129 protein-coding genes and 1 pseudogene (1 of these 130 cut by a window edge) are annotated in these 108696 nt (G+C 69.0%); 77 read left to right on the top strand and 53 right to left on the bottom strand.

Annotated features, from left to right (window positions below):
- From ACZ45T_RS02480 to ACZ45T_RS02460, 5 genes are all read left to right on the top strand, one after another.
- A protein-coding gene (locus ACZ45T_RS02480) for a TPM domain-containing protein (RefSeq protein ID WP_468437010.1) crosses the window boundary here: on the top strand, positions 1–1402 show its 3' portion. It extends 662 nt beyond the left edge of the window; the window shows 1402 of its 2064 coding nt (coding positions 663–2064); its start codon lies beyond the left edge, outside the window; its stop codon occupies positions 1400–1402.
- A 38-nt stretch (positions 1403–1440) separates the two neighbouring features.
- The gene (locus tag ACZ45T_RS02475; protein ID WP_468436619.1) at positions 1441–2160 is read left to right on the top strand and encodes a PspA/IM30 family protein; all 720 of its coding nucleotides are present in this window, start codon (positions 1441–1443) and stop codon (positions 2158–2160) included.
- Positions 2161–2319: 159 nt separating this feature from the next.
- On the top strand, positions 2320–2772 hold the full coding sequence (locus tag ACZ45T_RS02470; RefSeq protein WP_468436617.1) for a hypothetical protein: 453 nt from the start codon (positions 2320–2322) through the stop codon (positions 2770–2772).
- Positions 2773–2780: 8 nt separating this feature from the next.
- Complete coding sequence (locus ACZ45T_RS02465) at positions 2781–4661, top strand: alpha/beta hydrolase (RefSeq protein ID WP_468436615.1); 1881 nt, start codon at positions 2781–2783, stop codon at positions 4659–4661.
- Between the two features lie 77 nt (positions 4662–4738).
- Positions 4739–5203, top strand: coding sequence for a hypothetical protein (locus ACZ45T_RS02460; RefSeq protein WP_468436613.1), 465 nt, complete (start codon positions 4739–4741; stop codon positions 5201–5203).
- Positions 5204–5254: 51 nt separating this feature from the next.
- Here the strand turns inward: ACZ45T_RS02460 and ACZ45T_RS02455 are convergent, their stop codons facing one another.
- The 8 genes from ACZ45T_RS02455 to ACZ45T_RS02420 form a co-directional block, all read right to left on the bottom strand.
- Positions 5255–7864, bottom strand: a complete 2610-nt coding sequence (locus ACZ45T_RS02455) for a SpoIIE family protein phosphatase (RefSeq protein ID WP_468437008.1) — start codon at positions 7862–7864, stop codon at positions 5255–5257.
- A 182-nt stretch (positions 7865–8046) separates the two neighbouring features.
- A complete protein-coding gene (locus ACZ45T_RS02450; RefSeq protein WP_468436611.1) occupies positions 8047–8475 on the bottom strand; it encodes an ATP-binding protein in 429 nt (142 codons plus the stop codon).
- 140 nt (positions 8476–8615) lie between these two features.
- A complete protein-coding gene (locus tag ACZ45T_RS02445; protein ID WP_468436609.1) occupies positions 8616–9080 on the bottom strand; it encodes a (deoxy)nucleoside triphosphate pyrophosphohydrolase in 465 nt (154 codons plus the stop codon).
- A 39-nt stretch (positions 9081–9119) separates the two neighbouring features.
- Positions 9120–9305 carry an SPOR domain-containing protein gene (locus ACZ45T_RS02440; RefSeq protein ID WP_361590483.1) on the bottom strand — a complete coding sequence of 62 codons (186 nt, stop codon included), beginning with the start codon at positions 9303–9305 and terminating at the stop codon, positions 9120–9122.
- 265 nt (positions 9306–9570) lie between these two features.
- Positions 9571–10323, bottom strand: a complete 753-nt coding sequence (locus ACZ45T_RS02435) for a GntR family transcriptional regulator (RefSeq protein WP_468436607.1) — start codon at positions 10321–10323, stop codon at positions 9571–9573.
- A gap of 162 nt (positions 10324–10485) precedes the next feature.
- The gene (locus ACZ45T_RS02430; protein ID WP_468436605.1) at positions 10486–11667 is read right to left on the bottom strand and encodes a DUF4190 domain-containing protein; all 1182 of its coding nucleotides are present in this window, start codon (positions 11665–11667) and stop codon (positions 10486–10488) included.
- A 145-nt stretch (positions 11668–11812) separates the two neighbouring features.
- A complete protein-coding gene (locus ACZ45T_RS02425; protein WP_468436603.1) occupies positions 11813–13387 on the bottom strand; it encodes a S8 family peptidase in 1575 nt (524 codons plus the stop codon).
- Positions 13388–13853: 466 nt separating this feature from the next.
- The gene (locus tag ACZ45T_RS02420) at positions 13854–15425 is read right to left on the bottom strand and encodes a S8 family peptidase (RefSeq protein ID WP_468436601.1); all 1572 of its coding nucleotides are present in this window, start codon (positions 15423–15425) and stop codon (positions 13854–13856) included.
- 200 nt (positions 15426–15625) lie between these two features.
- On the opposite strand from ACZ45T_RS02420, the gene ACZ45T_RS02415 reads away from it, so the two are divergent.
- From ACZ45T_RS02415 to ACZ45T_RS02405, 3 genes are all read left to right on the top strand, one after another.
- A complete protein-coding gene (locus ACZ45T_RS02415) occupies positions 15626–16738 on the top strand; it encodes a threonine synthase (protein ID WP_468436599.1) in 1113 nt (370 codons plus the stop codon).
- 221 nt (positions 16739–16959) lie between these two features.
- Positions 16960–17778 carry an isocitrate lyase/PEP mutase family protein gene (locus tag ACZ45T_RS02410; protein ID WP_468436597.1) on the top strand — a complete coding sequence of 273 codons (819 nt, stop codon included), beginning with the start codon at positions 16960–16962 and terminating at the stop codon, positions 17776–17778.
- Positions 17779–17822: 44 nt separating this feature from the next.
- Entirely contained in the window at positions 17823–18761 is a 939-nt protein-coding gene (locus ACZ45T_RS02405) for an EamA family transporter (protein WP_468436595.1), read from the top strand.
- Positions 18762–18803: 42 nt separating this feature from the next.
- Here ACZ45T_RS02405 and ACZ45T_RS02400 read toward each other — a convergent pair whose 3' ends face one another.
- The 4 genes from ACZ45T_RS02400 to ACZ45T_RS02385 form a co-directional block, all read right to left on the bottom strand.
- Positions 18804–19595: a trypsin-like serine peptidase gene (locus ACZ45T_RS02400; protein ID WP_468436593.1), complete on the bottom strand. Its 792-nt coding sequence runs from the start codon at positions 19593–19595 to the stop codon at positions 18804–18806.
- The gene (locus tag ACZ45T_RS02395; RefSeq protein ID WP_468436591.1) at positions 19592–20674 is read right to left on the bottom strand and encodes an alpha/beta hydrolase; all 1083 of its coding nucleotides are present in this window, start codon (positions 20672–20674) and stop codon (positions 19592–19594) included. The genes ACZ45T_RS02400 and ACZ45T_RS02395 overlap by 4 nt, the downstream gene beginning before the upstream one ends.
- Positions 20675–20856: 182 nt before the next feature.
- A complete protein-coding gene (locus ACZ45T_RS02390) occupies positions 20857–21951 on the bottom strand; it encodes an alpha/beta hydrolase (protein ID WP_468436589.1) in 1095 nt (364 codons plus the stop codon).
- A 281-nt stretch (positions 21952–22232) separates the two neighbouring features.
- Positions 22233–22670, bottom strand: a complete 438-nt coding sequence (locus tag ACZ45T_RS02385; RefSeq protein WP_468436587.1) for a MarR family winged helix-turn-helix transcriptional regulator — start codon at positions 22668–22670, stop codon at positions 22233–22235.
- A gap of 82 nt (positions 22671–22752) precedes the next feature.
- On the opposite strand from ACZ45T_RS02385, the gene ACZ45T_RS02380 reads away from it, so the two are divergent.
- Positions 22753–23745 carry an SMP-30/gluconolactonase/LRE family protein gene (locus tag ACZ45T_RS02380; protein ID WP_468436585.1) on the top strand — a complete coding sequence of 331 codons (993 nt, stop codon included), beginning with the start codon at positions 22753–22755 and terminating at the stop codon, positions 23743–23745.
- Between the two features lie 45 nt (positions 23746–23790).
- Here ACZ45T_RS02380 and ACZ45T_RS02375 read toward each other — a convergent pair whose 3' ends face one another.
- From ACZ45T_RS02375 to ACZ45T_RS02355, 5 genes are all read right to left on the bottom strand, one after another.
- Complete coding sequence (locus ACZ45T_RS02375) at positions 23791–24375, bottom strand: hypothetical protein (protein ID WP_468436583.1); 585 nt, start codon at positions 24373–24375, stop codon at positions 23791–23793.
- Positions 24372–24749 (bottom strand): PadR family transcriptional regulator, encoded by a 378-nt coding sequence (locus ACZ45T_RS02370; protein WP_468436581.1) that lies wholly within the window; start codon positions 24747–24749, stop codon positions 24372–24374. The genes ACZ45T_RS02375 and ACZ45T_RS02370 overlap by 4 nt, the downstream gene beginning before the upstream one ends.
- A 65-nt stretch (positions 24750–24814) precedes the next feature.
- Positions 24815–26206: an FAD-binding oxidoreductase gene (locus tag ACZ45T_RS02365; protein ID WP_468436579.1), complete on the bottom strand. Its 1392-nt coding sequence runs from the start codon at positions 26204–26206 to the stop codon at positions 24815–24817.
- Between the two features lie 201 nt (positions 26207–26407).
- Entirely contained in the window at positions 26408–28042 is a 1635-nt protein-coding gene (locus ACZ45T_RS02360) for a LuxR C-terminal-related transcriptional regulator (RefSeq protein WP_468436577.1), read from the bottom strand.
- A gap of 140 nt (positions 28043–28182) precedes the next feature.
- Positions 28183–28725, bottom strand: coding sequence for a hypothetical protein (locus tag ACZ45T_RS02355; protein ID WP_468436575.1), 543 nt, complete (start codon positions 28723–28725; stop codon positions 28183–28185).
- A gap of 172 nt (positions 28726–28897) precedes the next feature.
- Here ACZ45T_RS02355 and ACZ45T_RS02350 point away from each other — a divergent pair, with 172 nt between their 5' ends.
- The 3 genes from ACZ45T_RS02350 (at position 28898) to ACZ45T_RS02340 (ending at position 30212) form a co-directional block, all read left to right on the top strand.
- Positions 28898–29512 carry an antibiotic biosynthesis monooxygenase gene (locus ACZ45T_RS02350; protein ID WP_468436573.1) on the top strand — a complete coding sequence of 205 codons (615 nt, stop codon included), beginning with the start codon at positions 28898–28900 and terminating at the stop codon, positions 29510–29512.
- 159 nt (positions 29513–29671) lie between these two features.
- A complete protein-coding gene (locus ACZ45T_RS02345) occupies positions 29672–29941 on the top strand; it encodes a type II toxin-antitoxin system Phd/YefM family antitoxin (protein ID WP_402581939.1) in 270 nt (89 codons plus the stop codon).
- Positions 29942–29948: 7 nt separating this feature from the next.
- On the top strand, positions 29949–30212 hold the full coding sequence (locus tag ACZ45T_RS02340) for a type II toxin-antitoxin system RelE family toxin (protein ID WP_468436571.1): 264 nt from the start codon (positions 29949–29951) through the stop codon (positions 30210–30212).
- A 225-nt stretch (positions 30213–30437) separates the two neighbouring features.
- Here ACZ45T_RS02340 and ACZ45T_RS02335 read toward each other — a convergent pair whose 3' ends face one another.
- Complete coding sequence (locus ACZ45T_RS02335; RefSeq protein WP_468436569.1) at positions 30438–30929, bottom strand: hypothetical protein; 492 nt, start codon at positions 30927–30929, stop codon at positions 30438–30440.
- Complete coding sequence (locus ACZ45T_RS02330) at positions 30926–31198, bottom strand: hypothetical protein (protein WP_468436567.1); 273 nt, start codon at positions 31196–31198, stop codon at positions 30926–30928. Before ACZ45T_RS02330 ends, ACZ45T_RS02335 begins: the two co-directional genes overlap by 4 nt.
- 108 nt (positions 31199–31306) lie before the next feature.
- On the opposite strand from ACZ45T_RS02330, the gene ACZ45T_RS02325 reads away from it, so the two are divergent.
- Positions 31307–31888, top strand: coding sequence for a Uma2 family endonuclease (locus ACZ45T_RS02325; protein ID WP_468436565.1), 582 nt, complete (start codon positions 31307–31309; stop codon positions 31886–31888).
- A 218-nt stretch (positions 31889–32106) separates the two neighbouring features.
- On the opposite strand, the gene ACZ45T_RS02320 is transcribed toward ACZ45T_RS02325, so the two are convergent.
- The 22 genes from ACZ45T_RS02320 to ACZ45T_RS02215 all read right to left on the bottom strand — a co-directional run bounded on the left by ACZ45T_RS02320 (position 32107) and on the right by ACZ45T_RS02215 (position 44093).
- Complete coding sequence (locus ACZ45T_RS02320; RefSeq protein ID WP_468436563.1) at positions 32107–33387, bottom strand: tyrosine-type recombinase/integrase; 1281 nt, start codon at positions 33385–33387, stop codon at positions 32107–32109.
- A gap of 36 nt (positions 33388–33423) precedes the next feature.
- Positions 33424–33606 (bottom strand): helix-turn-helix domain-containing protein, encoded by a 183-nt coding sequence (locus ACZ45T_RS02315; RefSeq protein WP_402695383.1) that lies wholly within the window; start codon positions 33604–33606, stop codon positions 33424–33426.
- 28 nt (positions 33607–33634) lie between these two features.
- Positions 33635–33877 (bottom strand): hypothetical protein, encoded by a 243-nt coding sequence (locus ACZ45T_RS02310; RefSeq protein ID WP_468436561.1) that lies wholly within the window; start codon positions 33875–33877, stop codon positions 33635–33637.
- Positions 33874–34167: a hypothetical protein gene (locus tag ACZ45T_RS02305; RefSeq protein WP_468436559.1), complete on the bottom strand. Its 294-nt coding sequence runs from the start codon at positions 34165–34167 to the stop codon at positions 33874–33876. The genes ACZ45T_RS02310 and ACZ45T_RS02305 overlap by 4 nt, the downstream gene beginning before the upstream one ends.
- 20 nt (positions 34168–34187) lie before the next feature.
- Complete coding sequence (locus ACZ45T_RS02300; RefSeq protein ID WP_468436557.1) at positions 34188–34619, bottom strand: hypothetical protein; 432 nt, start codon at positions 34617–34619, stop codon at positions 34188–34190.
- A 9-nt stretch (positions 34620–34628) separates the two neighbouring features.
- Positions 34629–35498, bottom strand: coding sequence for a deoxynucleotide monophosphate kinase family protein (locus ACZ45T_RS02295; protein WP_468436555.1), 870 nt, complete (start codon positions 35496–35498; stop codon positions 34629–34631).
- A gap of 5 nt (positions 35499–35503) precedes the next feature.
- Entirely contained in the window at positions 35504–35839 is a 336-nt protein-coding gene (locus tag ACZ45T_RS02290; RefSeq protein ID WP_468436553.1) for a hypothetical protein, read from the bottom strand.
- A 14-nt stretch (positions 35840–35853) separates the two neighbouring features.
- A complete protein-coding gene (locus ACZ45T_RS02285; protein ID WP_468436551.1) occupies positions 35854–36537 on the bottom strand; it encodes a hypothetical protein in 684 nt (227 codons plus the stop codon).
- Positions 36538–36565: 28 nt separating this feature from the next.
- Entirely contained in the window at positions 36566–37129 is a 564-nt protein-coding gene (locus ACZ45T_RS02280; protein WP_468436549.1) for a hypothetical protein, read from the bottom strand.
- A 73-nt stretch (positions 37130–37202) separates the two neighbouring features.
- Positions 37203–37469 (bottom strand): hypothetical protein, encoded by a 267-nt coding sequence (locus ACZ45T_RS02275; RefSeq protein ID WP_468436547.1) that lies wholly within the window; start codon positions 37467–37469, stop codon positions 37203–37205.
- Between the two features lie 18 nt (positions 37470–37487).
- Positions 37488–37898 (bottom strand): hypothetical protein, encoded by a 411-nt coding sequence (locus ACZ45T_RS02270; RefSeq protein ID WP_468436545.1) that lies wholly within the window; start codon positions 37896–37898, stop codon positions 37488–37490.
- Between the two features lie 11 nt (positions 37899–37909).
- Entirely contained in the window at positions 37910–38242 is a 333-nt protein-coding gene (locus ACZ45T_RS02265; RefSeq protein ID WP_468436543.1) for a hypothetical protein, read from the bottom strand.
- A 59-nt stretch (positions 38243–38301) separates the two neighbouring features.
- Entirely contained in the window at positions 38302–38589 is a 288-nt protein-coding gene (locus ACZ45T_RS02260; RefSeq protein ID WP_399452099.1) for a hypothetical protein, read from the bottom strand.
- A 75-nt stretch (positions 38590–38664) separates the two neighbouring features.
- Complete coding sequence (locus tag ACZ45T_RS02255; protein WP_468436541.1) at positions 38665–39378, bottom strand: DUF2786 domain-containing protein; 714 nt, start codon at positions 39376–39378, stop codon at positions 38665–38667.
- A gap of 102 nt (positions 39379–39480) precedes the next feature.
- Positions 39481–39726 carry a hypothetical protein gene (locus ACZ45T_RS02250; protein ID WP_468436539.1) on the bottom strand — a complete coding sequence of 82 codons (246 nt, stop codon included), beginning with the start codon at positions 39724–39726 and terminating at the stop codon, positions 39481–39483.
- A gap of 69 nt (positions 39727–39795) precedes the next feature.
- Positions 39796–40254 (bottom strand): hypothetical protein, encoded by a 459-nt coding sequence (locus ACZ45T_RS02245; protein ID WP_468436537.1) that lies wholly within the window; start codon positions 40252–40254, stop codon positions 39796–39798.
- A gap of 98 nt (positions 40255–40352) precedes the next feature.
- Positions 40353–40703, bottom strand: a complete 351-nt coding sequence (locus ACZ45T_RS02240; protein ID WP_468436535.1) for an N-acetyltransferase — start codon at positions 40701–40703, stop codon at positions 40353–40355.
- Positions 40704–40719: 16 nt separating this feature from the next.
- Complete coding sequence (locus tag ACZ45T_RS02235; RefSeq protein ID WP_468436533.1) at positions 40720–41541, bottom strand: hypothetical protein; 822 nt, start codon at positions 41539–41541, stop codon at positions 40720–40722.
- A gap of 139 nt (positions 41542–41680) precedes the next feature.
- Positions 41681–42118 (bottom strand): hypothetical protein, encoded by a 438-nt coding sequence (locus ACZ45T_RS02230; RefSeq protein ID WP_468436531.1) that lies wholly within the window; start codon positions 42116–42118, stop codon positions 41681–41683.
- Positions 42119–42857: 739 nt separating this feature from the next.
- Entirely contained in the window at positions 42858–43307 is a 450-nt protein-coding gene (locus ACZ45T_RS02225; protein WP_468436529.1) for a Pycsar system effector family protein, read from the bottom strand.
- Between the two features lie 3 nt (positions 43308–43310).
- Positions 43311–43616 (bottom strand): hypothetical protein, encoded by a 306-nt coding sequence (locus ACZ45T_RS02220; RefSeq protein WP_468436527.1) that lies wholly within the window; start codon positions 43614–43616, stop codon positions 43311–43313.
- Between the two features lie 24 nt (positions 43617–43640).
- Complete coding sequence (locus ACZ45T_RS02215; RefSeq protein ID WP_468436525.1) at positions 43641–44093, bottom strand: hypothetical protein; 453 nt, start codon at positions 44091–44093, stop codon at positions 43641–43643.
- A gap of 347 nt (positions 44094–44440) precedes the next feature.
- Here ACZ45T_RS02215 and ACZ45T_RS02210 point away from each other — a divergent pair, with 347 nt between their 5' ends.
- The 24 genes from ACZ45T_RS02210 to ACZ45T_RS02095 all read left to right on the top strand — a co-directional run bounded on the left by ACZ45T_RS02210 (position 44441) and on the right by ACZ45T_RS02095 (position 65839).
- Positions 44441–44995, top strand: coding sequence for a DNA cytosine methyltransferase (locus ACZ45T_RS02210; protein ID WP_468436523.1), 555 nt, complete (start codon positions 44441–44443; stop codon positions 44993–44995).
- Positions 44996–45188: 193 nt separating this feature from the next.
- Positions 45189–45407 carry a hypothetical protein gene (locus ACZ45T_RS02205; protein WP_468436521.1) on the top strand — a complete coding sequence of 73 codons (219 nt, stop codon included), beginning with the start codon at positions 45189–45191 and terminating at the stop codon, positions 45405–45407.
- The gene (locus ACZ45T_RS02200; protein WP_468436519.1) at positions 45408–45722 is read left to right on the top strand and encodes an HNH endonuclease; all 315 of its coding nucleotides are present in this window, start codon (positions 45408–45410) and stop codon (positions 45720–45722) included.
- Between the two features lie 9 nt (positions 45723–45731).
- The gene (locus ACZ45T_RS02195) at positions 45732–45956 is read left to right on the top strand and encodes a hypothetical protein (RefSeq protein WP_468436517.1); all 225 of its coding nucleotides are present in this window, start codon (positions 45732–45734) and stop codon (positions 45954–45956) included.
- Positions 45956–46384 (top strand): phage terminase small subunit, encoded by a 429-nt coding sequence (locus tag ACZ45T_RS02190; RefSeq protein WP_468436516.1) that lies wholly within the window; start codon positions 45956–45958, stop codon positions 46382–46384. The genes ACZ45T_RS02195 and ACZ45T_RS02190 overlap by 1 nt, the downstream gene beginning before the upstream one ends.
- 16 nt (positions 46385–46400) lie before the next feature.
- Complete coding sequence (locus ACZ45T_RS02185) at positions 46401–48062, top strand: terminase (protein WP_468436514.1); 1662 nt, start codon at positions 46401–46403, stop codon at positions 48060–48062.
- A 31-nt stretch (positions 48063–48093) separates the two neighbouring features.
- Positions 48094–49515 carry a phage portal protein gene (locus ACZ45T_RS02180; RefSeq protein WP_468436512.1) on the top strand — a complete coding sequence of 474 codons (1422 nt, stop codon included), beginning with the start codon at positions 48094–48096 and terminating at the stop codon, positions 49513–49515.
- The gene (locus tag ACZ45T_RS02175) at positions 49512–50612 is read left to right on the top strand and encodes a VG15 protein (protein WP_468436510.1); all 1101 of its coding nucleotides are present in this window, start codon (positions 49512–49514) and stop codon (positions 50610–50612) included. The genes ACZ45T_RS02180 and ACZ45T_RS02175 overlap by 4 nt, the downstream gene beginning before the upstream one ends.
- Before the next feature lies 1 nt (position 50613).
- Positions 50614–51129, top strand: a complete 516-nt coding sequence (locus ACZ45T_RS02170) for a hypothetical protein (protein ID WP_468436508.1) — start codon at positions 50614–50616, stop codon at positions 51127–51129.
- Positions 51130–51204: 75 nt separating this feature from the next.
- Positions 51205–52266, top strand: coding sequence for a hypothetical protein (locus ACZ45T_RS02165; RefSeq protein WP_399452085.1), 1062 nt, complete (start codon positions 51205–51207; stop codon positions 52264–52266).
- A 38-nt stretch (positions 52267–52304) separates the two neighbouring features.
- A complete protein-coding gene (locus ACZ45T_RS02160) occupies positions 52305–52799 on the top strand; it encodes a hypothetical protein (protein WP_468436506.1) in 495 nt (164 codons plus the stop codon).
- Between the two features lie 32 nt (positions 52800–52831).
- Entirely contained in the window at positions 52832–53131 is a 300-nt protein-coding gene (locus ACZ45T_RS02155; RefSeq protein ID WP_468436504.1) for a phage head completion protein, read from the top strand.
- On the top strand, positions 53131–53514 hold the full coding sequence (locus ACZ45T_RS02150) for a DUF5403 family protein (protein WP_468436502.1): 384 nt from the start codon (positions 53131–53133) through the stop codon (positions 53512–53514). Before ACZ45T_RS02155 ends, ACZ45T_RS02150 begins: the two co-directional genes overlap by 1 nt.
- On the top strand, positions 53514–54008 hold the full coding sequence (locus ACZ45T_RS02145) for a hypothetical protein (protein ID WP_399452081.1): 495 nt from the start codon (positions 53514–53516) through the stop codon (positions 54006–54008). Before ACZ45T_RS02150 ends, ACZ45T_RS02145 begins: the two co-directional genes overlap by 1 nt.
- Before the next feature lie 77 nt (positions 54009–54085).
- The gene (locus tag ACZ45T_RS02140; protein WP_468436499.1) at positions 54086–54826 is read left to right on the top strand and encodes a phage tail tube protein; all 741 of its coding nucleotides are present in this window, start codon (positions 54086–54088) and stop codon (positions 54824–54826) included.
- 107 nt (positions 54827–54933) lie between these two features.
- A complete protein-coding gene (locus ACZ45T_RS02135; protein ID WP_468436497.1) occupies positions 54934–55272 on the top strand; it encodes a phage tail assembly protein in 339 nt (112 codons plus the stop codon).
- 218 nt (positions 55273–55490) lie between these two features.
- Positions 55491–55643: a hypothetical protein gene (locus ACZ45T_RS02130; RefSeq protein WP_468436495.1), complete on the top strand. Its 153-nt coding sequence runs from the start codon at positions 55491–55493 to the stop codon at positions 55641–55643.
- 4 nt (positions 55644–55647) lie between these two features.
- Entirely contained in the window at positions 55648–60075 is a 4428-nt protein-coding gene (locus tag ACZ45T_RS02125) for a phage tail protein (protein WP_468436493.1), read from the top strand.
- On the top strand, positions 60072–60917 hold the full coding sequence (locus ACZ45T_RS02120; protein ID WP_468436491.1) for a phage tail family protein: 846 nt from the start codon (positions 60072–60074) through the stop codon (positions 60915–60917). Before ACZ45T_RS02125 ends, ACZ45T_RS02120 begins: the two co-directional genes overlap by 4 nt.
- 26 nt (positions 60918–60943) lie before the next feature.
- Positions 60944–63115: a siphovirus ReqiPepy6 Gp37-like family protein gene (locus ACZ45T_RS02115; protein ID WP_468436489.1), complete on the top strand. Its 2172-nt coding sequence runs from the start codon at positions 60944–60946 to the stop codon at positions 63113–63115.
- A gap of 73 nt (positions 63116–63188) precedes the next feature.
- On the top strand, positions 63189–64445 hold the full coding sequence (locus tag ACZ45T_RS02110; RefSeq protein WP_468436487.1) for a tail fiber domain-containing protein: 1257 nt from the start codon (positions 63189–63191) through the stop codon (positions 64443–64445).
- Complete coding sequence (locus ACZ45T_RS02105; RefSeq protein ID WP_399452074.1) at positions 64442–64792, top strand: DUF2746 domain-containing protein; 351 nt, start codon at positions 64442–64444, stop codon at positions 64790–64792. Before ACZ45T_RS02110 ends, ACZ45T_RS02105 begins: the two co-directional genes overlap by 4 nt.
- Complete coding sequence (locus tag ACZ45T_RS02100; RefSeq protein WP_468436485.1) at positions 64767–65621, top strand: peptidoglycan-binding protein; 855 nt, start codon at positions 64767–64769, stop codon at positions 65619–65621. Before ACZ45T_RS02105 ends, ACZ45T_RS02100 begins: the two co-directional genes overlap by 26 nt.
- Positions 65621–65839: a DUF7439 family protein gene (locus ACZ45T_RS02095; protein ID WP_468436483.1), complete on the top strand. Its 219-nt coding sequence runs from the start codon at positions 65621–65623 to the stop codon at positions 65837–65839. Before ACZ45T_RS02100 ends, ACZ45T_RS02095 begins: the two co-directional genes overlap by 1 nt.
- Positions 65840–65891: 52 nt before the next feature.
- Here the strand turns inward: ACZ45T_RS02095 and ACZ45T_RS02090 are convergent, their stop codons facing one another.
- From ACZ45T_RS02090 to ACZ45T_RS02080, 3 genes are all read right to left on the bottom strand, one after another.
- Entirely contained in the window at positions 65892–66281 is a 390-nt protein-coding gene (locus tag ACZ45T_RS02090) for a hypothetical protein (RefSeq protein ID WP_468436481.1), read from the bottom strand.
- 74 nt (positions 66282–66355) lie between these two features.
- Positions 66356–67045: a hypothetical protein gene (locus tag ACZ45T_RS02085; RefSeq protein WP_468436479.1), complete on the bottom strand. Its 690-nt coding sequence runs from the start codon at positions 67043–67045 to the stop codon at positions 66356–66358.
- A 50-nt stretch (positions 67046–67095) separates the two neighbouring features.
- Positions 67096–68067 (bottom strand): hypothetical protein, encoded by a 972-nt coding sequence (locus tag ACZ45T_RS02080; protein WP_468436477.1) that lies wholly within the window; start codon positions 68065–68067, stop codon positions 67096–67098.
- A 239-nt stretch (positions 68068–68306) separates the two neighbouring features.
- Between ACZ45T_RS02080 and ACZ45T_RS02075 the strand changes: the two genes are divergently transcribed.
- The 26 genes from ACZ45T_RS02075 (at position 68307) to ACZ45T_RS01950 (ending at position 83131) form a co-directional block, all read left to right on the top strand.
- A complete protein-coding gene (locus ACZ45T_RS02075) occupies positions 68307–68771 on the top strand; it encodes a hypothetical protein (RefSeq protein WP_468436475.1) in 465 nt (154 codons plus the stop codon).
- Between the two features lie 391 nt (positions 68772–69162).
- A complete protein-coding gene (locus ACZ45T_RS02070) occupies positions 69163–69435 on the top strand; it encodes a hypothetical protein (protein ID WP_412076914.1) in 273 nt (90 codons plus the stop codon).
- Positions 69432–70352: a hypothetical protein gene (locus ACZ45T_RS02065; RefSeq protein WP_468436472.1), complete on the top strand. Its 921-nt coding sequence runs from the start codon at positions 69432–69434 to the stop codon at positions 70350–70352. The genes ACZ45T_RS02070 and ACZ45T_RS02065 overlap by 4 nt, the downstream gene beginning before the upstream one ends.
- 56 nt (positions 70353–70408) lie before the next feature.
- Positions 70409–70900: a hypothetical protein gene (locus ACZ45T_RS02060; protein ID WP_468436470.1), complete on the top strand. Its 492-nt coding sequence runs from the start codon at positions 70409–70411 to the stop codon at positions 70898–70900.
- A gap of 115 nt (positions 70901–71015) precedes the next feature.
- Positions 71016–71453, top strand: a complete 438-nt coding sequence (locus ACZ45T_RS02055) for a hypothetical protein (protein ID WP_468436468.1) — start codon at positions 71016–71018, stop codon at positions 71451–71453.
- Between the two features lie 99 nt (positions 71454–71552).
- Positions 71553–72425, top strand: a complete 873-nt coding sequence (locus ACZ45T_RS02050) for an AAA family ATPase (protein WP_468436466.1) — start codon at positions 71553–71555, stop codon at positions 72423–72425.
- Positions 72426–72428: 3 nt separating this feature from the next.
- Positions 72429–72803, top strand: a complete 375-nt coding sequence (locus ACZ45T_RS02045) for a hypothetical protein (RefSeq protein WP_468436464.1) — start codon at positions 72429–72431, stop codon at positions 72801–72803.
- Positions 72800–72952 (top strand): hypothetical protein, encoded by a 153-nt coding sequence (locus ACZ45T_RS02040; protein ID WP_468436463.1) that lies wholly within the window; start codon positions 72800–72802, stop codon positions 72950–72952. Before ACZ45T_RS02045 ends, ACZ45T_RS02040 begins: the two co-directional genes overlap by 4 nt.
- Positions 72949–73362 (top strand): CHC2 zinc finger domain-containing protein, encoded by a 414-nt coding sequence (locus ACZ45T_RS02035; protein ID WP_468436461.1) that lies wholly within the window; start codon positions 72949–72951, stop codon positions 73360–73362. The genes ACZ45T_RS02040 and ACZ45T_RS02035 overlap by 4 nt, the downstream gene beginning before the upstream one ends.
- Complete coding sequence (locus ACZ45T_RS02030) at positions 73244–73861, top strand: toprim domain-containing protein (protein ID WP_468437005.1); 618 nt, start codon at positions 73244–73246, stop codon at positions 73859–73861. The genes ACZ45T_RS02035 and ACZ45T_RS02030 overlap by 119 nt, the downstream gene beginning before the upstream one ends.
- The gene (locus ACZ45T_RS02025; RefSeq protein ID WP_468436459.1) at positions 73858–74208 is read left to right on the top strand and encodes a hypothetical protein; all 351 of its coding nucleotides are present in this window, start codon (positions 73858–73860) and stop codon (positions 74206–74208) included. The genes ACZ45T_RS02030 and ACZ45T_RS02025 overlap by 4 nt, the downstream gene beginning before the upstream one ends.
- Entirely contained in the window at positions 74205–74411 is a 207-nt protein-coding gene (locus ACZ45T_RS02020; RefSeq protein ID WP_383651841.1) for a hypothetical protein, read from the top strand. The genes ACZ45T_RS02025 and ACZ45T_RS02020 overlap by 4 nt, the downstream gene beginning before the upstream one ends.
- Before the next feature lie 3 nt (positions 74412–74414).
- Positions 74415–75608 carry a hypothetical protein gene (locus ACZ45T_RS02015; protein ID WP_468436457.1) on the top strand — a complete coding sequence of 398 codons (1194 nt, stop codon included), beginning with the start codon at positions 74415–74417 and terminating at the stop codon, positions 75606–75608.
- Positions 75605–75928, top strand: a complete 324-nt coding sequence (locus tag ACZ45T_RS02010; protein ID WP_468436455.1) for a hypothetical protein — start codon at positions 75605–75607, stop codon at positions 75926–75928. Before ACZ45T_RS02015 ends, ACZ45T_RS02010 begins: the two co-directional genes overlap by 4 nt.
- Positions 75925–76308, top strand: coding sequence for a hypothetical protein (locus tag ACZ45T_RS02005; protein ID WP_468436453.1), 384 nt, complete (start codon positions 75925–75927; stop codon positions 76306–76308). Before ACZ45T_RS02010 ends, ACZ45T_RS02005 begins: the two co-directional genes overlap by 4 nt.
- Positions 76305–76715: a hypothetical protein gene (locus ACZ45T_RS02000; protein ID WP_468436451.1), complete on the top strand. Its 411-nt coding sequence runs from the start codon at positions 76305–76307 to the stop codon at positions 76713–76715. The genes ACZ45T_RS02005 and ACZ45T_RS02000 overlap by 4 nt, the downstream gene beginning before the upstream one ends.
- 93 nt (positions 76716–76808) lie before the next feature.
- Positions 76809–77084: a hypothetical protein gene (locus ACZ45T_RS01995; protein ID WP_468436449.1), complete on the top strand. Its 276-nt coding sequence runs from the start codon at positions 76809–76811 to the stop codon at positions 77082–77084.
- A gap of 223 nt (positions 77085–77307) precedes the next feature.
- The gene (locus ACZ45T_RS01990; protein ID WP_468436447.1) at positions 77308–77577 is read left to right on the top strand and encodes a hypothetical protein; all 270 of its coding nucleotides are present in this window, start codon (positions 77308–77310) and stop codon (positions 77575–77577) included.
- On the top strand, positions 77555–78067 hold the full coding sequence (locus tag ACZ45T_RS01985; protein ID WP_468436445.1) for a DUF6879 family protein: 513 nt from the start codon (positions 77555–77557) through the stop codon (positions 78065–78067). Before ACZ45T_RS01990 ends, ACZ45T_RS01985 begins: the two co-directional genes overlap by 23 nt.
- Before the next feature lie 28 nt (positions 78068–78095).
- Positions 78096–78941, top strand: coding sequence for a helix-turn-helix domain-containing protein (locus ACZ45T_RS01980; RefSeq protein ID WP_468436443.1), 846 nt, complete (start codon positions 78096–78098; stop codon positions 78939–78941).
- 91 nt (positions 78942–79032) lie between these two features.
- Positions 79033–79416 (top strand): hypothetical protein, encoded by a 384-nt coding sequence (locus tag ACZ45T_RS01975; protein ID WP_468436441.1) that lies wholly within the window; start codon positions 79033–79035, stop codon positions 79414–79416.
- Entirely contained in the window at positions 79413–79955 is a 543-nt protein-coding gene (locus ACZ45T_RS01970; protein WP_468436439.1) for an NUDIX domain-containing protein, read from the top strand. Before ACZ45T_RS01975 ends, ACZ45T_RS01970 begins: the two co-directional genes overlap by 4 nt.
- A gap of 384 nt (positions 79956–80339) precedes the next feature.
- The gene (gene dapF, locus ACZ45T_RS01965; RefSeq protein ID WP_468436437.1) at positions 80340–81140 is read left to right on the top strand and encodes a diaminopimelate epimerase; all 801 of its coding nucleotides are present in this window, start codon (positions 80340–80342) and stop codon (positions 81138–81140) included.
- Positions 81137–82228 (top strand): D-alanine--D-alanine ligase family protein, encoded by a 1092-nt coding sequence (locus ACZ45T_RS01960; protein ID WP_468436435.1) that lies wholly within the window; start codon positions 81137–81139, stop codon positions 82226–82228. The genes dapF and ACZ45T_RS01960 overlap by 4 nt, the downstream gene beginning before the upstream one ends.
- Before the next feature lie 37 nt (positions 82229–82265).
- Positions 82266–82790 (top strand): C39 family peptidase, encoded by a 525-nt coding sequence (locus ACZ45T_RS01955; protein WP_468436433.1) that lies wholly within the window; start codon positions 82266–82268, stop codon positions 82788–82790.
- Positions 82790–83131: a glutamate ligase domain-containing protein gene (locus ACZ45T_RS01950; protein WP_468436431.1), complete on the top strand. Its 342-nt coding sequence runs from the start codon at positions 82790–82792 to the stop codon at positions 83129–83131. Before ACZ45T_RS01955 ends, ACZ45T_RS01950 begins: the two co-directional genes overlap by 1 nt.
- Positions 83132–83386: 255 nt before the next feature.
- On the opposite strand, the gene ychF is transcribed toward ACZ45T_RS01950, so the two are convergent.
- On the bottom strand, positions 83387–84475 hold the full coding sequence (gene ychF / locus ACZ45T_RS01945) for a redox-regulated ATPase YchF (RefSeq protein ID WP_468436429.1): 1089 nt from the start codon (positions 84473–84475) through the stop codon (positions 83387–83389).
- Positions 84476–84733: 258 nt separating this feature from the next.
- Here ychF and ACZ45T_RS01940 point away from each other — a divergent pair, with 258 nt between their 5' ends.
- Positions 84734–85123, top strand: a complete 390-nt coding sequence (locus tag ACZ45T_RS01940) for a DUF6542 domain-containing protein (RefSeq protein WP_468436427.1) — start codon at positions 84734–84736, stop codon at positions 85121–85123.
- A gap of 20 nt (positions 85124–85143) precedes the next feature.
- On the opposite strand, the gene ppgK is transcribed toward ACZ45T_RS01940, so the two are convergent.
- A complete protein-coding gene (gene ppgK, locus ACZ45T_RS01935) occupies positions 85144–85968 on the bottom strand; it encodes a polyphosphate--glucose phosphotransferase (protein WP_468436425.1) in 825 nt (274 codons plus the stop codon).
- A 21-nt stretch (positions 85969–85989) separates the two neighbouring features.
- Positions 85990–86982, bottom strand: a complete 993-nt coding sequence (locus tag ACZ45T_RS01930) for a 4-hydroxy-3-methylbut-2-enyl diphosphate reductase (RefSeq protein WP_468436423.1) — start codon at positions 86980–86982, stop codon at positions 85990–85992.
- An 86-nt stretch (positions 86983–87068) separates the two neighbouring features.
- On the opposite strand from ACZ45T_RS01930, the pseudogene ACZ45T_RS01925 reads away from it, so the two are divergent.
- The 4 genes and pseudogenes from ACZ45T_RS01925 (at position 87069) to ACZ45T_RS01910 (ending at position 91086) form a co-directional block, all read left to right on the top strand.
- Positions 87069–88446: pseudogene (locus tag ACZ45T_RS01925) on the top strand (APC family permease).
- 408 nt (positions 88447–88854) lie between these two features.
- On the top strand, positions 88855–90120 hold the full coding sequence (gene xseA, locus ACZ45T_RS01920; RefSeq protein ID WP_468436421.1) for an exodeoxyribonuclease VII large subunit: 1266 nt from the start codon (positions 88855–88857) through the stop codon (positions 90118–90120).
- Between the two features lie 54 nt (positions 90121–90174).
- Positions 90175–90393 carry an exodeoxyribonuclease VII small subunit gene (locus tag ACZ45T_RS01915; RefSeq protein ID WP_319723379.1) on the top strand — a complete coding sequence of 73 codons (219 nt, stop codon included), beginning with the start codon at positions 90175–90177 and terminating at the stop codon, positions 90391–90393.
- Between the two features lie 102 nt (positions 90394–90495).
- A complete protein-coding gene (locus tag ACZ45T_RS01910; protein WP_468436418.1) occupies positions 90496–91086 on the top strand; it encodes a malonic semialdehyde reductase in 591 nt (196 codons plus the stop codon).
- Between the two features lie 97 nt (positions 91087–91183).
- Here ACZ45T_RS01910 and ACZ45T_RS01905 read toward each other — a convergent pair whose 3' ends face one another.
- Positions 91184–91708, bottom strand: coding sequence for a DUF4245 domain-containing protein (locus tag ACZ45T_RS01905; protein ID WP_468437003.1), 525 nt, complete (start codon positions 91706–91708; stop codon positions 91184–91186).
- A gap of 237 nt (positions 91709–91945) precedes the next feature.
- Here ACZ45T_RS01905 and glpX point away from each other — a divergent pair, with 237 nt between their 5' ends.
- Positions 91946–92977: a class II fructose-bisphosphatase gene (gene glpX / locus ACZ45T_RS01900; protein WP_360898745.1), complete on the top strand. Its 1032-nt coding sequence runs from the start codon at positions 91946–91948 to the stop codon at positions 92975–92977.
- Positions 92978–93246: 269 nt separating this feature from the next.
- Here glpX and ACZ45T_RS01895 read toward each other — a convergent pair whose 3' ends face one another.
- The gene (locus ACZ45T_RS01895) at positions 93247–93645 is read right to left on the bottom strand and encodes a WhiB family transcriptional regulator (protein ID WP_468436416.1); all 399 of its coding nucleotides are present in this window, start codon (positions 93643–93645) and stop codon (positions 93247–93249) included.
- A 126-nt stretch (positions 93646–93771) separates the two neighbouring features.
- On the bottom strand, positions 93772–94446 hold the full coding sequence (locus ACZ45T_RS01890; protein WP_468436414.1) for a DUF1707 SHOCT-like domain-containing protein: 675 nt from the start codon (positions 94444–94446) through the stop codon (positions 93772–93774).
- 171 nt (positions 94447–94617) lie between these two features.
- Between ACZ45T_RS01890 and ACZ45T_RS01885 the strand changes: the two genes are divergently transcribed.
- Together ACZ45T_RS01885 and ACZ45T_RS01880 are read left to right on the top strand one after the other, a co-directional pair.
- On the top strand, positions 94618–96282 hold the full coding sequence (locus tag ACZ45T_RS01885; RefSeq protein WP_468436412.1) for a fumarate hydratase: 1665 nt from the start codon (positions 94618–94620) through the stop codon (positions 96280–96282).
- A 131-nt stretch (positions 96283–96413) separates the two neighbouring features.
- Complete coding sequence (locus ACZ45T_RS01880; protein WP_468436410.1) at positions 96414–97034, top strand: hypothetical protein; 621 nt, start codon at positions 96414–96416, stop codon at positions 97032–97034.
- Positions 97035–97037: 3 nt separating this feature from the next.
- Here ACZ45T_RS01880 and ACZ45T_RS01875 read toward each other — a convergent pair whose 3' ends face one another.
- Complete coding sequence (locus ACZ45T_RS01875; protein ID WP_468436408.1) at positions 97038–97163, bottom strand: hypothetical protein; 126 nt, start codon at positions 97161–97163, stop codon at positions 97038–97040.
- Positions 97164–97263: 100 nt separating this feature from the next.
- Here ACZ45T_RS01875 and ACZ45T_RS01870 point away from each other — a divergent pair, with 100 nt between their 5' ends.
- A complete protein-coding gene (locus ACZ45T_RS01870) occupies positions 97264–98037 on the top strand; it encodes a glycerophosphodiester phosphodiesterase (protein ID WP_468436406.1) in 774 nt (257 codons plus the stop codon).
- A gap of 157 nt (positions 98038–98194) precedes the next feature.
- Here ACZ45T_RS01870 and ACZ45T_RS01865 read toward each other — a convergent pair whose 3' ends face one another.
- Complete coding sequence (locus ACZ45T_RS01865; protein ID WP_468436404.1) at positions 98195–99709, bottom strand: ricin-type beta-trefoil lectin domain protein; 1515 nt, start codon at positions 99707–99709, stop codon at positions 98195–98197.
- Between the two features lie 132 nt (positions 99710–99841).
- Here ACZ45T_RS01865 and ACZ45T_RS01860 point away from each other — a divergent pair, with 132 nt between their 5' ends.
- The 3 genes from ACZ45T_RS01860 (at position 99842) to ACZ45T_RS01850 (ending at position 104802) form a co-directional block, all read left to right on the top strand.
- Positions 99842–101245 carry a class II fumarate hydratase gene (locus ACZ45T_RS01860; protein ID WP_468436402.1) on the top strand — a complete coding sequence of 468 codons (1404 nt, stop codon included), beginning with the start codon at positions 99842–99844 and terminating at the stop codon, positions 101243–101245.
- Between the two features lie 102 nt (positions 101246–101347).
- The gene (gene fomD, locus ACZ45T_RS01855) at positions 101348–102067 is read left to right on the top strand and encodes a cytidylyl-2-hydroxypropylphosphonate hydrolase (protein WP_468436400.1); all 720 of its coding nucleotides are present in this window, start codon (positions 101348–101350) and stop codon (positions 102065–102067) included.
- Between the two features lie 281 nt (positions 102068–102348).
- Complete coding sequence (locus ACZ45T_RS01850; RefSeq protein ID WP_468436398.1) at positions 102349–104802, top strand: SpoIIE family protein phosphatase; 2454 nt, start codon at positions 102349–102351, stop codon at positions 104800–104802.
- 73 nt (positions 104803–104875) lie between these two features.
- Here the strand turns inward: ACZ45T_RS01850 and ACZ45T_RS01845 are convergent, their stop codons facing one another.
- Complete coding sequence (locus ACZ45T_RS01845; protein WP_468436396.1) at positions 104876–107143, bottom strand: transglycosylase domain-containing protein; 2268 nt, start codon at positions 107141–107143, stop codon at positions 104876–104878.
- Positions 107144–107375: 232 nt separating this feature from the next.
- Between ACZ45T_RS01845 and ACZ45T_RS01840 the strand changes: the two genes are divergently transcribed.
- Both ACZ45T_RS01840 and ACZ45T_RS01835 read left to right on the top strand, forming a co-directional pair.
- The gene (locus ACZ45T_RS01840) at positions 107376–108284 is read left to right on the top strand and encodes an SPFH domain-containing protein (RefSeq protein ID WP_468436394.1); all 909 of its coding nucleotides are present in this window, start codon (positions 107376–107378) and stop codon (positions 108282–108284) included.
- Positions 108281–108514 (top strand): type II toxin-antitoxin system antitoxin, encoded by a 234-nt coding sequence (locus ACZ45T_RS01835; protein WP_468436392.1) that lies wholly within the window; start codon positions 108281–108283, stop codon positions 108512–108514. The genes ACZ45T_RS01840 and ACZ45T_RS01835 overlap by 4 nt, the downstream gene beginning before the upstream one ends.
- The last annotated feature ends 182 nt before the right edge of the window (positions 108515–108696 follow it).

Below are 108696 nucleotides of genomic sequence, written 5' to 3'. Positions count from 1 at the left end.
AGCGCCGGACCGGCTCCCGCTGCCGGGACTGGACGCCCGGGCCAAGGCGCTGCTGGTGCAGACCGACGACTCCGTCCGCACCAGCACCGAGGAACTCGGCTTCGCCTCCGCGCAGTTCGGGGACGAGGCGGTCGTCCCGTTCACCGCGGCCGTGGAGTACGCCAAGTCCGAGCTGACGCACGCCTTCCGGCTGCGCCAGCAGCTCGACGACGCCTACCCGGAGGACGACGCGACCCGGCGCCGGATGCTGGACGAGATCGTGGCCCGCTGCACCGAGGCGAACCGGCGGCTCGACGCCGAGTCGGCGGACTTCGACCGGCTGCGGGACCTGGAGAAGAACGCCCCGCAGGCCCTCGCCACCGTGGAGGAGCACTTCCGGGCCCTGACCGGGCGGACGACGACGGCCGAGGCGACCCTGACCGCGCTGGCCCGGCGGTACGCGGACTCCGCGTCCGCGCCCGTGGCCTCCAATCCCGCACAGGCCAAGGACCGGCTGCTGTTCGTGACCACCAACCTGGGCGAGGCCCGGGCGGCCCTCGACGGCGGCGACAACGGGAAGGCGGCCGTGTACGTACGGGCCGCCGAGGGCGCGGTGGACCAGGCGGCGACCCTGGTGGACGCGGTCGAGCGGCGGGCGCAGGAGCTGGCGGAGGCGGCCGGGAAGCTGCCGGGCGCGCTGAACGAGACGGAGACCGACCTCGCCGACGCGCGCGGGCTGCTGACCGGCACCGCGGAGGGCACCTCCACGGCGGACCTGCGCGGGCGGATCGGCCGGGCGGAGGCCGTACTGGCCGACGTGCAGCAGGAGACGGCGGCCGGCCGGTACGACCCGATCGACGCCCTGCGCCGCGTCGAGGAGGCCGACGCGGCTCTCGACGAGGCCCTGGCCGGGGCGCGGGAGCGGGAGTCGGGCCGACAGCGGGCGGCGACCCTGCTCGACCCGGCCATGCTCTCGGCGCGCAGCGCGATCGGCGCGGCGACGGACTACATCACCACCACGCGGGGCGCGATCGGCAGCCAGGCCCGCACCCGGCTGGCGGAGGCCGGCCGGCACCTGGAGCGGGCGGCGGCCCTGACGGCGGCGGACCCGGCGGGCGCGCTGGCGGAGGCGCAGCAGGCGGATGCGCTGGCGCGGCAGGCGCAGCAGCTGGCGGAGCAGGACGTACGGGAGTACCGGGACCCGTACGCGGGCCGGCAGGCCGGCGGCGGCCAGGGCGGGGCCGTACTCGGCGGGATCATCCTCGGCGAGATCCTGCGGGGCGGCCGGGGCGGCGGGGGCGGCGGGGGCTTCGGCGGGGGCGGCTTCGGCGGCGGTTTCGGGGGCGGAGGTGGTGGCAGCGGCCCCGGCTCCTTCGGCGGCGGCGGGACCCGCGGCCGCATGGGGGGCGGCGGCCGCTTCTGAACTGCACATCCATCGGCCCTGACCAGGAGAGACCGACCATGAGCAAGCAGACCATCCTCGGCCGCGTCACCCAGCTCGCCAAGGCCAACATCAACGCGCTGCTGGACCAGGCGGAGGACCCGCAGAAGATGCTGGACCAGCTGATCCGCGACTACACGAACAACATCGCGGAGGCGGAGCAGGCCGTCGCGACGACGATCGGCAACCTCCGGATGCTGGAGGCGGACCACAAGGAGGACGTGGAGACGGCCTCCGAGTGGGGCGTCAAGGCCCTCGCGGCGAGCAGGAAGGGGGACGAGCTGCGGGCGTCGGGGGCGACCGCGGACGCCGACAAGTTCGACAACCTCGCGAAGGTGGCGCTGGGCCGGCAGCTGCAGTCGGAGAAGGAGGCGAGGACGGCGGAGCCGACGATCGCCGCCCAGACGGAGGTCGTCGGCAAGCTCAAGTCGGGACTGGACTCGATGCGGAACAAACTGACGGAGCTGCAGTCCAAGCGCGACGAGCTGGTGGCCCGGGCGAAGACCGCCCAGGCGCAGAACACGATGCTGGACGCGGTGAAGAACATCGACGTCATGGACCCGACGAGCGACCTGGCGCGCTTCGAGGAGAAGGTGCGGCGGGAGGAGGCGATGGCCCTCGGCAAGCAGGAACTGGCCGCCTCCTCGCTGGACGCCCAGTTCGAGGCCCTGGACGACCTCGGGAAGTCCTTGGAGGTCGAGTCCAGGCTCGCCGCGCTCAAGCGGGGGCGTGCGGCCTGACCGTTGCCGTAGGGAATCCGGGCGCGGCGTTACGGAACGCTACGCGCCGTGACCCGGCCGTGCCTGCCCAGCGGGGTCAACACCGCCCGGGAGGCGGGGGGCTGTCGAGGTATTAGGATCACCCGATCATTGCAATCGCAGAGTGTTACGGGGGCTCGGGTGAGCATGACGTCGTTCGACGCGGAGTGGGCGGGGCTCAAACAAGGAACCACGGCCGGCGCCGAGATGCGGCTGGCGAGTGCCGCGCCCGACGGCGGCGGCGGCGGTGGTGGTGAGGACCTCAAGTCCGACATGGCTGTCTGGAAGAAGGGCAGCCAGGACGTCGGCGAGCTGGTGACGGCCATCAGGAAGGCGCTCACCGAGTTCGAGAGCGGCCAGAAGGGCGCCGCCGTCACCGGCGTGGAAAGCGCCACCGCCCAGGGCGAGCTGTACACGTCGTGGAAGACGTACCTCGACTCCCTGGTCGGCAAGTGCACCACTTTGCAGGGGCCGATGATCTCGGCGGGCAAGGGCCAGGTCTCCAACGACGAAACCCTGCGCGGTGACTTCGCCCGCATGGACGACACGTACAAGGACACGCCCGCCACCGGCGGCAACGACGGGGGCCGGTGAGAGCGGGCATGGACTACGCAACTCTGAAAGCCCTCAAGCCCTCCGAGTTCACCGAGGCGGCCGACGGCTACCAGTCGGTCAGCGCCATGGCCGACCACGCCTACGGCAGCACCGAGGGCCAGATCACCGCCCGGCTGCGGGCCGGGCTCAGCGGCAAGGCCGTCGAGGCCGCCCTGGGGCAGCTGCAGGGCCTGGCGCAGAACTTCCACTACACGCAGGTCGAGTGCGGGCTCGCCGCGACCTCCCTCAACGCGCTCGCCGCCTCCTTCACCGAGGCGAAGCGGAAGCTGGACGCGGCCGTGAGTGACGCCGAAGCCCAGAAGTTCTCGGTCGGCGCTGACGGTTCGGTGAGTTTCCCGCCGGGCGGGACGGAGAAGGACGGCAAGCTGCCCGAGGGCGGCACGGTCAGCGGCAGCGCCAAGGGCAAGCCGTCGGGGAACGTCATCGACCCCACCAAGGACGCCAACGACCTCTCCGCCGCCCTGGAACGCCAGGCGGCGAACATTCACCCCAACCCGAACTTCGGCAAGGCGGTGGAGATAGCCAACCGGATCGCGCAGGCCGTCGCCGAGGCCACCGAGGCCGACACCCAGTGGGCCCCGCGCCTGCGCAAGCTCAAGGCGGACGACGACCTAAAGGTCTCCGAGTCCGACTGGGCCGACGTCCAGGGCGACTCCGCCGCGGTCAGCAGCGGCGCCAAGGACTACCTCGCCCACATCAAGCCCCCGCCGCCCAAGGGCAGCGACCCGCAGCTGAACGCCGAGTGGTGGAAGGGGCTGTCGGAGGAGGAGAGGGAGGCCTACATCACCCTTCAGCCGGCGAGCGTCGGAGCACTGAACGGGCTCCCGGCGGACGTCCGCGACAGCGCCAACCGTACGGTCCTCGCGGAGACGCACGGCGCCTACAAGACGGAGCTGAACGCCATCCCCGGGGAACCGCAGCCCAAGTACCACTACGTCCAGCGCGGGCGCGCCTGGATGCGCGAAGAGACAGACGAGTGGAGCGCCTGGAACGACAAGCACGGGGAGCGGCATGCCCATCTGAAGGACCGCCTGGAGGGCATGGAGACGATCCAGAACCGCTTCAACGCCACCGGCGAGCGGGGACTGCCCGAGGCGTACCTGCTCGGATTCGACGCCGAGGCGAACAACGACGGACGCGTGATCCTGGCCAACGGGAACCCGGACACGGCGGACCACACGTCCATCTTCGTACCGGGCACGAAGACGACGCTGGGGACCATCGAGGACGAGGCCGCGAAGAGCGACGCCCTGTGGCGCGAGGCCTCGGCACTGGCGCCCGGGCAGTCGGTGTCGACCATCACCTGGTTCGACTACGACGCCCCGAACACCATCCTCGGCGAGGCCCCCCACGACAAGTGGGCCGAGCAGGGGGCGCCGACCCTGCGGCAGTTCCTCGACGGCAACCAGGCGGCCCATCAGGCGGCCACCGGCGACACCGCGCACACGACGCTCATCGGCCACAGCTACGGATCCACGCTGATCGGCGACACGGCGAAGTACCGCAGTGACTACGCCGACAGCTGGGCCGACCCCATGCCCGTCGACGACGTGGTCGCGGTCGGCAGCCCCGGTATGCAGGCGGACCGCGCCGGAGACCTGGGCTTCCAGCCGAAGCACGTGTGGGCCATGGAAGGCGGGGGCGACGACAACGGGGTCACGCTTGGCGGCAGGCTCAGCGGTCTCGGTGACTGGGGGGTCATTCCCACGGACGAGCGTTTCGGTGCCAACAAGATGCACAGCGATTCCCCGGGCCACGGGAACTTCTGGGACGAGAAGGACGGTAAGCCGTCTGTCAGCCTCTCGAACCAGGCGGCCGTGATAGCCGGCCGGTATGGCAGGGTCGAACTGGACAGGGAGGCTCCCTAATGGACCGCAGAAACAGGCGCAGCGCCACGGCACTGGCGCTCCTGGGCGCCCTGACCCTCGCATCGGGATGCACTCTCATGAACGACGAATCCTCCTCCAAGCGCACCTACGACCCGCAGCCGCGCACCCACCTGGAGGTGGAAGAGGAAGTCGGCGACCTGTCGAGCAGGGCCCTCGACATGACGCAGGTCAAGGGCAAGGTGACGGAGGGGGGCCCGGCGACCTATCCCTGCGGCACGAGCGAGGAGAAGAAGAGCGGCCTCCGTTATGTCCGGCACGCCTGGTCCGTGTACGGCGTGGACCACGACACCCTCGACAAGGGCATGAAGAACCTCGCCGCGCAGCTGCCGGAGAACGGCTGGAAGGTCGTGAAGAACGGCCCGAACCCCAACACGGAGGCCAAGACGCCCGAGGTCTTCGCCGTCCACGAGGCGACCCACACCCAGCTCGAGGCCCGGTGGATGGACAGCTCCGACGGAGGCGAGAACCTGATCAACTTCGCCGTGTCCTCCCGGTGCTTCAAGGACACCGACCCGAAGTGAGCGCAGGCCCCCGGACCCGGCGGGTCCGGGGGCAGGGGCCCGCGGCCCCGCTCAGCCGTACATGTTCAGCAACTGCTCCGCAGAGAGTTCGGACACCGCGTCCGCCGTCGCGCCCGGGAGCGGGAGCTCGAACCAGACCGTCTTGCCGCGGTGGGTGCGGCGGGTGCCCCACCCGGCGGACAGCAGGCCCACCAGCTGGAGCCCCCGCCCGCCCTCGTCCGTGTCCCGGGCGCGACGGCGCCGCGGCTGCACCAGGTTCGCGTCCCACACCTCGCAGACCAGGGTCCGGTCCAGCAGCAGCCGCAGCCGGATCTCGCCCTCCCCGTACCGCAGTGCGTTCGTGACGAGCTCGCTCACCAGCAGTTCCGTGGTGTCCAGCAGCCCCTCCAGGCCCCACGCCGGCAGTTTCGCCCGGGCCAGTTCCCGCGCCCGCCCCACCGAGCGGGCCTCCCGCGGCAGCTGCCAGTCGCCCACCGCGTCCACCGGCAGCCCCTGCACCCGGGCCATCAGCAGGGCGATGTCGTCCTCGCCGTGCCGGGTGTCCAGCGTGTTCAGCACGTGGTCGCAGACGTCCTCCAGGGGGCGGACCGGGTCCGCGAGGGCCGCGCGCAGGCCGCGCAGGCCCTCCTCCAGCGGGTGGTCGCGGGACTCGACCAGACCGTCGGTGTAGAGGGCCAGCAGGGCACCCTCCGGAAGGTCGACCTCCACCTCCTCGAACGGCTCCCCGCCCACTCCCAGCGGCATTCCCGGCGGCACCTCCAGCAGCAGTGCGGGCCTCGGCTTCCCGCCCTCGTCGGGGGGCTCCACCAGGACCGGCGGCATGTGGCCCGCGTTGGCGATCGTGCAGCGCCGCGTCACCGGGTCGTACACCGCGTACACGCAGGTCGCGAGGTACACCTCGGAGCGGTCCGCGTCCCGCGAGTGCAGGGCGGCCCGGGACGCCTGCTGGGAGCCGCCGGGGGCCCCGAGCCCCCGTGCGATCTCGTCCAGCGCGGTCAGCACCTCCGCCGGTTCGAGGTCCAGCAGCGCGAGGGTCCGTACGGCGGTCCGCAGTTCTCCCATGGCGACGGCGGCCCGCAGCCCCCGGCCCATGACGTCGCCGACGACCAGCGCCGTGCGGTGCCCGGGCAGTTCGATGACGTCGAACCAGTCCCCGCCGACCTCCGTCGCCGCGTTCCCCGGCAGGTACCGGCAGGCGATGTCGAGGCCGGCCGCCTCCGGGTCGCCGGGGGGCAGCAGGCTGCGCTGCAGTATCAGCGCCCGCTCGTGCTCGCGCCGGTACAGCCGCGCGTTGTCGATGCACACGGCGGCCCGCGCGGCCAGCTCGACGGCGACCGCCCGGTCCCGTTCGCCGAAGGGTTCGCTGCCCTTCGTACGGGAGAACTGCGCGAGGCCGACCACCGTGTCGTGGGCGACCAGCGGCACGACCAGCGTGGACTGCACGAGGTCCTCCGGTCCGCCGCCCTCGATCAGCCGCGGCCGCGCCGTGCGCAGGGCGAGCGCGCCCGGCGACGCCGCCGGGTACCGGTGGATGTCGCCTACGGAGACCAGCGCGCCCGGACCGGACAGCGGGGCGTCCGATACGGCGGAGGCGAAGGCCACCCGGCGCAGCGCGGCGGAGGGCGTGCGGGCCGGGCCCTGGCCGGGGAGGCTGGGCACCCCCGGGCCCTGCGGCCGGGCGGGCCGGTCGTCGTCGCCGAGCAGCAGCGCCTGGTAGAGGTCGACGGCGGCCAGGTCGCAGAAGCCGGGGACGGTGACGTCGAGGAGCTCCCGGGCGGTGGTCTCCAGGTCGAGGGAGTTCCCGATGCGGTGCCCGGCCTCGTTGAGCAGGGCGAGGTTGCGCCGGACCCCGGCGGCCTCGCGGGCCGCGAGGTGGCGGCGGGTGACGTCGGTGCCGATGCCGGCGACACCGACGGGGCGGCCGCTGCCGCCGTGCACCCGGTAGAGGTTGATGGACCAGTGGCGGTTCTCCCGGCTGCCGGGGGCGGCGCCGGTGATCCGGAGGTCGGTGACCGCGTCCCCGGTGTCCAGCACCCGGCGCAGCGCCTCGGCCATCCGGTCGGCCTCGTGCGGCGGCAGGTAGTCGTGCACGGTCCGGCCCAGGTGCTCCTCGGCGGCGCCGCCGAAGACCGTGGCGAACCGGCGGTTGGCCCGCTGCACGGTGAGGTCCGTGCCGAAGAGCAGGAACCCGAAGGGAGATTGACCGAATATGGCTTGTGAAGCCGCCAGATCGGATTCGATGGAGCGCAGCGCGCGTACGTCGACGACGACGCACAGCGCGGCCCGCTCGGCGGTTTCCGTATGGGTGGGCATCACATAGATCTCGGCCACGCCGTGCGCACCGTTCCCGCCGGGGATCCGGAAGGGGATCAGGCCGGTCCACTCCTTGCCGTCGAGGATCTCGGCGACCTTGCGGTGCGCGTCGGGGCGCAGCTCGGGCGGCATGAAGGCATCGACCGGATCGCGTCCGACGGCCTGGGCGGCCGTCAGTCCGAAGAGTTCCTCGGCGCGCAGACTCCATTGGTCGATGAAGCCGTCGGGGCCGATCGAGAAGGAAGCGACCTTTATGTAGTCATATATCGAGCCAGGCGGACTGCTGTGCCACAGGGCGTCGTGCCATGTCTCGCGAGGCACGTTGGCCTGATGTGCCTGCGCAGGTATTTCGCTCACGCGACCGTCCCCTCCAGCTCACCGCAACCGGACCGGCCATGACCGCAGTATTCAGCACCACGGCCCCGGACGGCACGGCGTTCACGATCACAGCACGGTCTCGATGATTTCGAGCCATGTCCGCGATCTCCCCCGGACCTCGTCAGAGGGTCACTCCGCCACCGTTCACCTTGTTACTCACCAGGAAGAGCCAACTCGAACCACACAGTCTTGCCCGACTTCCCGTGGCGGGTCCCCCAGCGCTGTGAGGAGACGGCGACGAGGTGCAGTCCACGGCCCCCCTCGTCGTCCGGCTGCGCGAGCCGCTCGCGGGGCGGATCCGGAAGCGGATCTGAAACCTCCACGAGGAGTGCGGGGCCCCCGGCGGGGCTGTCGGCGGCTGGATTCCGCCGCTCCAGGCGGACCCCGATGGGGCCGGACGCGTAGCGCAGGGAGTTGGTGACGAGCTCGCTGACCAGCAGGACGGTCACATCGCCGACGGCCTCCAGGCCCCAGGCGCGGAGGGCGCCGCGCACGGCGTGACGTGCGGTGCGGACGGAACCGGGCTCGGCGGGGAAGGCCCACTCGGCACATTCACCGTCTGTGTCGATCACGCCGATCACTTCCCGGGCCAGCAGCGACCCCAGTCCGGTTCGTCTGGGACGAAAGAGGGACGAGATAGGGATTAATAGCGACATACCCGATATTCGAGGCGTCGTACCACTCGATCCCTCACCCACCGGCGCACTGTGGCGCAGACGGCCTAGAGCGCGAGCGTCACGCGCCCCCCGCCGTCGGACTTGCCGTCATCCTCGCCGTCGCCCTCCCCCGGCCCGTCCCCGCGCAGCCGGCGTCCGGCCTCGGCGACCGCCGGCCGGTCCTGGTCGAGCCAGTCCACCGACTCCAGCTCGTCCGGCCCGAGCCAGCGGAGCTCGTCGTGGTCCTCCAGCGGCGCGGGAACTCCCGAGAGCAGCCGGGCGGTCCACACGTGCAGGACGAGGCCGGGCTTCAGCGGCCACTCCCCCGGGATCCGCTCCAGGGGCTCGGTCTCCACGCCGAGCTCCTCGCGCAGTTCGCGCACCAGCGCCTCAGGGACGGACTCACCCGGTTCGGCCTTGCCGCCCGGCAGCTCCCAGCGCCCGGCGAGCTCCGGCGGTGCGCTGCGGCGGGCGGCCAGCAGGCGCCCCTCATGACAAAGGGCTCCGCCCACGACCACTCGTACAGTCATGGGCGGAGCCTATGTCAGCGTCACCTGGAGCTGCGACGCTCAGTTCATCGTGGCGGTCTGGCCGATCCGCTCGACCCAGTAGAGCTGCTTGTGTCCTCGGTCGTCGAGGCTGTCGGCGACCTTCTGGGCCTCGGCCCGGGTGGGGTAGCGGCCCACCCGGTAGCGGTTGCCGTTGTCGTCCTGACGTATGACCAGCCACGGGAGCAGGGCACCGCTGTCGTTCATCGCGTTTCACCCTCCGCCGACGTACCTGCCCGGGAAACCGCATTGCGCATATGCCCGAGCTTACGCCCGACCTTTACGCAGCGGATACGGTTTTTCACGAAGAGGTACCTCAGGGGCGTACGCATCCGGCCATGCGTACGAGTGGGCCGTGCGCGCCTGCTCAGAAGGGGCGCCGCTGCCGGGGCCGGCCCCCCAACCCCCGTGCCTCACACGGCGGCGGGGCCAAATGTGGCTGATGTCGCCCGCACGGTGCGGGCGGAGCGCCTCACCTCACGGGCAGGTGGTACGACAGGCGGTAGCGGTCCGCCGGGACGACCACGTCGGCCGTTTCCACCGCGCGGCCGGACGCGAAGTACGTGCGGCCGATGACCAGCACCACATGGCCCGGGACCCCTCCGAGGAGGAGGAACTCCTCCGCCAGGCCGGGCCGCGCACCGACCTCCTCGACCACGTTGTCCACGACGACGTCGATCGCGGCCATCCGGTCGACGACCCCGGAGCCGCCCAGCGGGCCCTCCTCCGGCAGCATCACCGGGGTCCGGCCGGTCACGGCGAGCGGCTCCCAGGAGGTCGACAGCATCATCGCCTCCCCGGCGTCGCGGTAGACGTACCGCGTGCGCATCACCCGCTCGCCCGGCTCGATGCCGAGCCGCTTCGCGATCTCCGCGGGCGCGCCCGTCTGCTCGCTGTTCGACTCCCACGTGCCGTGCGCGCCCGACTCCGCCTGCTCCTGCCGGAACGGAGTCGACGCGCCGCCCGTGCGGTAGCCGGAGCGGGCGACCCGCCGCGGGACCGGCTGTTCCCGAACGTACGTGCCGGACCCGGACCGGCCCTCGACCAGCCCCTCCGCCATGAGGACCTTGCGCGCCTCCAGGGCCACGGTGTCGGAGACCCCGTACTCCTCGCGGATGCGGGCCTGGGAGGGGAGCCGGGCGTGCGGGGGCAGAGAACCGTCGACGATCTTCCGTCGAAGATCCCCGGCCACGCGCAGATAGGCCGGCTGCTCACCGAAAGTCACTGGCCACTCCCATCAGGTTGACAGACAGCTACACCCTGGCAACCGACGGTTGAATACTGCAAGCAAGGGCCAAAGTTTCACCCGAAGTGATGAAGGCAGGTCACTCAAACCCGTTACCGTGCGTTACCAGGACGACGTTCGGGTGCGGCGTTCGGGTGACCGTCAGACCGACTCGGACGAGGGCCCGCGGCCGGGCCCGCCCTCCGGGTCCTGTGAGTCCCCCTGGCTGTCCTCCAGCCACTGCGGAATCTCCGTCGCCAGCCCGTACGCGCCGCGCAGCGCCTTCTCCGTCTCCAAGGACAGCGCGCCCATGGCCCGCCCCCACTGCTTGTCGAACTCCGCCGCCGTCTTCGCCTGCGAGGCGCGCTGCCACGCAGCGCGGGCCTCCTCGATCTCCTTGAGCTGCGCCGGCACGGCCTTCTCCAGGCCCGGCCGGGCCTTGTCCCCCTGCAGCACCTTCGCCTCGTCGCCCAGCGCCGCGTGCACCTGCCGCGCCCAGGCCTGGTACGTGCCGAGCGCCTCCTCGACCTCCTCCTCGGGGGGCCGGCTCATGACGAACTCCACGGCGTTGGCGGCCCGCAGGAAGGCCGTCTGCTCGGGCTTCAGTGCGGTGGCGTCCTGACGCAGGCTGCCCTGCCACTCCTCCTCGGTCGTGCCGATCACGCAGAGCAGGAGCCGGTCCCCCTGGCGCCAGGACTGGCGCGAGGGCGCGTAGTAGAACATCTCCGCGTACTCGGGCAGCGCCCACGTGTCCATCGCGTACTCGTCCTGGGCCTTCCAGCACGCGTCCTCGGACGCGCGGTCGGCCTCGCCCGCCCCGGACCCGGGGGCGTCCGCCGCGGCCAGCGCCTTCGACGCGGTGACCTCGCCGTGGTGCACCTGCGCGCAGTCGACCTTGTACGTCAGCGGCCGCTCGTCCATCAGGTCCCCGCCCGGGACGTTGAAGCAGTCGCCCACCCGCAGTTCGTCGAGGTCCGTGAGCTCGCCCTCGACGTCGAGGTCGGGGAGCTCGCCCAGCGTCTCGAAGCGGTCCCCGACCGCCGTCGCGACCCGCTCTGCGGTGAGGACCAGCGCGCCCGTCATCGCCACGGACACGGCCAGGCCCACGATCGCGAGGGCCTTGCCCCGCTCCCGCTTCTTCGCGATCTGTACGAGGGCCACGACGCCGAAGACGATGCCCAGCGGCGGGAAGCACAGCAGCCCGACGAGGAGCGAGGCGAGCGCGAAGCCGTTGAGCCCCGGCTGCTGCTGCCCGTAGCCCGGCGGCGGTCCCCACGCGGGCTGCGGGGAGGGCGGGGGCCAGGAGTGGCCCGGTCCGGGGGGAGGGCTCGGCGGGGTGCTCACGGGCTGAGAGGCTCCATCACAGAGGGCGCGAACGAATGCGCGAATAGTACGCAGCGGGGGCGACCGCCCTGTCGGTCGCCCCCGCCTGTTCGCGCGGTTCAGCGCGGTTCAGCGCGGTTCAGCGCGCCCTTTCAGTTCCGGTGGCTCAGAACTGGAGCGCCCAGGAGTCGATCTTGCCGGTGTCGATGTTCGCGTTGTCGTTCACGCGCAGCTTCCAGACGCCGTTCGCGACCTCGGACGCGGCGTTGACCGTGTAGGTCTGGTTGATGTTGTCCGTGCTGCCGCCGGCCCGGTTGTGCAGGGTGTAGACGGAGCCGTCGGGGGCGATCAGGTCGACCTTGAGGTCACCGATGTAGGTGTGCTTGATGTCGACGGGAACGCTCAGGGTCGCCGGGGCGTTGCCGGAGACTCCGCTGACGGTGATCGCCGATTCGACGGTCGAGTTGTCGTTGATCGCGTAGTCCGCGGTGTTCTCGAAGCGCGGGCCGGGCGGGACGGTGCCGCCGGTACCGACGTTGAGCAGGCGGTTCGGGGATCCGGTGCCGGGGCTGGTCACCACGTTCGGGGTGGCCGCGGCGACCAGGCCGTCCCGGACCTGGGCCGGGGTGCTGGCCGGGTTCTGCGACAGGTACAGCGCCGCCGCGCCCACGACGTGCGGCGTGGCCATCGACGTACCGGAGATGGTGTTGGTGGCGGTGTCGCCCGTGCCCCACGACGAGGTGATGTTGGAGCCCGGCGCGAAGATGTCCAGGATGGATCCGTAGTTGGAGTAGCTCGCCTTGGCGTCGGTGTTGGTGGTGGCGCCGACCGTGATGGCCTCGGCGACGCGCGCCGGGGACTTGGTCGAGGCGTCGGTGGACTCGTTGCCCGCGGCGACCCCGTAGGTGATGCCGGAGGCTATGGAGTTGCGGACGGCGGTGTCGAGCGCGGAGTCCGCGCCGCCGCCGAGCGACATGTTCGCCACGGCCGGCTTGACGGCGTTGCGCGTCACCCAGTCGATGCCGGCGACGACCTGGGCCGTCGTGCCCGAGCCCTGGTTGTTGAGGACGCGGACGCCGACGATCTTGGCCTTCTTGGCCACGCCGTACGCGCCGCCCGCGACGGTGCCCGCGACGTGCGTGCCGTGGCCGTGGCCGTCCTGGGCGGTGTTGTCGTTGTCGATGGCGTCGTAGCCGTAGGAGGCGCGCCCGGCGAGGTCCTGGTGCGTGATGCGGACGCCGGTGTCGATGATGTAGGCGGTGACGCCCTCGCCGGCCTTGTCCGGGTAGGTGTAGCTCTGGTTGAGCGGGAGCGCCCGCTGGTCGATGCGGTCCAGGCCCCAGGACGGCGGGTTGGGCTGGGTGGCGTCGACGGTGAAGACACGGTTCTGCACGACCGACTTGACCGCCGGGTCCGCGGCCAGCCTTCTGGCCTGCGCCTCGGAGACCTCGACGGAGTAGCCGTTGAGGGCGGCGCTGTAGGTCCGGTCGATCCTCGCGCCGTACTTCTTGGCGACGGCCTTGCCGCTGTCCGCGGTGGAGCGGGCGGCCGAGTCGTTCAGGGTCACGATGTAGCTGCCGGAGACGGTTCCGGCGGCCCCGGCGTTCTCGATGACGCCCAGCGGGGCGGCGCTGTCGGCAGCGGAAGCGGGTAACGCGGCGGCCGCGCCCAGCGCCAGGGCCACGACCGCGGTCGCACTGATGCCGGCGATCTTCCGGCGGGTGTGACGCATTACGGACATGTGGGGGGTCCTCCTCATAGGCGGTGCGTTGCGGGGGTGAGGCGGAGCCCTCCGGCATGTCCATGACAATCACCGCCGGACAGGCCGCCGCCCCCGAAAGGTTGACCCACGCCTGCCGCCGCCCACAAGGGGGCTGCGCATACGTAACATCCGTGCCATATACCGGCCACGTTGGGCAAAGGCGCTCCGCACATGACGCACGCAAGCACCGGCTGCGCGGCGGGGGCGACCGGTCGACCGGTCGCCCCCGCGGTTCACTGCTGATGCGTCGCGGGCCCTGGGGGGTGTCTTGTCGGTCAGGCCGGATCAGGGAGCGGCGTCTGGCGCGTGCGATCGCAAGGCGGAGGAGGGAGTCGACGCGGAGCGTCGGCGAGTGACGACAACGCGGCGAGCGTGCGTGGCAGGCGTCGCGAGCCCGGCCTGACCGGCAAGACACCCCCTAGTCAGTGCCCGCGACCCTCGCGCCTCAGAACTGGAGCGCCCAGGAGTCGATCTTCCCGGTGTCGCCGTCCGCGCCGTCGTTCACCCGGAGCTTCCAGACGCCGTTCGCCACCTCGGACGAGGCGTTCACCGTGAAGGTCCTGACGATGTTGTCGGCGCCCCCGTTGGCACGGTTGTGCAGGGTGTAGACCGTGCCGTCGGGCGCGATCAGGTCCACCTTGAGGTCACCGATGTACGGGTGCTTGATGTCGACCGGGACCTTCAGCGTCGACGGGGCGTTGCCGACGACACCGCTGACGGTGATCGAGGACTCGGCGGTCGCGTGGTCGTTGATCGCGTGGTCCGTGGTGTTGTCGAAGCGCTTGCCCGGCGGGACGGGGCCCAGGACGCCCACGTGGAGCAGACGGTTCGGGGAACCGGTGCCGGGGTTGGTCACCAGGTCCGGGGTGGCCGAGTTCAGCAGGGCCGTGGCCACCTGGGCCGGGGTGCTGGCCGGGTTCTGCGAGAGGTAGACGGCGGCCGCGCCCGCGACGTGCGGCGTGGCCATCGACGTGCCGTTGATCGTGTTGGTGGCGGTGTCTCCGGTACCCCACGCGGAGGTGATGTTGGAGCCCGGCGCGAAGATGTCCAGGACGGGGCCGTAGTTGGAGTAGGCGGCCCTCGCGTCCGTGCTGGTGGTGGCGCCGACCGTGATGGCCTCGGTGACGCGCGCCGGGGACATCTTCGAGGCGCTGGTGCCGTCGTTGCCCGCGGCCACGGCGTAGGTGATGCCGGAGGCTATGGAGTTGCGGACGGCGTTGTCGAGCGCGGTGTCCGCGCCGCCGCCGAGCGACATGTTCGCCACGGCCGGCTTGACGGCGTTCTTGGTCACCCAGTCGATGCCCGCGACGACCTGGGCCGTCGTGCCGTAGCCGCTGTTGTCGAGCACGCGGACGCCGACGACCTTGGCCTTCTTGGCCACGCCGTACGCGCCGCCCGCGACGGTGCCCGCGACGTGCGTGCCGTGGCCGTGACCGTCCTGGGCGGTGTTGTCGTTGTCGATGGCGTCGTAGCCGTAGGAGGCGCGGCCACCGAAGTCCTGGTGCGTGATGCGGACACCGGTGTCGATGATGTAGGCGGTGACGCCCTCGCCCGCCTGGTCCGGGTAGGTGTAGCTCTGGTTGAGCGGGAGCGGGCGCTGGTCGGCGCGGTCCAGTCCCCAGGACGGCGGGTTCGGCTGGGCGGAGCTGACACTGAAGATACGGTTCTGCACGACCGACTTGACGGCCGGGTCCGCGGCGAGCCGCTTGGCCTGCGCCTCGGAGGCCGCGACGGAGTAGCCGTTGAGGGCCGCGCTGTAGGTCCGGTCGATCTTCGCGCCGTACCTCTTGGCGACGGCCTTGCCGCTCGGGGCGGTCGAACGGGCCGCGGTGTCCTTGAGGGTCACGATGTAGCTGCCGGGCACGGAGCCGGGGGCTCCGGCGTTCTCGATCACGCCTCGCACACCGATGTCCGCCGCGGAGGCGGGGAGCGCGGCGGCCGCGCCCAGCGCCAGGGCCACGACCGCGGTCGCGCTGATGCCGGCGATCTTCCGGCGGGTGTGACGCATCACGGGCATGTGACGGGTTCTCCTCGTAGGTGGTGCGATGCGGGGGTGGCGGAGCGGCGTGACGCAAGGGTGGCCACGACCATGCGGATGACCCAACGGGCTTCCGCCTCCGAAGGGTTGGCCCACCCCCGGCGCACCTCGCATGAGGACGACGGACGCGTAACATCCGTGCCACACACCGGCCATGATCGAGTAAGGGCGCCCCACACATGACGCACGCAACCCCCGGCTACGTCTGCTCAGAGGACGGTACACGCGCGGATGTCCGTACTGCTCCTTGGGGGTGCCCGGTGTGCGGTGGACCGTGGGACCTCGATTTCACGCCGGACCCGACCGCCCCGCTCGAACCGTCCGCCGGACCGAATTCGCTGTGGCGGTACGGGTCCGTACTGCCGCTGCCGGGGGCGTTCTCCGTATCGCTGGCGGAGGGTCACACTCCGCTGGTCCCGCTGGCGGAGCGGGTTCAGGCCAAGCTCGACTTCCTGATGCCGACGCTGTCGTTCAAGGACCGGGGCGCGGTGATGCTCGCCGAGCTGGCCCGGCGGCTGGCTCCGGAACGGGTCGTGGCGGACAGCAGCGGCAACGCCGGGACGTCGGTCGCGGCGTACTGCGCACGGGCCGGACTGAAGTGCGAGATCTTCGTGCCCGAGGGCGTCTCGGAGAAGAAGACCGAGCAGATGCGGGCGCACGGGGCGGTCGTACGGGTCATCGCGGGCGGCCGCGAGGCCGCGGCGCAGGCCGCGCGCACGGAGGCGGACTCGCCCGGGGTCTTCTACGCGAGCCACGTGTTCAACCCGTACTTCCTCCACGGCACCAAGACGTACGTGTACGAGATCTGGGAGGAGCTGGGCGGGCGGCTGCCGGACGTGCTGGTGGTCCCGGTGGGCAACGGCACCCTGCTGCTCGGGGCCGCGCTGGCCGTGGAGGAGCTGGCCCGGCGCGGGGTCCGGCCGCCGGCGCTGATCGCGGTGCAGTCGGAGGCGGTGGCCCCGCTGGCGGAGGCCTTCGCGGCGGGCGCGGAGGACGCCGCCGCGGTGGAGCAGCGGCCGACCGTGGCCGAGGGCATCGCGATCCCGGCGCCACCGCGGGCCCGCCAGATCCTGGCCGCGGTCCGCAAGTCCGGCGGCACCTTCCTGACGGTCCCCGACGCCCGCGTCCGCGAGGCCCAGCGCGACCTGGCCCTGCGCGGGCTCTTCGTCGAACCGACGGCCGCGGCGTGCTGGGCCGCGGTGGGTCCGTGGGCCCCCGCCGACCCCCTGCGGGGCCGCACCGCGGTCATCCCCCTCTGCGGCGCGGGCGCGAAGTCGGGCCTGGCGCGGTAACCCGGCCGCGGACCACTTCCCGGGCAAATCCAGCCCCGCCGGCGTTTGAGGCGCGGGGTCCGGGGGCGGCGCCCCCGGCAGCGGCGCCGCAGGTGTGCACGTCACGGTGGTGTGCCGGGCGCTGCCCCAGACCCCGCGCCTCAAACGCCGGCGGGGCTGAAGCCACCTGGATGTCGCAAATCCGCGAGCCCCGGACCCGCAGGGTCTGATCAACTGGCCTCATGACCACCAACGTTGACCTCGCCGCCAAAGCCACCCGCTTCGCGGAACTGCACACCCCCGCCTCCCCCCTCGCCCTCGCCAACGCCTGGGACGTCGCCAGCGCCCGCATCGTCGAAGCCACCGGCGCCCCGGCCGTCGCCACGACCAGCGCCGGCGTCGCCTGGTCCCTCGGCTCCCCCGACGGCGACGCGCTCGCCCGTGACCGCGCCCTCGACCTCGTCGCCCGCGTGGCCGGCGCCGTCTCCGTGCCCGTCACCGCCGACATCGAGGGCGGCTTCGGCGCCGACGCGGCCGCCGTCGGCGAGACCGTCGCCGGGGTGCTCGCCGCCGGCGCGGTCGGCATCAACATCGAGGACGGCGCCCGCACCCCCGCCGAGATGGCCGAGCGCCTGGCCGCCGCCCGCGCCGCCGCGGACGCCGCCGGGGTCCCGCTCTACATCAACGCCCGCGTCGACACCTACCTCCGGGGCATCGGCGACCCCGCCACCCGCCTCGACGAGACCCTGGCCCGCGCCGCCGCCTACCTCCGCGCGGGCGCCACCGGCATCTTCGTGCCCGGCGTCCTCGACCCGGCCACCGTCGCCGAGCTCGCCAAGGGGATCGACGCCCCCCTCAACATCCTGCTCGGCCCCGACGCCCCGACCGTCGCCGCCCTCGGCGCCCTCGGCGTCTCCCGCGTCAGCCTCGGCTCCTGGGTCGCCGAAGCCGCGTACGCCGTGGTCCGCCGCGCCGCCGAGGAGCTGATCTCCGACGGCACCTACGGGGCGCTCGCGCACTCCCTCCCGTACGGCGAGGTGAACACCCTGCTCAGGGGCTGAGATATCCGGAAGCCTGCATGGGCCAACGACCATAGGATCCAGCCATGAGCACCTCAACTCCGGTGGACGGAGAGCCCGTACAGGCCTCGCGCGGCAAGATCACCGGCGCGGTCTGGACCGCCCTCGGCCTCGTCTACGTCGTCTGGGGTTCGACCTACCTCGGCATCCGGATCGTCGTCGAGACCATGCCGCCCTTCCTCTCCGCCGGTACCCGCTTCGTCACCGCGGGCCTGCTCCTGGCCGCCGTCGTCGCCTGGCGCTACGGCCCGGCCGCGCTCCTCGCCACCCGCGCGCAGCTCGGCTCGGCGGCCGTGGTCGGCCTGCTGCTGATCCCCGGCGGCAACGGCCTGGTCGCCCTCGGCGAGACCTGGGTACCGTCCGGCCTGGCGGCCCTGCTCGTGGCGGGCGTGCCGATGTGGGTGGTGGTGCTGCGGGCGAGCACCGGGGACCGGCCTCCGCTGCGCACCCTGGGCGGGGTCCTGGTCGGCCTGGCCGGGCTCGCGGTGCTGACCAGCCCCGGGCTCAGCGGAGCGGTGCGGCTGTCGGGGGTGCTGATGGTGGTGGCGGCGTCGGTGATGTGGTCGCTCGGCTCGTTCTCGGCGTCCAAGCTGACCCTGCCGGGCAACCCCTTCACGGGCAGCGCTTACCAGATGCTGGCCGGCGGGACGGCCGCGCTGCTCATCGGCCTGCTGCGCGGCGAGCACCACGGCTTGGACCCGGCGGCCTTCTCCACCGCCTCCTGGCTGGCCCTCGGCTACCTGATCCTGTTCGGCTCGCTCGTCGGTTTCACGGCGTACGTGTGGCTGCTCCAGGCGGCGCCGCTGTCGCTGGTGGCCACGTACGCGTACGTCAATCCGGTCGTGGCGGTCGCGCTCGGCGCGCTGATCCTGGGCGAGGCCCTGACCTGGCCGATCGTGGTCGGCGGCGGGATCGTCGTGGCGGCGGTGGGCGTGATCGTCAGCACGGAGCGCAAGAAGAAGTGAAGGAAGAAGTGAGGGAACAGGAGAGGTGAAGGGGGCGGGCGCTCAGCCCCGCGCGGCCCGCTCGTAGAGCGCCTTCGCGTGCTCGTCGAACAGCGCCGCCGTGGAGTCCACGTCCGTGTCCCCGCCGCTGAGCACCCCGATCAGCCGCCCGGCGGGGTCGCGGCCGCCCCGGTCGGCGATCCAGGGGCTGCCGCTGGTCCCCGTCCAGAACCCGGCGCAGCTCATGTAGAGCATGTCGGGGTCGTCCTCGTCGTGGCGGGTCTGCGTGGTGCAGGAGACGGGCTTGTTCTGCGGGTTGTGCTCGGACTCCGGGTAGCCGACGACGGTCACGTCCCGCTCGTACCCGGAGGTCCAGTCGGGCTTGGGCGCCTCGGCGCGGCCGCCGACGGTCTCCTGGAGGCTGCGCCCGTTCTTGTCCGGCGCGATGGTGAGGAAGGCGAAGTCGGCGGTGTCCTCGCCCCACTTCGTCCAGCGGTCGTCCACGTGGATCGAGCGGACCTTCCACACCCCCAGCGGCTGGGTGCCCGAGCCCTCCCCGGAGAAGGCGGGGGCGAAGGAGAGCTCGCCGATGGCCAGGCCGTCGTGGGCGAGCTCGCCCGGCTGCCCGTCCTCGCCCGCGGGGGCCACGCAGTGCGCGGCGGTGGCGACGACATTGCCCTTCGGGCTGTCGACGACACTCGCCGTGCACCAGTGCTCGCCGCCCGCCATCAGCACTCCGACGGTGGGGAAGGGGTGCACGGTCCGGTCGCCGGGCGCCTTGAGGAACGCGACGGCGCACACCGCGGCGATCCCCGCGGCGGCGGCCGCCGATGCCCCCTTCACCACCGTGCTCATCGCACGCCGGGGTCGGGTGTCGGTGCCTTCATCACCTTGCTGATCCACTCCAGGGAGCCCTCCCTCATGCCGCGCACGTACGACTTTCCGTTGTGCTCACCATCCTGGATCACCTGGAGCGAGGTGTGCACGGGACCCTTCCCGTACTCGCTCATGAACTTCTCGGCCTTGTCGCGGCCGCTCTCCGCCGTGCCGATCTGGAAGTTGATGTAGACGTCCGGACCGCCCGCCCGGATCAGCTTCTCGGCGAGCTTCTCGGGGTTGTTCTCGTCCATGGCCTGCGTGTTCCCCTTCCACAGCGGGGAATCGGGGACGATGTCGACCCCGCTCGCGATGGCGGCCTTGAACCGGTCGGGGTACTTCAGGACGTGCTTGAAGGCGCCGAATCCGCCGGCCGACGAGCCCATGAAGGCCCACCCGTCACGGGAGGTGAAGGTCCGGAAATTGGCCTTCGTGAAATCCGGGATGTCCTCGGCCATCCAGGTGCCCATCTTGGGCTCTCCGGGGATGTCCGAGGCGTCGAAGTGGTGCTTGGTGTCGGCGTTGTGCACCGGCATGATCAGGATGAAGGGCAGGCTCGTACCGGCCTTCGCCCCGTCGCTCACGGCCTTCTGGAGGCCGAGGCCGGGGCCCGTCCCCCAGTAGTTCGTGGGGTAGCCGCGGCCGCCGGGCAGGGAGATCAGGACCGGGAAGCCGCTCTTGGCGTACTTCGGGTCGTCGTACTCCTTCGGCACCCATACCCAGACGTCACCCGTGAAGCCGGACTTCTTGCCGGTGAGGGTGGTCCGGCCGATCTGGGTGCCGTCCGGCAGCCGGTGCGTGCGGACGAAGGAGGCGGCCGGCCCGGTGGGCATGCTCACCTCCGGCGGAGCCTCGGAGGCCGCCGCCGTCTCCTCCTGCACCTTCCCGAAGGAGACCGGATCCCCTATGTCCGAGAAGAGGTGGTACTTGTACGCTGCCGCTCCGCCTCCGGCGAGGGTGAGCGCGAGCCCGCCGCCGATCAGGATCAGGCGCAGGCGGTTGGGACGACGGCGGCCCTTGGTCATGGGGCTGCCGTCGCCTTGCTGGTCATGCTGCACGGTTTTGTCCCGTTCCTTCTCCGGCGCTCACTCCTGAGCGCGGGTCGGACCGATCGGTCCCCCTTACACCCATTACAGAGGTATGAACGAGGCGATGGGTTGCCTGGGACGGGTGGGACGCGCGGAGCGCCGGACGTGCGGAGCGCCGGACGTGCGGAGCACCACGTCCGGCCGGGCAGTGATCAGGCGGCGTCGGGCTTCGGGGCCTTCAGCACCTTGCTGACCCACTCCAGGGAGCCTTCCTTCATGCCCCGGACGTAGTGCCAGCCGTTGTGCTCGCCGTTCTGGATGTCGCGGATGGTGATCTGGACGGGTCCCTTGCCGAACTGCTGCTGGAACTTCGTCATCCGCTCCCTCCCGCTCTCCTTCGTGCCGATCTGGAAGTTGATGTAGACCTCGGGGCCCTTGGTGTCGATCAGCTTCTGGGCGAGCTTCTCGGGGTTGTTCGCGTCCATCTCCGCCTGGTGGCCCTTCCACAGCGGGGAATCGGGGACGATCTCGCCGCCGCTGGCGATCACGGCCTTGAACTTGTCCGGGTGCTGCAGGACCGTCTTCATCCCGACGAAGGCGCCGGAGGAGGAGCCCATGAAGGCCCAGCCGTCACGGGACTTGTACGTACGGAAGTTGGCCCTGGTGAAGTCCGGGACGTCCTCGGCGATCCACGTGCCCATCTTGGCCTGGCCGGGGATGTCGGAGCCGTCGTAGTAGAACTTGGTGTCCGGGTTGAGCACCGGCATGATCACGATGAACGGCAGGCTGGTGCCGGCCTGGACGCCCTCGCTGATGGCCTTCTGGAGGCCGAGGCTGCGGTCGGACCAGTAGTTGGCCGGGAAGCCGTTGCCGCCGGGGAGCGCGATGAGCACCGGGAAGCCGCTCTTGGCGTACTTCGGGTCGTCGTACTCCTTGGGCGCCCACACCCACACGTCGCCCTCGAAGCCGGACTTCGCGCCCGCGAGGCGGGTCTTGGCGATGATCGTGCCGTCGTCGAGCTTGGTGGTCTGCTTGAAGTCGGACTTCGGGCCGGTCGGCATCAGCACGTCCGGGTCACCGGAGGGCTTGGCGGGGGTGGCCGGAGCGCTCGGGTCCGCCGCCTTCCCCGTCGCCGGGGGCGGGGTGGTCTTGCCGAAGCTCACGGCCTCGCCGTTGCCCGAGAACCAGTCGAGCTTCCAGGCGGCGAAGCCACCGCCACCGAGCAGGAGCGCGAGGGCGACCACGGCGCTGATCCATATTCGGCGGCGGGACCGCTTGGGCTGCGGCTCTTCCTGGTACTGGTACACGAAACTTCGCTCCGAACGCTCATGACTGCCCTGGGGACAGAACGGCTGGGCCATCACCTAGGGGGTGTCTTGCCGATCAGGCCGGGCTCGCGACGCCTGCCACGCGCGCTCGCCGCGTTGTCGTCGGTCGCCGACGCTCCGCGTCGACTCCCTCCTCCGCCTTGCGATCGCACGCGTCAGACGCCGCTCCCTTATCCGGCCTGATCGGCAAGACACCCCCTAGTCCTGATGTGCGAAACCCCCGCACAGTTCCGAATCCCAGCAAAAACATCACGATAACCTCAGCGCTGGGCGTCGAGCGCCTCCGCGCACCGCCCCAGCAGCGCGATGAGCAGCTCCCGCTCCTCCTCGCTGAACGCGGCCGCGAGCGCCCGCTCCACCCGCACCGCGCCGGCGTCGGCCAGCTCCGCGGCCGCGCGCCCCTCATCGGTGAGCCGGGTCTCCAGCACGTTGCGGTGCCACTCGTGCGGGGTCCGCTCGATGAACCCGCGCTCCTGGAGGTTCTTCAGCACGGTGTTCATGGTCGGCGGCGTCACCCCGCACAGCCGTGCGAGCGCGGCGGCGGAGATGCCGGGCTTCTCGGACAGCCAGAGCAGCGCGGCGTACTGCGGAACCGTTACTGCGGCCGGCTTGAGCGCGACGGCCTTCGCCGCGAGAAGCGCCTGCTCGGCGCGCTTGAGGTGCGAGCCGATGCGTTCCTCGGGGGCCATGGAGGTCATTCCCGCATCTTACGACTCCACCCTTGCGCGCATTAGACCTCTAACATACATTCGCCTACACCTACTCGACAGAGGACACCTGATGAAGCTTCTGGCAGCTGCCGCCCTGACCACGACCCTGACCCTCGGTGCGCTGGGAGCGGCGCCCGAGCAGGCCCTGGCGACGGACGCCCGCATATCCACGGCCTTCTCCATACCCGGCGGCAAGGTCTACCCCGAGGGCATCGCCACGGATCCCCGTACCCACGCGGTCTACGTGGGCTCGTACGCGGACGGCACCGTCTACCGGGCCCGCCCCGGGCGGCGTACGGCGGAGGTGTTCCTGCCCGCCGGAACCGACGGCCGCCGCACGGCGAACGGCCTGCGGGTCGACTCCCGGGGCCGGTTGTGGGTGACGGACTCGACCGCCGGGGTCTCGGTCTACGACACCGCGACCGGGGGCCGCCTGGCCCACTTCGAGGTGGCCTGCACGAGCCCGCGTTTCGTCAACGACCTGACGATCACCCCGGACGGAACCGCCTACCTGACGGACAGCATCCGCGGCGTGATCTACCGCGTGACCCCGGACCAGCTGGCCGCCGGGAGCGGCGCCCTGACCGAGGCCTACGACCTCAGCGCCGCCCTGCGTCCCCAGCCGGCGGGCACCTTCACCCTCAACGGCATCGTCTCGGACCGGGCGGGCCGCTACCTCCTCGCCGTGGACATGACGGCGGGCGACCTCTACCGCGTGGACCTCGCCGCGGGCGCCGGCACCGGTGCCGGCGCCGTCCGCCGCGTCGACCTCGGCGGCGGCGACCTGAAGGCCGCCGACGGCCTCGACCTCTCCCCCGACGGCACCCTGCGCGTGGCGCACAACGTGCCCAACACGCTGACCCGCTGGCAGCTCTCCGGGGACGGCACCCGCGCCCGCCTGGTCCACACCCTCACGGACCCGGCGCTGCAGATCCCGACGACGCTGGCCCACACCCGGGGCCGCACGCTGGTGGTCCGCTCGCAGTTCGACAAGGACGGCCCCATGACCCCGAGCACGGGCGCGCCCACCACCTTCACCATCGCCTCGGTGCGCGGCCTCTGACCGGAGCCCTCGGGGGTGGCTTGTCGACCCACCCTCAAGCAGCCTTCAGCAGGCCGGAGTCGAGCCGTTCTTCCGCCTGGCCCGCACATCGGCGACGACGTACGGCAGCCCGGGCAGCAGCAGCGCGGGCGCGCCCCACAGCGGCAACGCGAACAGCACCGCATCGCCGGCCAGCCACCTGGTGAGCGCCGCCACGGGCAGGCCGACGAGGAGCGCTACCGCCCAGCTCCTGCCCATGCCCATGCTGCCCCGCCGCATCTCCCAGACGACCGTGACCGTGCCGATGACCGCCCAGAAGGCGATGTGGTCGGCGGTCACCGTCAGCTCCGTGGTCCACCGGGCGACGTACGAGAACAACAGGAGCCAGCCGAGCACGAAGCAGGCGATCGACGCCGTACGCAGCGCCCGGCGGGGCAGCGGGGCGCGCGCCCGCGCCCACGAGGCGGCGAAGGTCCGTACGTCCCGGCCGACGACGTCCTGCGCCGTACGGCCGGCGGCCTCCGCGTCCTCGAAGTGCGCGGCGAGCTCGTCGAGCATCTCCCGTACGGACGCGTCGTCGATCCCCCGGTACTCCCAGTTGCTGCGGCAGGCCGCGAGTATCTGCGCGTTGGTCATGGTCGCGTTCGTCATGGTGTGGTCTCCCCCGTGGATTCCGTGCCGGCCAGGATCCGGCCCACCTGCCCGGCGAAGGCGCCCCAGTCGGCCCGCCCCCCGCTCAGCTCGGTGCGCCCCGCCTCGGTCAGGCGGTAGTACTTGCGCGGGGCGCCGCCACTGGGGGACGGGGCGCGGTACGAGGAGACGAGCCCCGCCCGCTCCATCCGGGCGAGCAGCGGATAGATGCTGCCCTCGCTGACCAGCTCGAGCCCACCGCCGGCGAGCGCCTGCGCGAACTCGAAGCCGTACCGCGGCCGTTCGTCGATCAGCGACAGCAGACACAGGTCGAGCACCCCGCGCAGGAGCTGACTGCGCCGTTGGTCACCGGCCGCGGGCAGCTCCTTTGTCATGCGGTACAAGGTAGTCACCAACTCTCTTGCACCGCAAGACATTCACGATCGCGCCAAGACACCTCCTAAGGCGCGATGTTGTGGTTCAGGCGGAAGAGGTTGGCGGGGTCGTAGCGCCGCTTGATCGCCGTCAACCGCTCGTAGTTCTGCCGGTAATTGGTCCGGACCCGGTTCTGGTCCTGGTCCTCCCGGTCCATGAAGTTGACGTAGCCGCCCTCCATCGAGTGGGGCTTCAGCGCGGCGGCGAAGCGGCGCACCCAGTCGACGTTCGCCTCGCATTCGGCGCGCGTGGTCAGGGTGGGGCTGAGGGCGGTCGCGAAGTCGGCGTCCCGGTAGGCGAAGGCGGTCGACTCGGGCGCCACCCGGTGGCAGGCGCCGTCGATGGGAAACACCACGGTCGCGCTCTGGATGGAGGGGGTCGAGGCCCCGTACTCCACGTACGCGTCGATGGCCCCGTCCGGCAGCCCCCGGCTGAAGGTGCCCTTCCAGTAGTGGAAGAGCCCCGCGGGGAGCAGCTCGTCGAAGAGGGTGTTGATCACGGGGTACGGCATGCGCCCCACGTGCTGGCCGACGACCGGGCCGAGGCGGTCGAGGCGGGCACGGATCTCGTCGTCCTGCGTCTCGGGCCCGCTCCAGCAGGTGAGGACGCCGCACAGGGGCCGGCCGTGCCAGCGCTCGGGCAGGAACGGGAGCGGCGGACCGAGCCCGACGACGGCCAGGGCGCCGAGCCGCTCGTCGGACCCGGCGATCAGCTCGCGGTAGCGCCCCAGGACGTCGCCGTCGAGGGGGTAGAAGGTCGGGCCGCCCAGGATCGTGTCCACAGGATGCAGCCGGTAGACGAAGGAGGTGACGACTCCGAAGTTGCCGCCTCCGCCGCGCAACGCCCAGAAGAGGTCGGCGTTCCGCTCCTCCGTGCAGGTGACGAAGGACCCGTCGGCGGTGACGAGATCGGCCGCGACGAGGTTGTCGCAGGCCAGCCCGCACCGCCGGGCCAGATGACCGAGTCCGCCGCCGGTGGTGAGCCCGCCGATCCCGGTGCTGGACACCACTCCCCCGGTGGTGGCCAGGCCGAACGCGTGCGTGGCGTGGTTGAAGCCGGCCCAGGTGCAGCCGCCCTCCGCCCGGGCCGTGCGGGTCGCGGGGTCGACGCGGATCCCGCGCATTCGGGACAGGTCGAGGACGACCCCGTCGTCGCAGGTGCCGTAGCCGCAGACGCTGTGGCTGCCGCCGCGGACCGCCAGGACCAGGTCCTGCTCCCGGGCGAAGTTCACCGTCGCGATGACGTCGCCGGCGTCGGCGGCCCGTACGACGGCCGCGGGCCTCTTGTCGTGGATCGCGTTGTAGACCCTGCGGGCCTCGTCGTAGGCGGGCTCGCCCGGCTGGACGAGCTCACCGTGCACGGACGCGCGCAGCTGATCCGCGAGTGCGCCGTCCAGGACAGGTGTGAAGGTGCTCATGGCCGCCACCGCCTTCCTCGGAGGGTTCGAGTACGGCTCGTACCTCCGTTGTAGGGGTGGGAGGAGGTGGGGCTCATCGCCGGAACCGCCCATCCCGCCGGATCGCGGCATGGCCAGAACGGCCCACGGTCCACGACGGCCGACGGCCGACAGCGCCGGGCCGACGGCCCACGGCGGGGGCCCGGAGCGCGCCCCTCGCCGTCACATCAGCCCGTGCGTGAAGGCGTACGCCGTGGCCGCGGCCCGCGAGGACACGTCGATCTTGGCGAAGATGTTGTTGAGGTGCCGGGCGACGGTGTGCTCGCTGATGGTGAGCTCGGCGGCGATGGCCCGGTTGGTCCGTCCGGCGGCGACCAGGCGCAGTACGTCGACCTCCCGTGCGGTGAGCTCGCCCGGGAGCCGGAGCAGAGCCGCCGCCCGGCGGGCGTCGGGCACCGCGCCCAGCGCTTCGAACACCGCGTGGGCGGCCCGCAGTTCGAGCCGCGCGCTCTCCTCGTCCCCGGCGGCCCGGTCCGCGGCGGCGAGGGTCATCCTGACCAGCGCGGCCTCGTACGGGACCCCGAGTTGCAGCCACAGCGCGAGGGCCCGGTGCAGCAGCGGCAGCGCGCGCCGCAGGTCGCCCTCGGCGAAGGCCACGGCGCCGCCCGCCCACGCCGCCGTCGCGTGCTGCGGCGTGCGGTCGGACTCGCGCCGCCGCCGCCACGCGTCGGCGATCGCCGCCAGCTCGTCGGCCGCGCCACGGGCCTGGTCGAGCCGCCCCAGGGCGGCGCAGATCTCCACCTGCGCCGCGAGCAGCCGGCCCCTGCGGCGGTCTTCACCGTCGGCGGCGAGGGCGACCCGCAGCGCGGCCTCGGAGGCCTCGGCCTTCCCCTGGGCGAGGAGCAGCAGAGCGAGTCCCGGCTGCGGGTCCCGCCCGAGCTCGTGAGCCCGGGCGTACGAGGCCTCCGCGGCTGCCAGTTCACCGCGCTTGCGCTGGATCTCGCCCGTCACGTACACCGCCTCCGCGGCGATCCGCGCTTCGTACGGCAGCAGCTCCTCGCACGTCAGGGCCGCCTCGGTCACGGCCTGCGGCCAGGAGCCGCGCAGCTCCAGCACCTCCACCCGGTGTACGCGGCACAGCCCTCGGTAGTTGTTCTCCTCCGGCATCGTGGCGCACCAGGCCATGGCCGCGTCGGTCCACTCGGCGGCCCGTTCGAGATCGGCGCAGGCCATGCACCGCTGGAGGCCGAGGCAGTAGATCCACCCGGTGAAGAAGGCGCTGAGCTCCCCCGCCGTGGCCGCGCACATCGCGTCGTCGAGCAGCGCGAGCCCCTCGGCGACCCGGCCCTCGGCGAGCAGGACGTCCGCCCGCGCCTGGGTGCTCATCGCGAGGAGGTCGGCGCTGCCGCCGCGCCGCGCGATGCCCGCCATCCGGAGGGCACGGTCCATGGCCTCGGCGAAGGCGCCGCGGCTCTGCGCCTCCTCGGCGTCGACCCAGGCGAGGTAGCACTGCTCGACGCACTCGGGCTCACCCCCGAGCTGCTGCCGCGCCCGCCCCAGCCAGCCGGCGGCCGCGGCGGTGCGCCCGGCCAGGGTGTGCTCGTAGAAGAGCATCCACGCGCAGTAACCGGCCCGCCGGGAGTCACCCCTCGCCGCGTACCCGGAGTAGGCCTTCATCCGCGCCGCGACCGACTCCTCGACGTGGCTGGTCCACCAGGCGGCGTCGGCGAGTGCGTCGAGGTCGTCGGCGTCGAGGAGATCCGGGTCGATGCGCCGCAGCACGCCGTAGGCCTCACCCCACGCCTCACGGAAAACGGCCTCCCTGCCCCGGTCGAGGGCGTGACTCGTCCCGACCACGCGCGGCTCCCTTCACCGCTCCCCGAGCCTGCCCGCCCCCTCCCACCAGCATAGGAGCGCGGCCCACGTCGTGGCCCACATCGTGGCTCACGTCGTGGCTCACGTCGTGGAGCGGGCCGATCGGGACGACGCGCCGACGGTCAGCCGCGCACCCCGGGGCCCCGGCCCTCCAGGATCGTCGCCGTGCCGCCGGCCACCGCGGTCTCGTAGAGCGTGATCCGGTCGCCCGGGGCGAGGTGCGTCCACCGCGCCGGGTTCAGGGGCAGGAGGCGCACCGCAGCCCGGGCTCCGGGCGCGAGGTCGGGAGCGAACTCGACCCACACGCGGGCGATGTCCAGTTCGGACGCCCCGTCCCGACTCCGGTGGCCGATGTCCCACATCGGCCGCAGCACTCCTGCTCCGGGAATCGGCGTACGCCGGAACGTCTCACCGGCCGGCCGGAGCGCGAGATCAGCCCGGATGACGCCGCCCACGCGCGCCTCGGCGCCCCGCCACCGGCACCACTCCAGGCTCCGTTCGAGCCCCGGCATCCCGGCCGCGCGTTCCAGTTCCTCCCAGAAGCCCGCCGGCGCCGTCCACTCGTCACCCAGCTCTCGCAGCAAGTCGAACGCGACCTCCCACTCGTCGTGCGCGAGGTACTCCCAGACATCGGCGGCGGTGATGTCCGTCGGCGGTGGCAACACCCTCGGGCACCAGCAGCGAAGCGGCCTCGAGCATCCCGACGACATCCATGCGCCGATCATCCCTCCTCGTCACCTGAATGCCCCTGCCACGTTGCCCCCCATCCGCCCCGGCCATCGCATGGAGTGGGGGCACGAGCCCGCACAGGGCCACCGGAAGGCAGGAAAGGGCGATATGTACGTTCGCAGCATCTATGCAACGGGTGATCCGGCCAAGCTCGACGGCGTCACCGAGGCGATCCGGACCGAGGGGCGCGAGCTGCTGTCGGCGGAGCCGGGCTTTCGCGGGATGGGGCTGTTCGCCGACCGCGAGCTCGGCAAGCTCCTGGTGGGATCGTGGTGGGAGGACGAGGCCTCCCGGCAGGCCAGCTACGAGAGCCTGAGCAAGCGGCGGACCGAGCTGATGGCACCCTTCGCCCAGACCATGACGGTCGACAACTGGGAAGCAGCGGTCGCCCGGCGCGCAGAGGCCGTCGGACCCGGCGCGGGGTTCCGGCTGGTCCGCATGGACGTTGAGCCAGCCGACATCGACCTGCTGGTGGACACCTTCCGCGACACCTCACTGCCCAAGATCCAGAAGATCCCCGGCATGGCCGGCATCTCCCTGCTCATCGACCGCGACCGGGGCAGAGCCGCTGTCGGCGCGCTCTTCACCGACCACGACGCACTCGTGGCATCCCGCGGCGCCGTCGCGGCGGTCCGCGGAGAGGCCACGACCACGGCCCGCGCGACCACCCGCAGCCTTGAGGAATTCGAGGTGCTCCTCGCCACGTCGGTCCCCCACGCCTGACCCCGGCTCCACGTCAGCGCTCGAATGCGGAGGGGGCCGGACTCGACGGAGTCCGGCCCTTCTCTGACCGCGCGACCGCGCGACCGCGGCGAAGGAAGCCAGTCCGCCCGCCACGGCGACACATTGTGTACACATGGGACACTCGGTACCCTTGAGCGCATGACACAGCCGCTGCCCATAGAGTCCATCCGTGACGTACGCGCACACCTGGCTGAGGTCGTGGAGCGCGCCGATCGCGACGACGTCCCCACAGTGATCACGCGCCGGGGCAAGGAAGTAGCCGCCGTCGTCTCCATCGAGGTGCTGCGCAAGTACCAGGAATGGGAAGAGCGCGAGATCAACCGGATCATCGACGAGCGCATGGCCAACCCGGCACCCGGCATCCCGATCGAGGACGTCATGAGGGAGACGCTGGCACGCAGTGAATGAGCCCAGCGTGAGTGATTACCGAACCGTCTTCCGCCCCGAGGCGCAGGCCGAACTTCGGAAGATCCCTCGCGACATGGCGCTGCGCATCCTGGTCAAGCTGACCGAGCTGGAGAGCGACCCCCTCGGATTCAACACCACGGCGCTCGTATCGCAGCCAGAACGCCGTCGCCTGCGGGTCGGCGAGTACCGCGTCGTCTACACGGTCGACAACGGGGAGCTCGTGGTGTGGGTCGTGCACGTCGGACACCGCTCCACCGTCTCCGACACTTGATGCCGGCTGATCGGGCGTCAGAATATCCAGCACCCGTCCAGCACGGTGACGGCGAAGGGGTCGGCTCCTGGAGGAGTCGACCCCTTCTGACCTGCACGCTTGCGAAATCGCGATGCAGTAACGAACCGATCAGACGTTGAAGCGGAACGTTCCGCGTAGACCTCTGACCTGCGGAAACGCGGCTCTGAGCGGGCTAAGTCAGCACAGAATCAGCACGGGATTACGTCATCCATCACGCGAGATCGCCTTCATCGCCCAGCGGCTGCATGGGGATCTGATGGATCGCGGATTCCACCGAGCTAGAGCCCTCAAGGTCCGACCCGTGTTCCGGGTTCTGACGTTCCATTCCCCTCTCTGAATCTGACGGCTCAGTGCTTCGACGGAGCGCGACTGCCCCTCCTGCGCATCCGCACTTCGCTTGAGGTGCTTGGCGATCTGGTGCGCGCTCCACTCCGCCGAGTCGGTCTCAAGGACGCTGTCCTTGAGAGCTTCGAGATCCACCGTGTAGGTAAGCGGGTCGACGCAACCGAAGGGCCCGTCCGCCTCCACCCGGAACTCGTAGACCTTGGGCAGCTCCGAGGAGAACAATTGATGGCCCACGTCCATGACGAAGGGAATGCGGCGCGTCGGAGGCAGGGTGGCGATGGGGCGACCAACAGCACGACTGAGAGTCGCCGCCCGCTCGGCCCCCAGAGTGGTCTGCAGCGGAGGGCTCACCGAGATGCGTACGTTGCGGCCAGGGTCTGACCGATGTTCTCGATCACCAGCACGAGCAGCGATGACCCAGGGATACGAGGCCTGATGTCAACGATGACGTACGGCTCCGCCTGCTCGCGTTGCGCCTTTTCCGTGAGGGCGTTGGCATGCGCGACCGCTCTCGCCTGACGTTGGTTGTAGACGAGGGCCCAAAACGCGGCTGTCGTTGAGAAGACGAGAGCCGCCACGGAGACGACCACCGTGGCGATCTGGACCGATGAGTCGCTCATGGCCGGATGTTAGGTGGGTGGCCGGTTACGGCGCGCCAAGTTGCCGAAAATCCTCCGGCCGGGATCGTTGGCTCTTCAGCTTGAGCTGTGGGCCGCTACCGTGAAGCCATGACCGCACTGCCCGACTGGATGCGCCCGCCGCGCGCGGAAGGCTGGTTCGCGGAGGACCTCGACCGCCTCCCCGAGGCACCACGCCACACCGAGCTCATCGACGGAGCCCTCGTCTTCATGATGTCGCCACAGCGGTCCTGGCACGGACGCCTCGTCACCGCCCTGACCACCACGCTCATGGCACAGGCACCGGCCGGCTTCGAAGTCGAGCGGGAGATGACGATCCGCCTCGATGCCCGCAACCGCCCCGAGCCGGACCTCTTGCTGACGGACCTGGCCTACGACCCCGACCGAACCTGGTACGCCCCGGAGGACGTGAAGCTCGTCGTGGAGGCCGTATCCCCGGAGTCCGCCCATCGCGATCGCACAGTCAAACTCCGCAAGTACGCAGAGGCCGGCATCCCGCACTACTGGTGCATCGAGGACGAGGACGGGGCACCCGTCGTCCACGTCTACGAGCTCGACGAACCCACCGGCGCATACGCGCCCGCCGGGATCTTCCGGGGCACCCTCCAACGCCCGGTGCCCTTCCAGGTCAGCCTGGACCTCGACAAGCTCACGCCGCCCCGCAGCAGCTGAAAAGTCAGCACCAAGTCAGCACGGGAATGCAGAAGGGGTCGGACTCGTCAGAGCCCGACCCCTTCTGACCTGCACGTTTGACGAAATTAACTAACATGCAGTAACGAAACGACTACACGTTGAAGCGGAACGTGCAGTGCAGGGCTCTCACCTGCGGAAACGTGGTTCTGAGCGGGCCAAGTCAGCACGGAATCAGCACGGGAAAACAAGGTCAGCACCTACGCAACTTCTTCGTACCCGGCCGCTACGCTCGGCGCCTCGGTCGACACCGGTACGGGCACCGGCCTCATGGCATTCTGCATGACCTCGCGGCATCGATGCCAGGCCCCTGGGACGAGGTGGCCGTAGATGTCGACTGTCGTCTTGATCGACTTGTGGCCGAGCCACCTGCTGACCTCGTGGATCGGGATGCCGTTTGCGAGTGCGGTCGAGGCGAAGAAGTGTCTGAGCGAGTGCGGGGTGTACTTGGGCTTGCCGCTCGCATCCACTAGCCCGGCCGCCTTGCACGCCTTCCGGAAGTGGTAGCCGTAGGTCGTGGCCGTGGGCATGGTCCCCTTGCCCCGCTCGCGCGGGGCGAAGAAGACATCGAGCTGCCGGCCGTCCCCTGCCTTGTCCTGGAAGACAACCGGGACTCCACCCCACTCATCCTCGTGCGCGTCGATCTCCTCTTCGAGGAAGGGAGCAGTGGGGATGTCCCGGTACTCCCCCTCGGCGCGGTGCTTGAGAGGGACGAACGTGGTGCGGGAGTCGCCGCGGTTCGCCTTGGCGCTCACCTGCCAGCGGACCCGGATGAACTCGGGCCGCCGGCACTCACTCGCGAAGGCCAGGGTTTCGCTGATTCGGAGACCCGCCCCCGACTGCAAGTAGATCGTGAGGCGGTACTGCGGCGAGATGTGCTTCGCGAGCAGCTCGACCTCGTCGAGCGTCGGGATCTCGTCTTCGTCCACGGCGAGCGAGCTGACGCGGTCGATCTTGACGCCGACAGCCGGGTTCGCGGCGATGCGCTTGTCGGTGACGGCAGCCTCCATCATCGCCGTCACGAACTTCATGCGGTCGTTGATCGTCGAGGCCGCCATGCCCTCACCCGATCGGTGGAGGGCGGCTATGAACTTCTCGAAGTCAGCTTTGGCGAGCCCGGCCAGCGTCTTGCGGCCGAGATGGGGGACGAGGTGGTTCTTCGCGAAGCCCTCGTAGTTCCGCATGGTGCCTTCGGCGAGGACCTGCCGCTCCAGCCACTCCTTGACCCACCAGCGAAGCGTCATCGCTCCCCGCGCGGGATCGAGGTAGACCCCCATCCCCTTGTCATTCTCGACCTTCGTAGCGAAGGCGTCGGCGCCGTCGGGGCCGGTCTTCTTGGCGAAGCTCTTCTCTCGCTGTCTCGCGGTCCGCCCGCCCGGCTCTCGGTAGCGAACGGTCCACTTGTGGCCGCAGCGCGCCTTCTCGCAGGGGTAGTAGCGATCCTGCTCTTCTTCTTTGCAGGGCTGAAACACGGTAGCCATGTGGCTCCTCTCGTCAGTTGGGAGCGGGCGGAGCCGTCACCCGTAGTGGTCTTCGAGGTAGGCGACGATGTCGCGCTCACGGAACCGCAGGAGCCGACCGACCTTCTGGGGCTTCAGCCCCCATGATCGGTACTTGTTCCTGACGGTGATGTCGCTGACCTTGAGCCAGTCAGCCACTTCTGCCGGCGTCAGCAGCCGGTTGCTTCCTCCTGCCGTCACACAGCCCCCATCGGATACATGTTTACATTCAGGCCGCGTGGAGCATGGCTTGCTCCTCGAAGGAGCGCCGGGACTGCTTCGTGAGGTGCCACATGTCGAAGTGGCACTGGTAGACCCGGTTTTCGCGTTCGAGCGCCCGTCGCTGACCTCGGCGGTCTGCGGCGCGGTCGCGCTTGGCCTGCGCTCGACCGAGCGCCTTCTGCGCTGCCCGTTCGTCGGCGAAGGCCCGTTTGGCGGAGCACTCGCAAGTGTGGAATTCGACGGTCTTCATGAGTCCTGGCCTCCTTCTGCTGTCCAGGGGTGCGGCTGCGCTAGGCCGCGGTTTCGAACCATTCGCATGTAGGTAAGGACGGCCTGGCGCTGGACGCCGATGTAGTCGGCGAAGTGGCGGGCGGGGTTGATGACGCCTTCAGCCTCGGCCTTCGCGTAGTGGGCGGCGAGTCGGATGAGGAAGGCGTCGGTCACGCGAGCCGTCTCGCCCCGCAGGGCTAGCAGTTCGGTGATCTCGGTCTCGGTGATGCTCGGGGTGCGGAGGAGTTCGTCCGGATCGTTGCTGGTCATGTCGGTGTCCGCATCTGTGGTCACTTCTGCTGGAATTTGCCGCAAGGGCAGGTGGGGATCTGGCAGGCACCTCGGGCTGCGCCGGCGGCGGAGTGAGCGAAGGGGGCGTGGCCGCATTCCGGGTGGAAGCAGTAGCCCTTCCATCCCTTCTTGCCGTCCACGTTGGCGAGCATGGCGCCGGGGCTGTAGAGCTTGACAACCTTGCCGGTCCCCCCGAAGGCCATCTTCGAGGCGAAGGTCTTGATCTCGGCTTCGGAGCCGAAGGGGCCGAAGTTGAGGCCGCGATGCCCGTCCTTCCAGGTGTGCACGAGGGCGAACAGGTCGCGCATCTGGAGGAGTTCGGCGGCCGTCTTGTAGATCGCTTTGGCCATCTGGTCGGCGCTCTCGAAGGTGGGGTCCTCCAGGAGCATCTTGATGGCTTCGACCTCTTCCTTCCGGGGGGTCAATCTCATGGCTTCACCTTAACACATTGGTTCAATGTTTACATCGTGCACCCTCATGGCCTCCCTCACGCTCGTGTAGAGGTCCCACACGGTGCCGTCATTGCGGATCACCCCGTCGAACGAGTACCCGGCGAGGGCGTTCTCGCTGGCGTGCTCGGCCTGGGCTCTAGGTTCCAGCCCGGGGCGCTCGATCAGTAGCACCAGGCCGCCGCGCTCGCGGATCGCGTCCGCCTCGTTCGGGAAGCGGACATCTGTGATGACGGTGGGGCCCCAGGTCTCACCGTCGCGAAGGAGAGCGTCGACCCACACGTTCTCTCCAAGGACCGACCGGCCTCCCTCTGTGCCCAGTCTCTGGAGGTACCGGCGCACCTCGGGGTAGCAGTCCTTCGTGGTCTCCCACCCGTAGCCGTCGACCTCATAGCGGAGGTTGGTCAACCCTTCGGTGTAATGCTCCTCCACGATGCGGGGGTCGAGGGCGTAGAGCACCTCCTTGACCTTGTCGGCGAACGCCTTTCGCTGCCAGCCCGCGCTGAGGAGCGCATCAGCGGCGGTGTCCTTGCCTGAGCGTGCAAGGCCCGCGAACCCGACGAGCGGCACAGGGCGGTTGCCGAGTTCCGCGGTGCCGGCGGGCTCAGGCTGCTCCTGGTCGAGAAGTTCGACGGTCCAATCCGGAAGCATGGAGACCCAGTTCTGGCGGGTCGCTTCGGCGCCGGACTCGGGGTCGACGTGCAGTCGGTAGACCTTCGTTCGGGTGCCGTCCCACGCGGCCGTCTTGAGCTGCGGGTCGAGGACGAGGTACCCCTCGCGGGTGACGGTGCGACCTCGGGTGTCGCGGCCGGTGGCGCGGATGTGCTGGCCGGGCTTCAGGTTGGTGATCTTTGTGGGCATGGTGTTCATCCTTCGTGGCTGTCGAGAAGTCGGTTCAGGCCGGGAGCGGATACCTGCGCCTCGCACACGTCGCAGTCGCAGGTGTGGAGGCAGAGACCGCATCCGGGCGAATCACACAAGGGGTCGGGACCGTGCCAGTGCTGCGGGTCGGGCTCGTTGCAGTTCCACGCCGCGCAGGTGCGGTCCTGGGACCACGTCGGATACACGAGGTGCTCGCGCTGTCCGACGAGGCCGTGGGCGAGGTGTTCGCCGGGGCAGGTGAAACGTGAGCGGCTGGCGCTCTCGCGGTCCCGGAAGGCGGCCCGGCATCGGATGCACTGGAGGCGGCCTTCCGGGCGCATGCGGAGCTGATGCTTCACTGGGCTGCGGCGCCGAATGCGGGTACGGCCGGGCCGAGCGTCCATGTGCCCCCGGTCTTCGGGGCAGCCTGCTCGATCGCCGTCTCGAAGGACCGCTCCCCGGCCATCAGCGCCTTGCGCTGCTGAAGGTTGGCGTGCCGGGCCTGGAAGGCACGGAGCATCGCGTCGACCTGGCGGTACTCCAGCTCGATCACGTTCAGCCGGTCGAGTCGACGGCTCCGGGCGAACGTGGCGGCTTTCTCGTGCACGAGGGCGCGGTCGCGGCGGTGCAGCTCGATCAGGGCCTTGATGATCTCCCGTGTCCGGGACTTCGCGCCGTCCGGGGCCGGGTAGTCGCCGATGCCGGTCTGTATGCGGCGGATGCTGAAGTTCCAGTCGCCCTGATCGGCGTGGACGATGGCGGAGCCCGCCAGTCGGGAGCCGAGGACTTCGAGCGTCCCGGAGACTCCCCCGCGGCTCCAGGTGTTCCGACCGTAGGCGACCTCGAAGGCGGACGGGAGCAGCTCGAAGACGGTCTCCCCGGAGGAGCCGGGGACGCGCGGCTCGTCGTACATCGGGGCGATCTCGACGATGCCCTTCACGCGGGGGCCGGTCAGCTCATAGGCGGTGACCCCGGGCTTCGCGCCTTCAACGCGCTCGACCGTGACGGAACCGAAGGACAGGGTAAGGGTGCTGGTCATGACGATTCTCTCGGCTTGAAGGGGTCAGTCAGGCAGCGGTGCCGGCGGAGCGGCCCGCGTAGAAGCGGAGGGCGTCACGGGCCTGGGCTCGGGCGAACAGCCCGCCGTAGAAGCCGTGGCATGAATCGAGCTGGGCCCACTCGGGATGGTCGGCGTCGGGCTCGGCGGTCTCCTCGACGGCGAAGCCCCACACGTCCCCGGCGAGCCATGCCTCGTACTCCTGCATCTCGGCCTCGACGTACCCCTCGGTCAGGAGTCCGGCGTCGAGCGCGAGGGCCTCCTCGCCAGTCACGTACCAGAGGGAGCGCGGGCCCCGCTCGGGTGAGGACTCCAGGACGATCCCACCGTGCATGATCGACACGTACCGCTCGAAGGTCTCCACGCCCTTCCAGCGGTTCCAGGCCAGGCGCCGCCAGATGTGGGCGAAGGGGCCGCCGTCCTTGTCGACCGGCCCGTACTGGCCGAGGTGGGTATCGATGGTGATCACATGGGCGATCGTCTCGGCGTCGTTACGGGGGTTCTCGGCGTGCTCGTCGCGGACGAGGCGGACGCGGAAACGGCCGTCATCGGTGGTGGACAGAACGTCGGTCATGGCTTCTCCGTCTCGGATGGGGGGCCGCCCATGCTCTCCCTGTTTGCAGGGGCGGCCAGTTGCATGGTGTAGGTCAGGCGCCGTACGGCTCGGCGTCGCTCTCGTCGGCTATGAGGTCGAGTACGGCGTCGGAGTGGCGCAGGAGGATGCCGTACGCGACCTCGTGCGACTCGTAGGCGTTGGCCATGTTCCGGAGGACGCGGCTGTAGCCGCCGAGGAACCCGAGGTATTCGTTGATCGGAAGAGGCTGCGCTTCTCGCATGTCGGTCTCGATCTGGGCCTTCTCGGTCTCGAAGGTCTCGCCGACTACGGACTTCGTGCGGTAGGGCTGGGCGGTCATGCTGGTTCCCTTCGAGGGTCAGGCGGCGAGACGGACGGCGTGGGCCTCGATATCCCAAGCGGGCAGGTCGAGACCGAGTTCGGCGTAGCGGGTGGCCCGCGCCTGGGCGCGGCTGAGGCCGGAGAACTTGCAGCCCTTGTGGCGGCGCGGCGGCGCCGGGTTCTTGCCGGTGCGCTCACGCATGTGGCTGTAGAAGACCTCAATGTCCGTGGTGCACAGCAGGCAGTGCAGGGCCCATCGGTGTTCACTGCCGGGGTAGCCCTCGTGAACTCCGGCGCACCGGGTACGGGTGCAGTCCTCGGGTTCGGTGACCGGCGTGGTGCGCGTGGTGTAGCCGAGTTCGAGCATCCGGGCCCATGCGGCCTTGAGGCCGTCCGCGTTGCGCGGGCTCGGACGCAGGAAGGTGGAGAGGAACGGGGTGGCAGTCATGTGTTCTGCTTTCAGGGGTTGTTGGGAAGGGACAGGCCCACATGGGCCGCGTCGAGGAGGTCGTCAGCCGCTTCGAGGAAGGCGCGCATCGAGTTGGCCTCGCCCCAGGAGCCGGGTTCGTCCTCGAAGAAGGCTTCGAGGGCATGGCGTGCCCATTCCGCGGTGACGGCGGGGTCGGCGACGATCACGAGGGTGCCGGCGGAATCGACGGCCCACACGTCCGAGCCGTCGAGGTCGATGTCTTGGTTGTGCAGTGCGTGCGCCTGGTCTCCGTCGCAGCGGAAGAAACCGTCCGGCCGAAGACCGTAAGGGGCGTCGCAGGTGTCGCAGCGGATTATGCCCATCGGGTTGTAGCCTTTCTGGGTGGCCCCTCCCTGCTCCCTGTGGGGAGGGGCCACATGCGTTACTTCGAGTCGTCCTCGGCGAGAATTTCGAGTAGCTCATCGCAGGCCGCGTACTCGGCGTCGCTGACGTGGCGCCACTCCGCGTCGGGGAGCATCTCGACAGGCAGGGACAGGGCCAGGCTTCCGGCGGTGTCGGCGAGGTTGCAGAGCGTGTACCACTCCTGCGTGGCGGGGTCGTAGTCGTTGCGCCACTCCTCGACCTCACGCACGGTCTTGAGCACTTCGGCGACGAGGTTCTTGATCCGGTCGAACGCGACGGACTCGGCGTTCTGGATGGACGGCATCATGTGCCCCTACTCCTTCACGTGGTTGGGGGGCCGCCCCGGCTCTCCCTGTGTGCAGGGGCGACCCACAGGGGTTGGTCAGGCGGCTATTGCTCGGCGGCCGCCCACGCGGGTCTGTCCGAGGTCAGCGCGTCGGCCTGCGGCCTCTCCTGCGGCCCTGCCCGAGCCGCCCCGCTTCGATCCGCCACCGGTCCGGGTGTGCGGGTACGCCTCCTTGAAGCGGGCGAGCGTCACGGCCTTGCGGTCCGCGAGAACCAGCTCTGCACCGCGGCCGGTCACACTGGGCGCGGCCTCCTGGCGGGCTCGGGCCTCGATCTCTTCCAAACGGGCGTAGACGGTGAGGATGAACCCGGCAAGGAAGGACTTCCGGTAGGTGATCGTCTTCTCCCCCGGGCGGGGGCGGCCGTGCCGCATCGCGTTGAACGCCTGAAGCTGAAGCGAGGTGAACAGCATCTCCACCCGCTCAAGGTCGGACTCGTAGCCAAAGAGGTGGACCTCAGTCCCGTTCAGCTCGATCGCCTTGCAGCCGAGCGCCTTGGCGATGTAGCCGAGCAGGTACTTCCGGTCGCTGCCGTACGTGCCCGCGATCTTGATCATCCGGTCTCCGGGGCGATCCTGCGTCGGGTCCGCGTCGGCGAGCATCGCCCTCTCGATCCCGTACTTCGCCATCAGTTCGGCGGCCTTGCCGAAGTACGCCTCGGCCTCTTCCTGCGATGTGGCCGGGTCCTCCGCCTTCGCCAGGAGGGCGCGGATCTTGGCGAGCTTGCCGTCTTCAGGCATGGGGGTAGCCATGTCGGAGCCTTTCGGGGGTTGATGCAGGCTGGCATCGTCAGAGGGGAGGAGCCGCCTCCCGCTGACCTCCCTTCGGGAGGTTTCGCCTTTGCACCTTGCAGGTCAGACGGTGATCAGGTCCCAGCCGTTGAGGATGTGAGCGATGGCAAGGGCGTCGATATGGGCCTTGGCGTGGGCTTCGCGCTCCTCGTAGGTCGGCAGGTCGTACGTCACGGTCAGCTCGGCAAGGGGGTCGAGGCCGAAGGGCGTGAAGAGTCCTGTCACCAGCACATCGCCGAATCGAAGGACGAGGGAGTGCGCGCCGCACTCGGGGTCGCGGAAGGCGATCTCGTCGTCAGGCTTGATCATGGTTGCGCTCGCTTTCCGGAGGGGCCTCCCTGTTCTCCCTGTGTGCGGAGAGGCCCGAGCTAGGAGGGATCAGGCGGAGGGGGTGCGGAAGGCATCACGAACGGCGGTGAGCCTGGCCTTCAGGTAGGCCAAGTTCGTTGCGTTCCGGTCGGCGCGCTTGTGCTCCCACTGCCAGACTTCGCCCCATGCCGCGTCGTCCGGGCTATCCGCGAGGTGTTTCTTGGCTCGGGCCGCTTCGACCAGCTCGTACGCCTCCCGGCGGACGACGGCGGCGAGGAGGTGTTCCCAGTGGGTTCGGATCAGTTCGGTGTCCTCGCAGAAGCGCCAACTGACCGCGTGATGCAGTCCGGCCGCGAGGTCGGCCTGCTGGTGGTACTCCTCGGCCATGTGCGGGAGTCCCTTGTCCTCCGCCTTGCGGGCCATAAGCCGGAACTCTTCGCGGTCGTAGCCGAGGGCGAGGCAGTAGATCGCGCTGTGGGTCAGCAGGGTGCCGGCGGCAGCCACCGCGGATTCGATGGGGGTGTTCATGCGTCCTCGTACTTCGGTGGTTGGTGCTGACGCTGGTTGGCTCGTCAGAGGGCAGGGTCCGCCTGCCGCTGACACCCGGAGGGGTGTTTCGCCTTTGGTCAGGAGTGGGGGCGCCGGATCATGGCGTGGCTGGTCGCGTAGTCCTTGCCTCGGCCTCGGTTACTGATGAAGCCGAAGCGGCGGTAGAAGGCCCGGAGGCGGGGGACGCTGCCCCCGAAGTCGGCGGCTGGGGTGAGAGCCATCGGCACGCCGTGCAGGTCGGTCTCGGCGGTCAGGGCCCGCATGATCGCGGTACCCGTCCCCTCGTTGCGGCGGACTCGTGTGACGACCAGGAGGTCAAGGGCGAGATAGCCCGAGATGCTGTCGTAGGAGATATGGATCTTCGCGGGGTGTGTGTCGAGGGCTCGACGGAGCGCCTCGACCCACGTGGGCTCGTGGCCAGCGGGCATGGTCCTCCCCCGCCGGTCAGGCGAAGGCGAGCTGGCCCACGATGGGGGCATTCAGGTGCTCGTTCGCGAGGTTGGTGAAGTAGCTGTTACGGGCCTCGCGGTAGATGTCCTCGGTCTTCTGCCAGTCGATGCCGCCGTCCTGCTCATGGCCGTACAGGTCCCCCAGGGCGTCGTGGCAGGAGTCAGCAATCTCGGCCGAATCGGCCTCGGTGTCGTACTCGTACTCGCGCTGAGCGCGCTCCAGGGCTTCGTTCACGTTGGACTGCCAGCGCTCCCACTCGCGCTCTGAGTAGTCCGAGTCGTCGAGTACGGCGTAGACCTCCAGGGCGGAGAGGATCGAACACGCTTCGCGCCAGGCCGCGGTGAACTTCGGGCGGTACTTGATCGGGGTGAGGGCGGGAAGGCCGTAGTGCGCGGTGTCCCAGTCCCAGTCGCTCTTACATCCAGCGCACAGGAAGCGGCGGCGGCCGTGCTTCTTGCGGCTGACGGCCCAGTCCGCGATGCTGTCGCACTTCCGGCAGAGCATCACGTCGTCGACGTAGACCTGAACGAAAACCTGGGAGCACGGGCCCCAGCCCCAATGGCGTACGCCGGCATCGATGACGTGCTCGTCCGAGACCTCAGTGTCGTTGCGCCCCTCGTCGGCGGCGGCCCGCAGGAGATCGAGCGCGGTGTCGTAGTTGGACTCAGCCAGCAGGTCGTCGGAGTAATCCGCCTTGCCGATCACTGGGGCGTGCGTCCGGTAGTACCGGTCATCGCCTCCAAAGTTCGTCGGCCGCTCCAAGAGCTTGTCGGCGTACTCCCGCAAGGTGTCGTCGTCGCACAGGTAGCTGATCATGTGTCCTCGCATTCAGGGGTGGGCTGACGGGCTGGCTCGTCAGGGGGGAGGCACCGAACCTCCCGCCGACACCCCCCACCGCACCCAGACCAGGGGCACGGTGGGACCGCAGGGCGTTTCGCCTTCGCAGGGTCAATGTTTACATTCGGGCAGCAAGGTCCGCCGGGATGAAGGCGACCTCCAACTCCTCTTCCGTCTTGGGCTCGACGCCATTCAGGCGGTCGATCTCGGCAGCCTGCTGAGCGATGACGCGGTTCGCTCGATCGAGAGCTATGGCCAGCTCCTCGCATCGGAGGCCCAAGTTGTGGGCGATGTCCAGCAGGGGGAAGCGCTGGATCTCATTCTTCGCAAGGCTGACCTGGCGCTTGGGCCGTTCGATCGCAGCGATGGCCTCGACCGTGAGGAACACGGAGCCGGCGCAGTAGGCGCACCTCTCCCCTGCATCCTGGGCGGTGACCCCACGCTGGTAGAAGCTGAAGTCGACGCACTGGTAGCACCGGAAGTCACCGTCCGCCCGCTTGAGCCCTACGGCCTTGCCGTTCTCCCGATCCCAGTCGGAGAAGACGAACTCGCTCATGTGGCCTTACCTTTCGGAACCCGGCTTGTTCAAAGTTTACACGAGCCGGAGAGTTTCGCCGAACCGTTTGGCTCGGCGTTGGTTTCAACTTTACACTATCCATCGTGTGGAGCTTCGCATTTGGCCTGGTCAGCGGTAGGCACTCCCATGTCCTACCGCCAGGACCCTTGGCCTGGCGATCTCCCGAACCGCAGTCCGTTCGATGTGGCTACATCTTAACACTATCCCCCGGCCTTCTCGCAACCCCCCTTGTGGGCTGCGGTTTTGCCGATCTGACGTGTCGTTCCGTCCACCCCGTTGCCGGTTCGTTCGGTGCGATGTGGCTACACCTTAACACGCTTCCCAGGGTGGGCCGCAACCGTGCCCGCTGTGAAGGGCTGGAGTCCTTAGCCTCTTACGCGTGTGCGTGTGCGCCCACTGTGCACCGGTATGGGGTGTATGCCCCGCTGTATGCAGGCTCAGCCCTTAAACCCCTATTCGCTGCTCACACGCTCTTACGCAATGAGATGCCCGTGGATACTCACAGTTGTGGATAGATTCCCTGCCTGCACCGACATGTGCGGGATGTCCATAATCGCGAGGCATGGTGCCAGGGGTGGGGGTATGACCCAGTCGGCGACGCTTTCCCGGCCGCCACGTCTTAGCAGCTCGGATTCCGCCACGGTTCCAAGGTCGACAAGGAAGGCCGGCAACCGCGCTCACCTGGGAGAACGGTCGCCGGTTACTGCAAGAGAACGAGCTATGCGACCAGAGCGGCGAGGAGCGCGAGCGCCAGAACGACTACAGAGCCAGCGGTGACGTGGATGGCCACGCGCAAGGCCGCGAACTTCCGGCGGGCGATCTGCGCCCGAACAACGAGCTGCGCGGTACGGCGGTCTGCGGCCAGGTCGGCAAGCACCTCATCCGCAGTGCAGTCAGCCCAGTGCAGGAACGAGCCCCGCGTCGCGTTGCCGATGTGGGGCCGAAGGACGAAGAGGGTCACAAGCATCGCGGCGACCATTCCCGCTACCGCGATCCCGGCGAGGGCAGTCCCGGCAGTTGGCATCTCGCGCCCCGGCAGTACAGCCACTAGGACGGCCAGGGGGATGCCGAGTGCTGAGAGCAGTGCCGACGCCTTGCTGTCGGTACGGGCGATCTCAGCAAGCACCTCGGCGTGGGCTCGGGCGAGCTGATCATCTGCGCTCTGCAACGCTCACCCCTCGACCCGGAGCGCCTGCCGGACCTTGCTCAGTCCTGCGGCCCTGATAAGCGGAGCGGTCCCGACTCGATACCCTTCCGGGCCGACGTTGATCACTGGGACGGGGTACGAACCACCCTCGGCCATTCGCAGTCCTTCTTCAGGGTCGAGACCGAGCACCTGCGATGCCTTGTCGAGGGTGACCGCGGGGGGCAACTCGTAGTCCTGTGCGGTGCCGTCGTGGTCGCCCCGCACGGCGAGGACTAGGTCGTCGAGGGGGTCGATGGCGGCTCGAACGATGGGCTGCTCACTGCTCGTCATACCTTCAGGGTAGCTACGGGACGGTTACTCTTTGTCGCCTTCGAGAATCTTCCGCGCCTCGTTGGGGACAAGCACGAAGCGCACGCGGTGCTCGATGTTCCGGTCGGACAGGCCGTCCCACTCCCTCGCCTCCCGCATCGCCTCGGCAAGCTCCTGCCGCTTCACGTCGTGGGCGAAGTCGGCGACCTGCGCCTCCTCGATCGCGCACTCAAGCGCGAGCGTCGGCCCATGAACCGGGGTCGGGTCCTCGATCTCCGCGTGCCGCCCGTCTTCGCTGTGCACTTCGACGACGGCAGGAAGTCCCTGGTACTCATCCGGAGCGGTCTCGTGCCAGCGGGCCAGGACCAGGCGGCCGAGGTCGTGAGCCGTGCCGCCCCACGTCGTCATCTCGCCCGAGTGGGCAGGCTTCTCCCAACCTTCGCCTGCGTTGGCTGCCGCCGGCACGCGAAGCGCGTACGCAAAGGTCGTCTCGTCCATGCCGCCGACTGTATAAGGCGCTCGCCCGCCTGAAGTACGTCTTCGCGTCTTCACGAAGGAGCGGCCGGTAGGCCGCCACAGGCGCTTGTTGTCTTCATGCTGTCCGCCCTCCGGGCGGCATCGCTCCTTCGTCGCTGTACTTCTCCGCCGTCGCCCTTCGGGCGCCGCCGAAGTGTGACGCAGGTCACCGGCTTTCGTCTTTCCGGAATCAAGATCAACTAGCGACTTATAAGTGTAAGTATGTAAGCCGCAAGCCTCGCGAGGCTTGAGCCCCTGGCGGGGCTCGCCAGCATGAAGACGCCTTGCGCATAAGCGAATTGCAGGCTTGGCCCCGGAGGGGCCAACTTGTGAAGGCGGAGTACGTAAGTACGTACTTCGTTCAGGGGGTCTGCTTGAAGATCCTCGAACTCTGCGCTGGGTACGGCGGCCTGGGCATGGCTGTAGCCCCCCTGGTCGACGGTCACGTGGCGTACGTCGCCGAGACCGCGCCAGGCCCGAGCGCAGTCCTCGCCGAAAGGCACCCGGACGCGCCGAACCTCGGTGACATCCGCGAGATCAACTGGACACAGCTCGTCGGCCTAGTCGACGTGATCACAGCAGGTTTCCCCTGCCAGGACATCTCGATTGCGGGGAACCGAGTTGGAATTCGAGGCACTCGCTCTGGAGTCTGGGTCAACGTCGTTGACGCGATTCGCGTCATTCGACCGAAGCTCGTCTTCCTGGAGAACGTCTCGAATCTCCGGACGCGCGGCCTCAACGTCGTCCTCGGTGACCTGGCCGAGATCGGGTACAGCGCGCGGTGGGTCTGCGTACGAGCTACCGCAGCTCAAGCCCCTCACCTCCGTGACCGGTGGTTCTGTATCGCGACCCCTGAAGACTCCGACCTCGAACCTGGGGTCTAACGGCGGCGCCCGGCCGCCTGCCGAACGCCGAGCTGGCGGCCACGGGCCGACCCTCGACGACGAGGTGTGCTACCTCCTCCCCTACTCGGAAGCGATCCGAGAAGGCCGGCAACCCGAGTCCGCGGTCGACGGTCAGCACTCCCCCTCCCACTGGTGGGGTGAGTACCTTCCGGCTATTCGTCAGTGGGAGGACGTGACCGGTCGCGCCGCTCCCCCGCCGACTGAGGTTGGCCGCAAGGGCGGCCCCAGGGTCACGGCCGAGTGGGTCGAGTGGCTGATGGGCCTCCCCCTCCACCACGTGACCGGCGTCCCCGGCCTGACGCGCGGACAGCAGCTCCAGATCCTCGGGAACGGTGTTGTCCCCCAGCAGGCGACCACGGCCTTCATGGCCCTCCTCGATCTGGGGGTGTAGATGCCGAACTGGGACGGCTCCGACCGGCGCGAAAGGTTGCCGGCGGACTGGCCGAAGATCCGACTTCGCGTCCTGCGCAGGGACGGAAACCGCTGCACTCACCGCGACCAGTACGGGGAGCGCTGCGAGGAACCGGCCACGGACGTGGACCACATCGTGCCTGGTGATGACCATCGAGAGACCAACCTACGAGCACTCTGCGGGTTTCATCACCAGGCCAAGTCCTCTCGCGAGGGAGCCCTCGCACTCGCGGCGCAGCGGCGTCGGATCGGCAAGCGCTTCAAGCGGACGGAGGCCCATCCGGGCCTCATGTAGGGGGTGGCCGTGTTCACTGCCGCATGGATCGGATGGATCGCCGCGTTCTGTGTGATCGAGGGCTTCGCCCTCTACCGCAAGCAGCCGGACGACACCTTGTCCGAGCACGTCTGGCGCTGGTTCCACACTGTGAAGGGCACCACTCCGGACCGGACGACCCGACTGCGGCGCTTCGCCCTGGTCGCGTTTATGGCCTGGCTCTCCGCCCACTTCCTGACGGGCGGGACGTTCTGATGCCCGGCCCCGTACCCAACCGCGAAGCCGACCTAGCCCGCCCACGCGAGCGCAAGGGCAGCGATGTCCAGCCCATAACGCGCGGCGTCGCGCGTCCCACGAAGGTGCCGAACGGCGACCGCTCTTGGCACCCGATCGCCAAGCGCCTGTGGGACTCCCTCAAGGAGTCCGGCCAGGCCGATTTTTATCAGGCGAGCGACTGGGCCCTGGCCTACTCCCTGTGCGAAGACCTTTCCTTCTACAAGAAGTCGGGGAAGCGATCGGGGCAGATGCTCCAGACGATCTACTCCGCCTTCGAGCGGCTTCTCGTCGCGGAGGGTGACAGGCGCCGCGTGCGCATCGAGCTGCACGAGCCCGTGCCCGAAGAGCAATCCGCGGCGGTCCTCGCAATCGCTGACTACAAGAAGGATCTCGGCCTCGAAGCCTGATCTCGGGGGGTGAGCCATGGCCGCGACGGCAGACCTCACTCCCGAAGAGATCGAGGCCCTGGAGCCCGAGTTCCACGGCCCGACCTGGCAGAAGGACGCGTTCGGACAGTGGAAGTTGCCGGCGCGCACGCTCGGCTGGCAGATCGCCGGATGGTGCGCCGAGTACCTGGACGGCGAGGGTTCCACCGACGACAGGCGCGTGCCCTGGAAGTTCACCAGGGAGCAGCTCCGGTTCCTCTTGTGGTGGTACGCCCTCGACGAGGAAGCCGAGTTCGTCTACCGCACGGGCGTCCTCCAGCGGCTCAAGGGCTGGGGCAAGGATCCGCTCCTCGCGGTCATCTCGCTCGTGGAGTTCGTCGGACCCTCGCGCTTCTCCCACTGGGACGAGAACGGCGAGCCGGTGGCCAAGCCGCACCCCCAGGCGTGGGTACAGGTGACCGCCGTCAGCCAGGAGCAGACGACGAACACCATGGGCTATCTGCCCGTCCTGATGTCCGAGAAGCTGATTTCGACCTACGGCATCAAGATGGGCGCCGAGCTGATCCGGGCCGACCGGGGGCGTAAGCGCCTTCAGGCCGTGACCAGCTCGTATCGTGCCATCGAGGGCAAGCGGACCACCTTCACCCTGCTCAACGAAACGCACCACTGGATCTTGGGCAACGGCGGCCACAAGATGTACGAGACCATCGACGGCAATGCCACGAAGATGGACTCTCGCTACCTGAGCATCACCAACGCCTTCATGCCTGGTGAGGACAGCGTCGCCGAGCGAATGCGCGAGGCGTACGAGAAGGTCCGAGCTGGCCTCGCGGCCGACGTTGCCGCGATGTACGACTCGATTGAGGCTCACCCGAAGACCCCGCTCACGGCCGAGGCCCTGCGGATCGTCATCCCGAAAATCCGGGGCGACGCCGTGTGGCTCAAGGTCGAGTCGATCATCAAGTCCGTTCTGAACCTGACGATCTCGGCCGCACGCTCGCGACGCATGTACCTGAACCAGATCGTCGCCGAAGAAGATGCCGTCTACGGCCCAGCGCAGTGGGACCCCTTGGGGGACAGCTCGCTCATGCTGAACCCCGGAGACGAGATCGTCCTCGGCTTCGACGGCGGCAAATCCGACGACGCGACTTCGCTGGTCGCTCTCCGCGTCTCCGACATGGCGGCCTTCCTGGTCGGCCTGTGGGAGAAGCCAGACGGCCCGTCCGGAAAGAGCTGGGAAGTGCCCCGCGTCGAGGTCGACTCGGCTGTGCACGACGCCTTCCGCATGTTCTCGGTGCAGGGCTACTACGCCGACGTGGCTCTCTGGGAGTCATACATCTCCGAGTGGGACGAGCAGTACGGCGAGGGCCTGGCGGTGCGGTCGCCACTCGGCAAAGACCGGATCGGCTGGGACATGCGGTCTTCACTGAAGTCCTCGACGATGGCTCACGAGCGCCTGATGCGCTCGATCTTCGACGGCAAGCTCCGTCACGACGGCGACCTCAAGCTCCGCCGGCACGTGCTCAACGCCCGGCGCCGGGTGAACAACTACGGCGTCAGCTTCGGCAAGGAGAGCCGGGAGTCGCCCAAGAAGGTCGACGCCTACGCCGCGCTGATGCTCGCGCACGAGGCCCTCGTCGATCTCCGAGCCCGCGGCAAGCGGGTCCGTAAGCGGACTGGCCGGGGCTTCTTCCTCTAACGATGTAAACATTGAACACGGGTGGTGAACCATGGCTGACTCCACGCCTGCCGCCCTCGCGGTGCAGCTCCTCGCCATCCTCGGCAGGGACAAGGACCGGCTGACCCGGATCGACGACTACCTTCACGGGCGGCACGACGATCCGTACATGCCGACGATGGCGGACGACGAGTACCGGCTCCTCGCAAAGCGGGCCGTCTCCAACTGGGCCCCGCTCATGGTCAACACACCGAGCCAGGCCCTGTACGTGGACGGTTTCCGCGCGGGCGACGACGCGAACCAGGGCGCGGCAACAGACCTCGCGTCCCCGCAGTGGCGGCACTGGCAGCGGTCCCGCCTCGACGCCCGCCAGTCGGCGATCTACAAGGGCGCACTCGCGTACGGCCACTCGTTCACGCTGACCGAGCGGGTCAAGGGCGTGGTCCTGACGAAGGGCCTGTCCGCGCTCAGGACCAGCGCACTCTACGAGGACCCGGCCAACGACGACACCCCATACGCGTCCCTGACCGTGGTCACCTGGCCTGCCGGCGAGAAGCCCGGCCGGGCCCGCATGTGGGATGGCCGCTTCGAGTACGCGGTGACCTTCAAGAGCCTGGACGACAGCAACGGCGTGAGGGTCGGCAAGGGCAAGCTCCACGGTGCGACCGAGTGCCCCGTGACCAGGTTCGCGGCCTCCGTCGACCTCGAAGGCCGGACGGTCGGCGTGATCGAGCCGATGATCCCGCTGCAAAACCGGATCAATCAAACCCTGTTCGATCTTCTCGTTGCTCAGACCTACGCCTCGGTGAAGGTGCGGACGGCGACGGGCATGGCCCCGCCGGTCCAGCGTGACCCCGAGACGGGTGAGGTCGTCTATGACGAGCAGGGCAACCCAATCCCCCTGCCGATCAACCACAACGCGAAGAGGTTCCTGTTCGCCGAGGACCCGGACGTGAAGTTCGGCTCGCTGGACGAGACCCCACTCGGCGGGTTCATTGAGTCGGTCGACATGAGCATCCGCCACCTGAGCGCCGTCGCCCAGGTCCCGCCGCACGTGCTGCTGGGCCAGATCGCAAACTTGAGCGCGGAGGCGCTCCAGGCCGCTGAGATTTCTCTCTCGCGGCGGGTGCAGGAGTTTCGGACGGCGTTCGGTGAAGCCTGGGAACGTGTCTTCCGCCTGGCGGCCGAACTTGAGGCGCTGCCGGCGGCCGATGACTTTTCTGGTGAGGTTCTCTGGCGTGACATGGAGCAGCGCTCCCTTGCACAGGCCGCTGACGCGCTGGGCAAGCTGCGTGAGCAGCTCGGTATCCCGGCAAGGGGCTTGTGGAAGCGCGTTCCGAACGTCACCCAGAACGAGCTTGATGAGTGGGACGAGCTTGCCGAGGACGAAGATTCGGTGGGCCAGCTCGCCTCCGCCCTGACGCGGGCGACTGCTGAACCAGTTGCCGCGGAGCCGCTTGCGGTGGCAGCGTGACGCGCACAACGAGGCAGGTCGAGACCGACGAGGTCTCGGCCGCCTTCCATGTCGCGCTCACCCAGATCGGAGCGCAGACCACAGCTGAGGCGATGGCCCTGTGGGCAGATGTTCCGGTCGACCGGCGGGCGGCTACGGCCGGATCCTGGCTACGCCGGGCCATCACCCTCGTCATGGGGCGGCGCCGCCAGTCACGCGACCTTGCACGGGCCTACTACCGGCTCGCTCGTGCACTCCAGACCGGGAAGACGACGGCCGACCCCTATCACCCTGAGCCCACATATGTGACCCTTGCCGATCTTCGGCGGGAGTTCGCGGAGCTTGCAGGAACCTACAGTCCGCCGGTTGAACCGGTGGGTGAGGCTGCGACCGTCGAGGACGGGGAAGCCTCGCCCGCCCCGGTCGCTGAAGAGGGCCACGAAGATGAGCAGGGCCAGGCGCCCGGCAGTCGCCCCGGCCCCGACAGCGACGACCAGGAGGACGAGCCCGACTGGGACCGCATTCTCGTTGAGGAGCTGGAAGGGCTCCGTGAAGAAGAGGAGCGGATCGAGCGGGAGGCCGAGGCTGAGCTTCGGATCGTGCTCGAAGCCCTCGGCCCCACGAACCTCGACCGCCGGCTGACCGTCGAAGACGCCGACCCAGATGAAGCCCACCGCCAGGCGGGATCCCAGCAGGCCGCAGCCGCAAGCCGTGTCGCAATGAACGGCGGCCGGTCAACAAACTGGTCGCACATGACCCGCGACCGGCGAGCCCTCGGCTACGTACGCCTCTCACGCACGGGAACCCCGTGCGGCTGGTGCGCCATGTTGATCAGCCGGGGCCCGGTCTACAAGTCGCGCGAGTCCGCCACATTCAACGATGGCGACCGCTACCACGATCGCTGTCACTGCTACGCGATGCCGGTCTGGACCCGGGATCGGTACCAGTCGAGCGCGCTGACCGCCCTGTCTCGGCAGTACGAAGCCCTGTGGCCAAAGGTCACGAAGGGCCACACCGGCAAGGACGCGGTGAGCATCTGGCGCCGGTTTATCCGCACCAAGCAGAGAGCCGCAGCCCAGGAGGCGCGGCCCCCCACCGACACGACCCCGGAGGCGTGACGTGCCCGAAGAGAAGCCCGATGAGACCCTTCCGACCGTTGAGCCTGCATCCGGCCAGGAACTGAACGAAGAGCAGAAGCCGGACGACAAGGCCGGTGCCGGCGGGCAGCCCGGCCCGGAAGACGAGCTGCCCGACTGGGCCCGGAAGGAGCTGGCCAAGGTCCGCGGCGAGGCAGCCGGTTACCGGACCCGCCTGCGGGACGCCGAGACAAAACTGTCCGGGGCCCGGGGGCCGGAGGAGTTCGAGGCCGCCCTCGCTGACGTGAAGGCGAAGAACGCAGAGCTGGAGCACTCGCTCGTCGTCGCCACCGTGGCCCGCAAGTTCGACCTGCCCGAGGTGCTGGCCGCGCGGCTGCGCGGCACAACCCCCCAGGAGCTGGAGGCCGACGCCAAGGCACTTCAGTCGCTCCTCGCCCCCCAGTCCCCGCCTGCTCTCGGTGGCGGCCTGGACCCGTCCGACGAGGACGACGGAGAGATGGACCCGCGCAAGCTCGCGCGACGCACGCGGCGCTTCTAGCGCTCTGATGCACCCCTTACTCAACCCCCGCGCTGACCGGCCGGGGGTTTTCTCATGCCCCCGGAGGTTCCACCCTTGCCCACCACGCAGCACCAGGTAGTCAAGCCGCAGAAGCTCGTAAACGCGGCTGTCGGAATGCTGGAGCAGGAGCTTCTCATTCCCAACCTGTTCACCAAGCAGGGCGTCGATCAGTTCAAGGGCGCCGAGAACGACACGATCTCCATGAAGGTCGAAGGCATCCTGCCCTTCCACGACTACGCGTGGCGCAACGACCGCTCCAGCCCGATCGTCTTCGATCAGTACGCGGAGCGGACCCTCGCAGTGACCTTCGGCGGGAACGTGTACAGCGCCGTGAAGCTCACCGACGAACAGAATGACTTTGACATCGACAACTGGAGCAAACTGCTTCGGCCGCAGTCGAAGGCGATTGCGCGTGGCCTCCAGCGCCGGGCGGTAAACATGCTGACCAGCCAGGCGTACAACGTCACCATCGGCAACGCCGGTCAGGCCCTTCGAGGTGCCCTCATCGAGGCCCGGCGCGTGCTCAACGCCTTCCATGCCCCACGGGAAGGCCGCTACCTCCTGGTCGGCACCGAGTTCGAGTCAGCGCTCCTGAGCGACGAAAAGCTCACCCTGGCGCAGAACGTCGGCGACTCCGAAGCCGAGACCGCGCTCCGCACCGCTTCGATCGGCCAGCGCTTCGGCTTCAACATCGTCGTCGACCAGACCATCCCGGCGGATGCGGCCTACGCCTTCGCCTCGTCCGGCTTCATCTTCCTCTCCGGCGCGCCGAGCGTGCCGCAGTCGGTCCCGTACGGCGCGACCACCTCGTTCGAGTCGATCGCCCTGCGGTGGGTCCGCGACTACGACCCGCTGTACATGCAGGACCGATCCGTCGTGAACACTTACGCCGGCTTCCGCAGCGTGCCTGACGTGCTGGTCGGCTGGGACAAGGTCAACGAGAAGGAAATCGTCTCCACCCAGGAGCACTTCGTGCGCGGCATCAAGCTGACCCTCGACGGCAAGTCGGATTACCCGGCTGCGGCGTCCGAGCTGGCCGTGATCACCGGCGTCTCCGACGCGAAGGTGTGGACCCCCACCGGCTACAAGGCCGAGGCCGATCCGGCCAACGCCTAACAAGCAGGCAGCCATGTAAACATGTAACACATGAGTGCATGGCTGCCGCCCCCTCGGCGGAAGGAGACACCCTGGCGTACGCCGCCCTGAACGAACTCAAGGACCGCCTCGACTGGGATCTCGACCCCGATGAACTGCGCATCGCAGCGGGGGCCCTGGAGGACGCATCGGACCTCGCGGCCACCTACGGTCGCGACTGGCCCGAGGCGTCTCTGCCCCGGCTCGTCCGCACTCTGGTCCTGAAGGCCGCAGCGAGATACATGCGCAATCCGAACGGCTACACGCAGAGCCGAGCCGGGGACGAGACGCTCGCCTGGTCGGATGCCCACGGCCGGGACGCGGGCAGCGTGTACTTCACGCGTGAGGAGATCCGGCTCCTGGAAGAGCTTGCCGGCCGTAAGCGCGGCATCACCAGCGTGGCCGTCTCCGCCTGGGGCACAAAGCCGCAGCGGGCGGACGCCAGCGGGCTTGTCCCCGTTGATTTCTCCCCCGCGTCGCCCTTTCCGATGTTCGGGAATGAGGGCCCCTGGTGAGCGTGCAGCGCAGACGAGGTCAGACTGCGCGCGTGTGGCGGACGACCGAGACCGTCGACCGGCGAGGCAACAAGGTCATCGCCATAGACGAGGACAGCGCCGTCACGGTGAAGGCCGCGTTCATTCCGCAGCGTTCCGGGAAGGCTGAGGTACCCGGCCAGCAGCAGATCAACGTCGTCCGCATGGTCGTTGACCCCCACATTGAGGGTGTGACCCTGTGGTCCCGCGTCGAGTACCAGGGCCGCACATGGGACATCGTGTCGCCACCCGCCTACCACCACGGTGACCGCCGCACGCGGCACTGGTCGATCGACATTCGGGAGCGGCCCTGATGGCGAAGATCGAAGGCAAGGTGGGCCGCCTCAAGCTGGAGAAGTACATCGCGACCCTGCCCGGCGTGCAGGACGCGCTCGACGAGGCTCGGTTCGAGATCGCAGCACGGGCCGAGGCCCTGCTTCTCCAGCACCGCCAAGAAGGCCATGCCTCCATCGACGTGGTGGACGGCGCTGTCGACAAGTACGTGGTCCTGGACGACGAGCGCGGCAAGAAGGCCGCCCTGTCGATCGAGTACGGCCGTGCCGAGCAGTTCATTGTCCGCAAGGACAAGAACGGTCAGACCTATCTCGACATCATCCCGGCGGCTGACGGCCTGTTCATCCTGGCCCGTGCCGCGAACCTCCCCAAGAAGAGGAAGGGGAAGGTGCACCTCGACTGATGGCAGGACTCCCCGACCACATCAAGGCCATGGCCGAGCTGTCCCCTGTCGAGGATCTCCTTCTCGCCGTCCTGCGCGAGGGCCTGCCCGGCGTGCGGGTCAAGTCACTGGTCGACCTGCACGAGGAGTTCCCTCTCGTCCTGGTACGCCGTGACCCGACCTGGGGTGAATGGCAAGGCGACACCCGGTTTACGGACGCCGCCCGCGTCGTCATCAACTGCTTCGTTCCGGATCCCAACGGAGACGAAGAGGCCGCGATTCTCAGCGAAGCCGTTCGTGTCGTCCTGCGCAATGCCTGGCTGAATCAGAAGGTCTATCCCCGCAGGGGTCACATCATCCGCGTGGACATGAATTCCGCGCCGAGACGGGCGACTGACTGGGCAACAGCGACAGGCCCAGTGCAATACGCGGACCTCCCAACCGGGGTATGGCGTTACGAGTCGATCTACGACGTGCACATCCGCAAGCCGCGGACCCGCCCATACGCCCCCTGACAGATTTCATCACGCACGGCCCGGCCCTCCCCCAGAGCGCCGGGCCGTTTCGTGTGCGCGAGTAAGGACTCACCCTCTTGGCAATAAACGACCTGGCCACCCTAGTTGTAGGCAGCGGCAACTATTTGACCGCACCCGTTGGCACAACGATGCCGGCGGACCTTCTGACCCCACTCAGCCCCTGGCAGAATATCGGTCACACCAGCCTCGAAGATATCTTCGGCATTACGTCCGAGGGTGGCGAGGCAACCACGATTGGAAGCCTTCAGAACAAGTCTCTCCGGACGAAGTACAGTGCACGGACAGAGACCATGACTTTCACCCTGCAACAGTTTGATACCGCTGGGCTGAAGCTCTACTTCGGCTCTAACGCGCCGATTCTCCCGGATGGCTCTGTCGGTGTTCCGACCAACCCTGAGCCGACACAGTCTGCATTCCTTGCGGTATTCGTGGACGGCGATAACCATTTCGCCTTCTACGCTCCTCGCTCGGAAATCTACCGTGCTGACGACATGGCGATCTCGGATACCGAGTCTCTCGCCGGACTGCCGATCGGCGTCAAGCCAATGGTCTACGGCACCAACACGTGGACGTACGCGATTACGCCCCTGGGCGGGGTCCTAGCTACCGGCGCGACTGCCGGCACTCCGGGTTCCTTCACGCCGGACGGCTCTGTCGTCCCGGCCAACCTGGCTGCCATGGCCGGTGTGACCGCGGCTCCCACCACGAAGTGGACGACCGGTCAGCACCTGGTTCTCGGCGACGCCTCGAAGGCGTACTGGAACGCGACGGCCTGGGTCGCCGGCACCGCCACCTGACCTCCCCCTGCTTCCGGCGCGGGCGCATTGCGGACCCGCTCGCGCCGGACCTTCTTCCTTCGGTCCGCTCCCCCCTTTCCGTTTTCTCTCTGGAGGTCCGCAACCCCATGGCTTCTTACTCTCTCGACGATATCCGTGCCGCTGCGGAGCGCAAGTACGGCAGTACCGATATTCAGATCGGCGACGAAACAGTGCGGCTTCTCAACCCGCTGCGCCTGCCTAAGGCACGGCGCGATGCGCTGATGTCCCTTCAGGAGCAGATGGGCAAGGAGGACTCCGACCAGGCCGAGCTTCTGTCGGAGGCAATCCTCACCATCGCCGCTTCCGAGAAGGCCGCTCAGAGCCTCCTCGACGAAGTAGACGGCGACCTCGCGATCCTCGCGGAAATCTTCGGCCACTACGGCGAGAGCACTCAGGTGGGGGAAGCCTCGGCCTCGCAGGACTGATCGACGAATACGGCGAGGGCCTCTATCCGGACCTGCTTTTTCACTTCGGCGTTGACTTGTCCGAGGTGATCGCAGGCCGGGGCCCCTCTCCCGCGCTCGTCCTTCTGCTTGTGCAGAGGCTCCCCGATACCTGCCTCACGGTTGCCCTTGCGTCTGGCGGCCGTGAGCATTTCGGCTGGGGACAGGACCGGCATTTGTCGGCTGACCTCTTCGACGCAATGAATCAAAACACCCGCGCTACCGGCCAATGGGGCAAGGGCAAAGCCCCGAAGATCCCGCAGTACCCGAGACCGCAGGCGAAGAAGGCCGAGAAGAAGGCCCGGAAGCCGCGGTCGGTCGCGGAGATTTACAAGCACTTCCAGCGGAGGTAAGCCGGTGTCGGATACTCAGATTGTCGGCCGCGTCGCGGTCAAGGTGATGCCGGACACCTCAGGCTTCAAGGAAGACCTGAAGAAGAAGCTCGAAAAGATCGAGAACGATCTCGCGATCACCATCCGCACGAAGGCTGATGCGACCGGTGCCCGCAAGGATGTCCTCGAAGCGGTCCGGGCCATCAACTCCGACAACAAGAAGACCGACACCCGCAAGATCCGCTTCTACACGAAGCTCGACCTGGCCGGGATGTCCGGCGAGGTGACCCGGGCGGTACGCGAGTACCAGTCCCGCGCCAACCAGCACCGGGTCGCCTTCTCCGCCACCGGCCGTCAGGTCGTGCAGGAGGCCCGCAGGACCCAGCGGCAGGCGCAGGCCGAGCTGTCCGATCTCCGCATCGGCGTGAACCTCGACAACCAGGGCTCTGTCCTGGCGGCCATCGGCCGGGTCCGGTCCGCCCTCGTGGCGATCGGTGAGACCGAGATCGACATCGACCTGAACGAGTCGAGCCTGAACGCCGCGATCGACTTGTTCGAGGAACGCCTCGACGAGATCGGGCACATCAAGCTCCAGGTCGACCAGGAGAGCGAGTCATCGGTCAAGGCCGCAGTGGCCGCGATCGACCGCGAGCTGGAGCGCCTCGCCGAGACCGAGCTGAAGGTCGCCCTCGACCGCGACTCCCTGGAAGAGGCGAAGCGCAACCTCGTCGCGGGTTCCCGCGCGGCGGCTCTCCAGGCTGCCGGCGAAATTCAGGACCAGCTCGACGGCATCCAGATCCGCCCCGAACTGGACGAGCAGAAGGTCGCCCAGGTCAAGCGGCAGCTCGAAGCTTCCTTCGAGCAGATGCGCAACCTCAGGGCGCAGATCAGCCCGGAACTGGACGCTCTCGCCAAGCGCAAGGTCGAACGCGACATCGACGACCTGCAAGACAAGATCGACAAGCTGAAGTCGGAGATCGAACCCGAGGTCTCACGTACCGGCATCATGGCCGTCCTCGCGCACATGGCGGTTCTCACCCGCAACCGCGTCGCCGACATCATTCCGAAGGTCAATGCCTCCGCGGCGGCCACGGCCGCTGCGATGCTGCGGGCCTTGAGCGGCGCCCGCGTGCTCGGGGACGTGTTCGAGCGGCTGGGCCGCATGATCCGCAACCTCGACAAGTCGGCGCCGATCATCGGCACCCTGTCGACCGCGATAGCGGGCCTCGCTGGGTGGGGCATCACCGCGGCCAGCAACCTCTTCACGATGTCCGCCTCGCTCGCGCAGATCGGGGCAACCTCCCTCGCCCTGCCGGGAATTCTCGGCGGAATGGCGATCGGCATTGGTGCCACGGTCGCCGCCTTCAAGGACTTCAACAAGATCCTGCCTGGCGTCAAGGGACAGCTCTCCTCCCTTCAGGACCTGATCAGCGAGAAGTTCTGGGCCGAGGCGAAGAAACCGATCAGGGAATTGATCGACACCGTCATGCCGGAGCTGACGGCAGGCTTCAAGGCGACCTCGACCCAGCTCGGCCAGTTCTTCGGCGGCTTCGCCGACTCCCTGAAGGGCAGCCTCGCCCCCGCCCTCGGCGGCATGTTCAGCGACCTGTCCAAGTCGATCGACATCGCCACAACCGGCACGGGCGCCTTCGCCAACATCATCAAGGTCTTGGGCGAAGTCGGAGCTGGCTACCTCCCCCAGCTCGCGCAGTGGTTCGTGAACGTTGCCACGAAGGCATCGAACTGGCTCAACACGAAGGGCGAGTCCGGGCTCCGCGAGGAGATCGACGCGGGCGTCCAGGCGCTCAAGGATCTCGGCGGCGTCCTCATGGAGACGGGCGGCATCCTCGCCGGCATCTCCAGGGCAGCCGCCGAGGCTGGCGGCTCCACTCTCGGCATGATCCGGCAGACCCTTGCTGGGGTCCATGAGGCCGTCGACAGCAGCGGAGTACAGGCCAAGCTGGTCAGCCTGTTCACGGCAGCCCACGAAGCGATGTCCAACATGGCGTCGCAGGGCGGCGCGGAAGTGAAAGCCTTCTTCGGCCAATTCGTCGGCCTGCTGACGCAGATCCTTCCTCAGGTCGGCACCATCCTTGGCATCGCGGTGGGCGCTATCGCAGGCGCACTGAACCAGCCCGAGGTATTCGCTGGTGTCTACGCGCTTTTCGATGGAATCCAGACCGCGGTAACCGCCCTCGCTCCTGCGATGGCTCCCCTCGGTGTTGCCTTCGGGTCAATTCTCACCCTGGTTTCCTCTTTCCTTTCCATGCTCGGCCCGCTGGTAGCGGCTGTTCTCATGCCGCTTTCAGAGGCATTTTCGACGCTGGCTCCAGCAATCGAGCCTTTGATCGGACTGCTGGGCGAAGGGCTGATGGGGATTGTCGCCGCGCTTGCGCCGCTCATCATGACGGTGGTCGAAGCGTGCGCGCCGCTTATCGAGGCACTCGTTGCCGGGCTCGCCCCGATTATTCCGCTGATTTCAGAAGCACTCGCCGCAATGTCGGCTGCACTACAGCCAGTAATCGAAATCCTGATGCAGATTTTGACTGCTGCGATTCTCCCCCTGATTCCAGTGGTGCAGTCATTGGCCGCCGAATATCTGCCTCTGATTTCAGAAGCCTTTTCCGCAGTCATGGAGGCCATCCAGCCCTTCCTGAATGCACTGCTCGAAATCGTGAATTTCCTGATGCCAGTGCTGGCGCCGGCCATCGAGTTCATCGCTGGCCTGTTCCTCGGCTCCCTGGTCGGGGCGATCAACGGCGTGGCCGATGTCTTCAATGGCCTCTGGAGCGTCTTCAAGGGCGTCTGGGACATGATCGTCGGCTATTTCAAGGTGATCATCGGCATCTTCGTCGGCTCCATCACGGGCGACTGGAGCATGTTCGATGAGGGGCTGAAGCAGCTCTGGAACGGAATCAAGTCGTTCCTGTCAGGACTCTGGGACACCATCAAGGGTCTGTTCCTGGTCTTCATGAACATCGGAATCCTGGGTGTCGGCAAGAAGATTCTGACTGGGATCAAGTCCCTCTGGGATAACATCTGGAACGGCCTGAAGTCTTCTGCATCGGGACTCTGGAGTTCCATTCGGACGAACTTCTCAAGCTTCATGGCAGCCATGAAGGAGACGCCCGGGGCAGCCCTCCGGTCGATTCAGAAATTCTTCTCCGACACGTGGACGAACATCAAGTCTGCGGCCGGTGAAGCGTGGGAGGCGGTCAAGAGGGTCTTCTCTCAGAAAGTGGCTGACTGCGTCCGATCCGTCAGCGAACTCCCTCAGAACGTGAAGCAGATATTCGGCGACGCAAAGACCCTCCTGATGGACGCGGGCCGGAAAATCATCACTGGCCTGATTGACGGACTCAAGAGCATGATCGGCTCCGTCAAGAGCACCCTCGGTGACCTCACGAGCAAAATCAAGGACTGGAAGGGTCCGGCGCCCAAGGATGCCGTGCTCCTCTACAACGCTGGCCGGCTCATCATCCAAGGTCTGGTCAAGGGTCTGGAGTCCCAGTACGACAAGGTGAAGCAGTCCCTTAATGATCTGACTGCGAAGATCCCGGCCACCGCATCGAAGGGCCTGAAGGACCGGATCGGCCAGGACCGTGCGGCCCTGCTCAAGCTGGCCGCCCAGTGGGAGGCCGGATCGAAGCGGCTCGAAGCAGCGCAGGACAAGCTCGACAGGCTGCGCGAGGAGGCGAGCCGCTATGCGCAGTCGATCGCGGACAAGGTCATCAGCACGGGCGATGTCACGAAGATCGACGACGAGTCGTTCACCGGGATCTCGTCCGGCCTGAAGAACGCGGTTGAGCAGGCGAAGAAGTTTGCCGACGTGCTGAAGAGGCTGAAGACCCTGGGCCTCAACGCCGAGACCTTCGACCAGATCGCAACCGCGGGCCCGGAGGCAGGGCTTGCTGCGGCCGAGGCCATCGCCAATGCCGGCGCATCCGGCGTTGCCGAGATCAACGCCTTGCAGAAGGAGCTGGAGAAGTATGCGGGCAAGGCGGGGTCCACCGCCTCGCACCACATGTACGACGCGGGGGTCAGGGCAGCCGAGGGGCTCGTGAAGGGCCTGGAGGCGCAGCAGGGTGCGATCGAAGCCCAGATGCTCAAGATCGCGGACGCGATGGTCAAGGCCATCAAGCAGGCCCTCGGCATTCACAGCCCGTCGCGGCTCTTCAGGAAGCTCGGCTCTTTCGTCGGCAAGGGTTTCGGCCTGGGTGTCGAGGACGGGCGGGGGCGCGTTGAGCGCGCCACCAACGCGCTCGCGTCGAGTGCGACCTCCGGGGCGTCCCGCGAGATCACGGCCGCCGTCTCCGGCGGTCTGGCGGCGGCCGACTCCGGCCGGTCCGTGACGAAGGTCTTGAACTACTACGCGGGTTCTGCCGGCAGTTCCCTCTCTTCGGAGGAGGAGCTGTTCGCGGCTGCCTCGCGGGCAAGGATGGTTGGCTGGTGAAGCTCGAACTGGCTTCGGCCTCAGACAGGCTGGACCTGGACGGCTTCGAGAAGAATGGGCTGGGGTTTCAGGCCCTCGCCGGGATAACCGGCTTGGGCCTGCCCCGCCTGTCCGTTCAGTGGCTCGAAGGCGCGGGAGACGGCGCCACCTATCGTGGGCGGCGCGTCCTTCCCCGCGACATCGACATCCCCCTCGACATCGTGGGGCGCGACCGGGTGCACCTCGCCGAGCTGGTGAACCGGCTCGCGAGGGCGCTCGCCGCGGAATGCACCCTCACGTACATCGACGCCGAAGGCGCGCGCTGGTCCACCCCCGTCCACTGGGCGGGCGGAGGAGATATCGACCCGGGCTCTGGCGAACGGGACGTACAGACCGTGATCACGCTGCGGGCACCGAACCCATACTTCATGGCCGAGGCCGCACAGACAGTCTCGATCGGCGGCGCCACGGCAGGCGCATTCCTCTCGTCCCTGTCGTCGATGCCGCTCGCATCGTCACAGGCGATCGGTGAAGTGCAACTCTCCAACGAGGGCGACGTTCCCTCATACCCCGTCTGGGAGGTGACGGGCCCAGGCGAGAACTTCAAGGCAATCAGCCCCAAGGGCGAAGTACTTCACTGGACGGGAACGATTGTCGCCGGCAAGAAGCTGATCATCGACATGGGCACCGGCAGCGTTCTTGACGAGGTGACTGGAGCGAACTGGTACCGGTACCTCGCGCCCGCTCCTAGTTTCTGGTCTGTGCCGCCAGGGACCTCGACGGTGACGGCCTCTCTCCTGAACACCACCTCCGCCTCGCGGATCGTGTGCTCCTGGCGTCCCCGAAAGTGGGTGGTGATCTAGTGAGGCAAGAGGATCTCCTCGTCGAGGTGCGCGACAAGACCCTGACGCGCGTCGGCGCAATCCCCGCCGACCTTCTGACGATGGACGCGGAAGACGTACACAACAACGTCGGCACGTGGAAGCTCAGCATCAACGCCGAGCACCCACTCGCCTCCTTCCTCGCGACGCCGGGTGCCGGCATCATCGTCACCGGCCCCAGTGACGTTCTGTTCTCGGGGCCGGTGACCAAGACGGAGAACGCTGCCACGGCAACGGACCCGCTCGGCACACTGAAGGTCGAGGGCGTAGACGACACGATCATCCTCTCGGACATGCTGGCGTGGCCCGACCCGTCCAACGGAAACGCGGCCAGCCAGAACTTTGCCTACGACGAACGGGTCGGCCCTGCCGAGACGCTCATGCACGCGTACGTGAACGCGAACTGCGGCCCTTCGGCTCCCGCAAACCGGCGCCGGACCGGCCTGGTCATGGGCGTCAACGGCGCGCGCGGTGCGGAGGTCACCAAAGCCGCCCGCTTCCAGCAGCTAGGCGAGCTATGCAAGGAGCTGGCCGAGCCTGCGGGCCTCGGCTTCCGTGTAGTGCAGCGCGGCGCGAACCTGGTCTTCGAGACACACGCGGTGCAGGACCGCACCAAGGAGGCCCGGCTCGGCGTCGTGAACTCCACACTCGCAGGCCAGCGGGTGAGCATCTCGACCCCACTGAAGACCCGGATCATTGTCGGCGGCGACGGCGACGGATCGAACAGGCTCTTCGTCCCCGTCGACAACGCGGACTCGATCGCCTCCGAGGCTGACTGGGGACGACGGATCGAATCGTTCATCGACGAGCGCTCCTCGAAAGATACGGCCGAGCTGACTCAGAAGGGCACCGAAGCCCTCGCCGATGGAGGCAAGACGGTCACCGCGGCCCAAGCCGTCCCCATGGAAGACAGCGCCCTGGATTTCGGAAGGGACTGGTTCCTCGGCGACCAGGTGTCCGTCATCGCCGGCACCTCAGAGATGGCGGCCGTGGTCACTGGCATGGTCCTGAAGGTCGACTCGGACGGCTACCGGCTCGGCGCCACCCTGGGCGACCCCACGCCGCTCAATCCGGCGAGGGCCGACGCGAAGGCAGCCAAGGAACTGGAATCCCGCGTCTCCTCCCTGGAACGAACGGCAGAAGCCACACCTGCCGGAGCGCGAGAAGTACCGGCAGGCACCCTGACCCAGTCAAGCGTCACAGACGCTTATCCCGAACGCGCGAGCGTCATGTACCTCACGGCAGCGGACGCCACCGCTGGAGGATGGGATTTCGGCGGCAAGTACGGCTTCGTCACCACCCGCCGCCAGGCCAACGGCGACGCCTACCAGACGTGGAGCCGCGTGCACGCAGCCGCGACAACCCACGAGGAATGGGTGCGCGGCGGCAACCGGTCCTCGGGCTGGAGTGCCTGGCGGCAGGTCGGGTTCGACAACCTCTTGATGCCGGCGGACTTCACCTCAGCCTCGCTGCCGAGCGCCTACCCCTTTGGCATATCGACGCTCACCATGAGCGAGGCGCAGGCGATTGCCGGCGGCTGGGCGTTCGGCTCGGGCGGCAAGTACGGCGTCGTACGCACCGTCCATCCCGTGGGCTCCTCCTTCGCGCACCAGACGTGGCTTCGGTTGAGTCCCACGGTCACGGAGGAGTGGACCCGCTCGGGCAACGACGCCGCAGGCTGGACGACGTGGCGCACCTCCGCTCACAACGAGAAGTCCGCGAAGGGCGTCGTCTCCATCCAGAATCTCGGGATCACGGCCTACGTTGGCGACGCGGCAACCGTTGTCTACACGCAGCAGTTCACCGCTGAAGCGGGCCGGTGCTACAAGGTCGCCGTCAGGATTGCGTCCGTCGACACAGACAACACAGGCGACAACGCCAGCGCGACCATCCGCTACGCGAAGCAGGGCGCGTATACGTGCGTCCGCTGGGCCGCCGGCACAACGGTCAGCACAACAAGCTCCCTCGCAGGCGACGTGTACAGCACGACGTACGACGACGACTCGAACACATCGAGCGGCCTCGACTTCACCTGCTACATCAACAACCCGCCAGCCGGACCGCTGACGGTTGGCGTCACGCTCAATACCCGCCGTGCCGCTGCGACGTACGGAATGGTCCGCTACCTGCCGGGCTCCCTGTCGACGCTCGTCGTCGAAGATGCGGGCGCGGCACTCTAAGGAGTCTCTCCCTTTGGCAATCACGTCCTACCCCTTCGACGGCCAGGCCGTCACCGAGACCCAGTTCTCCCAGATGTTCCGTGAGTTCCAGGACTCCGGCGTCGTCACTTCTCTCGGCGCCAATGGATTTTCCGTGAACGCCTCCACGGGCATGACGCTCACCGTAGGGTCGGGCCTCGCCTTCCTCCGGGGCCACATGGTGCAGTCGACGGCGACGGAGAACGTGACCATCGCGGCGGCCAGCGCCCAGGTCCGCGTCGATCGTGTAGTCCTGAAGCTGGACCCGGCCACCAACTCGATCACCCTCGCAGTGAAGGCCGGCACCGCGGGTTCGACCACTCCCCCGGCCCTGATTCAGACCGATACCGGCGTCTACGAGATGGCTCTCGCTTCGGTGACGGTCGGGGCAAGCGTCACCTCGATCACGTCCGGGGACATCACCGCCACCCGCCCCTTCGTGGGCCACCGAGTCGGCGCGTGGATCACCGCCACCCGCCCCACGTCCCCACGACTGGGACAGCTCGGCTACAACAACTCAACCGACGCCTGGGAGTACTGGAGCGGATCCGCGTGGGCGCCCCTCTTTTCGACAGTGGATTGGGCGAACCTGTCCGGCAAGCCCGCGACATTCACGCCGTCTACCCACTCGCACACCTGGTCTCAGATCAGCGACCGGCCGTCGACTATGACCCCGACTGCGCACACCCATGACTGGGCCCAGGTCACGGGCAAGCCGACGAGTTTCGCCCCCACCGCGCACAAGCACCCGTGGGGGGACATCACCGGAACGCCCGCGACGTATCCGCCTGCTGGCCACGCACACAGTTGGTCGGACATCTCAGGGAAGCCCAGCCAGTTTCAGCCCGTTGACCACTGGCACAACCAGTACCTCGACTCCGGCGGCACAATTCACCGCGCGAACGGTTCGGACCGCCCGCACTCCTACACCGCTACCGGCTCCACCTGGTACGCCGTATGGGTCGACGGCAACCACAACTTCTGCCGCAACACCAGCGCACGCCGCTTCAAGGAAAACATCCGGGACATCGACATCGACCCGGACGCGGTTCTGTCCCTGCGCCCGCGCATCTACGACCGCAAGCCCACCGTGAACGACGAGGGCAAGACGATCGAGGGGCGCCGGGACGAATTCGGCCTGATTGCCGAAGAGGTCGACGAGACACTTCCCGAGATCGTCGTCCGCGACGAGACGGGACAGATCGACAGTGTGCGCTACGACCTGATCGGGGTCGCGCTCCTGTCCGTCGTGCAGGACCAGGCCGAGCGCATCGAGCGCCTGGAGCAGCTCGTCAGGGACATGTCCCGATGAGTTTTGACCCCGCCGTCCAAGTCGCAATCGTCTCCGCCGGCGGCATGGTCACCGCGGCATTGGTCGGCGTCCTGGTCGAGCTGGTACGGCGCCAGGGGACAGCCCTTGCAGAGGTGCGTCAGCACACCCAGGAAGCCCGTGACCAGGTTTCCAACACGCACAGCACAAACCTTCGAGACGACCTGGACAAGGTCATCGCAGGACTCGACCGTGTCCTCGAAGGACAGGTCCGCCACAGCCGGGACATCCGGGATTTGCGCGCCGATCTGTCCCACGAGCGCAGCGAACGCCTTGCCGTGTCCGAGCGCCTCGACCACCACCTTGCGTCAGCCCCCGAAACCGGCTGACCCACAAATCTCCCTCGCAGGCCCCCTCCCGATCCGGGACGGGGCCTTTTTCATACCCACAGGAGTAACCCTGAGCATCAACATTGTTTCCCGTGCGTCCTGGGGCGCGAAGCCGTGGAACGGCTCCCCCACCTACGTTGCGTTTTCCCAGCGCACCGAGTACTTCATCCACTACGACGGCGCCGACGCCGTTAGTCGGACTGGCTCCGCGGTTCCGCAGGCGATCGAGCGGACCCACCGTAACCAGGGCTGGGCGGGCATCGGCTACAACTTCGTCATCGACCAGAACGGCGTCGTGTACGAGGGTCGCGGCTGGACCCTCCAGGGTGCCCACTGTCCCGGGCACAACGTGAGCGGCTTCGGTGTCCAGATCGCTATCGGCGGCGACCAGTCCCCCTCGGATGCGGCCCTCCGTTCGGCCCGAGCCCTGTACGACGAGGCGTGCCGGCGTACCGGCCGGACTCTGCTCAAGCGCGGTCACCGTGACGGCATCGCGACCGCGTGCCCCGGGCCGAAGCTCTACGCGTGGGTGCAGGCGGGCATGCCCGTCAGCGGCACTGGTGGCGACGGCGGGAACAGCACTCCGTTCCCGGGCCGAGGTGCGTTCGTCCTGGGCAAGACCCACCCGGCCGTCACCGTTCTCGGTCAGCGCCTGGTCGCCCACGGCTTCGGCCGCTTCTACAAGGAGGGCCCCGGCCCTCGCTTCACCGAGGTCGACCGCTCGGCCACGGCAAGTTTTCAGCGGGCGCAGGGCTGGAGCGGTTCCGACGCGGACGGATACCCGGGCCCGTCTACCTGGTCCCGCCTGATGGCTCCGGCAGGCCGCTGATGAGCAAGATGCTGATGCCCGGCTCCAAGCCGATCACGCTTACGAGCCTGCTGCCTGTCCGCTACCGCTCGCGAGCCGGGGCCTTCCTGGCAGCCCTCGGCGTCGCTGTGTCCGTCGCGGCCATCATCTACGCCGACAAGCCCGAGGTTGCCGTCATCGTCCAGATCGCAACCGCCCTCGGCCTGGTTGAGGCCCCGGCGCCGGAAGACGCCGAGTGAAACAAGCCCCCCTGCTGGTCCTCACGGACTGGCAGGGGGGCTCTTCGTCGTATCAGGGCTGGTCGGCCTTGGCGGCCTTCATGGCCTCGATCTCGTCCATCGTCATGACGGGCGTCTTCGAGCGCCGCGCCGCAGGCCGGGCGGGCTTGCCGCGCACCGCCGCCTTCTTCGGAACTGGCTTGCTCGCCGGCAACCGTTCAGGCCCCTTCGCGGCCTTGGCCGCCGCGAGGATTGCCACCCTCGCCCGCTCGACAGGTGCCAGCTCTGGGGGCCCCTGGACGGCAAGGTCGTCCCCGAAGAGGTCACGTAGCGGTGCGGCGTCCTCGTCGCACAGGTCGCGTTCGCGGGGCTCGCTGCCCGCGAGAGCCAGGGTGTAGCGGGTTGTGGGGCGGTCCTTGCTCTTGCACTGGTCGCATAGGCGCACGGTGATCGTCAGTTCCATTTAGGTGCCCCTCGCGCAACGTGACTCTGTTTGCGCTAATTGTCGCTCATTGCCGGGGCAGGGGACCGAGGGTGTCAGAGGGAGCCGGATTCGAGCCTCTGGAGGTAGCGGCTGCCCGTACGCCGGTCCCGCCCCATGATCTGAGCCAGAGCCGGGCCGGTGACCTCTTTCTGCTGCTCCTTGAGCTTGGCGACGGCCTCGCGGATCTCCGCGATGCTCGGGGTCGGACGGCCGGGTCGGCGCCGAGAGCGGGCCTTGGCCACCTCGTCGACCGGCAGCTCCTCGCCGTCAAGCGTCGTCTGCACGGGCACGGCCTCCTGGTCCTGGTGCTTCTCGGCCTCGACTACCGCCGAAGCTTCCGCCGGCACGGCCCTGGTGGCGCGGATGATCATGTGGGCAACGTGTCCGGCGACGATGCCCGGAACGGTGGAGACGGCCGCCGTGAGCGCCATGGACGAATGCATGTACCCGGCGGCTATCCAGTGGGCAACGATCTGTCCGACGACGGTCATGGCCAGGGCGCCGACAGCGCCGACGACGGCGGTTCCGCGGCCCTTCTCGCCCTTCTTTCGGGTCTCGACGAACCAGACGGCGAAGCAGGCGTAGACGCTCATGCAGACCGGCATTCCCGCTGCCGTCCACGCGCCCCATCCGGCTGTGCGGGCGAGCTGATACTCGCCCGGGGCGGACATCGCGAGGGCAACGGCGAGGACCAGGCCGCCGAGGACGTAGGCGTACCAGGGCATGCGGGCAGGCTGAGACATGGGGGTGCCTTTCGAGGGCGCTACGAGGTGAGGGAGGACTGCGGGAGCCGTCAGGCGTGGGACGGGCGGGCCATGGCCGCGCGGGCCTGGGCGGCACCTCGGCGGTAGTTGGCGACGAAGGTGTTCTCGTCAGGCCGTGCCTGGTCCGCTTCCTGGGGTGCGGCGAGCAGGTCGCGGGCGAAGTCGCCCAGCTCGATGCCTGCGCAGACGCCGCAGATGCCGGAGTCCTGGCCTGCGGGCAGGAGTCGGCCACAGCCGCTCGTCGCGCAGTCCGTGTAAGTACGCCAGTGACGCTTGGCCTCGGGCCGCTTGCGGTCGAGGCGGTCCTCGATCAGCTTCGAGGCGCTGTACAGCTTCCGGGGCAGGCCCTGTGTCACGGCGTCGGTGATCTCGGCGATGGTCGCACCACGGTCCAGCCAGTCAGCGAGGGACGGAACCAGCTTCGCGACCTGGCGCTCGGTGAGCCTGAGCCGGGGATCGAGCGCGGCGAAGCGCCGGAGGAGGCGGGCGGCCTCCTTCTGCTGCTTGCCGTCTTTCGGGCTCTCGCCCTCCCTTTCCGTGCCGGCGCCCGGTTCAGCCTGCGCGGGCTCCTCCTCGGCGGGAGGGTTGGGAGGGTTCTTTCGCCCGTACTTAGAAGAGTCCTTTTCCCCGTTAGGGGACGTGCCCGCTGTGCCGGTGGCCGAAGGGCTGGTGACCGGGCGGGTGGGAACCGGGGATGAAGCCAGGTTCGGCAGCTCGTACACATCCACGGACGAGACGATCTGGTTGGACTCCTCGTCGCGGCTGGTCTTCGTCACCCAGTACCCGAACTCCCTCAGCTCGGCCACGGCCTTCGCAACCGCGGAACGTCCTTGCGGGTAGCCATCAGAGAGCGTGCGGACGTTCTCCTTGACCCCGTTGGGCAGAGAGAGGACGAGAGCGAGGATGCCGCGCGCCGTGTGGCTGATACGCGGGTCCTGGATCGCCTTGTTGGCGATGATCAAGAAGTCCCGCTCATGCGTCGGGATACGATGGATCTGCATGGGGAGTGCTAGCTCCTGATGCCGGACCCCGGGGTGTTACCAGCACTCGCGGGGTCGCCTATTTAGCTGCACCTCTGACCAGGCACTTTGCGTGCCCGGCCGAACGATGATCAGCCTCGTTGTCGGGTTCAGCTTGACATGATCGCCACTCGTTGGTCAATCTTTACTCGTAGAACAAGACTCAGGGCTGTCCTGAGGGATGCGAGCAGACCGCGTAACCGAGACCCGAAGGGGGAGCCGTGCCCGCTTCCAAGATCGTCGACGAGCAAGAGGTCATCGACTGGATCCTTGACGGCAAGACGTACACGGAGATCCAGAGGATCTACCTGGAGAAGTACCACATCGAGACCACCATTCCGATGTGGTCCCGCTTCCGCGCCCGGCGAGGACTCGATACACGCAATGTGCGCGATGACGCCCTGACGCCCTGGAAGGTCAAGGACGAGCACCGGCACCAGTACCCGCCGATCATGCTCCGCTTCGAGGCGCGGCTAAGGGAGGAGACCCAGGCCCGCGAGCGCGGCGAGGAGCCCAAGCGCCCCCTGAGTGAGCGCGACCGGAAGCGCCTTGCCTCCTGGAAGCAGTCCCTGAAGACGGACGAGCATGACCTCGTCGTCCACTACGACCCGGACACCGAGCAAGGGTTCTTCCTGGTTCCGCGGAGGCCCGAAGACAAGGACCTCATCCGCGAGCCCGGCGCGTAGTAGTTCATCAGCCAACCCCTCAGACGGACCGGAAACCAACCTCGCTCAGACTTTACACCCGAACACTCGAACGCGCATTCGAACAGGGGCGGCCCCTCCGCACAGGGCGCCACCTCCCTCGCGTTCGAGCGCGCTCGCGCAACCATCCCCCGCCGGGACCGGAGGGGGGTTTTCCGTATGCCCGCTGACCTGCGCCTTTGTCGATCTTGAACGTGATCCAAATTGTCAGCGCCAGGTGCAACCATTGCCTACGGTCATGGGTCTGACTTGTCACCATCTGCTCGCGCGCAGCGATGGACCCTGTCGTTTTAAGCCAGTTGACACGGCAACAACCGGCCAAGTAGAAACGGACAGGGTGGTTCAATGTTTACACCAGGGGGGCTTTACGTTCATGATCAGTTTCGACGCGGTGCACCTTCCGCAAGGCACGTTCCTCACCGGCGATCCCGCCGCGTGGGACTGTGCCCTGATCGTGCGGCCGGAGACCCCGGCCAGCGACATGCGGGCGGCGTTCACTGCGGTCCGGCTGGCCGGGATGGAGCCGATCCCAGCCGCCGAGCATGAGCCCGAACTCCTGCCAGACGGAACGGTGCGATGGTGGCTCGTTCCGGTGGATGCGGAGGACCCCTTCACCGAAGACCAGCAAGAGGAGATCAACGCTTGAGGATTGTCGACCTCGTCCAGGCGCCCACCGTCCCCCGTGACGGCTGGGACCGGCCGCTTGTGGTTCCGAAGTCCGGGGGCAAGCCCGCTCCCCTTACCCGCACGACGACGTACATCGACTGCATCGAGGACAAGACCGCCCTGTCCGGATGGAAGTCGCGCATGACCCTGGTCGGGGCTGCGCGGCGCCCGTCCATGCTGGACGTGGTCAACCAGCTCGACCCTGAAGTCCCCGACGACAAGCGCCGGCTGAACGCCCTGACCGAGCAGGCCATGGAGATCGCCGGGGCCCACGCCAAGCGGGAAAAGGGTACGCACCTGCACACCCTGTCCGAGTTTGTGGACCGCGGCGAGCCGCTGCCCGCAGGCACCACCGTGGGCGATCAGCGCGACATGGCTGCCTACCTGGGCGCCACCGTCGAGTTCGACGTGAAGGCAGTGGAGAAGTTCGTCGTCGTACCCGAGCTGGGCACAGGCGGCACGTTCGACCGGCTCCTCCAGTACGCAGGGCCGGGCCCGGACGGCAAGCCGATCGAAGGTGACTTCATCGGCGACGTGAAGACCGGCAGCATCCAGTACGGCGGCCTCAAGATGGCGACGCAACTCGCTGTCTACTCGCGCGGCGAGCTATACGACTACAGCCGCTTCCCCGTGGACCCCACGGACAAGAAGGCGTTCGCCGCGTGGAAGAAGCGGGAGGTGCCGGCGGAAGAGGCAGCGCAGGCGTACAACGCCCTGCCTGGCGTGTCGCAGAAGTGGGGCATCATCATCCATCTGCCCTCAGGCTCGGCCCAGTGCACCTTGCACTGGGTGGACCTCGAAATCGGCTGGGCCGCCGCCAAGCTCGCCCGCGAGATCCGCGCCATGCGCGGCACGAAGGGCGCGATGCGCCCCTGGGTGACCGGCCTCACAAAATAGCCAGGTGCTAACCGCCGGCACGCGTGTTAAGTTTGACCCAAGAAAGAGGGAGTGAAGTGAAGGCAGATCAGGCAGAACTCGTAACGTCCTTCCCGGACGGATCTATCGGCATCACCATCAAGTACGGCAAGAGCTACGAGGACACATGGGCAGTCTTCCGTGGCTCCGTGAGGCAGGTCCGCGAGCTGCTCTGCGACTATTTCGGGTTCGAATGTAAAGATGTAACATCCCTCTCGCTGAGTGACCTCGTCGTCAACGCAACGAGCCTCGCCCACGGCAAGGGAAACATCGCCTCGATCCTCGACGCCCGGATCATTCCGGACGACACCGCAACCGCGGCGCCGGCAGACGATCCGTGGGCGGCTGCCTCGGCCGCCCCCTCCCAGCCCCAGACCGACAGCGGTTCCACCTGGATTCTCGGCGAGATCGAGAAGCAGACCAGCGTGGCCGACCTCCAGAAGCTGTGGGCGGCGAACCAGACTCACTTCGCCGACCCCTCCGTGATGACCGCATACAAGGCGCGTGGTCGGGCTCTGAAGACCGGGTGAGCCCGATGCCCGTCATCGTCCTCTGCCTTGTCCTGGCCCTCTCCGCGCCGAGCGCGGTCATCACTCCCAGGCTCTACGAGCCCACCCCCTATTTCCGAACTGAAGGAGAACCCGAGTGCCCCTGAACCTCGTCGAGATCGCGACCGCTGGCGGCGGCTGGCTCAAGCCCGCAGATGTGAAGGACGCCCCCGCCCTGCTGATCGAGGTCAACTCCTACGAGGCCCAGCGCCCCACCCCGAACGGGCCGAAGGACTCGGCCCTGTGCACGGTGACCGTCTTCAAGGACCGCGCCGCCCTCGACGCCCTCACCCCCGAGATCAACAAGGGGATGCGCATCGAGCAGACCCTCCTCGCCCGCGACCTCGCCCCGCTCGTGGGCCGCGCGACCATCGTCACCCTCGACCAGATCCCGCCCAAGCGGCCTGGCGCCTACCCGGCCTGGGTCTGGCGGCCGGTAGCGGACGCGGGCGTGCGACAGGCGGTCATCAAGTACGCCGAGGAGCGCGAGGCTGCTGTCGAAGCGGCCGTCGCAGAGGCCCCGGACTTCGACTGATCTACCTGAGGGGCCGGGGGCCGGCAACGAGGCTGGCCCCCGTCCCCAGGGCCCTCGGGCCCCTGCCTTTCCCGTACCGCCGACAGAGAGGAGACAGCAGTGCTAACCCCGGCCAGATCGCTCGCGCTGCACGCCGAGTCCGGCAAGGAGCTGCCCAGGATCGAGGCGTTCGACGCCCTGTACGCCATGGGGTGCCGTCCACGGCACGGCGAGGTCATCATGATCGCGGGCCGCTCAGGCACCCAGAAAAGCGGATTCGCCTTGTACTGGGCCGCGATGATGAATTTGCCGACGCTGTACTTCAGCGCGGACATGTCCCCCTTCACGGCAAGCTCGCGCCTGGCGTCGATGGCGTCCGGCGACACCACGGAGATGGTCGAGGCCGGGATGGCTGCGGGCGGACGGCACCGCCAGGAGTACCTGTCTGCACTTGCAGGGTCGAACATCACCTTCGCCTTCGGATCGCCGATCACCTGGAAGAGCATCGACGAAGAGCTGGAGGCGTTCGTGGAGCTTTGGGACGCCTATCCGCAGCTCTTCGTCTTCGACAACTTGATGGATTTCGACTCCGCCGAGAGCGATTACACCGAGCAGATGGCCGTGATGAGTGGCCTGACCGAACTGGCTCGCGCAACCGGTGCGACGGTCATGGTCCTGCATCACGCCTCCGATAAGTCGTGGGAGGCCAAGAGCGATCCATGGGCCCCGCCATCCCGTGATCAAGTCAAGGGCGGATTGTCGGAGAAACCGGAGCTTTCGCTCTCCGTGGCACTGGACCCGAATTCGCATGAGTACCGGGTCGCGGTAATCAAGCAGAGGATGGGCCCCTGCGATCCCACGGCCAAGAGGTACGCGTCGATGCGCTGCCACCCCGAGGTGACGCGCTTCTCGAAGCTCGAACGACTCGCCCCCGTTGCCGCGCCGGCACAGCACTGGTCCCCGACTGCCATCCTTCAGAAGCAGGGAGTGTAAAGATTGACCACAATCGCTGAGCGAAATCGCGCCAACCGGCGCAAGGGCGCCGCCTGGGAGACGGAACTCCTCGCGGGGCTGCGGTCTGCCGGCGAGGACGCTGAACGGCTGCGGCTGACCGGCGCCGAGGATGAGGGAGACCTCGTCATCCGCGAGGACGGCGGCGTGTTCACGGTCATCGAGACGAAGAACGCCCGCTTCGAACCGGGGCCTTTCCTCGACGAGGCCGCGCGCGAGCGGCTCAACTTCGCCAAGCACCGCGGGCTCGACCCCCACCAGGTGGACTCGATCGTCGTCGTCAAGCGCCGGGGAAAGAGCTGGCGCAGCGCCTTCGTGCTGACCACGGTCGAGGCGTACTTCGGACTGGACGCCGTGTGATCACGGTGACGTTCGAGGAGGAAGCCGAACGTGCTCGGCTGATATCCGAGCTGGCCCGGTTCGAGCTGAGCACTGCTGCGGGCCAGGGCCTCGACGAGCTCGGCTACGACGACCACAAGGGCTGGTTCGTCGGGAGGCGGGTGCCGTGAGGTTCGGCCGGATCGACAACGACGACCAGGAGCACGAGAAGCCGACACTCGAATCGGTCCTCCATCACTACGGCGTCGACTTCAACGACCAGCGCGCAACGGGCATGGCCGAGTGCCTGTTCCACGACGACCAGACGCCGTCCTTCTCCTGGAATACCGACCGACAGCTCTGGAAGTGCCATTCCTGCGGAAAGGGTGGCGACTCATTCACTTTGATCATGGAAAAGGAAGGCACAGATTTTGTCGGAGCGCGAGCCCTTGCGGCCTCTCTCTCCCTCGCAACGCGAGATGCTGGAGGAAGCGACCGCGACCTATCAGGCAGCGCTTACGGCGGACGCCGCGCGGTATCTCCTCGGCCGGGGAATCGGCCGCGAGCAGGCAGCTACGTACCGGCTTGGCGTCGTGGGTGACCGCCCGTTCCCGGGCCACGAGAAGTACAGGGGAATGCTCGCCATTCCCTACCTCGACCGCAGCAATGATCCGCTGACCGTCCGCTTTCGCTGCCTGCAAGAGCACGACCACCGCGCTTTCGGGCACGGCAAGTACAACACCATCAAGGACGATCCGCCACGAATGTACGGCGTTGGCTCCGTCCACAAGGCCGACAGCATTATCGAGGTCACCGAGGGCGAACTCGACCGGATCATCCTGGAGAAGCTCGGACTGCACGCGGTCGCGATTCCCGGCGCCTCCATCTGGCAGGGACGCCACAGGCGGATGCTCGCAGGCTTCAACAGGGTCCGTGTCTGGGGTGATCCCGACGATGCCGGCGCGGATTTCACCGCCCGGATCTGCCGGGCCCTCCGCTCCGCGAAGGGGATGCGGCTGAGTGCGGGCGACGTGACCGATACCTACGTGCAGCAGGGCCCCGAAGCCCTGCTCAGCCTAATCAAGGAGGACGAACAGTGACCCAGACCCCAGTGAAGAAGACCCCCGGCCGCAAGGCCGACCCACTGACCTCCGTCTTGGCGGAGATCCGCGCGGGGGCCCGAGCGACCCCGGACCTGCCCGCTCACCTGGTCGGCGGCAAGTACCCGGAACGCGGAGTCGACAACTACCGCCAGCGCGGGGCGGACTGGGCGGAGATCAACCGCGCCCGCGAGAGCCGGGGCCGTCTCGGCGTTGATGGCCTGGCCGTACAGGTCGCCTTTGCAGCGTTCGGTGGACGCACCCCGGCAGAGGTCCGCGAGGGCCTGGTCCAGCTTGCCTCGCTCGCCGTGGCCGCCATCGAGCAGATCGACCGCGGTGAGCAGTGAGCGAGCCCCTGCCGGGCAGTCCCGGCCCGACACTCACCCGCCTGTACGAGGAGCTGGAACCCGACGTACGGGAAACCGTTCTCGTCCGACTGCTGGACGGCTCCTCGGCTGAGCGCCTCGCCCTGGTCCTGCGCCGGCACGGGCACGCCGTGAGCGCGTCCACCATCCGCACGTACCGCCGATCCCTTCGTGATGGAGTGTAAAGTTTGAACCAGACGGAACTGTTGAACGACCTGCTTGCGACACCAGCCGCACCGGCCATTGCCGCACGGCAGACCGACCCCGAAAGGGACTTCACCCGTCAGATAGAGGTCACTGGCGACGCGGCCGAGGTGACCGTCCGGGGCCCCGAGGGCATCGACCCGGAGTCCACGGCTGCCGACGTACTCCGCTCGCACCAGCTCGACCCCACCGAGTGGGAGGTCACCGGCTTCCGGTCGAGCGAGTGGACCATGGCCAACGGTGAGCCGGGCGTCTCCGCCCGCTTCTCCTTCGGCCGCCGCAAGGTGTCGGCTGTAGTCGAGCGGCCGGACATCGACGAGCTTCTCGCCCTCTTCGACCAGGCACCCGGCTACGTCCAGGAGGACGTGAAGGGCGAGTTCACGTTCATCGTCGCCTTGGGCGACATGCAGCTCGGCAAAATCGACGGCGACGGGTACGCGGGCACGCTCACGCGGGCAATGCACTGCATCGATCGGGCGGTTGCCCTCCTCGCGGAGTACCAGAGCCGCTTCGACATTGAGCACGTCCACCTTGCCTGGCTCGGGGATCACATCGAAGGCTTCGTCTCGCAGGGCGGCGCGAACGTGTGGCGCACACAGCTCACCCTCACGGAACAGATCCGCCTCACCCGCCGACTGATGGCCCACGCGATCATCCGGTTCGCCCCGATGGCCAGCCGGCTGACGGTCGTTGCCGTACCCGGCAACCACGGAGAGGCAGTGAGGCCGGGCGGCAAGGGCGTGACCCGCTACGACGACAGCCACGACACAGACGCCCTGATTTCGGTCAGTGAGGCCCTGGCTCTGGCGGGCGAGGAATTCGCCCACGTCGAGGTGTACGTGCCCGAGACGGACGAGCTGACGGTCGTCGTCGACTGCGCGGGAACGGTCGTCGCCCACGCCCACGGCCACCAGTGGCGGCCCGGCAAGCACTTCGAGTGGTGGCGGGGCCAAGCCTTCGACAAGACGAGCGCGATGCACACCGCCGATCTCCTGCTCGCTGGACACCTGCATCACGAGTTCGTCGATACAGACGGTCCGCGGACCTTCATCCAGGTGCCGGCGATGGAGTCCGAGTCGACCTGGTGGCGGCACCTGAAGGGCACGCGCGGAGCGCCGGGCCTGATGGTCATGGTCACGAAGGACGGGGCCGTGCCGGTCAAGGAGGTGATCCGATGACGGCCTCAGCAGACTGGCGGGTCCTCGACCTGCCCGCTGTCGTGGCTCTCGCGGGCCGCGCCGCCCGCCGAATCGCGGACGGCTACGAGGACACGCTGACGATGGAGTACGAGGACGCCCGACAGGAAGCGCTCATCATCCTGGCGACGAAGCCCGGCATGGTGAACGAATGCCTGTCCGACCCTGCTCTCGGCCTCGGCGTGCTCTACCACCGCTTGGTCTTGGACCTGGTCGACCGAGTGAAGACCGTGGCCAAGTACCGCATCCGCCACACCTCCTACGAAGCGGCCTGCGAGGCTGCCGAGCGGGGGCGCGTGTGAGCGGATATGAGCGACGGCTCGTCGAGCACCTGCTTCCAGCCGTGTGGGACATGGAAGCGGCGTACGGCATCCGCAGCGCGCAGGCCCCGGACTCGGACATGCCAAAGGGCACCATCGACAAGAGGGCAGCGGGAACGCTGTTCGCCCACCTTGCCGATATCCGACAGGGCTGGAAGGCCGCGCCTCTTTCCCTGGCTGAGAAGCGGGCGCTGTTCATGCGCTTTGCGCTCGACTGGGACGACCTGCGGATCGCGGCCCGCGAAGGGGTCACCGACCGAGCGATTCGCTATCGCCTTGAACGCGGGGTCGGCAAACTCGCCGCCCATCTCAATGGCACCAACTACATCGACAGCTACGACGAACTGGAGGTCGCAGCGTGAGCGAACCCTCGTCCGAGAGCCCGGCCGAGGAGCCCCAGGCCCCCGCGGAACCGCCCCCCGGCATGAACCCGGAGGACTTCGAGTTCTGGGATGACGCAACCCTGACCTTCTACGAGCGCCATACAGACGGTTCGGTGATTGCTCGGCCCTACTCGGTCAACGAAGTTGCCCAGCACAAGGAGGAGCTGGCCCTCGACGGCCTATACGGCGAGGCCGGGTTCGCGATCGGCTACCTCGACGAGCGAATCGACCTGAGCCTCGCCTACCTGGCCCTGCCCGCACCGACCGCCGAGGAGACGGCAGCGCAGATACAGCTACTATCCGACCTTTCGGCCTACAGCGCCGGCACCCTGAAGCGGATCATCAAGGTACTGGCCGTCATGCTGAACAAGCCGCTCCGGCCCTGACCGATCCACCTGTACGCGTAACCACCTTAAGTCGCAGGCTAGTTGGGGCCCCCGAGGGGGCCCTTCTGGCGTTTCCGCAGGTAGAATGCCTGCATGACCTTCAAGATGACCTGGGCGCTGGCCTCCGAGCACGTAGACCAGTGGACCGGTGACGACTTCGCCGAGGCTGCGTCAGTGCTGGACCGAGAGGTCGGCGCCACCGTCTTGGCAAGCGGCATGAATGAGAGCGCCCAGGCACACTTCCGCGAGGCGTTCGTCGCCCCGGCCCTAGAAGGGGTAGCAAGCGCCGGCAAGGATGCTGTCGAGACTGGACGCGCCTGGGACCACGCGGCCGGTCCTCTACTCGTCGTCCTGGCCCCGGCCGCTTGACGAAGCTCATGGGGCGCGGGGACGCCGGGCAGCAAGGTCAGCCAGCGATGGCATCCGGCCACTGCCGGGTAGCTGTGGCTGGCCCACTCCTCGTCACCTTGATCCCTGGCGCGTAGGTTCGCCACATCAAGTGCTGGCAAGTTTGGGCAAGTTCCTCGCACTCCAGGGGGGCCGCAGGCAAGCTCTGGCACGGGAAGCGTAACCGGCGACGGAGGAGGACATCATGGCCCTGCGCATGCTCGGTAAGGACCCGAACAGCCCTGACGGCAACTCGCCCACCATCTACCTGGACGAGGAGACGGACAGGTACCTCGTCCAGGGGTACAAGGTTCTGGACGAGGAGCGGCTCAAGCAGTTGAACCTCCCCGCGCACGAGGGGGCGGTTGAGATTCCCCGCTATATGGTGCAGTTCTTCCTGGAAGCCGACAGGGAGGCAGCCCCCAAGGACGCCGAGCCGGAGGTGAGGAACGTTGACGAGTCCCCCGACGTTTAAGGAGCTGTTCCGCGACTGCCAGCGGACGGCTGTTCACCTGGAAGCCCGCGACGCCTACAGCAAGTCGGACTCGGCCTTCGTAGACTGGAAGGCCGGCAAGTCCATCGACCCTGCCGAGCGCTGGGCCTCCTGGCACGCCATCGTCTCAGAGGCGGTCTCGCGAGGCGTCGAGGTACGTCGGGCCCGCATTGTGTCGACACCCGTGAGCGAGTACATCCGCTTCGAGTATGACGTGACCGAAGGACTCAACGTCGCGGCAGGCGAGCGGGTGCGATGGCTCCCCCGGCGACACGCCTCGGATCTACTTCTTCCCGGGAACGACTTCTGGCTGTTCGACTCCCGCCTGCTATACCTGAATCACTTTAACGGCGAAGGTGAGCCCACAGAGCCCGAGATCACCGAAGACCCGGAGATCACGAAACTCTGCGATTCGGCCTTCGAGGCCGTCTGGAATCGGGCAACGCCGCACGCAGAGTTCACGGCATACTGAGCACTCTGCATAGGACTGTCACGCCAAAATGAAGCCGCCGGCATCTTCGAGCGCGCAGGAAGCCCGTAAGGCGCTCGGGAAACGTCTCGCAGAGATCCGGGAATCAGCCGGACTAACCAAGCGAGCCCTTTCCGTAAGTCTGGGCTGGCATGAATCGAAGGCTTCGCGCTTCGAGAGCGGCACACGCGCGCCCTCGGAGCGCGACCTTCGTGATTGGTGCAGAGTCTGCGCGGCAGACAGCGCGGCAGAGGATCTCGTCAAGACGGCCCGCGGTATCGAGGGCATGTACGTCGAGTGGCACAAGATGGAGGGCAACGGGCTCAAGTGGGCCCAGGAGTCCGCCCTCCCTCTCTGGGAGCGAACGCAGCACTTTCGCTTCTACGCACCGTCGCTCATCCCTGGGCCAGTGCAAACAGCTTCCTACATCAAGGCGTTGTTGACCTCCATCCGTAACCGTCGTGGCTTGATCGACGACGTAGACGCGGCTGTTGAGGTCCGCCTGGAGAAGCAGAAGATCGTCTACACGCCCCGCACGTTCGTCATCCTGCTGGAGGAGAGCGCCCTCTATAACCGCATCGGCGGGACGGACGTGATGGCCGGCCAACTCGGCTACCTGATCAGCGCCATGGCTCTGCCCACGGTGAGCATCGGCATCATCCCCCGAGACATCGACCGCCCGATCATGCCCGTCGAGAGCTTTTTCATGTTCGACGACCACACCGTCAAGGTCGAACTAGTGTCGGCACATCTCACGGTCGTACAGAAGCACGAGCTTGCATTGTATGCGCGGACGTTCACCGAGCTCCACGAACATGCCGTCATCGGCGCCTCTGCGCGTGAACTAATCACACGCGCCATCGAATCTCACGGGTGAACGTCTGGCAAGTTCCGGCACATTCCTGGAGTACTTGCCACCCCCTCTCTAGCTTTATTGGCACGGCATAGGGCGTGCTCCGGAGGGGCCAATGAAGATGGCAAGTACGGGCAAGGCAAGGGAGTTGGACGAAGCATCCGAGGGGAACGACGGGATCAGCGTCGCGGAGATCACTTCGTTGACCGATACCGTTCTCGGATTTCGGCTGGGAACCACGACCCGCACACAGTTGGACGGGTACGTGCCGCGACTTGCCAGGGAGTTGAACGGCCTCCTCGGCAAGGAGTTAGGAACCGAGGAGGACATCGAGGCGCAGGAACTCGTCCGCAAGGCAACCCGGCTGGTTGAACTCTCGGCCCGACCCACCGACGAGACCCCCACGTTCGGCACGTTCTTCTACCTTCGCGATGTCGCCAACCTGACGCGCCGGCTGTTGTGGCTCTACGCGGACCGGAACGGGCTGGATGCGCCGTGAGTGTCAGAGAAGATCAGATCGTCCGCGAGCTGTCCCACTACATCCACGAACACCCCGGCGAGCAGATGGCGCTGTTGCCCGTCTATGACGCGGCCGTTGATCACTCGCGGCATCGGGGCTGCACCCACGACCAGCGCTGCCCGCTCGTGATGGCAGGGGCCGTCGTCGTCGACGAACAGGACCGCGTCCTTTGTCTGCGGCACCAAGGCGCCTTTGCGCTCGCCGAGGCAGAACCCGAGGACCAGGACAACTCTCTCAGTGAGGCAGCCTTGCGCCTTCTGGCCGAGGAGGTGGGCGTCCGGGACGTATGGACAGAGCCCGGCACCGAGGGCCCCTTCCTGGTCGACGTGACGAGGCCGGGGCAGCACGGTTACGGAGGCCGCCTTCGGGTCGGCATGCGCTACCTCTTCCGGGCCCACTCTGGCTCCGTCTTCCCCTCCATGATCGAAACCGGCGCAGCAGCCTGGGTGCCCCTTCCTGAGATCGGCATCCCGTCAGTTCGCAGTCGCGTGGAGCACCACCTGATCGGAACCCGATGAGTCCTCGAAGCCAGCAGATTTCCTACGTTCTCAGTCTCATTGCAATCGGCGGCTCCCTCCTCCTTGGCATCTGGAGGGGCTGATGTACCAGCCCAGGGAGGCAGAGCGACCCTCCGAGCCCCCTCCGCCAGTCGGAACCATGAGGGCTACCAGGACACCGTCTGATGTCCGCATAGGGGACTTCGTCCTTCTCGACGGCAGCTATCAGCGGGTCCGAGACATGCGGGCCGCCGGCACCGCGGCCCACCGCGTTCTGCACTTCACCGGACGTGCCCCGCTGATCATGCGCACGCCCCGGATCGTTTGTCGGCCCATCGCACTCCGCTGAGTGCAGCCCAGTCGGCGTCACAACCCATCTCACGTAACCACGCAAGGAGCTTTGCCATGCGCTTTCGCAAGATCCACGGAGCGGGCAACGACTTCATTCTGTTCACGAACCCCACCCTGGGGGCCGCGACGGACTGGGCTAAGGAAGCAGAACGCCTCTGCGCCAGGCGGACCGGCGTGGGCGCAGACGGCCTGGTCGTCAGTCGTTTCGTCAACGACACCCCCACGGTGCTCGAAGTCGACTGCTTCAACGCGGACGGCTCGACCGCAACGATGTGCGGCAACGCGCTGCGCTGTGCGGCGTGGGCGGCCCAGAGCGATCAAGGCTTCCGCGCGATGCAACTCCGCATGGCAGGCGTCATGCACGAGGCCACCGTCGACACCGACTCCGTGTGGGTCACGGCCGAAGTGGGCATCATCCAGCCCCGCGTCTTGCAGACGATCATCAACGGCAAGCCGACGTGGTTCGACAGTGCGCACACCGGCACGGAACATGTCGTCGCCGTCGTGGAGAACGTGGACGCCATCCACACGGAAGTAGTCGGCCGAGTCGTCCGGCACCACAAGAACGTGGCGCCGCTCGGCACGAACGTCAACTTCGTCCAGCACCTCGGCGGACAGGCACTCAAGATCCGCACCTACGAACGCGGTGTCGAGGCCGAGACGCTCTCCTGCGGCAGCGGAGCCGTCGCGGCCGTCGTCATCGCCACCATGCGCGGCCTCGTCGCCAAGCGCGAGGTCACGGTCCACAACGAGGCCGGTGAGCCTCTCACCGTCCGTCCGCACGTCGACCACCCGAATCGGGCCGCCTGGGTTGGCGGGCCCGTCACCCAAACCTTCGAAGGGGTACTCGCATGACCCTCTTTCTCGACTCCAGCTCGAAGCAGGCGGCACAGAAGGCCGCCGAGGAACTCCGCGAGTGGGGGCAGGGCCGGCAGGGCCTCAGTGTCGCCCTCATCTACGGGCCCGTGTCCGCCGAAGACAGGCTCTACCACTCCAAGTGCCCCGTCGAGCAGCGGTCCGTGACCGCCTTGGGTGAGGCGCTCGAAGAGATCGGCGCGCGGTGGAACGTGCTGGACCCCACCCGGCCCGACTTCATCGAAGACCTGGTCTCGTACGATGTGGCCCTCTCGAACCTGCACGGCCCCTACGGCGAGGACGGCCGCGTTCAGGGCCTGCTCGACTACCTTCGCGTGCCTTACTGCGGCAGCGGGGTCGAAGCATCCGCGGTGGCCGCCAACAAGATTCTCTGCAAGCGGATCATGCTGACCCTCGGCGTCCCGACGCCCGGTTGGCGCATCTGGTCCGGCGGCCCGGTGAACTGGGGCGGCCAGGCCGCCATGGTGAAGCCGCCGTTCGGTGGGTCCAGCGTGGGCATGAGCCTCGTCCGTGACGCGGCCGATCTGCCCCGCGCCCTGGCGGAGGCCGCCGGCGAAAGCGGCGACGAGGTACTCGTCGAGGACTACGTGATCGGCACCCCCGTGACCGTGGGCATGCTGGAACTTCCCGGCGGCTCAGTCATCATCTTCCCGCCCCTGACCACTGAGGCGACCGACGCCGAGTTCTACGACGCCGACACCAAGCTCGACGTGGACTCCAAGGGTGCCGTCTCTGTTCGCGCCGCCGAGCTGGAACCCGTAGCACTGAACCGGATCACCAGGGACGCGCGGACGCTGTGGGACGGGATCGGGCTGCGCGGCTCGGCCCGCATCGACTTCATCGTTACCGAGGATGGCGACGCGTACGTGCTGGAGGTCAACAGCACGCCGGGCATGTCCCGTGACAGCAACTTCGCGGTCGGGGCGGCGATGGTCGGGCTCACGCACACGGATGTCGTACTGGCGATGCTTCACGAGGCCCTGGCTCGACCGCCGTACGATGTTCCCCTGCCCACTCCCGTGTTCTCCAGCACCACGGTGACGCGGGAGGCTGCCGCCTCCCTGTAGGAGCAATGCCGCTGTGCCGCACGTCCACGATGTCCCCATGTGCCGACAGCTCATCGCCCCCGCCGAATGGGATCTACATGGCGGATGGGCACTCGGGGACAGGATCGAATGGTCCAACCGGGCGTGCGGCCTGGCGTCGCTACGAATGATCCTGCTCGCCTACGGCCGTGAAGCGCCGACTGTCACGGAACTCCTCAAGCTCGCGGTCAAGCACGAGGTTCTGACCCCGCGAGGTGCCCTCCACGCCGGCATCGCCAATCTGGCTACCGACCTCGGCGTTCCTTCACGCGCGGAGCCAGTAGCCGCTGGGGAACTGCTCACCCGCCTCGACGAAGCCCCCCTGATCGTGTCGGTGACCGAACAGTTCCCCGACGACGGCCGCGCCGGAGGCCACCTTGTCATTGCGCGCGGCTACGAGGACGGCCCAGACCCGACCATCCTTCTTCGGGACCCGTCCGCCTGGGGGCAGATCAATGACCACGTCCCCCTGAGTCGCCTCGCCCCGTCCTACACGGGGCGTGCGATCACGTTCACCCCCCTGACCCGCAACGGAGAGTCCTAATGACCGAGGCAGAAGGCGGCCGAAGGATCGCCGTACTCGGGGAGATGCTGGAGCTGGGCGACGAAGCGGTCGAAGCTCACCGCGAGGTGGGCCGCATGGCCGCCGAGAACGGTGTTGATCTCGTCGTGGCTGTCGGTGGACACCTCGCGAAGCAACTCGCCCTCGCGGCTGGTGCGGCAGGAGTGCCTGATGTGGCGCTCGTCGCCGACAACGCGACCGCCGCCGCATATGTCGACTCGGTGCTCGCCCCGGGAGACGTCGTGCTGGTGAAGGCTTCGCGAGGGGGAATGCTGTGGCAGGTCGCACAGGCCCTCACTGGGCAGCCCGTCACTGGGCTCTGACGAGCCCCCGCAGCCTTCCTCTCTAATCCGAGCAGCACGAGAGCCCCTGGTCTCATCGCAGACCGGGGGCTCTCGTGTGTTGTCGCCCAAAGTCAGCACCAAGTCAGCACGGGACGGGTGATCAGGGGTGTTCGGAGGTGCTTCCAGGTCAGCACCAAGTCAGCACGGGAAAAAGCTAGGGGCCCACCCCGGAGGGGGTGGACCCCATCTGACCTGCATGTTTGCCAGATCAGCAGTGCCGTGTTATGAGACCCATCAAACGTTGAAGCGGAACTCGACCACGTCGCCGTCCTGCATGACGTAGTCCTTGCCCTCCATGCGGGCCTTGCCCTTCGCGCGGGCTTCGGCGACCGAGCCGCAGGCGACCAGGTCCTCGAAGGAGATGACCTCGGCCTTGATGAAGCCGCGCTGGAAGTCGGTGTGGATCACGCCGGCGGCCTCGGGGGCGGTGGCGCCCTGCTTGATGGTCCAGGCGCGGGTTTCCTTCGGGCCGGCCGTCAGGTAGGTCTGCAGGCCCAGCGTGGCGAAGCCGACGCGGCCGAGGGTGGCCATGCCCGGCTCGTCCTGGCCGACCGACTGGAGGAGTTCGAGGGCCTCCTCGTCGTCGAGCTCGACGAGGTCCGCCTCCAGCTTGGCGTTCAGGAAGATCGCCTCCGCCGGGGCGACCAGCGCGGACTGCTCCGCCTTGAAGGCGTCGTCCGTCAGCTCGTCCTCGTCCACGTTGAAGACGTAGAGGAACGGCTTCGTGGTGAGGAGGTGGAGCTCGTGGAGGAGGTCGCCCTGCTCCGTGCCCTTGGTGATCCCGCGGGAGAAGAGGGTGTGTCCCTCCTCCAGGATCTTCTGGGCCTTCTCGACGGCGGCCAGGACCGCGACCTTCTCCTTCTGGAGGCGGGACTCCTTCGTCAGGCGCGGCACCGCCTTCTCGATGGACTGGAGGTCGGCGAGGATCAGCTCGGTGTTGATCGTCTCGATGTCGTCCTTCGGCGAGACCTTGCCGTCGACGTGGACGACGTTCTCGTCCTTGAAGGCGCGGATGACCTGGCAGATGGCGTCCGACTCACGGATGTTCGCGAGGAACTTGTTGCCCAGGCCCTCGCCCTCCGAGGCGCCGCGCACGATGCCCGCGATGTCGACGAAGTCGACCGTCGCCGGGAGCAGCCGCTGCGAGCCGAAGATGCCCGCGAGGACCGCGAGGCGCTTGTCCGGGACGCCGACGACGCCGACGTTCGGCTCGATGGTGGCGAACGGGTAGTTGGCCGCCAGCACGTCGTTCTTGGTCAGGGCGTTGAACAGGGTCGACTTGCCGACATTCGGCAGGCCGACGATTCCGATCGTGAGCGACACGTTGGCGACTTCCCGTAGCTGGAGGGGGCGGCGGCCCGGAGGTGGGCCACCGGACAGTTTACTTTCCGATGAGTGGCGGTCGATGTACGCGTGTCCGGGGCCCGATCCGGCGGCCTCCCCGCCTAGTTTGGTGGGGTGGAGCAATACAGGACGCGACCGGCCCCTCACCCCCAGCGACCCCCGAGACCCCGGCGGCCCCCGCAGCCCCCGGCGCAGCGCACGCGCCCGGCCGTCGCCGCCGCGACCGCCGCGCGGCGGATGCCCCGGCCCCGGCTGACCGGGCTGGGCGGCGGGCTGTTCTCGTGCGCCGCGATGGTGCTGGTCGGCGGGATCTGCTGGCTGCTCTTCGACTCCTCGCTCTTCGTCTACGGGCTGCTCTTCGTGCCCGTCGCGGCCGCCACCGGCGTCTGGGTGCGGCCCGCCGACCTGATCACCGCGCCGATCAGCGCCCCCCTCGCCTTCGCCGCCGGAGTGTGGCCCATCTCGGGCGGCTCCGGCGGCCTCGGCGGGCAGCTGATGGGCCTGGTGTCCGCGCTGTCCCTGCACGCCGGCTGGCTGTACGCGGGGACGCTGGTCGCCGCCCTGATCGTCGTGGTGAGGAAGGCCGTACTGATCGGCCGGCGCAGGCTCCCCAGGCGCGTCGCCTAGCTCTTCGCCCAGCGCTTCGCCTAGCTCTTCGCCGACGTCGCCTTGGCTGCCTTGGCCGTCTTGGTCGTCTTGGTCGTCTTGGCCGCGCCGGCCTCCTTCGCCGCGCCGGCCTCCTTCGCCGCCATCGCCGCTCCGACGATGCCCGCGTTGTTCTGGAGCTTCGCCGGCACGATCTCCGCCCGGATGCCCTCGATCAGCGGCAGGAACTTCTCCGGCTTGCGGCTGACGCCGCCGCCGATGATGAACAGGTCCGGCGAGAACAGCATCTCCACGTGCGCGAGGTACTTCTGGAGCCGGTGCGCCCACCGCTCCCACGTGAGTTCCCCGTCCTCCTTGGCCTTCACCGACGCGCGCGTCTCCGCGTCGTGGCCCTTCAGCTCCAGGTGCCCGAGCTCACTGTTCGGGACCAGCCGCCCGTCCGTGAACAGGGCGGATCCGATGCCCGTGCCCAGCGTGAGCAGGATGACCGTGCCCTCGCGCCCGCGCCCGGCCCCGTACGTCATCTCCGCGATCCCCGCCGCGTCCGCGTCGTTGAGGACCGTGACCGGCAGGCCGCCCAGCTCGCGCGAGAGCAGCGCCGCCGTGTCGACGCCGATCCACGTCTTGTCCATGTTCGCCGCCGTGCGGGTGACGCCGCCCGTGACCACGCCCGGGAAGGTGACCCCGACCGGGCCCGACCACGAGAACGCGCCGACCACCTCGGCGACGCAGCCGGCCACCCCCTCGGGGGTGGCCGGCTGCGGTGTCAGTACCTTGTGGCGCTCGCGCGCCAGGTCGCCACGGTTCAGGTCGACGGGAGCGCCCTTGATCCCTGAACCGCCGATGTCCACACCCATGATCTGCATGGACATACCGTACGAAAGGAGTTACTTGTCGGCGACCAGTTCGGCCGCTTCCGCGCGCAGGTCGCGGCGCAGCTCCTTCGGCAGGGAGAAGACGATCGACTCCTCGGCGGTCTTGACGATCTCGACGTCCTCGTAGCCGCGCGCCGCGAGCCACTCCAGGACCTCCTCGACCAGGACCTCCGGCACCGAGGCGCCCGAGGTGAGGCCGACCGTGGTCACGCCCTCCAGCCAGGCCTCGTCGATCTCGCTCGCGAAGTCGACCAGGTGCGCGGCGCGCGCGCCCGCGTCGAGCGCGACCTCGACCAGCCGGATGGAGTTCGAGGAGTTCTTCGAGCCGACCACGATGACGAGGTCGGAGTCGGCGCCCATCACCTTGACGGCGGCCTGCCGGTTCGAGGTGGCGTAGCAGATGTCGTCGCTCGGGGGCGAGACCAGCAGCGGGAACTTCGTCTTCAGCGCGTCGACGGTTTCCATCGTCTCGTCGACCGACAGAGTGGTCTGGGAGAGCCAGACGACCTTCGACTCGTCGCGCACCTCGACCTTGGCCACGTCGTCCGGGCCGTCGACGATCGTGATGTGGTCCGGGGCCTCGCCGGAAGTGCCGATGACCTCCTCATGGCCCTCGTGGCCGATGAGGAGGATGTCGAAGTCCTCGTTGGCGTACCGGATGGCTTCCTTGTGGACCTTGGTGACCAGCGGGCAGGTCGCGTCGATCGTCGCGAGCTTGCCGCGCGCGGCCTCCTCGTGCACCACCGGGGCCACGCCGTGCGCGGAGAACATCACGATGGAGCCCTCGGGCACTTCTTCCGTCCGCTCGACGAAGATGGCGCCCTTCTTCTCCAGCGTCTGGACGACGTACTTGTTGTGCACGATCTCGTGACGGACGTAGACCGGCGCGCCGTACTGCTCGAGGGCCTTCTCGACAGCGATCACGGCTCGGTCGACGCCCGCGCAGTAGCCGCGAGGGGCGGCGAGCAGGACACGGCGGGAAGCGGCAGCAGTCATGCCCTCCATCGTACGGGGGCGCCCAGCAGGCCGTTCGTCCCCCGTCCGCCACACACTTGATCGCAAGCGCGTCCACCGCATCACTCGGAGGGTCGATGGCGTCCGGTACGGAATCCAGTACGGCGGCACCGGTACCCCAGCGGGCCCCCGACGGGCGGCTGCGGCGGAGCCTCGGCTTCCGGGACCTGGTCGTCTACGGGCTCCTCTTCATCGCCCCCATGGCCCCGGTCGGGGTCTTCGGCACCCTGGACGCCAAGTCGCACGGAGCCGTCGCCCTCGTCTACCTCGCCGCGACCGTCGCGATGGCCTTCACGGCCTTCTCCTACGCCCATGGTGCGGGTCGCCCCGCAGGCCGGCTCGGTCTTCACGTACGCCCGCAAGGGCCTCGGCGAGGGGCCGGGCCTGATCGCCGGGTGGATGGCGATGCTCGACTACCTGCTGATCCCGGCGGTCGCGTACCTCTTCTCCGGGATCGCGATGAACGCGCTGGTGCCGGAGGTCTCCCGGTGGGTGTGGACGGCCCTGGCCGTCGTGGTCACCACCCTGCTCAACCTGTGGGGCGTACGGGCGGCCGCACGCGTGGGCTTCGCCGTGCTGGTCATGGAGATCCTGGTCCTGCTCGTCTTCCTGGTCGCCGCGGTGACCGTCCTGGTCCAGGACGGGGCGCGGCGCGGCTGGCTCTCCCCGCTGACCGGCGACGGCTCGCTCGGCTTCTCCGTGGCCGCCGTCCTCGGCGCGGTGTCGGTGGCGGTCCTCTCGTACCTCGGCTTCGACGCCATCGCCTCCTTCGCCGAGGAGGTGACGGGGGGCTCGGCGCGCGTGGCGCGGGCGGTGCTGTTCTGCCTGGCGCTGGCCGGGGTGCTGTTCATCGCCCAGACCTACCTGGTGGCGCTGCTCAGCCCGGTCTCCTCGGCGGAGCTGGCGGCCGATCCGGTGCGGCAGGGCCCGGCCTTCTACAACGCCGTGGAGTCCTCCGTCGGCTCCTGGCTGCACGACCTGGTGGCGGTCAGCAAGGCGATCGGGGCGGCCTTCGCGGCCCTGGCCGGGCAGGCGGCGGCCGGACGGCTGGTGTTCGCGATGGCCCGGGAGCGGCGGCTGCCGCGCGTGCTGGCGCACACCTCGGACGGCACCCCGCGGCCCGCGCTGCTGGTGGCCGCGGTCATCACGCTGATCGCGGCGGTGTGGGCGGCCCGGCGCGACGACGGGCTGGACCACCTGGTCTCGGTCGTCGACGTCGGGGCGCTGGTGGCGTTCACGCTGCTGCACGCCTCGGTGGTGGGCTGGTTCGTGGTCCAGCGGCGGGAGGGCGCGCCGAACTGGTGGAAGCACCTGCTGGTCCCGGTGCTCGGCGCGGCGGTGACCGTCGCCGTGATCGTCGAGGCCTCCTGGACGGCGCAGCTGGTGGGCGCGGTGTGGCTGGCGGTGGGCCTGGGCGTGCTGTTCGCTCAGCGGGGGCGGGGTGGTGCGGCCTGAGCGGGTGGCGCGGGGCGCCCTGAGCGGGTGGCGCGGCTCCGCTGCCGGGGCTCCACCCCGGACCCCGCGCCTCAAACGCCGGCGGGGCTGGGGTGGTGCCCCCGGGCGGGGTCTTGGCCATCGGGCCGGTCCGCGGAGTCCCTCCGGGGCATCTCCTCGTCCTCGCGCCTGCGGGCATGTCCCGGCCGCCAAGGGTGGTTGCGCGCTCGTCCTGCGGGGACGCCCCGGAGTGCCCCCGCTCCCCGCGTCGGACAAGGCTCCGCCCCGTGGGCGGGAGCGCGCCGCACTGCCACCATCCCAGCCCCGCCGCGATGGAGGCGCGGGGTGTGGGGCGGAGCCCCACGAGCCGGGCCGCGACACCCTGCACGCGCCTGAGACGCTGTCAGCGCAGCCGGATAGCCTGCGTGCATGGGTCTGAATACGTCGGCCGAGGCGCCGCTGCCGGTAGGCCAGGTGTCCCGGCTCATCGGGGGCTGGATCGAGCGGCTCGGTCAGGTGTGGGTGGAGGGGCAGATCACCCAGCTCTCGCGGCGGCCGGGGGCGGGGGTGGTCTTCCTGACGCTGCGCGACCCGTCGCACGACATCTCGGTCAGCGTGACCTGCTTCCGCCAGGTCTACGACGAGGTCGCGGACGCCGTCTCGGAGGGCGCGCGGGTCGTCGTACTGGCCAAGCCGGAGTGGTACGCCCCGCGCGGGCAGTTGTCCCTGCGGGCCACGGAGATACGGCCGGTCGGCATCGGCGAGCTGCTCGCCCGGCTGGAGCGGCTCAAGCGGTCCCTCGCCTCGGAGGGGCTCTTCGCGCTGGACCGCAAGAAGCCGCTGCCCTTCCTGCCGCAGCTGATCGGGCTGGTGGTCGGGCGGGCCTCGGCGGCCGAGCGCGACGTCCTGGAGAACGCCCGGCGCCGCTGGCCGGCGGTCCGCTTCGAGGTGCGCAACGTCGCCGTCCAGGGGGTGCACGCGGTGCCCCAGGTGATCCAGGCGGTCAAGGAGCTCGACGCCCTGCCCGAGGTGGACGTGATCATCGTGGCGCGCGGCGGCGGCAGCGTGGAGGACCTGCTGCCCTTCTCCGACGAGGAGGTCGTACGGACGGTCGCGGCGGCCCGCACCCCGGTGGTCTCGGCGATCGGCCACGAGCCGGACTCCCCGCTGCTGGACCTGGTCGCGGACGTACGGGCCTCCACGCCCACGGACGCCGCGAAGAAGGTGGTCCCGGACGTCGGCGAGGAGCTGGAGCGGGTGCGCCAGCTGCAGGCCCGGGGACTGCGCGCGGTGAGCGGGCTGCTCGACCGGGAGGAGCGGGGGCTCGCGCACGCCCTCGCCCGGCCGGTCTTCGTGCACCCGCAGCGGATGGTGGACATCCGGGAGGACGAGGTGGACGCGCTGCTGGCGCGCAGCCGGCGCACGCTGGGGCACCTGCTGGACCGGGCGGACTCGGAGCTCTCCCACACCCTCGCCCGGGTGGTGGCGCTGTCCCCGGCCGCGACCCTGGAGCGGGGCTATGCCGTCCTCCAGCGGGCCGACGGGCACGTGGTGCGCTCGCCGCAGGAGGTCTCGCCGGACGAGGTGCTGCGGGCGCGGGTGGCGGAGGGCACGTTCTCCGTACGGGTCTCCACCGACGACGGCGACGGGGCGGCTCCCGAAGAATCGGCCGCCGCGGCCGCTGCTTCGGAGTAACGACACACGGCCGCAATCATGCGGTCGCACGACACGCACAGGATGGAAGAGGGAATGGCAGAGGCCGAAACGGCGCTGGGGTACGAGCAGGCCCGCGACGAGCTCATCGAGGTCGTCCGCAAGCTGGAGGCCGGGGGGACCTCGCTGGAGGACTCCCTCGCGCTCTGGGAGCGCGGCGAGGAGCTGGCGAAGGTCTGCCGGCACTGGCTGGAGGGGGCCCGGGCCCGGCTGGACTCGGCGCTGGCGGCGCGCGAGCCCGCCGAGGAGGAGTGACTCCGGTCACCGCCGAGGGATTTAGTTGAAAGTTCACCTACTTTCGCCGTAGAGTCGAGGCATCGCTCCACGCTTCACCTCCGTATGGAAGAAGGCTTTCCGATGTCTCTCGTTCTTGACTCCGCCGCGCAGGACCTGCTGTTCCGCGAGGCCCGTACCGCCAACTCGTTCTCAGACGAGCCGGTCACCGAGGAGCAGGTGCAGGCGATCTACGACCTGGTGAAGTACGGCCCCACCGCGTTCAACCAGACCCCCCTGCGCATCACCCTGGTCCGCTCCCCCGAGGCCCGCGAGCGCCTCGTGAAGCACATGGCCGAGGGCAACCAGGCCAAGACCGCCACCGCCCCGCTGGTCGCGATCCTCTCCGCGGACAACGAGTTCCACGAGGAGCTCCCGCAGCTGCTGCCGCACTTCCCGCAGGCCAAGGACATGTTCTTCGCCGAGCGTCCGGTGCGCGAGCACTCCGCGCTGGTCAACGCCACGCTGCAGGCCGCGTACTTCATCGTCGGCATCCGCGCCGCCGGCCTGGCCGCGGGCCCGATGACCGGTCTGGACTTCTACGGCCTCCAGAAGGAGTTCCTGGACGACGACCACACCCCGCTGATGGTGATCAACATCGGCAAGCCGGGCGAGGACGCCTCGTTCCCGCGCTCCCCGCGCCTGGCGTTCGACGAGGTCGTCACCACCGTCTGAGCGCAGACGCCGCAGCCGCGCGAAAAGGGCCGTACCCCCGGGATCCCGGGGGCACGGCCCTTTTCGCGTACACGCGTACACGCGTACGCACTACCGCCTACGCACCCTGCTTGAACTCCAGCGCCGCGGCCATCGCGCCGAGCTGCTCGAAGGAGGCCGTCCCGGTCACCACCGTGACGTAGCCCTGCTCGCGCCGCACGAGGGCGTCGTACTTCTCGCCGTCCCAGCGCTCCCAGGCCGTGTCGCCGACCTGCTGCGTCTGGCCGGTGGCCGTCGCCTTCTGGGTGACGCGGGTGAGGTGGGCGGGCGAGGTGTCCGTGGACTGCTCGATCGCCACGTACTGCTGGTCCGGGTCGAGGAAGCCCAGGTGCCAGGCGTTGGCGTTCTTGCGCTCGTACGTCACCGAGGTCGCCCGCCACTGCTCCGGGAGCCCCACGGGGGCCGCCACCGGGTACGGGGCCGCGCGCCTGGCCGTGAGCGTCTCCACCCGGTACTCGACCGGGCGCGTCGGATCGGCCTTGTCGTCATGCGGGATGAAGAGGTAGACCCCCATCCCCGCGACCACGAGGCCCACCACACCCAGCGACCGGACCATGTCCCAGATCGTCTGCTTGCCTTTCATACCTGCCACGGCACCATCGTCCCGCATCGCCGGGGGCGATCACCGCCGGGGTCACCCTCCGACGGACGGCGCGTCGGACGCCGGCGGAGCGCAGCGGGCCGCAAGATGTCCGCTCAGGCCAATCAGATGACCGATATTCCGCTCATACGTGACCCGCTCTGCTCAATATGTCGACGTACCGATAGAGTTCCAGCACCCTCACTTCCCGGCCGTCGCCGTACAGAAAGGTGCGCTCCGATGACCGAGCACAACCTGCCGCCCCAGCTCGTAGTCTCTCCGGAGGCCCCCGACCGCAACCTCGCCCTGGAACTCGTACGGGTCACCGAGGCCGCCGCCATGGCCGCCGGCCGGTGGGTCGGCCGCGGCGACAAGCTCGGCGCGGACGGCGCCGCGGTCAACGCGATGCGGACCCTGATCTCCACCGTCTCGATGAACGGCGTCGTCGTCATCGGCGAGGGGGAGAAGGACGAAGCCCCCATGCTCTTCAACGGTGAGCGGGTCGGCGACGGCACCGGCGCCGAGGTCGACATCGCCGTGGACCCGATCGACGGCACCACCCTGAACGCCAAGGGCATGCCGAACGCCATCGCCGTCCTGGCCGCCGCCGACCGCGGCACCATGTTCGACCCGTCCGCGGTGTTCTACATGGAGAAGCTGGTCACGGGCCCCGAGGCCGCCGACTTCGTCGACATCAACGCACCCGTCTCGGTGAACATCCGCCGGGTCGCCAAGGCCAAGAACATGGCCGTCGAGGACGTCACCGTGGTCATCCTGGACCGCCCCCGCCACGAGGGCATCGTCAAGGAGATCCGCGAGACCGGCGCCCGGATCAAGTTCATCTCCGACGGCGACGTCGCGGGCTCGGTCATGGCCGTCCGCGAGGGCACCGGCGTGGACCTGCTGCTCGGCATCGGCGGCACCCCCGAGGGCATCATCTCGGCCTGCGCCATAAAGTGCCTCGGCGGCACGATCCAGGGCAAGCTGTGGCCGAAGGACGAGGCCGAGCGCCAGAAGGCCATCGACGCGGGCCACGACCTGGACCGCGTCCTGCACACGAACGACCTCGTGTCCGGCGAGAACGTCTTCTTCGTCGCCACCGGCATCACGGACGGCGAGCTGCTGCGCGGCGTCCACTACCGCTCGGAGACCGCGACGACGTCCTCGCTGGTCATGCGCTCGAAGTCGGGCACGATCCGGCAGATCGACTCGACGCACCGCCTGTCGAAGCTGCGCGCGTACAGCGCGATCGACTTCGACCGCGCGCTCTAGTCGGCGGCTCGGCAGCACGAGAGGGGCGGTCCGTGTGCGGCGGACCGCCCCTTCCGCGTGTACGCGTACCGCAGCAGGTCTACGGGGCTTCGCGGCCCCGGCCTGCGGCCCGCGGCAGCGACTGCCGGGTGCACCGGGCGGCCTGCGGCGCCGTTTCTCGGGGCTCCGCCCCGGACCCCGCGCCTCAAACGCCGGCGGGGCTGAAATCTGCCGCCGGCGGCGCTGAATCTCAGCCCGCGGGGCTGAATCTCAGCTCGCGGGGCTGAATCTCAGCCCGCGGCGGCGATGGGGCCGGTCCCCGGAGCCTGGCGCAGCTCGGCCGCCCTGCGCCGCATCCTCGTCAGCACCACCCGGCGCTCGGCCGCGGTGAGCCCGCCCCAGACCCCGTACGGCTCGGGCTGGAGCAGCGCGTGCTCCCGGCAGGCGACCATCACCGGGCAACGCGCGCAGACGCGCTTGGCAGCCTCCTCGCGGGAGAGCCGGGCCGCGGTCGGCTCCTTGGACGGCGCGAAGAAGAGTCCCGCCTCGTCGCGGCGGCACACCGCCTCCGCGTGCCATGGGCCGTCCTCCGCCCGCGCCGGCACCCGCGGCTTCGGCACGGCCGCCGGGCGCCCCTGAATGCTCTGGACGGTGGCGACCTGCAGGGACTGATGCGGCGGATGCGGCACGGTCTACTCCTGACGACGGATACGTGAGCGAGAGACGACGCACCTGTCCCTACCCGCTGTACGCGCCCCTATGCACCGTGTGCCATGGGTCGACCGGGGTTCGGCCGAAACGAGCCCCTGCGCGCGTCAGCCGTCGTCGCGCTTGCGCAGCCTGCGGGCCAGGTCGACCAGGCGGGCGCCGGGCTTGGGCCGCGCCTCGATGTTGCCCAGCAGGGCGAAGCCCCGGACGATCACCACCGGCGCCTGCGGGTCGGTCTCCCCGCGGCCCTCGCCGCGCACCTCGAAGTTGCCGAGGACCCCACTGCCGTAGCCGCGCAGGGTGACGTTCTCCGGGACCAGGACCTCGACGTTGCCGAGGACGCTGGTCACGTTGATCTCGGTGACCTGCTGCTCGAAGACCGCCTCGGTGAGGTCGATGGTGATGTCGCCCATGACCGAGACCGCGCGGGTGTGCGCGCCCGGCCGCCAGCGGCCCTTGCGGGCGGAGCTGCTGCACACGGCGACGATGGTCTCGGTGTAGCCGGCGGAGCCGGTGGGGCCGGTGGCCGGCGCGGCGTACGCCGGGTGCGCGGGCGGGGCGTGGACACCGCCGGGCGCGGGCAGGTCCCGTACGAGGACTTCCAGTTCGCCGACCGTCTTGAAGGCGTACAGCGAGTCCAGGCGGTCGGAGTGCTCCTCGGCCGTCAGGCGGCCTTCGGCGAGGGCGTCGGAGAGGATCTGCGCGATCCGGTCCCGGTCGGCGTCGGAGGCACGCAGATCGGCCGGTGCGGCGGGGGCGGCGGGGTGCTTTTCCAGGTCCACGCCACCCAGCATAGCCAGACACGATAGATCGCGATACTCCTCAGTGGAGTCCCGCGCCCTCCCAATGAGCCTTACCTCACAGACGAAGCGCCCGGAAGAGGTCCTACGCTGGTTAACCGCGCTGCCAAATGGTCGCCAGTGCTGTCTGCCGAGTGAGGAATGACTGCCGTCATGCCAGAGTTTGCGTACACCGACCTGCTGCCCCTGGGCGAGGACACCACCCCCTACCGGCTGGTGACCGCCGAGGGCGTGTCCACCTTCGAGGCGGACGGCCGTACGTTCCTCAAGGTCGAGCCCGAGGCGCTGCGCAAGCTCGCCGAAGAGGCCATCCACGACATCCAGCACTTCCTGCGCCCCGCGCACCTCGCGCAGCTGCGCCGCATCATCGACGACCCCGAGGCCTCCTCGAACGACAAGTTCGTGGCCCTGGACCTGCTGAAGAACGCGAACATCGCGGCGGCCGGCGTCCTGCCGATGTGCCAGGACACGGGCACGGCCATCGTGATGGGCAAGCGCGGCCAGAACGTCCTCACGGAGGGCGGCGACGAGGCGGCCCTCTCGCGCGGCATCTACGACGCCTACACCCGGCTGAACCTGCGCTACTCGCAGATGGCCCCCCTCACCATGTGGGAGGAGAAGAACACCGGCTCGAACCTGCCCGCGCAGATCGAGCTGTACGCGACCGACGGCGGCGCGTACAAGTTCCTCTTCATGGCCAAGGGCGGCGGCTCGGCCAACAAGTCCTTCCTCTACCAGGAGACCAAGGCGGTCCTCAACGAGGCCTCCATGATGAAGTTCCTGGAGGAGAAGATCCGTTCGCTCGGTACGGCGGCCTGCCCGCCCTACCACCTGGCGATCGTGGTCGGCGGCACCTCCGCCGAGCACGCGCTGAAGACCGCGAAGTACGCCTCGGCGCACTACCTGGACGAGCTGCCGACCGAGGGCTCCGCCACCGGCCACGGCTTCCGCGACCTCGGCCTGGAGGAGAAGGTCTTCGAGCTCACCCAGAAGATCGGCATCGGCGCGCAGTTCGGCGGCAAGTACTTCTGCCACGACGTGCGCGTCGTGCGCCTCCCGCGCCACGGCGCCTCGCTGCCCGTCGCGATCGCCGTGTCCTGCTCGGCCGACCGCCAGGCCACCGCGAAGATCACCGCCGAGGGCGTCTTCCTGGAGCAGCTGGAGACGGACCCGGCGCGCTTCCTGCCGGACACCACGGACTCGCACCTGGACGAGTCGGCTGACGTGGTCTCCATCGACCTGAACCAGCCGATGGACGAGATCCTGGCGACCCTGACCAAGCACCCGGTCAAGACCCGCCTCTCGCTGACCGGCCCGCTGGTCGTGGCGCGCGACATCGCGCACGCCAAGATCAAGGAGCTGCTGGACTCGGGCGCGGAGATGCCGCAGTACCTGAAGGACCACCCGGTCTACTACGCCGGCCCCGCGAAGACCCCCGAGGGCTACGCCTCCGGCTCCTTCGGCCCGACCACGGCGGGCCGCATGGACTCCTACGTCGAGCAGTTCCAGGCGGCGGGCGGCTCCAAGGTCATGCTGGCCAAGGGCAACCGCTCCCAGCAGGTGACGGACGCGTGCGGCACGCACGGCGGCTTCTACCTGGGCTCGATCGGCGGGCCAGCGGCGCGCCTGGCCCAGGACTGCATCAAGAAGGTCGAGGTCCTGGAGTACGAGGAGCTCGGCATGGAGGCGGTCTGGAAGATCGAGGTCGAGGACTTCCCGGCCTTCATCGTCGTGGACGACAAGGGCAACGACTTCTTCCAGAACCCGGCCCCGGAGCCGACGTTCACGCACATCCCGGTGCGCGGTCCGGGTCTCTAGCGCGGCTGAGGGCCCCTCCCCCGATCGGGGGAGGGGCCCTCACGCATGTCCACCCATCGGCAGATGGCAAGCCTGCGGGCTCCGGGCGAGGCTTGACCCGTACCCAAACAGCCTCTGCACAACGGGAGTTCATGATGCAGAACCGCACCCGCGCCCTGGCCCTCGCCGGATCCGCCGCCCTGGTGGCCACCCTGGTCGCGGCGGCCCCCGCCCCGGCGGCCCCGGCCGCGGCCAAGGCGAAGCCCGCCGCCGTGCACGGGGGCGGCACGGTGGTCTTCCCCTACGCCCCCAAGGAGGACGACATCCGTTTCACGGTGGACGCCGAGGCCGTCCCGTGGAGCAGGCCCCACCCGTCCAAGGGCCTGGAGCAGGGCCTGCCGACCGACGCCCGCGGCCGGGTGACCGTCTACCACCACATGCCGGCGGAGAACTTCACCGGCGTGGCCGAGGCGGAGGTGGACTGCATGGTCACGGGCGGCAAGACGGCCACCATCACCGCCGTGGTCACGAGCTCGAACGTCGGCTGGGAGGGCAAGCGGATCGGCATCAGCGTCCAGGACGGCGAGCGCGGCGGCCCCGACCGCGTCGGCTTCTCGTGGGCCATCGTCAACGTCGACGTGAAGCCCGACGGCTCGGTGGCCGAGCCCACGGTGGGCACCTGCATGGCCCCGGCCCCCTTCACCGAGGTCACCAAGGGCGGCTTCAAGGTCACCCCGGCACCCCTGGCCCCGCGTCCGGCGGCCCAGCAGTAGGACCTATTCGGTCCGGGCGGAAAACCCGGCCGCGCGCAGCAGTTCCGACAGGAACCGGGCCTCAACGGGGGTGGCCCGGTACCCGTCGCGCACGGCGGCCAGGACCTCCGGGATCGTCGGCTCCGGCATGGCGTCACCCTGCCCTGCCCGGGAGGGGGCCCGCATCCGGTTAACGTCGGGGACACGACCCCGCACCTGACCGTTCACGCCGGTTTGCAAGGATTTCCCCATGGCAGCGAGAACCTCCTCCCCCCGCACCGCCCGCGACACGCGGGTGGTCGCCCACCGCGGGGCCTCCCACGAGCACCCCGAGCACACCATGGCCGCGTACCGGCAGGCCATCGCCGACGGGGCCGACGCGCTCGAATGCGATGTGCGGCTCACCGCCGACCGGAAGCTGGTGTGCGTGCACGACCGGCGGGTGGAGCGGACCTCCGACGGGCGGGGGGTGGTCTCCGAGATGACGTACGAGGAGCTCGCCGCGCTCGACTTCGGCCGGTGGAAGGGCGAGGAGCACGTCGGAGTGGGGGTGCTGCTCTTCGAGGACCTGCTGCGGGAGGCGCTGGCCGCGCCGCGGGCGGTGGGGCTCGCCGTGGAGACCAAGCACCCGACGCGGGCCGGCGGCCTGCTGGAGGCCGAGCTGGTGCGGATGCTCCGGGAGTACGGGCTCGCCGACGGCTCCAGCGGCCTGGTCGAGGTGATGAGCTTCTCGCGGACCGCGCTGACCCGCACCCACCGGCTCGCGCCCGGTCTGCCCACCGTCTTCCTCATCGAGCGCAAGGTCAGGCCGGTCCGGCCGCCGTTCGCGACCCACGCGGGCCCGGGCATCGATCTCGTACGCCGGGACCCGGGGCTGGTGGCCCGGCTGAAGGCCAAGGGGCTGTCCGTGCGGGTGTGGACCGTGGACGAGCCCGAGGACGTGGAGCTGTGCGTACGGCTCGGCGTGGACACGATCATCACCAACCGGCCGCGGGATGTCCGCAAGCTGCTGCTCGACATGTGAGGCGGGCGAGGCGGGCGAGGCGGGTGAGCCGGGTGAGCGCCCGGCCGGGGTGCGCCGGCCGGGTGTGGGGGCGGGTCGGGCGTGCGGGTTTACGCGCTGTGCCGGTTTACACGAAGTGCCGGTTTACACGAAGTGCCGGTTTACACGAAGTGCTGGTTTACACGAAGTGCTGGTTCGCGGAGCCGTTGCAGGGCTGCAGGCGCAGCGGCTCGTGGGCCGCGGCCACCGTCAGGCACGTGCCCTGGGAGGCGGCGGGGCGGATGGTGGCGCCGTCGCGGAGGAACTGCTGGTTGGCGCCGCCGTGGCAGTTCCAGATGATCAGGCCGGTGCCGGAGCCGTAGTTGGCGCCGGGGGCGTCGAGGCAGCGGTCCTGGGTCAGCTCGATGTGGACGGACTTGCGGGTGGCGTCGTACCACCAGCCCTGGTTGCGGCCGCCATGGCAGTCCCAGCCGAGGATCGCCGTCCCATTGGCGCTGGAGCCGCCCTTCGCGTCGAGGCAGTTGCCGGTCGCCTCGTTCTTCAGGGTCTTGAACCGGTCGTCCCAGGCCCCGGCCTGCAGCACGGGCGTGCCGGTGCTCGCGGGGTCGGCGCAGGCGGCCTCGCGCAGGCCCGAGTCGTAGATCTGGGTCAGGCAGGACGCGAAGGCGCCGTGGCCGCGGTGGTTGGGGTGGAAGGACTGGCGGGTGGTGTTCTCGTCCCACGGGAAGTGGTCGCCGAGGTCCAAGTAGAGGCCGCGGGCCCAGGCGTCCTCCATGCAGACCTCGTGGCCGTGGAAGAGCCGGGAGTTGTCGAGGTACACCGCGCCGGAGTTGCGCGCGGCTTCCCGCATGCCCTTCTCGAAGGTGGGCACCGCGTAGTTGCGGCCCCAGGTGGCGTCGGAGTCGTAGCCGGCGCAGCCTCCGGGGAGCTTGCCGGGGAAGTTCGGGTTGTCGTAGAAGTCGGGGCCGATGGGGCTGGGGTAGCCCATGAGGACGAGCTTGTAGTCGGAGTCGGCGTATCCGGCGTCGCGCATGACCGTCTTGAGGTCCCCGACCGTGGCCTCGACCTTGGGCCTCAGGCCGTCGACGCGGGCCTGCCAACCGGGCCCGTACTTGGGCTCGCAGGTGCCCTGGCTGAGGATCCAGCGGGTCACGCAGTCCGTCATGACGGGGCCGAACTGAAGGTCGTCGTTGGCGCCGACGCCCAGCAGCACCATCTTGATCTTCGTGTTGCGGGCCTTGATGGCGAGGTTGTCGCTCTGCACCAGCTCGTCGGCGTACTGCTTGCTGCCGCCGATCCTGATGTTGCCGGTGGAGCCGCCGGAGCAGGCCACGTTGAAGGTCAGGTCGGCCGGGATCCCGGTACGGTGGATCGCCGAGTCGGGCGAGCGGTGGCACTGGTTGGACGGGGTGTTGGTCGCGGGGTCGTAGCTGCCCACTCCCTCGCCCGAAATCTCACTGTCGCCCAGCGAGATCAGGCCGGTTTTGCGCTCGCTCAGCGGGCGGACGGCCGGGTCGCCGTAGATCTTGGTGGCCTCCGCGGCGCGGATCGCCTCCAGCTCGGGCGTGAGGGGGGTGACGGCCGCCGCCGGGGCCCCGGCGGTGGCCGCTGCCTGGGCCGACGGGGTGATGGCGGTGACGCCCCCGAGGGCGGCCGCGATCGCCGCGGCCGCGGCGAAGGTAGATCTGAGCATGGGTCTCGTACGCGCACGTGTCATGAACGCCTCCCCAGAAGTCAGTGTTACCCACGGTATTTACTGACCGGTAAGGGAGTTGGGAACACTTCGAACCAGACGATTGCTCAAGTTTTTGAGGAGGCCAGAGAAATGACTGAAGATCAGCAGACCGATGCGTTCCGGATCGAGCACGACTCCATGGGCGACGTACGGGTGCCCGCGCACGCCAAGTGGCGCGCCCAGACCCAGCGCGCCGTGGAGAACTTCCCCGTCTCGGGGCAGCGGTTGGAGCGCGCCCACATCGAGGCCCTCGCCCGGATCAAGGCCGCCGCCGCCCTCGTCAACGCCCGGCTGGGCGTGGTGGACCAGGACGTCGCGGACGCGATCCGGTCCGCCGCCGACGAGGTCGCGGACGGCCGCTGGGACGACCACTTCCCCGTGGACGTCTTCCAGACCGGCTCCGGGACCTCGTCCAACATGAACGCCAACGAGGTGATCGCCACCCTGGCCACCGAGCGCCTCGGCCGCGAGGTCCACCCGAACGACCACGTCAACGCCTCGCAGAGCTCCAACGACGTCTTCCCGTCCTCCATCCACATCGCGGCCACCGCCGCGGTCACCCACGAGCTCGTCCCGGCCCTGCGCCACCTCGAGATCGCCCTGGAGCGCAAGGCCGCCGAATTCGCCAAGGTGGTGAAGGCCGGGCGGACGCACCTGATGGACGCCACCCCGGTCACCCTGGGCCAGGAGTTCGGCGGGTACGCGGCCCAGATCCGCTACGGAATCGAGCGGCTGCACGCGGCCCTGCCCCGCCTCGCCGAACTGCCGCTGGGCGGCACCGCGGTGGGCACCGGGATCAACACCCCGCCCGGGTTCTCCGCCGACGTGATCGCCGAAGTGGCCGCCGCCACCGGCCTTCCGCTGACCGAGGCCCGCGATCACTTCGAGGCCCAGGGGGCGCGGGACGCGCTCGTGGAGACCTCGGGGATGCTCCGTACGGTCGCCGTCTCGCTCACCAAGATCTCCAACGACCTGCGCTGGATGGCGTCCGGGCCGCGCACCGGATTGGCCGAAATCAATCTCCCGGATCTCCAGCCGGGCTCTTCGATCATGCCGGGGAAGGTCAATCCGGTGATCCCGGAGGCCGTCCTGATGGTCGCCGCACAGGTGATGGGGAACGACGCCACCGTCGCCGTCGCGGGCGCGGCCGGCAACTTCGAACTCAATGTGATGCTCCCGGTGATGGCCAGGAACCTCCTGGAATCGATCCGGCTGCTCGGCAGCGCGAGCCGCCTGCTCGCCGACCGCACGGTCGACGGGATCACCGCCAACGAGGCCCGGGCCAGGGAGTACGCCGAGTCCTCGCCGTCCGTGGTGACCCCGCTCAACCGCTACATCGGCTACGAGGAGGCCGCCAAGGTCGTCAAGAAGTCCCTCGCCGAACGGAAGACGATCAGGGAGGTCGTGCTGGAGTCCGGCTACGTCGAACGCGGCGCCCTCACCGTGGAGGAGCTCGACGAGGCCCTGGACGTGCTGCGCATGACACGCCCCTGAACCACCCTCGGGCGGGGGCCGTATTCGGCCGATTCTCATCCCCGAACCCCTCGGTGACCTGCACCGCAGCGGGCCCGCGGGCCCCCGCCCTAAGATCTCCGCATGACAGGTACTTTCAAGCCTGGGAGCGGCGCGGCGCGAAGCGCGGCGGCGAGCCCCGCGCAGGGCAGGCGCTGGGCGCCCGGGGAGCAGATCCTCTGGCGCTACCGCGACCACGCCCCGGGGCTGAAGGGCCCGGTGCACATCTGCCGCCCGGTGACCGTGGTGCAGGACACCGACGAGCTGCTGGCCGTGTGGATGGCCCCCGGCACCGAGTGCGTCAGGCCCGCGCTCACCGACGGCACTCCCGTCCACGCGGAGCCGCTCGCCACCCGCTACACCGCGCCGCGCACCACCGTGCGGTCGCGCTGGTTCGGCGGGGGCGTGCTGAAGCTGGCCCGGCCCGGGGACCCGTGGTCGGTGTGGCTGTTCTGGGGCAACGGCTGGCGGTTCAAGAACTGGTACGTGAACCTGGAGGACCCGCGGTCCCGATGGGCCGGCGGGGTCGACTCCGTGGACCACTTCCTCGACATCGCCGTCTACCCGGACCGCAGTTGGAAGTGGCTGGACGAGGACGAGTTCGCGCAGGCGCAGCGCTCGGGCCTGATGGACCGGGAGCAGGCGCGGGAGGTGCAGGCCGCCGGGCGGGCGGCCGTCGAGGTGATCAAGGCCTGGGGGGCGCCGTTCTCCGACGGCTGGCAGGACTGGCGGCCGGATCCGGCCTGGACGGTTCCGGTCCTGCCCGAGGACTGGGACCGCACCCCGGCGCATATGACGTCATGAGACCCTTGATGCGCCCCCAGGGTTCAAACGTAGGATCGTCCCCCGCGAGGTCGCGCGCGCGGGACGGTGCGGCCGGGCCGAGCCTCCGCAAGTGTCCTGCGGGACGCGGGACTTGACCGGAGCTCGACGCAGGACGAGAGGCAACGAGGGGCGGGGGTCCGCCGCAGGAAGTTTGGGGGAGGATCCTCGGGGCGATGGTGCCCGGGCCGCTGAGCGGGTATACCGCGACTGACCGAGTTGAGTGCAGCGCACATCGAGCGCAAACGGACGGAATTCCACGCGTGACGGAGTACCCCACCTCCCAGGAGGGCCCGCAGCCCGTCGCCTCCGGCGGAGGGACGGACGAGGCCGGCCACGGCAAGGCGCCCATCGCCGCGGCCGAGGCCGTACGCACGCATGCGCTTGGCTCCGGCGCCGGCCATGCCGAGGAGCCGGGCTCCGGCGCGGCGGCGGAGGCCTCCGACGCCCGCGCGGCCCGATCCGCGGCGGGCCCGGGCGGCCCCGGCGGTGGTGCCGGGCTCCCCCGGCCCCGCAAGGCGGCCGCGGGCCCGGGCAGCGCCCGGCCGCGGGACGGCGAGGCCGCCCTCAACGCGGCGGGTCCGGGCGGAGGCCGGGGCGCCGCACGGCCGGCGGACGGCCCGCAGGGCAGGGACGGCGAACCGACCCGCACCGCAGCGGCCGGCCCGGACGCGGCCCGCGATGCCGACGGCCCGGCCCGCGGCCGGCGTGGCATCGGGACCCCGCCCGGCGCGGACGCCGAATCGGCGGGCGCCGCGCAGGACGTCCCCAGGCAAGGAGCCCCCCGCCCCGCCGCGGGCGAGCCCGTGCGCGCCGCGCAGGACGGCACCCCCGGGCAGGAAGCCGCGTACCCCGCCGGAGGCGACGGGCAGCAAGCCGCGCACACCGCGGGAGGCGACCGGCAGGGGGCCGCGTACCCGGCCGGGAGCGAGCCGGCCCGCCGCGAGGGGGACCGCCTGCGTTTCGTCGGCGCCGCCACCCGGCGGATCGCCCGCGGCATCGACCTCGACGAGATCGTGCTCGGCCTGTGCCGGGCCACCGTGCCGACCTTCTCGGACGCCATCCTCGTCTACCTGCGCGACCCGCTCCCCGTCGGCGACGAACGCCCCGTCGGCCCGGTCGTTTTAAGGCTCCGGCGCACCGACCGGCTCCGGCCGATCGACGACCTCACCGACAGCAGCAACAGCACCATCGGCGCGGGGACGGACCTCGCCGGGGCCGCGGGGGCCACCGGCGAGCTCGACTTCAGCCAGTTGCCGCTGGTCGGCCCGCAGGGTGACCTGCCCGCGGCCGAGCTGTGCGAGATCATGCCCGGCGGCGCGCTCGCCGAGGTGCTGCGCGGCGTACGGCCCGTCTTCGGGTCCGCCGCCGGCGCGAAGGAGGCGCTGGCCGAACTGCTGGGCTCGGAGCACCCGGTGCCGCGGGGCAACCGGGCCGTCCTCGCGCCCTTGCGCGGCCGCCGCCGGGTGATCGGCGCCGCCGTCTTCCTGCGTACCCCCGAGCGTCCCGCCTTCGAGCAGAACGACCTCCTGGTCGCCGCCCAGCTCGCCACCCACACCGCGCTCGGCATCGACAAGGCGGTCCTGTACGGCCGCGAGGCGTACATCGCCGACGAGCTCCAGCGCACCATGCTGCCCGACAGCCTCCCGCAGCCCACCGGGGTGCGCCTCGCCTCCCGCTACCTGCCCGCCGCCGAAACGGCGCGGGTGGGCGGCGACTGGTACGACGCGATACCGCTGCCCGGCAGCCGGGTCGCCCTGGTCGTCGGCGACGTCATGGGCCACTCCATGACCTCCGCCGCGATCATGGGGCAGTTGCGCACCACCGCTCAGACCCTCGCACAGCTGGACCTGCCGCCCGCCGAGGTCCTGCACCACCTGGACGAGCAGGCGCAGCGCCTCGGCTCCGACCGCATGGCCACCTGCCTGTACGCCGTCTACGACCCCGTCGCGCACCGGATCACCATCGCCAACGCTGGCCACCCGCCGCCGGTGCTGCTGCACCTGGGCGGCCGCGCGGAGGTGCTCCGCGTACCTCCCGGCGCCCCCATCGGCGTCGGCGGCGTGGACTTCGAGGCCGTGGAGCTGGACGCGCCCGCCGGGGCCACCCTGCTGCTCTACACCGACGGCCTCGTGGAATCGCGCCTGCGTGACGTGTGGACCGGCATCGAGCAGCTCCGCGAGCGCCTGGCCACCACCGCCCAGCTGACGGGCCTGGACCACCCGCCGCCGCTGGAGGCGCTCTGCGACGACGTCCTGGACATGCTCGGCCCGGGTGACCGGGACGACGACATCGCGCTGCTCGCGGCCCGCTTCGACGGGATCGCGCCCAGCGACGTCGCGTACTGGTTCCTGGACCCGGAGGAGACCGCCCCGGGCCGGGCCCGCCGGTTCGCCCGCCGCGCCCTGACCCGGTGGGGCCTGGAGGAGCTCCAGGACTCCCTGGAGCTGCTGGTGAGCGAGGTGGTCACCAATGCCGTCCGGTACGCGGAGCGGCCGGTGACCCTGCGCCTGCTGCGTACGGACGTACTGCGCTGCGAGGTCGGCGACGACTCCCCGCAGCTGCCCCGCCAGCGCCGGGCGCGGGACACCGACGAGGGCGGCCGCGGCCTGTTCCTGGTCAACCGGATGGCCCGCCGCTGGGGTGCCACCCGGCTCAGCAGCGGAAAGGTCGTCTGGTTCGAGCTCGCGCTGCCCGGGACGCAGGAGCGTCGCTGACCCGAAGACGAAAGACCGCCGCCCCGCAGCCTTCACGGCTGCGGGGCGGCGGTCTTTCGGTGTGGCGCGGTGCCTACTGCCCGGGCACGAACGGCGGGTCCGGCGGCTTGGGACCGCCGGTCTTGGTCGCCGTCGGCGTCGGGGTCGGCGTCGCGGTCGGCGACGATCCGGTCCGGGTCGGCGTCGGGGTCGGCGTCGCCGTCGGGGACTGCGGCGGGGTGCTGCTGGACGCCGGCGCGCTGGAGGACTGGCTCGCCGAGGGCGACGGGGAGGCGCTGCGCGACGGCGCCTGGACGGCGCCCATGTCCGCCTCGGGCAGCTGGAACTTGCCCGTGTCCTCGCCCTTGAGGACGGCGAGGGTGTACGCCTTCCAGATCGAGGCGGGGAAGCTGGAACCGCCCAGGCGGCCGAGGCCGGCCGCACCGGTCAGGGTGACCTGCTTGGCGGTGCCGGGCTCCTCACCGAAGATCGCGACGACCGTGACCAGCTCCGGGGTGTAGCCGGTGAACCAGCCGGAGAAGTTGTTCTCGGTGGTACCGGTCTTGCCCGCGGCCTCGTAGGCGCTGCTGCGGACCTTGTTGCCGGAGCCGCCGTCGTCGTTGACGACGCCCGTGAGCACCTTGGTGACGGTGTCGGCGGTGCGGCGGCTGATGGCCTGCGCGCCGATGGGCTGCGCCGGCTCGACCTCGCGGTCCTTGTGCTCGGCCTTCTTGATGATGGTCGGCGTGACCTTCTTGCCGTGGTTGTCGAGGGTGGCGTAGACGCCCGCCATCTCCACGGTGTTGGCGCTCATGGTGCCGAGCGCCATGGCCGGCTTGTCCTCGGGCCAGCCCTCACGGTCCTTCATGCCGAGGGCCAGGGCCGTCTTCTTCACGACGGGCGGCTTCACGTCCACGATCATCTGCGCGTAGACGGAGTTCACCGAGAAGTTGGTGGCGTCCTGGACCGTCATCATCGGGTCGCCGAAGTTGCGGTCTTCCTGGTTCTGCGGGGCGAACGGGATCTTGCTGCCGACGACCGCCCGCTTGCTGGTGCCGTCGTAGAGCGCGTTCGGGGTGATCGGCTTGCCGTCCTGGGTGGTCGCCCCGGTTTCCATGGCGGAGGCGAGCACGATCGGCTTGAAGGTCGAGCCCGGCTGGTAGTCCTTGCGCAGGGCGTTGCTCGACCAGTGATCCTTCAGGCTCGTACCGCCGTACATGGCGACGATGTGGCCGGTCTTCGGGTCCACGGAGGTGGCGCCGGCCTGCACGCTCTGGTCCTGGGGGCGGCCCTTGGTGTTCTCGCGTTCGAGCTTGGACTCCAGCTCGTCCTGGACGGCCTTCTCCAGGGCTTCCTGCTTCTTCGGGTCGATGTTGAGCGTGAACGTCCAGCCGCCCGCGTCGATCAGCTTCTTCTCGACGCCCTGGCTGACGAGCTCGGCCTCGGCGGCCTGGACCAGGTAGCCCTTCTGGCCGTCCATGCCCATCGGCGGCTGGGGCGGCTGGGGCTCCGGGAACTTCAGCTGCTGGCGCTTGGCCTCGTCCAGCTTCTTCATGTCGACCATGTTCACGAGGGTCGCGTTGTAGCGGATCGTGATCCGCTTCTTGGTCTCCTCGCTGGCGGTCGACCAGTCGTACTGGCTGGGCGCCTGGACGAGGGTCGCGAGGTACGCACCCTGCTCCAGCGTCAGCTTCTCGGCGTCGACCCCGTAGTAGGCCTGGGCCGCGGCCTGGATCCCGTACGCGCCGCGCCCGAAGTAGCTGGTGTTGAGGTAGCCCGCGAGGATCTCGGGCTTCTTCATGCGCTGGTCGACCTTGAGGGAGATCACCAGCTCCTTGAGCTTGCGGCTCGCCGTCTGGTCCTGGGTCAGGTAGTAGTTCTTGACGTACTGCTGGGTGATCGTGGAACCGCCGGCCTTGCCGCGGCCGGTGGCCGTGTTCCACAGGCCGCGGGCCAGGCCCTTGAAGTCGATGCCGCGGTCGTCGCGGAACGACTTGTTCTCGATCGCGATGAACGCCTCCTGGACGTCCAGCGGGATCTTGTCGATCGGCAGGATCTCGCGGTTGACCTTGCCCTTGCTGGCCATGATCGTGCCGTCTGCGTACTTGTAGACGTTGCTCTGCTGGAGGGCCTGGTTGTTGGGGTCGGGCTCGTCCACGTAGAAGTAGAGGCCGATCAGCGCGGCCATGCCGAGCAGGACCAGCCCGAGGAACGTGCCCAGGATCTTCTTCCATGTGAAGAAGCGGCGTATGCCCGTGCGTTTACCGGCACTTGCACTGCCCTTGGTGCCCTTCGCGCGTCCGCTCGGCGCACGCCGCGCACCGCGCTGCTGCTGCGCCTTACGCACTTCTGCTCGGCCCATCGCTCCCGCTCCGCTCGATTACCCCCCCGACGTCAGCTCAGAAAGCTAACACCGCAGGCTGTGACAAAGGTTGGTCAACCGTGACCAATACCGGTCAATTCGGACGTGAGAATCAGCACCCACATCACTGGAACCGACGCCCACCTAAGCCGAAGGGTTGCCGTAGCGCAAAAAAGTGATATCACTTTGCTAGGCGGTTGGACCGACCGCGACCTAGGAAACGGGGCATACCGTGACGAATGAAATCGCGACACCGGACGGCGTACGGGAGTTCACCGCACACAGCGTGGGCGGCGGACTGGCGCTACTGCTCGGACTGGCGGGCCTGTTGGGCGGAGCGGGCCTCATCGTGGGCGGCGCGCTGTCGACGGCCGTCGCCGTGAAGGTGGCGCTGATCGTGACCGGCGTGCTCCTGATCCTCACCTCAGTGATCGCGATGAGCGGGCTGAACACGGTCGCCCCGGGCGAGGCCCGGGTCGTCCAGCTGTTCGGCCGCTACCGGGGGACGATCCGCGCGGACGGACTGCGCTGGGTCAACCCGCTGACCTCGCGCGAGAAGATCTCCACCCGGGTGCGCAACCACGAGACGGCCGTCCTGAAGGTCAACGACGCCTACGGCAACCCGATCGAGCTGGCGGCGGTCGTGGTGTGGCGGGTAGAGGACACCGCGCGGGCCACCTTCGAGGTCGAGGACTTCACGGAGTTCGTCGAGACCCAGACCGAGGCGGCGGTCCGCCACATCGCGATCGAGTACCCGTACGACGCGCACGAGGAGGGCGGCCTGTCGCTGCGCGGGAACGCCGAGGAGATCACCGAGAAGCTGGCGGTCGAGCTGCACGCCCGGGTGGAGGCGGCCGGGGTGCACATCATCGAGTCCCGCTTCACGCATCTCGCGTACGCTCCGGAGATCGCCTCCGCGATGCTCCAGCGCCAGCAGGCGGGGGCGGTCGTGGCGGCCCGCAAGCAGATCGTCGAGGGCGCGGTGGGCATGGTCGAGCTGGCCCTGACCCGCCTGGCGGAGGAGGAGATCGTGGACCTGGACCCGGAGCGCAAGGCCGCCATGGTCTCGAACCTGATGGTGGTCCTGTGCGGCGACCGCGCCGCCCAGCCGGTGGTCAACACGGGCACCCTGTACCAGTGACCCCGGGCGGCGAGGAGAAGCCGGCGGGCCGGCAGGCGCGCAAGCAGGTGCTGCTGCGGCTCGACCCGCAGGTGTACGAGGCGCTGGCCCGCTGGGCGGGCGAGGAGCTGCGCAGCGCGAACGCGCAGATCGAGTTCCTGCTCCGCCGCGCCCTCGCCGAGGCCGGCCGCCTCCCCTCGGGCCCGGGCCCCATCCCGCGCCGGGGGCGCCCCCCGAAGCCCACGGACTGACCGTTGCCGGGGCTGAACTTCAGCCTCGCCGGGGGGGGGGGGGGGGGGGGGGGGGGGGGGGGGGGGAGGAAGAGGGGGGGGGGGGGGGGGGGGGGGGGGGGGGGGGGGGTGGCGGGGGGGGGGGGGGGGGCTTCCAGTGCGGTTTCCGGGCGCAGATGGACGCGGCGGTGCAGGGTGGGGAG

This window comes from Streptomyces sp. NPDC030995, from assembly GCF_055571215.1.
This window is presented reverse-complemented; position numbering and strand designations above follow the sequence as displayed.

Bases quoted from the DNA above. Each gene is read 5' to 3' on its own strand.
- ACZ45T_RS02090 (WP_468436481.1), bottom strand. From the start codon at position 66,281: ATGGAACTGACGATCACCGTGCGCCTATGCGACCAGTGCAAGAGCAAG.
- ACZ45T_RS01875 (WP_468436408.1), bottom strand. From the start codon at position 97,163: ATGCCGGAGCCGACGATCCCGGAGGTCCTGGCCGCCGTGCGCGACGGG.
- ACZ45T_RS01995 (WP_468436449.1), top strand. From the start codon at position 76,809: ATGACCTTCAAGATGACCTGGGCGCTGGCCTCCGAGCACGTAGACCAG.
- ACZ45T_RS02290 (WP_468436553.1), bottom strand. From the start codon at position 35,839: ATGCGCCCGGAAGGCCGCCTCCAGTGCATCCGATGCCGGGCCGCCTTC.
- ACZ45T_RS02200 (WP_468436519.1), top strand. From the start codon at position 45,408: ATGCCGAACTGGGACGGCTCCGACCGGCGCGAAAGGTTGCCGGCGGAC.
- ACZ45T_RS02310 (WP_468436561.1), bottom strand. From the start codon at position 33,877: ATGAAGACCGTCGAATTCCACACTTGCGAGTGCTCCGCCAAACGGGCC.
- ACZ45T_RS02465 (WP_468436615.1), top strand. From the start codon at position 2,781: ATGGACTACGCAACTCTGAAAGCCCTCAAGCCCTCCGAGTTCACCGAG.
- ACZ45T_RS02250 (WP_468436539.1), bottom strand. From the start codon at position 39,726: ATGATCAAGCCTGACGACGAGATCGCCTTCCGCGACCCCGAGTGCGGC.
- ACZ45T_RS02445 (WP_468436609.1), bottom strand. From the start codon at position 9,080: ATGACTGTACGAGTGGTCGTGGGCGGAGCCCTTTGTCATGAGGGGCGC.
- ACZ45T_RS02150 (WP_468436502.1), top strand. From the start codon at position 53,131: ATGGCGAAGATCGAAGGCAAGGTGGGCCGCCTCAAGCTGGAGAAGTAC.
- ACZ45T_RS02295 (WP_468436555.1), bottom strand. From the start codon at position 35,498: ATGCCCACAAAGATCACCAACCTGAAGCCCGGCCAGCACATCCGCGCC.
- ACZ45T_RS02010 (WP_468436455.1), top strand. From the start codon at position 75,605: ATGACGGCCTCAGCAGACTGGCGGGTCCTCGACCTGCCCGCTGTCGTG.
- ACZ45T_RS02240 (WP_468436535.1), bottom strand. From the start codon at position 40,703: ATGCCCGCTGGCCACGAGCCCACGTGGGTCGAGGCGCTCCGTCGAGCC.
- ACZ45T_RS01980 (WP_468436443.1), top strand. From the start codon at position 78,096: ATGAAGCCGCCGGCATCTTCGAGCGCGCAGGAAGCCCGTAAGGCGCTC.
- ACZ45T_RS02110 (WP_468436487.1), top strand. From the start codon at position 63,189: ATGTTCCGTGAGTTCCAGGACTCCGGCGTCGTCACTTCTCTCGGCGCC.
- ACZ45T_RS02420 (WP_468436601.1), bottom strand. From the start codon at position 15,425: ATGCCCGTGATGCGTCACACCCGCCGGAAGATCGCCGGCATCAGCGCG.
- ACZ45T_RS02145 (WP_399452081.1), top strand. From the start codon at position 53,514: ATGGCAGGACTCCCCGACCACATCAAGGCCATGGCCGAGCTGTCCCCT.
- ACZ45T_RS02180 (WP_468436512.1), top strand. From the start codon at position 48,094: ATGGCTGACTCCACGCCTGCCGCCCTCGCGGTGCAGCTCCTCGCCATC.
- ACZ45T_RS02130 (WP_468436495.1), top strand. From the start codon at position 55,491: ATGAATCAAAACACCCGCGCTACCGGCCAATGGGGCAAGGGCAAAGCC.
- ACZ45T_RS02380 (WP_468436585.1), top strand. From the start codon at position 22,753: ATGAAGCTTCTGGCAGCTGCCGCCCTGACCACGACCCTGACCCTCGGT.
- ACZ45T_RS01915 (WP_319723379.1), top strand. From the start codon at position 90,175: ATGGCAGAGGCCGAAACGGCGCTGGGGTACGAGCAGGCCCGCGACGAG.
- ACZ45T_RS02235 (WP_468436533.1), bottom strand. From the start codon at position 41,541: ATGATCAGCTACCTGTGCGACGACGACACCTTGCGGGAGTACGCCGAC.
- ACZ45T_RS02215 (WP_468436525.1), bottom strand. From the start codon at position 44,093: ATGGACGAGACGACCTTTGCGTACGCGCTTCGCGTGCCGGCGGCAGCC.
- ACZ45T_RS02105 (WP_399452074.1), top strand. From the start codon at position 64,442: ATGAGTTTTGACCCCGCCGTCCAAGTCGCAATCGTCTCCGCCGGCGGC.
- ACZ45T_RS02080 (WP_468436477.1), bottom strand. From the start codon at position 68,067: ATGCAGATCCATCGTATCCCGACGCATGAGCGGGACTTCTTGATCATC.
- ACZ45T_RS02265 (WP_468436543.1), bottom strand. From the start codon at position 38,242: ATGGGCATAATCCGCTGCGACACCTGCGACGCCCCTTACGGTCTTCGG.
- ACZ45T_RS02230 (WP_468436531.1), bottom strand. From the start codon at position 42,118: ATGAGCGAGTTCGTCTTCTCCGACTGGGATCGGGAGAACGGCAAGGCC.
- ACZ45T_RS02460 (WP_468436613.1), top strand. From the start codon at position 4,739: ATGAACGACGAATCCTCCTCCAAGCGCACCTACGACCCGCAGCCGCGC.
- ACZ45T_RS02400 (WP_468436593.1), bottom strand. From the start codon at position 19,595: ATGAGCACGGTGGTGAAGGGGGCATCGGCGGCCGCCGCCGCGGGGATC.
- ACZ45T_RS02440 (WP_361590483.1), bottom strand. From the start codon at position 9,305: ATGAACGACAGCGGTGCCCTGCTCCCGTGGCTGGTCATACGTCAGGAC.
- ACZ45T_RS02270 (WP_468436545.1), bottom strand. From the start codon at position 37,898: ATGACTGCCACCCCGTTCCTCTCCACCTTCCTGCGTCCGAGCCCGCGC.
- ACZ45T_RS02285 (WP_468436551.1), bottom strand. From the start codon at position 36,537: ATGACCAGCACCCTTACCCTGTCCTTCGGTTCCGTCACGGTCGAGCGC.
- ACZ45T_RS01865 (WP_468436404.1), bottom strand. From the start codon at position 99,709: ATGCTCAGATCTACCTTCGCCGCGGCCGCGGCGATCGCGGCCGCCCTC.
- ACZ45T_RS02350 (WP_468436573.1), top strand. From the start codon at position 28,898: ATGTACGTTCGCAGCATCTATGCAACGGGTGATCCGGCCAAGCTCGAC.
- ACZ45T_RS02305 (WP_468436559.1), bottom strand. From the start codon at position 34,167: ATGACCAGCAACGATCCGGACGAACTCCTCCGCACCCCGAGCATCACC.
- glpX (WP_360898745.1), top strand. From the start codon at position 91,946: ATGACCGAGCACAACCTGCCGCCCCAGCTCGTAGTCTCTCCGGAGGCC.
- ACZ45T_RS02255 (WP_468436541.1), bottom strand. From the start codon at position 39,378: ATGGCTACCCCCATGCCTGAAGACGGCAAGCTCGCCAAGATCCGCGCC.
- ACZ45T_RS01940 (WP_468436427.1), top strand. From the start codon at position 84,734: ATGCCCCGGCCCCGGCTGACCGGGCTGGGCGGCGGGCTGTTCTCGTGC.
- ACZ45T_RS02085 (WP_468436479.1), bottom strand. From the start codon at position 67,045: ATGTCTCAGCCTGCCCGCATGCCCTGGTACGCCTACGTCCTCGGCGGC.
- ACZ45T_RS02410 (WP_468436597.1), top strand. From the start codon at position 16,960: ATGACCACCAACGTTGACCTCGCCGCCAAAGCCACCCGCTTCGCGGAA.
- ACZ45T_RS01880 (WP_468436410.1), top strand. From the start codon at position 96,414: ATGATGCAGAACCGCACCCGCGCCCTGGCCCTCGCCGGATCCGCCGCC.
- ACZ45T_RS01860 (WP_468436402.1), top strand. From the start codon at position 99,842: ATGACTGAAGATCAGCAGACCGATGCGTTCCGGATCGAGCACGACTCC.
- ACZ45T_RS01930 (WP_468436423.1), bottom strand. From the start codon at position 86,982: ATGGAGGGCATGACTGCTGCCGCTTCCCGCCGTGTCCTGCTCGCCGCC.
- ACZ45T_RS02405 (WP_468436595.1), top strand. From the start codon at position 17,823: ATGAGCACCTCAACTCCGGTGGACGGAGAGCCCGTACAGGCCTCGCGC.
- ACZ45T_RS02185 (WP_468436514.1), top strand. From the start codon at position 46,401: ATGGCCGCGACGGCAGACCTCACTCCCGAAGAGATCGAGGCCCTGGAG.
- ACZ45T_RS01885 (WP_468436412.1), top strand. From the start codon at position 94,618: ATGCCAGAGTTTGCGTACACCGACCTGCTGCCCCTGGGCGAGGACACC.
- ACZ45T_RS02330 (WP_468436567.1), bottom strand. From the start codon at position 31,198: ATGAGCGACTCATCGGTCCAGATCGCCACGGTGGTCGTCTCCGTGGCG.
- ACZ45T_RS02160 (WP_468436506.1), top strand. From the start codon at position 52,305: ATGGCTGCCGCCCCCTCGGCGGAAGGAGACACCCTGGCGTACGCCGCC.
- ACZ45T_RS02300 (WP_468436557.1), bottom strand. From the start codon at position 34,619: ATGAGATTGACCCCCCGGAAGGAAGAGGTCGAAGCCATCAAGATGCTC.
- ACZ45T_RS02320 (WP_468436563.1), bottom strand. From the start codon at position 33,387: ATGGCTACCGTGTTTCAGCCCTGCAAAGAAGAAGAGCAGGATCGCTAC.
- ACZ45T_RS02415 (WP_468436599.1), top strand. From the start codon at position 15,626: ATGACGCACGCAACCCCCGGCTACGTCTGCTCAGAGGACGGTACACGC.
- xseA (WP_468436421.1), top strand. From the start codon at position 88,855: ATGGGTCTGAATACGTCGGCCGAGGCGCCGCTGCCGGTAGGCCAGGTG.
- ACZ45T_RS01905 (WP_468437003.1), bottom strand. From the start codon at position 91,708: ATGAAAGGCAAGCAGACGATCTGGGACATGGTCCGGTCGCTGGGTGTG.
- ACZ45T_RS02375 (WP_468436583.1), bottom strand. From the start codon at position 24,375: ATGACGAACGCGACCATGACCAACGCGCAGATACTCGCGGCCTGCCGC.
- ACZ45T_RS02135 (WP_468436497.1), top strand. From the start codon at position 54,934: ATGGCTTCTTACTCTCTCGACGATATCCGTGCCGCTGCGGAGCGCAAG.
- ACZ45T_RS01955 (WP_468436433.1), top strand. From the start codon at position 82,266: ATGTGCCGACAGCTCATCGCCCCCGCCGAATGGGATCTACATGGCGGA.
- ACZ45T_RS02345 (WP_402581939.1), top strand. From the start codon at position 29,672: ATGACACAGCCGCTGCCCATAGAGTCCATCCGTGACGTACGCGCACAC.
- ACZ45T_RS02365 (WP_468436579.1), bottom strand. From the start codon at position 26,206: ATGAGCACCTTCACACCTGTCCTGGACGGCGCACTCGCGGATCAGCTG.
- ACZ45T_RS02245 (WP_468436537.1), bottom strand. From the start codon at position 40,254: ATGAACACCCCCATCGAATCCGCGGTGGCTGCCGCCGGCACCCTGCTG.
- ppgK (WP_468436425.1), bottom strand. From the start codon at position 85,968: ATGCAGATCATGGGTGTGGACATCGGCGGTTCAGGGATCAAGGGCGCT.
- ACZ45T_RS02475 (WP_468436619.1), top strand. From the start codon at position 1,441: ATGAGCAAGCAGACCATCCTCGGCCGCGTCACCCAGCTCGCCAAGGCC.
- fomD (WP_468436400.1), top strand. From the start codon at position 101,348: ATGACAGGTACTTTCAAGCCTGGGAGCGGCGCGGCGCGAAGCGCGGCG.
- ACZ45T_RS02385 (WP_468436587.1), bottom strand. From the start codon at position 22,670: ATGACCTCCATGGCCCCCGAGGAACGCATCGGCTCGCACCTCAAGCGC.
- ACZ45T_RS02260 (WP_399452099.1), bottom strand. From the start codon at position 38,589: ATGATGCCGTCCATCCAGAACGCCGAGTCCGTCGCGTTCGACCGGATC.
- ACZ45T_RS01975 (WP_468436441.1), top strand. From the start codon at position 79,033: ATGAAGATGGCAAGTACGGGCAAGGCAAGGGAGTTGGACGAAGCATCC.
- ACZ45T_RS02325 (WP_468436565.1), top strand. From the start codon at position 31,307: ATGACCGCACTGCCCGACTGGATGCGCCCGCCGCGCGCGGAAGGCTGG.
- ACZ45T_RS02280 (WP_468436549.1), bottom strand. From the start codon at position 37,129: ATGACCGACGTTCTGTCCACCACCGATGACGGCCGTTTCCGCGTCCGC.
- ACZ45T_RS02275 (WP_468436547.1), bottom strand. From the start codon at position 37,469: ATGACCGCCCAGCCCTACCGCACGAAGTCCGTAGTCGGCGAGACCTTC.
- ACZ45T_RS01950 (WP_468436431.1), top strand. From the start codon at position 82,790: ATGACCGAGGCAGAAGGCGGCCGAAGGATCGCCGTACTCGGGGAGATG.
- ACZ45T_RS02425 (WP_468436603.1), bottom strand. From the start codon at position 13,387: ATGTCCGTAATGCGTCACACCCGCCGGAAGATCGCCGGCATCAGTGCG.
- ACZ45T_RS01960 (WP_468436435.1), top strand. From the start codon at position 81,137: ATGACCCTCTTTCTCGACTCCAGCTCGAAGCAGGCGGCACAGAAGGCC.
- ACZ45T_RS02370 (WP_468436581.1), bottom strand. From the start codon at position 24,749: ATGACAAAGGAGCTGCCCGCGGCCGGTGACCAACGGCGCAGTCAGCTC.
- ACZ45T_RS02220 (WP_468436527.1), bottom strand. From the start codon at position 43,616: ATGACGAGCAGTGAGCAGCCCATCGTTCGAGCCGCCATCGACCCCCTC.
- dapF (WP_468436437.1), top strand. From the start codon at position 80,340: ATGCGCTTTCGCAAGATCCACGGAGCGGGCAACGACTTCATTCTGTTC.
- ACZ45T_RS01990 (WP_468436447.1), top strand. From the start codon at position 77,308: ATGGCCCTGCGCATGCTCGGTAAGGACCCGAACAGCCCTGACGGCAAC.
- ACZ45T_RS02190 (WP_468436516.1), top strand. From the start codon at position 45,956: ATGCCCGGCCCCGTACCCAACCGCGAAGCCGACCTAGCCCGCCCACGC.
- ACZ45T_RS02095 (WP_468436483.1), top strand. From the start codon at position 65,621: ATGAGCAAGATGCTGATGCCCGGCTCCAAGCCGATCACGCTTACGAGC.
- ACZ45T_RS01910 (WP_468436418.1), top strand. From the start codon at position 90,496: ATGTCTCTCGTTCTTGACTCCGCCGCGCAGGACCTGCTGTTCCGCGAG.
- ACZ45T_RS01870 (WP_468436406.1), top strand. From the start codon at position 97,264: ATGGCAGCGAGAACCTCCTCCCCCCGCACCGCCCGCGACACGCGGGTG.
- ACZ45T_RS01845 (WP_468436396.1), bottom strand. From the start codon at position 107,143: ATGGGCCGAGCAGAAGTGCGTAAGGCGCAGCAGCAGCGCGGTGCGCGG.
- ACZ45T_RS02070 (WP_412076914.1), top strand. From the start codon at position 69,163: ATGATCAGTTTCGACGCGGTGCACCTTCCGCAAGGCACGTTCCTCACC.